This is a genomic window from Planococcus sp. NCCP-2050, from assembly GCF_023708025.1.
Taxonomy (GTDB): Bacteria; Bacillota; Bacilli; order Bacillales_A; family Planococcaceae; genus Planococcus.
The window spans coordinates 113,752-226,824 of record NZ_BRCX01000002.1 but is presented as its reverse complement, the minus strand read 5'-3'; the positions used below and the strand labels follow the sequence as shown (position 1 = coordinate 226,824).

The 113,073-nt window shown below is 44.8% G+C and carries 122 protein-coding genes and 2 pseudogenes (2 of these 124 cut by a window edge); 92 read left to right on the top strand and 32 right to left on the bottom strand.

Annotated elements, in window-relative coordinates:
* The 3 genes from NFU07_RS10455 to NFU07_RS10445 form a co-directional block, all read left to right on the top strand.
* Positions 1–684 carry the 3' portion of an SDR family oxidoreductase gene (locus tag NFU07_RS10455; RefSeq protein WP_235198000.1) on the top strand. Its footprint begins 126 nt before the window's first position, so 684 of the gene's 810 nt are visible here — the last part of the coding sequence; its start codon lies off the left edge, out of view; it ends in the stop codon at positions 682–684.
* Positions 685–830: 146 nt separating this feature from the next.
* Entirely contained in the window at positions 831–1,910 is a 1,080-nt protein-coding gene (locus NFU07_RS10450; RefSeq protein WP_251477772.1) for an MBL fold metallo-hydrolase, read from the top strand.
* A 4-nt stretch (positions 1,911–1,914) separates the two neighbouring features.
* On the top strand, positions 1,915–2,175 hold the full coding sequence (locus NFU07_RS10445; protein ID WP_251477769.1) for a DUF3006 domain-containing protein: 261 nt from the start codon (positions 1,915–1,917) through the stop codon (positions 2,173–2,175).
* 50 nt (positions 2,176–2,225) lie between these two features.
* Here the strand turns inward: NFU07_RS10445 and NFU07_RS10440 are convergent, their stop codons facing one another.
* The 4 genes from NFU07_RS10440 to NFU07_RS10425 form a co-directional block, all read right to left on the bottom strand.
* The gene (locus NFU07_RS10440) at positions 2,226–2,525 is read right to left on the bottom strand and encodes a DUF3219 family protein (protein WP_235198003.1); all 300 of its coding nucleotides are present in this window, start codon (positions 2,523–2,525) and stop codon (positions 2,226–2,228) included.
* A gap of 13 nt (positions 2,526–2,538) precedes the next feature.
* The gene (locus NFU07_RS10435; RefSeq protein WP_251477767.1) at positions 2,539–3,711 is read right to left on the bottom strand and encodes an acyl-CoA dehydrogenase family protein; all 1,173 of its coding nucleotides are present in this window, start codon (positions 3,709–3,711) and stop codon (positions 2,539–2,541) included.
* A gap of 90 nt (positions 3,712–3,801) precedes the next feature.
* Positions 3,802–4,866: a YkvI family membrane protein gene (locus tag NFU07_RS10430; protein WP_251477765.1), complete on the bottom strand. Its 1,065-nt coding sequence runs from the start codon at positions 4,864–4,866 to the stop codon at positions 3,802–3,804.
* Positions 4,867–5,140: 274 nt separating this feature from the next.
* Positions 5,141–5,467, bottom strand: coding sequence for a YflT domain-containing protein (locus NFU07_RS10425; RefSeq protein ID WP_235198006.1), 327 nt, complete (start codon positions 5,465–5,467; stop codon positions 5,141–5,143).
* Positions 5,468–5,590: 123 nt separating this feature from the next.
* On the opposite strand from NFU07_RS10425, the gene NFU07_RS10420 reads away from it, so the two are divergent.
* The 6 genes from NFU07_RS10420 to NFU07_RS10395 all read left to right on the top strand — a co-directional run bounded on the left by NFU07_RS10420 (position 5,591) and on the right by NFU07_RS10395 (position 11,051).
* Complete coding sequence (locus tag NFU07_RS10420; RefSeq protein WP_251477762.1) at positions 5,591–6,325, top strand: MBL fold metallo-hydrolase; 735 nt, start codon at positions 5,591–5,593, stop codon at positions 6,323–6,325.
* A gap of 144 nt (positions 6,326–6,469) precedes the next feature.
* Positions 6,470–7,441 (top strand): cation diffusion facilitator family transporter, encoded by a 972-nt coding sequence (locus NFU07_RS10415; RefSeq protein WP_251477758.1) that lies wholly within the window; start codon positions 6,470–6,472, stop codon positions 7,439–7,441.
* A gap of 85 nt (positions 7,442–7,526) precedes the next feature.
* Positions 7,527–8,534: an LLM class flavin-dependent oxidoreductase gene (locus tag NFU07_RS10410; RefSeq protein WP_251477756.1), complete on the top strand. Its 1,008-nt coding sequence runs from the start codon at positions 7,527–7,529 to the stop codon at positions 8,532–8,534.
* 18 nt (positions 8,535–8,552) lie between these two features.
* The gene (locus NFU07_RS10405; RefSeq protein WP_251477754.1) at positions 8,553–9,191 is read left to right on the top strand and encodes an NAD(P)-dependent oxidoreductase; all 639 of its coding nucleotides are present in this window, start codon (positions 8,553–8,555) and stop codon (positions 9,189–9,191) included.
* Between the two features lie 191 nt (positions 9,192–9,382).
* Positions 9,383–9,652 carry a hypothetical protein gene (locus NFU07_RS10400; RefSeq protein ID WP_251477752.1) on the top strand — a complete coding sequence of 90 codons (270 nt, stop codon included), beginning with the start codon at positions 9,383–9,385 and terminating at the stop codon, positions 9,650–9,652.
* A gap of 94 nt (positions 9,653–9,746) precedes the next feature.
* On the top strand, positions 9,747–11,051 hold the full coding sequence (locus NFU07_RS10395) for a purine/pyrimidine permease (protein ID WP_251477750.1): 1,305 nt from the start codon (positions 9,747–9,749) through the stop codon (positions 11,049–11,051).
* 202 nt (positions 11,052–11,253) lie between these two features.
* Here the strand turns inward: NFU07_RS10395 and pepF are convergent, their stop codons facing one another.
* Entirely contained in the window at positions 11,254–13,068 is a 1,815-nt protein-coding gene (gene pepF, locus NFU07_RS10390) for an oligoendopeptidase F (RefSeq protein WP_251477748.1), read from the bottom strand.
* A 700-nt stretch (positions 13,069–13,768) separates the two neighbouring features.
* Between pepF and NFU07_RS10385 the strand changes: the two genes are divergently transcribed.
* From NFU07_RS10385 to NFU07_RS10365, 5 genes are all read left to right on the top strand, one after another.
* A complete protein-coding gene (locus NFU07_RS10385; RefSeq protein ID WP_251477745.1) occupies positions 13,769–14,248 on the top strand; it encodes a PaaI family thioesterase in 480 nt (159 codons plus the stop codon).
* A gap of 20 nt (positions 14,249–14,268) precedes the next feature.
* Positions 14,269–14,679, top strand: a complete 411-nt coding sequence (locus NFU07_RS10380; RefSeq protein ID WP_251477742.1) for a DnaJ family domain-containing protein — start codon at positions 14,269–14,271, stop codon at positions 14,677–14,679.
* Between the two features lie 124 nt (positions 14,680–14,803).
* The gene (locus tag NFU07_RS10375) at positions 14,804–15,862 is read left to right on the top strand and encodes an LLM class flavin-dependent oxidoreductase (RefSeq protein ID WP_251477740.1); all 1,059 of its coding nucleotides are present in this window, start codon (positions 14,804–14,806) and stop codon (positions 15,860–15,862) included.
* An 11-nt stretch (positions 15,863–15,873) separates the two neighbouring features.
* On the top strand, positions 15,874–16,824 hold the full coding sequence (locus NFU07_RS10370) for an ATP-grasp domain-containing protein (RefSeq protein WP_251477737.1): 951 nt from the start codon (positions 15,874–15,876) through the stop codon (positions 16,822–16,824).
* A gap of 110 nt (positions 16,825–16,934) precedes the next feature.
* Entirely contained in the window at positions 16,935–17,117 is a 183-nt protein-coding gene (locus tag NFU07_RS10365; protein WP_251477734.1) for a hypothetical protein, read from the top strand.
* Positions 17,118–17,145: 28 nt separating this feature from the next.
* Here NFU07_RS10365 and NFU07_RS10360 read toward each other — a convergent pair whose 3' ends face one another.
* On the bottom strand, positions 17,146–17,448 hold the full coding sequence (locus NFU07_RS10360) for a hypothetical protein (RefSeq protein ID WP_251477732.1): 303 nt from the start codon (positions 17,446–17,448) through the stop codon (positions 17,146–17,148).
* 133 nt (positions 17,449–17,581) lie between these two features.
* On the opposite strand from NFU07_RS10360, the gene NFU07_RS10355 reads away from it, so the two are divergent.
* Positions 17,582–18,262 carry a hypothetical protein gene (locus NFU07_RS10355; protein ID WP_251477729.1) on the top strand — a complete coding sequence of 227 codons (681 nt, stop codon included), beginning with the start codon at positions 17,582–17,584 and terminating at the stop codon, positions 18,260–18,262.
* A gap of 73 nt (positions 18,263–18,335) precedes the next feature.
* On the opposite strand, the gene NFU07_RS10350 is transcribed toward NFU07_RS10355, so the two are convergent.
* The 4 genes and pseudogenes from NFU07_RS10350 to NFU07_RS10335 form a co-directional block, all read right to left on the bottom strand.
* The gene (locus NFU07_RS10350; protein WP_251477727.1) at positions 18,336–19,088 is read right to left on the bottom strand and encodes a hypothetical protein; all 753 of its coding nucleotides are present in this window, start codon (positions 19,086–19,088) and stop codon (positions 18,336–18,338) included.
* A complete protein-coding gene (locus tag NFU07_RS10345) occupies positions 19,072–19,602 on the bottom strand; it encodes an RNA polymerase sigma factor (protein ID WP_251477724.1) in 531 nt (176 codons plus the stop codon). The genes NFU07_RS10350 and NFU07_RS10345 overlap by 17 nt, the downstream gene beginning before the upstream one ends.
* A 124-nt stretch (positions 19,603–19,726) precedes the next feature.
* Entirely contained in the window at positions 19,727–20,992 is a 1,266-nt protein-coding gene (locus tag NFU07_RS10340; protein ID WP_251477721.1) for an erythromycin esterase family protein, read from the bottom strand.
* 89 nt (positions 20,993–21,081) lie between these two features.
* A pseudogene (locus tag NFU07_RS10335) lies at positions 21,082–21,363 on the bottom strand (GNAT family N-acetyltransferase); the annotation flags it as partial.
* An 82-nt stretch (positions 21,364–21,445) separates the two neighbouring features.
* Here NFU07_RS10335 and NFU07_RS10330 point away from each other — a divergent pair.
* Positions 21,446–22,381 carry a catalase family peroxidase gene (locus tag NFU07_RS10330; RefSeq protein WP_251477715.1) on the top strand — a complete coding sequence of 312 codons (936 nt, stop codon included), beginning with the start codon at positions 21,446–21,448 and terminating at the stop codon, positions 22,379–22,381.
* Between the two features lie 23 nt (positions 22,382–22,404).
* Here the strand turns inward: NFU07_RS10330 and NFU07_RS10325 are convergent, their stop codons facing one another.
* The 3 genes from NFU07_RS10325 to NFU07_RS10315 form a co-directional block, all read right to left on the bottom strand.
* Positions 22,405–23,784 carry a Glu/Leu/Phe/Val family dehydrogenase gene (locus NFU07_RS10325; RefSeq protein WP_251478241.1) on the bottom strand — a complete coding sequence of 460 codons (1,380 nt, stop codon included), beginning with the start codon at positions 23,782–23,784 and terminating at the stop codon, positions 22,405–22,407.
* Between the two features lie 138 nt (positions 23,785–23,922).
* Entirely contained in the window at positions 23,923–25,413 is a 1,491-nt protein-coding gene (locus NFU07_RS10320) for a glycine betaine uptake BCCT transporter (protein WP_235198024.1), read from the bottom strand.
* A gap of 96 nt (positions 25,414–25,509) precedes the next feature.
* Positions 25,510–26,067 (bottom strand): SLOG family protein, encoded by a 558-nt coding sequence (locus NFU07_RS10315; protein WP_251477714.1) that lies wholly within the window; start codon positions 26,065–26,067, stop codon positions 25,510–25,512.
* Positions 26,068–26,211: 144 nt separating this feature from the next.
* Here NFU07_RS10315 and NFU07_RS10310 point away from each other — a divergent pair, with 144 nt between their 5' ends.
* From NFU07_RS10310 to NFU07_RS10235, 16 genes are all read left to right on the top strand, one after another.
* Entirely contained in the window at positions 26,212–26,364 is a 153-nt protein-coding gene (locus NFU07_RS10310) for a YfhE family protein (RefSeq protein ID WP_251477712.1), read from the top strand.
* A gap of 158 nt (positions 26,365–26,522) precedes the next feature.
* Positions 26,523–27,296 (top strand): SDR family oxidoreductase, encoded by a 774-nt coding sequence (locus NFU07_RS10305; RefSeq protein WP_235198027.1) that lies wholly within the window; start codon positions 26,523–26,525, stop codon positions 27,294–27,296.
* A gap of 32 nt (positions 27,297–27,328) precedes the next feature.
* Complete coding sequence (locus tag NFU07_RS10300) at positions 27,329–27,889, top strand: TetR/AcrR family transcriptional regulator (protein ID WP_251477709.1); 561 nt, start codon at positions 27,329–27,331, stop codon at positions 27,887–27,889.
* 18 nt (positions 27,890–27,907) lie between these two features.
* A complete protein-coding gene (locus NFU07_RS10295; protein ID WP_251477707.1) occupies positions 27,908–28,795 on the top strand; it encodes a 3-hydroxyacyl-CoA dehydrogenase family protein in 888 nt (295 codons plus the stop codon).
* A complete protein-coding gene (locus tag NFU07_RS10290) occupies positions 28,792–29,571 on the top strand; it encodes an enoyl-CoA hydratase (protein ID WP_251477705.1) in 780 nt (259 codons plus the stop codon). Before NFU07_RS10295 ends, NFU07_RS10290 begins: the two co-directional genes overlap by 4 nt.
* 14 nt (positions 29,572–29,585) lie before the next feature.
* On the top strand, positions 29,586–29,993 hold the full coding sequence (locus tag NFU07_RS10285; RefSeq protein WP_251477702.1) for an acyl-CoA thioesterase: 408 nt from the start codon (positions 29,586–29,588) through the stop codon (positions 29,991–29,993).
* A complete protein-coding gene (locus NFU07_RS10280; protein ID WP_251477699.1) occupies positions 29,993–31,081 on the top strand; it encodes a phosphotransferase family protein in 1,089 nt (362 codons plus the stop codon). The genes NFU07_RS10285 and NFU07_RS10280 overlap by 1 nt, the downstream gene beginning before the upstream one ends.
* Positions 31,074–32,846, top strand: coding sequence for an acyl-CoA dehydrogenase family protein (locus tag NFU07_RS10275; protein WP_251477696.1), 1,773 nt, complete (start codon positions 31,074–31,076; stop codon positions 32,844–32,846). The genes NFU07_RS10280 and NFU07_RS10275 overlap by 8 nt, the downstream gene beginning before the upstream one ends.
* 12 nt (positions 32,847–32,858) lie before the next feature.
* Complete coding sequence (locus NFU07_RS10270) at positions 32,859–33,833, top strand: quinone oxidoreductase family protein (protein ID WP_251477692.1); 975 nt, start codon at positions 32,859–32,861, stop codon at positions 33,831–33,833.
* Positions 33,834–33,851: 18 nt separating this feature from the next.
* Positions 33,852–34,793: an MBL fold metallo-hydrolase gene (locus NFU07_RS10265; RefSeq protein WP_251477689.1), complete on the top strand. Its 942-nt coding sequence runs from the start codon at positions 33,852–33,854 to the stop codon at positions 34,791–34,793.
* An 18-nt stretch (positions 34,794–34,811) separates the two neighbouring features.
* Positions 34,812–35,738 (top strand): ketopantoate reductase family protein, encoded by a 927-nt coding sequence (locus tag NFU07_RS10260; RefSeq protein ID WP_251477685.1) that lies wholly within the window; start codon positions 34,812–34,814, stop codon positions 35,736–35,738.
* Positions 35,739–35,833: 95 nt separating this feature from the next.
* Positions 35,834–37,564, top strand: a complete 1,731-nt coding sequence (locus NFU07_RS10255; RefSeq protein WP_251477681.1) for a carbon starvation CstA family protein — start codon at positions 35,834–35,836, stop codon at positions 37,562–37,564.
* A gap of 52 nt (positions 37,565–37,616) precedes the next feature.
* The gene (locus NFU07_RS10250; RefSeq protein ID WP_483879664.1) at positions 37,617–37,898 is read left to right on the top strand and encodes a cory-CC-star protein; all 282 of its coding nucleotides are present in this window, start codon (positions 37,617–37,619) and stop codon (positions 37,896–37,898) included.
* A 23-nt stretch (positions 37,899–37,921) separates the two neighbouring features.
* Positions 37,922–38,854 (top strand): ArsA family ATPase, encoded by a 933-nt coding sequence (locus NFU07_RS10245; RefSeq protein WP_235198036.1) that lies wholly within the window; start codon positions 37,922–37,924, stop codon positions 38,852–38,854.
* Positions 38,855–38,859: 5 nt separating this feature from the next.
* A complete protein-coding gene (locus tag NFU07_RS10240) occupies positions 38,860–39,843 on the top strand; it encodes a zinc-binding dehydrogenase (protein ID WP_251477678.1) in 984 nt (327 codons plus the stop codon).
* Positions 39,844–39,913: 70 nt separating this feature from the next.
* On the top strand, positions 39,914–40,222 hold the full coding sequence (locus NFU07_RS10235; protein ID WP_251477676.1) for a DUF4870 domain-containing protein: 309 nt from the start codon (positions 39,914–39,916) through the stop codon (positions 40,220–40,222).
* Between the two features lie 271 nt (positions 40,223–40,493).
* Here the strand turns inward: NFU07_RS10235 and NFU07_RS10230 are convergent, their stop codons facing one another.
* Together NFU07_RS10230 and NFU07_RS10225 are read right to left on the bottom strand one after the other, a co-directional pair.
* On the bottom strand, positions 40,494–40,934 hold the full coding sequence (locus NFU07_RS10230; RefSeq protein WP_251478238.1) for a YtoQ family protein: 441 nt from the start codon (positions 40,932–40,934) through the stop codon (positions 40,494–40,496).
* Positions 40,935–40,988: 54 nt separating this feature from the next.
* Positions 40,989–41,210, bottom strand: a complete 222-nt coding sequence (locus NFU07_RS10225; protein ID WP_251477674.1) for a transcriptional regulator — start codon at positions 41,208–41,210, stop codon at positions 40,989–40,991.
* A gap of 127 nt (positions 41,211–41,337) precedes the next feature.
* On the opposite strand from NFU07_RS10225, the gene NFU07_RS10220 reads away from it, so the two are divergent.
* The 7 genes from NFU07_RS10220 to NFU07_RS10190 all read left to right on the top strand — a co-directional run bounded on the left by NFU07_RS10220 (position 41,338) and on the right by NFU07_RS10190 (position 49,673).
* A complete protein-coding gene (locus tag NFU07_RS10220; RefSeq protein ID WP_251477672.1) occupies positions 41,338–42,501 on the top strand; it encodes an exonuclease SbcCD subunit D in 1,164 nt (387 codons plus the stop codon).
* Positions 42,502–45,594, top strand: a complete 3,093-nt coding sequence (locus NFU07_RS10215; protein ID WP_251477670.1) for an SbcC/MukB-like Walker B domain-containing protein — start codon at positions 42,502–42,504, stop codon at positions 45,592–45,594.
* A 97-nt stretch (positions 45,595–45,691) separates the two neighbouring features.
* Complete coding sequence (locus NFU07_RS10210; RefSeq protein WP_251477669.1) at positions 45,692–46,345, top strand: hypothetical protein; 654 nt, start codon at positions 45,692–45,694, stop codon at positions 46,343–46,345.
* 12 nt (positions 46,346–46,357) lie between these two features.
* Complete coding sequence (locus NFU07_RS10205; RefSeq protein WP_235198043.1) at positions 46,358–46,570, top strand: hypothetical protein; 213 nt, start codon at positions 46,358–46,360, stop codon at positions 46,568–46,570.
* 99 nt (positions 46,571–46,669) lie between these two features.
* The gene (locus NFU07_RS10200) at positions 46,670–47,938 is read left to right on the top strand and encodes an acetyl-CoA hydrolase/transferase family protein (RefSeq protein WP_251477667.1); all 1,269 of its coding nucleotides are present in this window, start codon (positions 46,670–46,672) and stop codon (positions 47,936–47,938) included.
* 132 nt (positions 47,939–48,070) lie between these two features.
* Entirely contained in the window at positions 48,071–48,505 is a 435-nt protein-coding gene (locus NFU07_RS10195) for a MarR family winged helix-turn-helix transcriptional regulator (protein ID WP_251477665.1), read from the top strand.
* Positions 48,498–49,673, top strand: a complete 1,176-nt coding sequence (locus tag NFU07_RS10190) for an MFS transporter (RefSeq protein WP_251477663.1) — start codon at positions 48,498–48,500, stop codon at positions 49,671–49,673. The genes NFU07_RS10195 and NFU07_RS10190 overlap by 8 nt, the downstream gene beginning before the upstream one ends.
* Positions 49,674–49,715: 42 nt before the next feature.
* Here NFU07_RS10190 and NFU07_RS10185 read toward each other — a convergent pair whose 3' ends face one another.
* Positions 49,716–50,495, bottom strand: a complete 780-nt coding sequence (locus tag NFU07_RS10185; protein WP_251477659.1) for a 2-keto-4-pentenoate hydratase — start codon at positions 50,493–50,495, stop codon at positions 49,716–49,718.
* Between the two features lie 126 nt (positions 50,496–50,621).
* The gene (trhA, locus tag NFU07_RS10180) at positions 50,622–51,269 is read right to left on the bottom strand and encodes a PAQR family membrane homeostasis protein TrhA (RefSeq protein ID WP_235198047.1); all 648 of its coding nucleotides are present in this window, start codon (positions 51,267–51,269) and stop codon (positions 50,622–50,624) included.
* A 139-nt stretch (positions 51,270–51,408) separates the two neighbouring features.
* Here trhA and NFU07_RS10175 point away from each other — a divergent pair, with 139 nt between their 5' ends.
* Entirely contained in the window at positions 51,409–51,984 is a 576-nt protein-coding gene (locus NFU07_RS10175; RefSeq protein WP_251477656.1) for a DUF1836 domain-containing protein, read from the top strand.
* A complete protein-coding gene (locus tag NFU07_RS10170; protein ID WP_235198049.1) occupies positions 51,981–52,427 on the top strand; it encodes a YaiI/YqxD family protein in 447 nt (148 codons plus the stop codon). The genes NFU07_RS10175 and NFU07_RS10170 overlap by 4 nt, the downstream gene beginning before the upstream one ends.
* Before the next feature lie 69 nt (positions 52,428–52,496).
* On the opposite strand, the gene NFU07_RS10165 is transcribed toward NFU07_RS10170, so the two are convergent.
* Positions 52,497–53,600, bottom strand: coding sequence for an S-layer homology domain-containing protein (locus tag NFU07_RS10165; RefSeq protein WP_251477653.1), 1,104 nt, complete (start codon positions 53,598–53,600; stop codon positions 52,497–52,499).
* A 230-nt stretch (positions 53,601–53,830) separates the two neighbouring features.
* Between NFU07_RS10165 and NFU07_RS10160 the strand changes: the two genes are divergently transcribed.
* Positions 53,831–54,544, top strand: a complete 714-nt coding sequence (locus NFU07_RS10160) for a type 1 glutamine amidotransferase domain-containing protein (RefSeq protein WP_251477651.1) — start codon at positions 53,831–53,833, stop codon at positions 54,542–54,544.
* A gap of 2 nt (positions 54,545–54,546) precedes the next feature.
* On the opposite strand, the gene NFU07_RS10155 is transcribed toward NFU07_RS10160, so the two are convergent.
* Complete coding sequence (locus tag NFU07_RS10155) at positions 54,547–55,419, bottom strand: glycerophosphodiester phosphodiesterase family protein (RefSeq protein ID WP_251477649.1); 873 nt, start codon at positions 55,417–55,419, stop codon at positions 54,547–54,549.
* A 330-nt stretch (positions 55,420–55,749) separates the two neighbouring features.
* Between NFU07_RS10155 and NFU07_RS10150 the strand changes: the two are divergent.
* The 6 genes and pseudogenes from NFU07_RS10150 to NFU07_RS10125 all read left to right on the top strand — a co-directional run bounded on the left by NFU07_RS10150 (position 55,750) and on the right by NFU07_RS10125 (position 59,962).
* Positions 55,750–55,962 (top strand): annotated as a pseudogene (locus NFU07_RS10150) (isoprenylcysteine carboxylmethyltransferase family protein).
* A 98-nt stretch (positions 55,963–56,060) separates the two neighbouring features.
* A complete protein-coding gene (locus NFU07_RS10145; protein ID WP_235198053.1) occupies positions 56,061–56,339 on the top strand; it encodes a hypothetical protein in 279 nt (92 codons plus the stop codon).
* Positions 56,340–56,432: 93 nt separating this feature from the next.
* Positions 56,433–57,530, top strand: a complete 1,098-nt coding sequence (locus NFU07_RS10140; protein ID WP_251477647.1) for an AI-2E family transporter — start codon at positions 56,433–56,435, stop codon at positions 57,528–57,530.
* Between the two features lie 108 nt (positions 57,531–57,638).
* Positions 57,639–58,430: a transporter substrate-binding domain-containing protein gene (locus NFU07_RS10135; protein WP_251477645.1), complete on the top strand. Its 792-nt coding sequence runs from the start codon at positions 57,639–57,641 to the stop codon at positions 58,428–58,430.
* A 162-nt stretch (positions 58,431–58,592) separates the two neighbouring features.
* Positions 58,593–59,237: an amino acid ABC transporter permease gene (locus NFU07_RS10130; protein ID WP_251477643.1), complete on the top strand. Its 645-nt coding sequence runs from the start codon at positions 58,593–58,595 to the stop codon at positions 59,235–59,237.
* A complete protein-coding gene (locus NFU07_RS10125) occupies positions 59,234–59,962 on the top strand; it encodes an amino acid ABC transporter ATP-binding protein (RefSeq protein WP_285835954.1) in 729 nt (242 codons plus the stop codon). Before NFU07_RS10130 ends, NFU07_RS10125 begins: the two co-directional genes overlap by 4 nt.
* A gap of 172 nt (positions 59,963–60,134) precedes the next feature.
* Here the strand turns inward: NFU07_RS10125 and NFU07_RS10120 are convergent, their stop codons facing one another.
* Together NFU07_RS10120 and NFU07_RS10115 are read right to left on the bottom strand one after the other, a co-directional pair.
* A complete protein-coding gene (locus NFU07_RS10120; RefSeq protein ID WP_251477642.1) occupies positions 60,135–60,578 on the bottom strand; it encodes a peptidylprolyl isomerase in 444 nt (147 codons plus the stop codon).
* 75 nt (positions 60,579–60,653) lie between these two features.
* The gene (locus NFU07_RS10115; RefSeq protein ID WP_251477640.1) at positions 60,654–61,445 is read right to left on the bottom strand and encodes an SDR family oxidoreductase; all 792 of its coding nucleotides are present in this window, start codon (positions 61,443–61,445) and stop codon (positions 60,654–60,656) included.
* 178 nt (positions 61,446–61,623) lie between these two features.
* Here NFU07_RS10115 and NFU07_RS10110 point away from each other — a divergent pair, with 178 nt between their 5' ends.
* The 12 genes from NFU07_RS10110 (at position 61,624) to NFU07_RS10055 (ending at position 71,528) form a co-directional block, all read left to right on the top strand.
* Positions 61,624–62,610 carry an NAD(P)/FAD-dependent oxidoreductase gene (locus NFU07_RS10110; protein ID WP_251477637.1) on the top strand — a complete coding sequence of 329 codons (987 nt, stop codon included), beginning with the start codon at positions 61,624–61,626 and terminating at the stop codon, positions 62,608–62,610.
* A 244-nt stretch (positions 62,611–62,854) separates the two neighbouring features.
* Positions 62,855–63,634 carry a 3D domain-containing protein gene (locus tag NFU07_RS10105; protein WP_251477634.1) on the top strand — a complete coding sequence of 260 codons (780 nt, stop codon included), beginning with the start codon at positions 62,855–62,857 and terminating at the stop codon, positions 63,632–63,634.
* A gap of 208 nt (positions 63,635–63,842) precedes the next feature.
* Complete coding sequence (locus NFU07_RS10100; RefSeq protein WP_246809475.1) at positions 63,843–64,601, top strand: gluconate 2-dehydrogenase subunit 3 family protein; 759 nt, start codon at positions 63,843–63,845, stop codon at positions 64,599–64,601.
* An 18-nt stretch (positions 64,602–64,619) separates the two neighbouring features.
* Positions 64,620–66,332, top strand: coding sequence for a GMC family oxidoreductase (locus NFU07_RS10095; protein WP_251477632.1), 1,713 nt, complete (start codon positions 64,620–64,622; stop codon positions 66,330–66,332).
* An 89-nt stretch (positions 66,333–66,421) separates the two neighbouring features.
* Entirely contained in the window at positions 66,422–66,625 is a 204-nt protein-coding gene (gene tatA / locus NFU07_RS10090; protein ID WP_052653396.1) for a twin-arginine translocase TatA/TatE family subunit, read from the top strand.
* A 10-nt stretch (positions 66,626–66,635) separates the two neighbouring features.
* Positions 66,636–67,499: a twin-arginine translocase subunit TatC gene (tatC, locus tag NFU07_RS10085; protein WP_251477629.1), complete on the top strand. Its 864-nt coding sequence runs from the start codon at positions 66,636–66,638 to the stop codon at positions 67,497–67,499.
* A gap of 168 nt (positions 67,500–67,667) precedes the next feature.
* Positions 67,668–68,141: a GNAT family N-acetyltransferase gene (locus NFU07_RS10080; RefSeq protein ID WP_235198064.1), complete on the top strand. Its 474-nt coding sequence runs from the start codon at positions 67,668–67,670 to the stop codon at positions 68,139–68,141.
* Positions 68,142–68,205: 64 nt separating this feature from the next.
* Positions 68,206–68,712, top strand: coding sequence for a GrpB family protein (locus NFU07_RS10075; protein WP_251477626.1), 507 nt, complete (start codon positions 68,206–68,208; stop codon positions 68,710–68,712).
* A complete protein-coding gene (locus NFU07_RS10070) occupies positions 68,712–69,125 on the top strand; it encodes an NUDIX hydrolase (protein ID WP_251477623.1) in 414 nt (137 codons plus the stop codon). Before NFU07_RS10075 ends, NFU07_RS10070 begins: the two co-directional genes overlap by 1 nt.
* Positions 69,126–69,157: 32 nt before the next feature.
* Positions 69,158–70,297: a PstS family phosphate ABC transporter substrate-binding protein gene (locus tag NFU07_RS10065; RefSeq protein ID WP_251477620.1), complete on the top strand. Its 1,140-nt coding sequence runs from the start codon at positions 69,158–69,160 to the stop codon at positions 70,295–70,297.
* 50 nt (positions 70,298–70,347) lie between these two features.
* Positions 70,348–70,515: a hypothetical protein gene (locus NFU07_RS10060; protein ID WP_251477616.1), complete on the top strand. Its 168-nt coding sequence runs from the start codon at positions 70,348–70,350 to the stop codon at positions 70,513–70,515.
* Positions 70,516–70,571: 56 nt separating this feature from the next.
* A complete protein-coding gene (locus NFU07_RS10055) occupies positions 70,572–71,528 on the top strand; it encodes a magnesium transporter CorA family protein (protein WP_251477613.1) in 957 nt (318 codons plus the stop codon).
* A 36-nt stretch (positions 71,529–71,564) separates the two neighbouring features.
* On the opposite strand, the gene NFU07_RS10050 is transcribed toward NFU07_RS10055, so the two are convergent.
* Positions 71,565–71,873 carry a hypothetical protein gene (locus tag NFU07_RS10050; protein ID WP_251477611.1) on the bottom strand — a complete coding sequence of 103 codons (309 nt, stop codon included), beginning with the start codon at positions 71,871–71,873 and terminating at the stop codon, positions 71,565–71,567.
* A gap of 179 nt (positions 71,874–72,052) precedes the next feature.
* Between NFU07_RS10050 and NFU07_RS10045 the strand changes: the two genes are divergently transcribed.
* Complete coding sequence (locus tag NFU07_RS10045; RefSeq protein ID WP_251477608.1) at positions 72,053–72,190, top strand: hypothetical protein; 138 nt, start codon at positions 72,053–72,055, stop codon at positions 72,188–72,190.
* A 96-nt stretch (positions 72,191–72,286) separates the two neighbouring features.
* Entirely contained in the window at positions 72,287–73,927 is a 1,641-nt protein-coding gene (gene abc-f / locus NFU07_RS10040) for a ribosomal protection-like ABC-F family protein (RefSeq protein ID WP_251477605.1), read from the top strand.
* Positions 73,928–73,975: 48 nt separating this feature from the next.
* Here abc-f and NFU07_RS10035 read toward each other — a convergent pair whose 3' ends face one another.
* Positions 73,976–74,299: a winged helix-turn-helix transcriptional regulator gene (locus tag NFU07_RS10035; protein WP_251477602.1), complete on the bottom strand. Its 324-nt coding sequence runs from the start codon at positions 74,297–74,299 to the stop codon at positions 73,976–73,978.
* 128 nt (positions 74,300–74,427) lie between these two features.
* On the opposite strand from NFU07_RS10035, the gene NFU07_RS10030 reads away from it, so the two are divergent.
* Positions 74,428–75,279, top strand: a complete 852-nt coding sequence (locus NFU07_RS10030; protein WP_235198075.1) for a VOC family protein — start codon at positions 74,428–74,430, stop codon at positions 75,277–75,279.
* A 61-nt stretch (positions 75,280–75,340) separates the two neighbouring features.
* Here the strand turns inward: NFU07_RS10030 and NFU07_RS10025 are convergent, their stop codons facing one another.
* Positions 75,341–75,628 carry a hypothetical protein gene (locus tag NFU07_RS10025; RefSeq protein WP_251477598.1) on the bottom strand — a complete coding sequence of 96 codons (288 nt, stop codon included), beginning with the start codon at positions 75,626–75,628 and terminating at the stop codon, positions 75,341–75,343.
* Positions 75,629–75,756: 128 nt separating this feature from the next.
* Here NFU07_RS10025 and NFU07_RS10020 point away from each other — a divergent pair, with 128 nt between their 5' ends.
* The 3 genes from NFU07_RS10020 (at position 75,757) to NFU07_RS10010 (ending at position 79,862) form a co-directional block, all read left to right on the top strand.
* Entirely contained in the window at positions 75,757–76,833 is a 1,077-nt protein-coding gene (locus NFU07_RS10020) for an NAD(P)H-dependent flavin oxidoreductase (protein WP_251477595.1), read from the top strand.
* 113 nt (positions 76,834–76,946) lie between these two features.
* On the top strand, positions 76,947–78,626 hold the full coding sequence (locus NFU07_RS10015; protein WP_251477592.1) for a hypothetical protein: 1,680 nt from the start codon (positions 76,947–76,949) through the stop codon (positions 78,624–78,626).
* Positions 78,627–78,734: 108 nt separating this feature from the next.
* Positions 78,735–79,862, top strand: coding sequence for a CAP domain-containing protein (locus NFU07_RS10010; RefSeq protein WP_251477589.1), 1,128 nt, complete (start codon positions 78,735–78,737; stop codon positions 79,860–79,862).
* Positions 79,863–79,925: 63 nt separating this feature from the next.
* Here NFU07_RS10010 and NFU07_RS10005 read toward each other — a convergent pair whose 3' ends face one another.
* Positions 79,926–80,756 carry an undecaprenyl-diphosphate phosphatase gene (locus tag NFU07_RS10005; RefSeq protein WP_251477586.1) on the bottom strand — a complete coding sequence of 277 codons (831 nt, stop codon included), beginning with the start codon at positions 80,754–80,756 and terminating at the stop codon, positions 79,926–79,928.
* 140 nt (positions 80,757–80,896) lie between these two features.
* Between NFU07_RS10005 and NFU07_RS10000 the strand changes: the two genes are divergently transcribed.
* The 9 genes from NFU07_RS10000 to NFU07_RS17750 all read left to right on the top strand — a co-directional run bounded on the left by NFU07_RS10000 (position 80,897) and on the right by NFU07_RS17750 (position 91,889).
* Complete coding sequence (locus NFU07_RS10000) at positions 80,897–81,976, top strand: AI-2E family transporter (protein ID WP_251477584.1); 1,080 nt, start codon at positions 80,897–80,899, stop codon at positions 81,974–81,976.
* Between the two features lie 112 nt (positions 81,977–82,088).
* The gene (locus tag NFU07_RS09995; RefSeq protein ID WP_251477578.1) at positions 82,089–82,541 is read left to right on the top strand and encodes a MarR family winged helix-turn-helix transcriptional regulator; all 453 of its coding nucleotides are present in this window, start codon (positions 82,089–82,091) and stop codon (positions 82,539–82,541) included.
* The gene (locus NFU07_RS09990) at positions 82,542–85,169 is read left to right on the top strand and encodes an MMPL family transporter (RefSeq protein WP_251477575.1); all 2,628 of its coding nucleotides are present in this window, start codon (positions 82,542–82,544) and stop codon (positions 85,167–85,169) included.
* Positions 85,170–85,385: 216 nt separating this feature from the next.
* Complete coding sequence (locus tag NFU07_RS09985; protein ID WP_251477572.1) at positions 85,386–86,309, top strand: VanZ family protein; 924 nt, start codon at positions 85,386–85,388, stop codon at positions 86,307–86,309.
* 155 nt (positions 86,310–86,464) lie between these two features.
* A complete protein-coding gene (locus NFU07_RS09980) occupies positions 86,465–86,917 on the top strand; it encodes a hypothetical protein (protein WP_251477569.1) in 453 nt (150 codons plus the stop codon).
* Entirely contained in the window at positions 86,917–87,369 is a 453-nt protein-coding gene (locus NFU07_RS09975) for a GNAT family N-acetyltransferase (RefSeq protein ID WP_251477566.1), read from the top strand. The genes NFU07_RS09980 and NFU07_RS09975 overlap by 1 nt, the downstream gene beginning before the upstream one ends.
* Before the next feature lie 113 nt (positions 87,370–87,482).
* Positions 87,483–88,514 carry an ATP synthase beta subunit C-terminal domain-containing protein gene (locus tag NFU07_RS09970; protein WP_251477563.1) on the top strand — a complete coding sequence of 344 codons (1,032 nt, stop codon included), beginning with the start codon at positions 87,483–87,485 and terminating at the stop codon, positions 88,512–88,514.
* Positions 88,515–88,832: 318 nt separating this feature from the next.
* Positions 88,833–90,104, top strand: a complete 1,272-nt coding sequence (gene sstT / locus NFU07_RS09965) for a serine/threonine transporter SstT (protein WP_251477560.1) — start codon at positions 88,833–88,835, stop codon at positions 90,102–90,104.
* Between the two features lie 147 nt (positions 90,105–90,251).
* Complete coding sequence (locus NFU07_RS17750; protein WP_309296772.1) at positions 90,252–91,889, top strand: serine hydrolase; 1,638 nt, start codon at positions 90,252–90,254, stop codon at positions 91,887–91,889.
* A 448-nt stretch (positions 91,890–92,337) separates the two neighbouring features.
* Here NFU07_RS17750 and NFU07_RS09950 read toward each other — a convergent pair whose 3' ends face one another.
* Positions 92,338–92,538, bottom strand: a complete 201-nt coding sequence (locus NFU07_RS09950) for a cold-shock protein (RefSeq protein ID WP_006830093.1) — start codon at positions 92,536–92,538, stop codon at positions 92,338–92,340.
* Positions 92,539–92,765: 227 nt separating this feature from the next.
* On the opposite strand from NFU07_RS09950, the gene NFU07_RS09945 reads away from it, so the two are divergent.
* The 10 genes from NFU07_RS09945 (at position 92,766) to NFU07_RS09900 (ending at position 102,429) form a co-directional block, all read left to right on the top strand.
* A complete protein-coding gene (locus NFU07_RS09945; protein WP_251477557.1) occupies positions 92,766–93,287 on the top strand; it encodes a P-loop NTPase family protein in 522 nt (173 codons plus the stop codon).
* Between the two features lie 108 nt (positions 93,288–93,395).
* Entirely contained in the window at positions 93,396–94,112 is a 717-nt protein-coding gene (locus tag NFU07_RS09940) for a hypothetical protein (protein WP_251477554.1), read from the top strand.
* A 94-nt stretch (positions 94,113–94,206) separates the two neighbouring features.
* Positions 94,207–94,740, top strand: coding sequence for an NfeD family membrane protein (locus tag NFU07_RS09935; RefSeq protein WP_235198091.1), 534 nt, complete (start codon positions 94,207–94,209; stop codon positions 94,738–94,740).
* A 15-nt stretch (positions 94,741–94,755) separates the two neighbouring features.
* Complete coding sequence (locus tag NFU07_RS09930; protein WP_235198092.1) at positions 94,756–96,285, top strand: flotillin lipid rafts scaffold protein FloT; 1,530 nt, start codon at positions 94,756–94,758, stop codon at positions 96,283–96,285.
* A 235-nt stretch (positions 96,286–96,520) separates the two neighbouring features.
* Positions 96,521–98,011, top strand: coding sequence for a UDP-N-acetylmuramoyl-L-alanyl-D-glutamate--2,6-diaminopimelate ligase (locus NFU07_RS09925; RefSeq protein ID WP_251477550.1), 1,491 nt, complete (start codon positions 96,521–96,523; stop codon positions 98,009–98,011).
* 393 nt (positions 98,012–98,404) lie between these two features.
* On the top strand, positions 98,405–99,787 hold the full coding sequence (fumC, locus tag NFU07_RS09920; protein ID WP_251477547.1) for a class II fumarate hydratase: 1,383 nt from the start codon (positions 98,405–98,407) through the stop codon (positions 99,785–99,787).
* A gap of 198 nt (positions 99,788–99,985) precedes the next feature.
* On the top strand, positions 99,986–100,648 hold the full coding sequence (locus tag NFU07_RS09915) for a Dph6-related ATP pyrophosphatase (RefSeq protein WP_251477544.1): 663 nt from the start codon (positions 99,986–99,988) through the stop codon (positions 100,646–100,648).
* A gap of 5 nt (positions 100,649–100,653) precedes the next feature.
* Positions 100,654–101,652 (top strand): GNAT family N-acetyltransferase, encoded by a 999-nt coding sequence (locus tag NFU07_RS09910; protein WP_251477542.1) that lies wholly within the window; start codon positions 100,654–100,656, stop codon positions 101,650–101,652.
* An 18-nt stretch (positions 101,653–101,670) separates the two neighbouring features.
* The gene (locus NFU07_RS09905; protein WP_251477539.1) at positions 101,671–102,180 is read left to right on the top strand and encodes a glycine/sarcosine/betaine reductase selenoprotein B family protein; all 510 of its coding nucleotides are present in this window, start codon (positions 101,671–101,673) and stop codon (positions 102,178–102,180) included.
* 66 nt (positions 102,181–102,246) lie between these two features.
* Positions 102,247–102,429 carry a hypothetical protein gene (locus NFU07_RS09900; RefSeq protein ID WP_251477537.1) on the top strand — a complete coding sequence of 61 codons (183 nt, stop codon included), beginning with the start codon at positions 102,247–102,249 and terminating at the stop codon, positions 102,427–102,429.
* Between the two features lie 46 nt (positions 102,430–102,475).
* On the opposite strand, the gene NFU07_RS09895 is transcribed toward NFU07_RS09900, so the two are convergent.
* Complete coding sequence (locus NFU07_RS09895) at positions 102,476–103,522, bottom strand: bifunctional glycosyltransferase family 2/GtrA family protein (RefSeq protein ID WP_251477534.1); 1,047 nt, start codon at positions 103,520–103,522, stop codon at positions 102,476–102,478.
* A gap of 231 nt (positions 103,523–103,753) precedes the next feature.
* On the opposite strand from NFU07_RS09895, the gene NFU07_RS09890 reads away from it, so the two are divergent.
* Together NFU07_RS09890 and NFU07_RS09885 are read left to right on the top strand one after the other, a co-directional pair.
* Positions 103,754–104,452, top strand: coding sequence for an ABC transporter ATP-binding protein (locus NFU07_RS09890; protein ID WP_251477533.1), 699 nt, complete (start codon positions 103,754–103,756; stop codon positions 104,450–104,452).
* Positions 104,442–105,719 carry an ABC transporter permease gene (locus tag NFU07_RS09885; RefSeq protein WP_251477530.1) on the top strand — a complete coding sequence of 426 codons (1,278 nt, stop codon included), beginning with the start codon at positions 104,442–104,444 and terminating at the stop codon, positions 105,717–105,719. Before NFU07_RS09890 ends, NFU07_RS09885 begins: the two co-directional genes overlap by 11 nt.
* A 129-nt stretch (positions 105,720–105,848) precedes the next feature.
* Here NFU07_RS09885 and NFU07_RS09880 read toward each other — a convergent pair whose 3' ends face one another.
* Positions 105,849–106,403: a M15 family metallopeptidase gene (locus tag NFU07_RS09880; RefSeq protein ID WP_251477527.1), complete on the bottom strand. Its 555-nt coding sequence runs from the start codon at positions 106,401–106,403 to the stop codon at positions 105,849–105,851.
* Between the two features lie 102 nt (positions 106,404–106,505).
* Here NFU07_RS09880 and NFU07_RS09875 point away from each other — a divergent pair, with 102 nt between their 5' ends.
* The 3 genes from NFU07_RS09875 to NFU07_RS09865 are packed head-to-tail and all read left to right on the top strand — an operon-like array spanning position 106,506 to position 108,623.
* Entirely contained in the window at positions 106,506–107,237 is a 732-nt protein-coding gene (locus NFU07_RS09875; RefSeq protein ID WP_251477524.1) for an NADPH-dependent oxidoreductase, read from the top strand.
* A 31-nt stretch (positions 107,238–107,268) separates the two neighbouring features.
* Entirely contained in the window at positions 107,269–107,883 is a 615-nt protein-coding gene (locus NFU07_RS09870; protein ID WP_251477521.1) for an NAD(P)-dependent oxidoreductase, read from the top strand.
* A complete protein-coding gene (locus NFU07_RS09865) occupies positions 107,880–108,623 on the top strand; it encodes an alpha/beta hydrolase (protein ID WP_251477518.1) in 744 nt (247 codons plus the stop codon). The genes NFU07_RS09870 and NFU07_RS09865 overlap by 4 nt, the downstream gene beginning before the upstream one ends.
* A 686-nt stretch (positions 108,624–109,309) precedes the next feature.
* On the opposite strand, the gene NFU07_RS09860 is transcribed toward NFU07_RS09865, so the two are convergent.
* Both NFU07_RS09860 and NFU07_RS09855 read right to left on the bottom strand, forming a co-directional pair.
* Entirely contained in the window at positions 109,310–110,263 is a 954-nt protein-coding gene (locus tag NFU07_RS09860; RefSeq protein ID WP_251477515.1) for an ABC transporter permease, read from the bottom strand.
* Positions 110,232–111,155, bottom strand: coding sequence for an ABC transporter ATP-binding protein (locus tag NFU07_RS09855; protein ID WP_251477512.1), 924 nt, complete (start codon positions 111,153–111,155; stop codon positions 110,232–110,234). Before NFU07_RS09855 ends, NFU07_RS09860 begins: the two co-directional genes overlap by 32 nt.
* A 182-nt stretch (positions 111,156–111,337) precedes the next feature.
* Here NFU07_RS09855 and NFU07_RS09850 point away from each other — a divergent pair, with 182 nt between their 5' ends.
* Together NFU07_RS09850 and NFU07_RS09845 are read left to right on the top strand one after the other, a co-directional pair.
* Positions 111,338–111,736: a hypothetical protein gene (locus NFU07_RS09850; protein WP_251477509.1), complete on the top strand. Its 399-nt coding sequence runs from the start codon at positions 111,338–111,340 to the stop codon at positions 111,734–111,736.
* Between the two features lie 165 nt (positions 111,737–111,901).
* Complete coding sequence (locus NFU07_RS09845) at positions 111,902–112,144, top strand: hypothetical protein (protein ID WP_251477506.1); 243 nt, start codon at positions 111,902–111,904, stop codon at positions 112,142–112,144.
* A 54-nt stretch (positions 112,145–112,198) separates the two neighbouring features.
* Here NFU07_RS09845 and NFU07_RS09840 read toward each other — a convergent pair whose 3' ends face one another.
* Both NFU07_RS09840 and NFU07_RS09835 read right to left on the bottom strand, forming a co-directional pair.
* Positions 112,199–112,453 (bottom strand): hypothetical protein, encoded by a 255-nt coding sequence (locus NFU07_RS09840; RefSeq protein ID WP_251477503.1) that lies wholly within the window; start codon positions 112,451–112,453, stop codon positions 112,199–112,201.
* On the bottom strand, positions 112,450–113,073 hold the 3' portion of the coding sequence (locus NFU07_RS09835) for a class I SAM-dependent methyltransferase (protein ID WP_251477500.1). The gene runs 534 nt beyond the window's last position; the window shows 624 of its 1,158 coding nt (coding positions 535–1,158); its start codon lies off the right edge, out of view — the gene reads right to left on this strand; the stop codon is at positions 112,450–112,452. The genes NFU07_RS09840 and NFU07_RS09835 overlap by 4 nt, the downstream gene beginning before the upstream one ends.

Here is a 113,073-nt window from a genome sequence, read left to right as displayed (position 1 = left end):
GTTAAAGAAGGGGCTAAAGTAGTGATCGGTTATTTAGACGACGAAGATGCGACAGCTGAAACTTTGGAAGTCATCAAAAGCTACGGGGGAGAAGCGAAAGCCTTGAGCGGAGATCTGGGGAAATCGGAAAACTGCGATAAATTGGTTCAATTCGCACTCGAGTCGTTCGGCCAAATTGATATTCTGGTAAATAATGCAGGCTATCAATATCCGCAGACCTCTCCGACCGACATTACAGATGAACAGTTGCTGAAGACTTTCGAAATCAAAGCTTTTGCGATGTTCTATTTAGTCAGAGCCGCCCGTCCCCATCTAAAAGATGGGGCACGCATCATCAATACTGCCTCAATCAATGCGTACCGGGGCCACTCAGATCTCATCGACTATTCCGGAGCGAACGGTGCCATGGTTTCCATGACGCGTGCGCTTGCCCGCCGTTTCGTCCGCGAAGGAATTGCGGTAAATGGCATTGCTCCGGGGCCAGTGTGGACGCCGCTGATCACGAAGACTTTTGGTGATCTCAACCCTGACGTTGGAGAAGACTTCGGCAAGGATGTTCCAGCCGGGCGCCCGGCCCAGCCTTATGAATTGGTAAAGGCTTTCGTCTTTTTAGCAGATCCGCAAAATTCATACATGACAGGCCAATTCCTTCATATGAACGGCGGAGACTTCATGTCAACTTGATTTAAGGAAAGTTATAAAAGGCTGCAAGAGAACTTCTTTTGCGGCCTTTTGCTATGCACATATTTAGTATTCCTGCCTTTAACGCGAATAGAGAACGGCCATCAGTGGGTATGGTAAAATGCCACTATGGAAAGAGGAGAGGGATCTTGAAAAAGAACATTTCGATTTTATTAATTGCGGTTATCCTGATTGGAGTTTTAGCATATCAATTGTTTCAACAGAAGGAAGAAGGGGAGATCCGGAATTCGGCAGCTCTAGAGGATGAGCTTGCCGTACATTATATAGATGTCGGCCAAGCAGATTCCACTTTATTGGAAGTGGATGGTTATGCCATTCTGATTGATGCAGGCGATTGGAACAGCACAGCTGCGATCGATTATTTAAAAGAGTTGCAGCTGGAGAAAATCGACATTGCAATCGGTACTCATCCCGATTCGGATCACATTGGCCAGCTAGCTTCCATTGTTGAACAGTTTGATGTAGGGGAAGTGTGGATGTCAGGCAACGAAAGCACCTCCAATACATTCATCAGCACATTAGAAGCGGTTGATGAAACCGGTACGGATTATTACGAACCGCGCAGCGGAGAAGTTTTCGATGTCGGCCCGATTCAACTGGAAGTTCTTTATCCCGAAGAAATCACCGGAAAAGCCAACGAAGAATCGATTTCATTGAAAGTGACGTTTGGAGATATCCGCTTGGTCTTCACCGGTGATGCGGGTATTAAAGAAGAACAGAATATGATTGACAGCGGCGCTGATTTGGACGCAGAAATTCTTCATCTTGGCCACCATGGGTCGAATACATCGACGAGCCGCGCGTTTTTAAAAGCTGTATCTCCGGAAGTCGCCATTTACAGTGCGGGCATCGACAATTCCTATGGCCATCCGCATGCCGAAGTCATTGCCTTAGTGGAGAACGAAGGCGCTGAAGTTTACGGCACTGATGTGAACGGAACGATTGTGCTGCGGACAGACGGAAACAGCTACGAAATCGAAACAGAGAAAGAAGGAATCGCTGTTGAAGGAAAAAATCGCTGCATTGATCTGAATCGTGCTTCTTCAGCTGAACTTCAGGAAATCGAAGGCATCGGTCCGGCTTTCGCTGAAGACATCGTAAAAAGCCGTCCGTTTGTTTCGCTTGAAGAGCTTAAAGAGATCAAAGGCATTGGGCAAGGGAAGCTGGAGGATATTAAAGACCAAGGCCTCGCTTGTGTAGGGGAGTGATTGAATGAAAGGGATGCTGAACCGGATTGAAGATGGATGGGCGGTCATTCTCATAGAAGAAGAGCAAAAGGAACTCCTGCTTCCTGTCAGCCAACTGCCGGAAGGAAGCGAAGTGAATTCATGGTTTGAGATTGAGTTAGACGGAGATAAGCTTTGTTCCATTTCTTTGGACGAAGAAAGCAGAGCAGCAAAAGAAAAAGAAGCTCGGGATCTAAGAAGAAAGTTGAGAAGAAGGAGCGGCAGCAGCCGGTTCAAAAGAAGATAGGAAATCAAAAAGGAAGCCCCAGCAATATGCCGAGGCTTCCTTTTTGATTTCTATGCTTTTTCCGTCAATTCCAGGTGATAGTCAGCTACTTCGTTCGGATTGTAAAGGTTCGTAGTATCTGTTGAATAGTTCGAGATGGCAGCTTGGAAGTCCAAGTTTTTTTCTGGAACTTGAACCCGGAATTCCATGCCGTATAATAGCACAGCGATATCGTGGTAATCTTCGCTCGTCACGTTGAAATCGATGATAATCTTTTGCAAAGGCTTGCCGGAAACGTTATCAGTCACGTGTTCTTCCGTATAGTGGAAAGCTTGGATAACTGTCTCGTTAAGGTGTACTTGAGTCGTCAATTTGCTTCACTCCTTATTTATTGGCTGAATTCTCGTGTTGTTCTTTTTGGATGGACTGGATGGCTTGGCTTGCAAGTTGCGCTTTGACCATGTCCTCCATTGGCGGATTATACAGGCCTGCCCGGATATTCACATAATGGCGATGCATCGGGTTGGCCTCTGATAAGGCCCTAGAACCGACAATTTTCATCGCCTTATCGACGATGCCGATAGCTGCCTGAGTGACGGCGATTTTCGTTACATTCAATGCTTCATCCATCGCAGCTTTATCGCTTGCTTGAAGATAGCGTTCAACTGTTCCGTATAGCAAATGGCGGGCAGTTGTCAGCTCCAGCTCCATTTCGCCGATGAGGTGCCGGATATTCGGAGTTTCCGAAATCGGCTTCCCGAGAGAAGCGGGTTCGTAGGAAGAGGCGAATTCAATCGCTTGCGTCCGGGCGGCAGCAGCAATCCCGATATAACAAGCAGGAATATGGAGCAGCCAGCCTTTACCGGCAGTTCGGGCATTGCCCGGCTTTAAGATGAATGAAGAAGGAATCCTTACATCTTCCATCACTAACGTATGGCTTGCTGTTCCTCTCATGGCTAGCATATCCCAAGTTTCATCGATTGAAACCCCTTCTGCTTTGCGCGGAATGATAAAGGTTTCGACTTGTTCCTCATTCACTGTGGCGGTCACGAAGATGAAATCGAGGACAGGCGCCATAGAGGTATAGGTTTTTTCGCCGTTGAGCACCCACTCATCGCCTTCTTTTACAGCAACGGTCCGGGGAAGCGCACCGCGTGCTGGGCTTCCAGCATTATTTTCAGTGGCCGCCGTATTGATTAAGGCACCTTTTCGGATTTCTTCTGTAAGCCAGGCTGCACTCTTTTCGTGCCAATGCCGGTTTTCGGCGTATTCCAAAACGATTCCAGTATGCCAGCCGATAGAAAGGCCGGTAGCTCCGGAAGCTTGCGAAATCGCTTCTTGTGCAAGTATGTACTCATAGAGGCCGAAGCCTTGCCCGCCCATATCTTTTGGCAAAGTGAGTGTATGGTAGCCTATTTGCTTTAACTCTTTAATATTTTCATAAGGGAAAGATCCCATTGTGTCCAACTCCGGCTCGCGCTTTTGAAAAGCAGGAGTTAATGCACGAATTTGGTTAATCAATTCTCGCTGTTGGGAAGTTTTAGTAAAAGTGTCCATAAAAAAGTTCTCCTTCCGGAATGCTCTATTAAAACCATAACATGAAAAGCCGCCAAAGCAGTTAATGTATGCTTTGGCGGCTTATAGAAGTTATTTATTCATTATTGTCTGGGTGTTTGGCTTTTTAAAATCGGCATAAACCAATGCAGCTACCAGGAAGAATCCGAGATAACCGACCACGGGATAAAATTCATTGACGAGTTTTGTAAAGCCGACAAAACTTAAGGCAAAGGAAACGATGCCGACAATTACGACAAACCCTTTGAATTTAGGCGTACCGGATGAAACAAAGCGAGCTGAGAATGCATAGATCATACTGACCGCAGTATTGTAAATCATGCCAAACAAAATGATCGACATGAACACACCTAAGGTAGGAGAGATGTCATTGGCGATTTGAAGCATCGGCATTTCCGCATCGCCTACACTGTCTATTTTTGAAAAAATAGCTAGATGGCTGAGAATAATTAAAACTCCAAGGCCAAGGCCGCCGAACAATCCCCCACGAGCAGCGATTTTTTCATCTTTTTCTGTGCTTCCCATGACGATGGCCATGGAAGCCCCAACTGCAATATTAAAGGATGCATAATTTAATCCTGACAAGAACCAATTGGAAACAGCCGAAAGTTTTTCTTTCGCGATTGGATCTAATGCGGTAAAAGATGAATCGCCGGTAGCTAGACTGTAAACGGCTAAAAGGACGACCATCAAAATAAGAAAAGGCGTGATGCTGCCGATGATCGCGATGACTTTTTCTACATTGAGCATAATCGTCAAAATGACAAGCACTGTCATGAGAGTGCTTCCAAGTACTGCTGGCAAGTCGAATTGCTGCGAAAAAATAGAACCGGCTCCGGCAATCATGACTACTCCGACGCCGAATAAAGTTAAGATAATTATGTAATCAACAATTCTTCCTAAGATCTTTCCACTGATTCCGTAAATGACTTCCTTATGTGAAGGCTGCTGCATCCGGCTTCCAAGCCGTGTCAAATTCATTCCCAAATACGCAAATAGGGCTGTCGACATAAGAGCGGCAAAAATCCCCATGATTCCGAAACTCGTAAAATATTGCAGGATTTCTTGTCCAGAAGCGAATCCCGCACCGACAATGATGCCGATAAAGGCGCTCCCCATTTTCAAACTCTTGATCATAAATTTCCCCCTTGAGGCTTTTCTAACAAAAGTTTACTTTAACTATTCGTAGTTAGAAAATTAACCTTTTTCAAATATAGCAAATAGTTATAAATGACACAATGGACAAGATGATACAGAACTCCGGATATGCCTATTTTACTAACACTTCAAAGTATATTTATAAGAGAAAGAAAGAGAACTGAGAATAAAAGTTATTTCAAGATAAAAAAAGAAGGGGGCAGGCAATAAAAGACATAAAAAACCCTCTTGCCATTCAGCAAGAGGGAAGGAATTAATTGTTTTTATTCGCGATGATCACGAGTTTGCCTTTATCTAATTCTTCTTCGTAATCAGCAGCTTCTTGTTCTGTTGCTCCAGCGGCTGCCATTTTAGCGCGAAGCTCATCACCGCGTGAAACGGTCATGTTTTTCATGCTATCTAGGAATCCTTGTTCTTTCATGCCGACGCTTTCCGTATCCAATGCTTTGGAAATGTCTTTTTCGCGGTTTTTATCATGTGCGAAGATGTAAATGTCGTCGTGCGTGAATCCTTGTGTCTGTAATTTTTCGATTTCTGATTTTGCTTGCACTGCATTTTCTACTGTTAGTTTTACTGTCAAAGTAATCCCTCCAAGTTTTATCTTCTCCCTTTCTATATACCCCGAGCGAATTCCTTTAAACAAACTGTAGGTAAACGGCTGGGTTATAATAGAGAAATAAAATAAAACGAGAGGGGTACATTTATGAAAATTACAACAATTGGAATTTGGGGCGGCTATCCGAATAAAAACGAAGCGACTTCTTCCTTTCTAATAGAAGAGGAAGGATTTCGCTGCCTAGTGGATTGTGGAAGCGGTGTATTGGCCGCTGTACAAAATTATACCGAATTAAAAGATCTCGATGCAGCAATCATCAGCCATTATCATCCAGACCATATTGCCGATATCGGGGTTTTGCAGCATGCAGCGATGGTCGGCATGCAGTTAAAAGAGTGGGAAACTCCATTTCCGATTTATGCCCATAACCGCGACCAGGAAATGTTTGCGGGCCTTTCCTATAAAGGCGTGACTGAAGGAAAAATGATTGAAGCAGGCCAACCTCTTCTGCTTGGGCCGTTCGAAGTCTCTTTTTGCGAAACCATTCATCCGGTTTATTGCTTGGCAATAAAATTTACAGCAAAAGGAAAGTCAGTGGTTTTTACAGCGGATACCGAATGGAAAGATGAGCTGATCGATTTCTCGCGCCATGCAGATTTGCTTGTATGTGAATCAAATTTGTATGAAAAATATAGAGGCGTCATTAAAGGGCATTTGAGCGGGAAGCAAGCAGGTGAACTGGCTGAGCGTGCTGAGGCCAAGAAATTGAGGCTCACTCATTTGCCGCAATACGGCGAACTGGAAGAAATTCTTGAAGCTGCACGTTCCAGCTATAGCGGCAATGTAGAATTCGCAAAAATAGGGGCTGTCTACGAGATTTAAGGCAGTTTCAAAAAAAGAGGGTTCCGAAAAAATCGGTGCTCTCTTTTTCATGGGTTTCTACTGCTCCAGTGCAGGGAAATAAAATAGAAATGCTTGCTAAATTTACACACGAATAATTTGGTTGAGAAGAATGGAGGATTTCATATGAAAGAATTTTTGGGCTTACTAAAAGGGGGGAACAAGTCTGCTTTTTGGGCAGCAATTGTTAATACGGCGGTAGCTATCATTAAAACAATCGCTTACCTCATTACAGGAAATGTGGCGATGTTCGCTGAAATGATGCACAGTTTTGGAGATGCGGCCAACCAATTGTTCGTCTTTATCGGTTCGGCATTGAGCAAAAAAGCGCCAACCGAAAAATTTCCAGGCGGTTTTGGGCGCTTAGTTAACTTAGTGCTATTGGGAGCTGTGCTCATTGTCGGAGTGCTGGCCTATGAAACCATTATCGAAGGAATCCACCATATTTCGGATGCGGTCCATACAGAAGATTGGTTCTGGTTGAACGTCGGAGTGTTGGGTGCGTCTGCTCTTTTAGAAGCTTTTGTGCTCAATAAAGCTATGAAAGAAATAACGGAGCACCTTCCGAAAGAACAAACGAGCGGTTTAAAGTACATCCCGCTCAGCTATAAAAACGTAAAAGGCGCTAAGCCTGCGACCAAACTCGTTTTCCTGGAAGATAATGTAGCGGTAGGAGGAGCAGTGCTGGCCTTAGCCGCTATTGTCATATCAACATATACGTCATTCCATAGCGCGACTGGGTACGCTTCGATCATTATCGGTGTCTTGCTCATTCTTGTAGTAGGGCGGGTCTTCCTGGACAATGCGGCTGGTGCGCTTGGAGTGGCTGATGTTAAAATGCAAGCCCGAATCGGTGCAAAAGTTCTGCAGCATCCCCAAGTTGCAGATATTCAAGACCTTGATGTTATCAAAGAAGGAGACCATTTCCACGTGGAATTGAAATTGGAAGTGGACCCTGGCATGACGATTGCCGAAGCGGATGATTTACGGGATTACATTGAAAAGCGGATTATGGATGGCGTCCAAGGAGTGACGGATGTCATCATAGAATTTGATGAAGACGATCAAATTCCTACGTGGATGAATACGACTAAATGATTTGAAGCTGCAAGCAGATAGCTTGTATTCGAGATATTTTGGTTTTATGGTTAATGGACATCTTCTCTTGAAAGGAAGTCATTAAATGAATCAAAACATAAAACCGGTGCCCGTATCCGTTTTGGATTTGGTCGCTATCTCAGAAGGCCAGACAGCAAAAGATGCATTAACAGATATGGTCAGTCTGGCACAGCATGTAGAAAAATTAAATTATAAGCGGTTTTGGTTGTCTGAACATCACAACTCGCCGACTTTAGCCAGTTCCGCAACATCTATTCTGATTTCAAAGGTGCTCGATAATACGGCATCGATTGAAGTGGGATCTGGCGGTGTCATGTTGCCGAACCATACTCCGCTTGTCGTAGCAGAGCAATTTGGAACACTTGAGACGATGTATCCTGGCCGAGTGAATTTGGGGCTTGGGCGTGCACCGGGAACGGATATGCAGACAGCGCATGCACTGCGCCGAACTACGCAAGAAACGGCGTATGCTTTTCCGCAGGATGTAGTAGAACTGCAGAATTATTTAAAGCCGGTTGAACACCAAGGCATGGTGCATGCATATCCGGGTGTTGGCACCGAAGTGCCGATTTTTATCCTGGGATCGAGTACATCCAGTGCGCAGTTAGCTGCAACACTGGGCTTGCCTTATGTATTTGCTGCCCATTTTGCTCCGCAGCAATTGGAACAGGCGCTGCAGATTTATCGAACTCAGTTCCAGCCATCTGAATACCTAGCCGAACCATACGTCATGGTTTGTGTAAACGTCGTGGCTGCAGAAACGACTGAAGAAGCTCAAAAACTTTCGACTTCGAGCCAGATGTTTTACCTGAACGTAGTAAGAGGTACAAAAAATCTGCTTCAGCCACCGGTGGATTCGATGGATGGCAAATGGAGCTTGTATGAGGAAACGGTCGCTAAAAATATGTCCCGTTATACGTTCCTTGGGGACCGCGAAGCGATTACAGAGCAGTTGAAAGACTTTATGGGCGATATGCAGATTGATGAACTGATGGCTGTGTCTTATATTTATGATCAAGAAAAAAGAAAGCGTTCGTTTGAAATTCTGAAAGATGCGATGGATCAAATCTAAAAGGATGAGGTGGTTCGGGTGAAAATCGGAATTATTGGAGCAAGCGGAAAAGCGGGCAAGGTCATTATGAAAGAAGCGATTTCTAGAGGCCATGAAATCACGGCTATTGTGCGGGATGCTTCGAAAATTGAAGAGGGAAAAGTACAGATTTTGGAAAAAGATGTTTTCAGTTTAACTTCAGAAGATTTAAAGCCGTTTGATGTGGTCGTAAATGCTTTTGGAGTGCCTCCGGAAAAAGCGGAGCAGCATGTAGAAGCAGGGAGAAATCTTATCCAAGCGTTAAAAGATGCGCCGGACACGAGACTGATTGTGGTTGGAGGGGCAGGCAGCCTATTTGTCGATGAAGCACGAACCACAAGGTTGATTGAAACCCCGGAATTCCCGGATGCATTCAAAGCGATTGCGTCTAGCCAGGCACAGAACCTAGCCGACCTTGAAGCATCAGAAGGCATCGAGTGGACATTCTTAAGTCCTGCAGCTTTCTTTGATGCGGAAGGCAGACGGACCGGCAGTTACCAGATAGGCGAAGACAGCATCACGGTGAATAAGAGAGGAAAAAGCTATGTCAGCTATCCGGATTACGCCATTGCATTAGTGGATGAAATTGAAAATCCGCGCCATTTCAATAAACGGTTTACAGTGGTATCGGAGAAATAATCTTTAAATTAGGCGGTGGAAAAAGGGTTGTTTCCTGGTTCTGCCGCTGATTTTTTACATTGCACTTTGGGGTATTTGTTGCGAAGATTGTTAAGAGTTCGCCACTAAATGTTCACCTTCAGTAATTTATTGAAAAAAGCTATCCTGTATAATGAAGGGAAACTCAACTATCAAAGGCGGGAAACAAACAAATGGAATTCTTATATTTTCCTGAAGATAAATCGGAATACATTCCCGGGATTATCTCAGTTGTCGTTATTTTTATTTTATCGCTGTTGATTATGTGGCTTTTAATCCGAGCTTCTCGGAAACAAGTAAAGCAACTGCAAGATAAAGGCTATCCAGTTGTCTATAAAGGGCCATTGGATGAAGAACATCGAACAGATGAGCAACAGAAAAAGGCTGAACTGCAAAAACAAGCCGGCCTTAAAGAAAATCCTAGAAAAGACAGAGAGTCCTGAAAATTCCAGGGCTCTTTGTTTTTTCGTTGAACTTCATCAAAAGTAAAAAGGGTATACTGAAAAGATAAAAAGCAAGAAAAGACGGAGGCGGGAAATGGTGAAAACTTTGTTTGGCGGCATTCAATGGGCAGTTTTTCTATTGGCTTCTTCGATTGCTGCCCCAATTGCTATCGCCAATGTATTTGGGATGGACAACGGTGATACAGCCCTATTTGTCCAAAGGACGATCTTCGTGCTCGGCATTGCATGTTTAGTGCAAGTGCTCGTGGGGCACAGAATGCCGATTAATGAAGGGCCAGCCGGGCTCTGGTGGGGAATCTTCATCGTCTATGCGGGAATGGTCGGCGTTATGTACGCAACGATGGAAGAATCGCTGCAAGCTCTTCAAAGCGGGCTGCTCTATAGTGGGGTCTTGTTCATTGTTTTTGCTTATACCGGATTGGTAGGAAAGATGAGAAAATTATTTACACCGACCATCACTTTTATCTATCTATTATTGCTCGTCCTGCAATTGAGTGAATCGATTATCGGCGGCTTGCTGGGAATCGCCGGTGAAGGAGATGCCGTTGATCCGGTCGTCGCAATCGGCGGGGCTGCGGTGGTAATTGTGACTTTCATATTAATGGGGCACAAAACACCATGGATTAACCGCTATTCGGTATTGCTCGCCATCGCGATCGGTTGGGCGTTGTTTATATTGCTTGGCAAAGCGGATGCGATTGACAATACTTCCGGATCTTTGCTCGCATTGCCGGAACTTCTCGTATTCGGACCGCTCGTCTGGGATAGCGGCATGTTCGTTACGGCGCTGTTTTTGACTTTTCTACTAGTGGCGAACATGATGGCTTCCATGCGGGTCATGGAAGTGCTTTTAAAAAACACTTTTTCGATTGAAGCGCCGGATCGGGTAAAGCAAGCATCAGTCGCTTCCGGAATCAACCACATTTTTGCAGGGCTTTTTTCAGCCATCGGGCCAGTGCCAATTTCCGGTGCAGCCGGTTTTGTCAGTGCCACACGAAATCCTTCTTTGAAACCATTCATCATGGGTGGAATTGTTGTAGTAGCTATTAGCTTCTTTCCGAGCCTGATGGCGTTGTTAGCCGCATTGCCGGCGCCAGTCGCTTATGCGGTAATTTTCGCGATCTTCACAAAAATGGTGGAAATGGCTTTTGTAGAATTGGCTGAAGAAGCGGATCATCAGCAAGCCTATAAAGTGTCCGCTTTCGGATTGATGATCGGAGTCGGCATCATGTTTCTTCCGCCGGAGAGCATGGCCAAGCTGCCTGCGGTCATGGCGGCTACCTTTTCCAACGGACTTATTACCGGAACATTAGCAGCGATTCTGATCGAACGTTATTTCATCTGGAAAAAAGCGCGCAAAAAAAAGGAAGCAGCTTAACAGCCGCTTCCGTTTTCAATGTGCTGAAAAAATAGAAATAGAAAAAGTTTCGTTTAGAAACCCGATATTCCGCAAAACCGCTGCGCTAACTCGGACTGGGCGGAGCAATAAGACGAGTAGTTTTCTCGGCTTATTGTGGGAGCTCTGTCCAAAGCGCCGAAGTGCGTATTGTAGAAGCAGAAGCTCTCATCCAACTAGTTTTTTATTGTTTGACTTCAATTTCTTTTGTCAGTGCGACAAGTTCGTCGATCAATTCACCGATATAGGCGATGGTATTGCGCAGCGGTTCTTCCGTTGTGATGTCGACGCCAGCCATCTGAGCCAGTTCTACCGGAGTTTTCGTGCCTCCGGCTTTCAACACTTCCAGCCATTCATCGACGGCTGTTTGCCCTTCACTTAAGATCCGTTTGGACACTTGCGTAGAAATGGTCAGGCCGGCGCTATAAGTATACGGGTATAAGCCCATGTAATAATGCGGCTGGCGCATCCATGTCAGTTCAGCTCCTGGCGTGATTTCTACGGCATCTCCCCAGAACTCTTCCAGCACACCGCGCTTCAGCTCATTTAAAATCCCGGCATTGACGCTTTGTCCAGCGTCGATGCGTTCGTATACTTTGCGCTGGTATGCAGCTTCAAGCAAATGCGTGACAAAGTTATGGTAATACGTTCTCGCAACGATGGATGAAATGACCCAACGCTTGAATTTCGGATCTTCCGAGTTTTTCAAGAGATGGTTGGCTACTAGCATCTCGTTCATTGTTGAAGGTGCTTCGATAAAATAAAGGGACGGTCGGGCATTCAAGACGTTTTGTTCCCGGTTCGCATTGTAGAAATGCCCGGCATGGCCGAGTTCATGCGCCAATACGAAGACTTCGTTCATGCGGCCAGTCCAGGAAATCAAAATGTACGGGTGATTTCCGTAAGGGCTCGAACAGAAAGCTCCTGTTGACTTGCCTTTGTTCTGTGCAAAATCGATCCAGCGTTCGGAATAAGAGCGTTCCACCATATCCAAATAGTCTTCGCCCATGATGCCGAGCGCTTCGTTGATGTATTTTTTGGATTCTTCTACGGTAATTTCAGGTTCATATGTAGGATCCAAGGAAATTTTCAAATCAGCGAAAGTCATTTTATCCAAGCCATGGACTTCTTGCAGCAACTTCGCGTATTTGCGCATATGCGGCGCCAATTCTTTTGTGATTAAATCGATTTGGCGGTTATAGAGTGTACGGTCCACTTCTTGGTTGAACAATAAATAATCGAAAACGGAATCGTAGCCGCGCAAATCAGAAGTGGTTTTTTCCATTTGCAATTGCATATCGTAGGTTTTGGCTGTTGTATGCTGGTAGTCTTTCAGTTTTTTTGAAAAAGCATCAAATGCAGCACGGCGGATTTCGGCATCGGGCTCTGCTTCCCAATCTCCTTCAAATGACACATAACTTAATGGATAGCTCTGGCCATTCACTTCAAAATCTTCAAAAGATAGATCCACCATTTTGGTCGTATTGTAAAGGCCGTATGGGGCGTTGAAAGTAGCCGAATAAGCAGCCAGTGTTTTCTCGGCTTCCGGATGCAATTGGTATTCTTTTTTGCGGAGCAGCTTTTCCAAATAAACTTTAAACTCGTTGGATTCTTCCATTGCGGCTTTTAATGTTTCTTCTGGCAACGCTAACAGTTCACTGCTGACAAAGGAAAGTTTGCTTCCGATTTTTGCAGAAACAGAACCGAATTTGCTGGATAGCATTTGGGCTTCTGAATCCGTCTGATCGGTACTTAACGTAAGGCTTGCGTACGTGCTGACAGGTACCAACTTTTCAACGAGAGCCATATATGCTGTCAACGATTCAAGGACAGACGCGGAATCGCTGATTTTTCCGTGAAACTGGCTATGGAAATCGGAAGCATCTTTTTCCAATGAAACCAAGGCTTCATTAAATTCTTCATGCGAAGCAAATAAACTTTGTAAATCCCATGTTTCTTGTACGGGCACTTCTGAACGAAGCGGTAAACTCTTAACCATTTAATCTCTCCTCTTTATTACGGTTATCGAACTAAATACTAGTATAAAGGTGAGTAAACGAAATGTAAAAATAATTTATTGAATTTATTAAAATTTTCTTATAAATAGGTTTAGATAAGAGAACAGGTGGAATATAATTAGTACAAGGCGGAATAACGTAGGGAAAAGCGTATAAACGAAGTAAGTTTATGAACGCATCCAGACGATGACTTGCACAGCCTTGGCGGAAAATTTTGCAATACTGACGATAGTTACTCTTGTCAGGGACCGATAGTACAATGGTTTCTCTCCAGAAAGTAAATCAAGATCAGTAAGATGTAAGTTTTTTGTGGAAGTGCATCTAAACGTCTAACTGCAGAAACACAATTTCGCTGAGAGGTATATGCGAAGCAAAAGCCTAAATGGCAAGTGACAGTTAGCGCAACAAACTGCATTGGCGAGAGTTTTCAAATTCGTCAGAGCATCAACAAGTAGTAAAGTTGTAGAAAGAATTGAATAAAAAATTTTCCGCGTGCGAACCCTCGTTTTTTAGAGGGAAAGTAATAAGGGAAAGCATGATCTGATGAAAAGGATCATGCTTTTTCTTTTTGTTTTTATAAAAGTTCATTAAACGAACTTTAAAATGTCAGAACACTCAATTTACTTTATGTTAAGATAGTGAAAATAAACGAAATTACATATTTGGAAAAGAGGGATTGGAATGACAAAGAAGATGGAGCATGCCATTCAAGATGAATATCCAGAGGACTTCGCATGGTGCTACGGATGCGGCCGCCTAAATAAAGAAGGGCATCAATTCCGGACAGGGTGGCAAGGCGAAGAAACGGTGACGCTCTACACCCCTAAACCTGAACACACTGCGATTCCTGGATTTGTTTACGGCGGGTTGATCGCTTCACTCGTAGATTGCCATGGAACAGGATCCGCATCGCTTGCGCTGCACCGGAAAAACGGCTTTGAACCGGGAAGTGGGGAAGCGCCGCCGCGTTTTGTCACCGCTTCTTTGCATGTCGATTATAAGAAACCCACGCCGCAAGGAAAGACCTTAAAAGCGATTGGCCGCATTGAAGAAATCCATCCGAAAAAATTTAAAATCCTAGTCGAGGTATTTGCCGAAGAAGAATTAGTTGCCACCGGAGAAGTCCAAGCGGTGGTCATGCCGGCTTCCTTTGCCAAATAACGGATGAAGGGGTGTTTGTTATGCGGGATATGGAACCGCCGCGCAATGATCTGATTGGAGAAATATTAAAAGAATACGAAAAGACAGGGGGGATGGACCATCTTGAAGGAGCGGGCAAACCCTTGCCAAAAGAATATTTTTCAGGAGACGTTTTCCAAAATTTTCAGCGAGTGGCTAAAGAGCAAGGGTACAAGCCGCATTGGTTAAAACTGCAGCATGAAATCCGCGATGGCATCATTGTCGCCAGCGAAAAACTGGAAAAAGGAAAAATAGACGATGTCCGATTAAGAATTGCCCGGCTTAATGAAAAAATTTTTGAATACAATAACGCCTGTCCACCGCCTTTACAGAAAGGGTCTGTACGGATAGAAAACTTAAAAAAAAGCGAGAAATTACCGGGAATAGATTACTCTATTCCTTTATCGCTTTAGTGAGATGAAATTTATAACCTAGTATACTAGTAAGAATACGTGGTTTTGTTGTATACTAAAAGCGTTATTTGATTGTTTGAAAATTTTGCATTTGACTATAAACGTAAAGGGAAGTGAATTTGCTATGAAATATGGTTTCTGGATGCCGATATTTGGTGGTTGGCTGCGCAATGTGGAAGATGAAAACATGCCAGCGACTTTTGACTATGCGAAGCAAGTTGCTCAATCAGCAGAACAATGGGGTTACGATACAACATTGATCGCTGAGTTAAATTTAAATGATATTAAAGGGATGGAAGCCGATTCATTAGAAGCTTGGTCAACAGCAGCAGCTCTTGCGGCCGTTACGGACAAGCTGGAAATCATGACAGCAATTCGCCCTGCTTTCCATAACCCTGCTGTAACAGCGAAGATGGCGGCAAATATAGACCGGATTTCAAATGGCCGTTTTACCTTAAATGTGGTATCTGCCTGGTGGGCAGAAGAAGCACGCCAATACGGTGGAGAATTTACCGAACACGATGAGCGTTATGAACGGACAGACGAATTTTTGAAAATCGTCAAAGGCATGTGGACGGAAGATACATTCTCTTTCAAAGGGAAATATTACGATATCCAAAATGCGCATCTTGCTCCAAAACCTGTGCAGCGACCAAATCCGGTGCTATATGCAGGTGGCGAAAGCCCGCGCGGTAAACGGTCAATCGTAGAATCTTGTGATGCTTACGTTATGCACGGTGGTACAGTGGAAGAGATTGAAACAAAAATTGCGGGCATGAAAAAATTGCGGGAAGAAGCAGGCAAAGAGCCGTTGCAATCTTTCGGCATGGCTGCTTATGTGATTTGCCGCGATACGGAGGAAGAAGTAGCCGCGGAATATGCACGCATCACGGATGTAAAAGATGCAAAAGGCTACGTGGGCTACGATGATTTTGTCAGCAAATCGAAATTGGAGCAAGAAGTGAAGCTTCAGGATTATTCCGTTTCGAACCGGGGATTGCGTCCGAATTTAATCGGCACGCCTGAGCAAATTGCCGACCGCATCATTGCTTACGAACAAGTTGGTTTGGATCTATTATTGCTTCAATTCTCCCCTCAATTAGAAGAGATGGAGCGCTTCTCGAAAAAAGTGATGCCGATTGTTGAAGAAAAACGCAAGGCATTAGCAGCAACGACTTATTAGGGGGAACTTACATGACTGAAAAAATATACGTAATACACGAAAATGAAGAATGGACAACGCATTTATTCAAGCGGTTAGATGAACTGGGCCTTCCTTACGAAGATTGGTTTATCAATGAAAGCCTTGTGGACTTGAATGAGACGCCGCCTGAAGGCGTATTTTACAGCCGGATGAGTGCGTCTTCGCACACACGCGGACACCGGTTTGCGCCAGAAATGGCAGACTCCTTGCTTGTGTGGCTTGAGCATCATGGACGTAAAGTGTTTAATGGCAGCCAGGCACTAAGCCTGGAAGTCAGCAAAGTGAAACAATACATGGCGTTGAATGCATCCGGCATCCGTACGCCTAAAACCATCGCAGCTAACGGCAAAGAGCAAATTTTAGCCGCTGCAGAAAAAATGGGTGCTGCTTCTTTCATTACGAAACACAACCGTGCAGGCAAAGGCCTGGGCGTGAGATTGTTCCATTCGATGGAAGCATTGAACGAATACGTGAACGGAGCAGAGTTTGAACCGTCGATTGATGGGATTACGCTGATTCAGGAGTACATCCAAGCGCCTGAACCGTTTATCACACGCTGCGAATTTGTCGGCGGCAAATTTGTTTATGCCGTACAAGTCGATACATCAGAAGGATTTGAATTATGCCCGGCAGATGCTTGCCGAATCGATGATTTGTTCTGCCCAGTGGGAGAAGAAGTCGAAGAAAAGCCGAAATTCCAAGTGGTGGAAGGGTTTAACGATCCAATTATCGCTAAATACGAAGCTTTTCTTGCCCAGAACAACATTAACGTAGCTGGCATCGAATTTATCCGCAATGCCGAAGGCGAGATTTTCACTTATGATGTCAACACAAATACAAACTATAATTCTGATGCAGAAGCGGCTGCCGGCAAATATGGCATGCTTGAACTTGCGAAGTTTTTAGAACGTGAATTAAAAGGTGTTAAACAGACAGTTTAATAAACTGGAGAAGCGGACGTCTTTTAGATGTCCGTTTTCTTTGCGTTTAACAAGGTCTTGCTCAGGGAAAATGGATAAAGAAAGCTTAGGGGACGAAAGGAAGATAAATCATGGAAGAAAAACGTGAAGAAGAATTGTTGGCCGAAGAAGGTGCAAAGGAAGAAGTGGAAGAACCGGTCAAAGAAAAAGATTTTGACGGAATTTATAGCAATGTCGCATCAAACCGCTATGAAAACCTGCGGACCAGCCACATCGAAAACAAAGCGAAACAACTTCGGAAACAAAGAAAATAAAAGATCAAGTGCCTAAGCGCTCGATCTTTTATTTTTTGGGCATCCGTTCCATTTCTTCGACGACGACAAATGCGAGGTCGTCATTGCCGAACAGTTGCAAGACTTCCAACATCGTTTCATTGCTGATTTCAATATCGGCGGTTTCGGCATTGGCTTCTTCGACGGCTGTTAGGAGCGCAGCGTTCTTTTCTTGATAAGGATAGGCTTTTTGATAAAGGGCCATCGGGTCGAGTTGGTGGTTTGTGCACCATTGCACGAATAATTGGATCATCATATTTTCATCTTGCTGGTATTTCTTGATGATCAACTCATCACGGTTTTCATACTCCATGTGGGCACTTCCTTTTTCGCTTGTTGTTCCCGTTATACCACAGGAAGCTGGACAAATCGAGTGAATGCATAGACTTCTGCTATAGTTTCCTCTAGAATGAACCCCATAGCATGATAGTATCGGAGGGCGAAAAATGAAATTATTACAAGTACGAAAAGGGCAATTGGTTTATTACAACAACGAGCTTCACAAGGTGTATTCGGTTAAACCGCTAGCGAAAAAATCGGTGCTGATGTTCCGTCTTAAAGATATGGAACAAGTAGCATGCAAAGCCGAAGAGGCAACTTTCTACAAACCGAAACATCTGGATTCGTTCCTATTTTTAGGGACAAAGTATACACTTCGGGAAGACGTTGTTGCCGAAGAAGGCGGATATATCTTCATTGTGAAGCCGGATCCGGATTATATGGACCATTATTCGTTGAATGAATTTGAAAAAGTTGAATCTGTAGAGGGCAAGAATGTCATCACGACGCGCCAAAACACAGTGAAGGCGCGTGAATTCTTCGTCATGGTTCCGGGTGAAGAGCCGGGGAGTACAGACATTAGCTATTTCGACCAATCAAAAGTGACGCAAAGCCAGAAAGAAGAAGACGCTCAATTGGAAGAAAAATTGCGTGAACAAAACGCTATCAAACCTTCTATTGGCGATGTTTATCTGAATCTGGATAACGGTGCAATTGCGATGGTAGTGGCCATCGAACAAGAAGTGGTGACATTGGGAACAGGAGAAAAAATCACATTCCATGCGCTTTTCAAGGCGGACAACTGGAATTACCTTTACTCGCTCAATTCATCGGCAAGCGAACTGTAAAATCGATTAAAAAGGCGGCAAGGAAAAATTCCTTGCCGCCTTTTTACAATGGTTTCTAGTGGTGCATTTTTGGTTACTCTAAAATCTGGAATTCTTGGAGCATGGCGTAAAAGCGGGCGCCGTGTCCTTCAGCTGCTTCCAGGAAATAACGTTCAGTAATGACGAAACTGCCTCCTTTTCCGTTGCTGATGACATAGGCATGGACCACTTCATCGTCCCATTTCTGTCCGCCGTTTTGAATGCCGTGCAATTGGTAGCCTTCTACAGGTTCTGTCACTTGTTCGACTGGGCGAAGGTCTGGGAATTCAAGTGTTAATTCTTCTTCGTACTGGCTGACCAGTGTGTCAGGAGCAGTATCTGGAATTTGTTCGATGGTCATGGATACTTCAGGGAAGTTCTCGGGCAATTCTTCTTTCGTCGTAATCACATCGGGCCGGTCGCCTTCGCCTTTAATCATTTTATAGCGTTCTTCATCGATGTAGATGACGTATTCCGCATTTTTGCCTTCATTTAATTGGACATTGGTTTCTTCATCCATTCCTTCAATGCTTTGGACTACTTCTTTTTCGGGCACAAACATTTCCTTAATCCGGTCAATCAAAGCCATGCCTGTTTCAGTTTGAAAACTGAAAGCAATTAATATCCCGGCGGCTGCAATTATGAGTGGAAGCATTTTCTTTTTCATGCTTTTCACCTTCCTTGCGGCTGTCTGCGGTTCTGCAAACAGTTCGTCTTCTAAACGGTTCCAAATTTCCTGTTCCAGTTGACCGGCTTCAGAAGTCTTGTCCATTAATGCCTTTTTTGCTCGATCATCTATATTTTTCATCCAATTCAGCCTCCTGTTCCGCTATTTCCAGCAGTTGGCGCAAGTTCTGGCGTCCTTTGAAAAGGCGGGATTTGACGGTATTTTGATTTAGCTCCAAAATCTCCGCAATCTCTTTCTCACTGAAGCCCTTAATGTATTTCAAAATCAATGGAATGCGGTAAAGATCTTCCATACTTTGAATGGTTTCGACCAAATCTGCTGCATGGCTGCCGGAAGGTGAGGAAATCCGCTCATCATTCTCTAAATCGGGATGGTGGTAAGCAGGCATTTTCGATTCTTTCTTTAACATCCGATTGCATTCGTTTACTAATATGCGATAAAGCCAAGGTTCAAACGGCAAACTAGCATCATACGAAGAAAGATGGCGGTAAACACGTATAAAGGTTTCCTGGACGGCATCTTTCGCGATTTCCGGGTTGCGGGTAATTGCAAGGGCAGTACGGATGGCAAAATTTGCATGTTTTTGATAGAGTTCTTGGAAACTTGCTTTATCCACCGCTCCTTTGTTGTCCATCGCTTGAAATCACTCCTTTCCGTCCGTTATAAACGTTCTTATATGTATTACCTTTGAAAAGGCAGAAAAGTTTTCTGTGGATGCAAATTTCATAAAAAAAGGCAGACGCAAAGTCTGCCTTTTTCTACAGCACCGTATTTTCTACTCGGATAGGGGACAATGCTGTTGTATTTTCAATATAAATAAACGCATCATAACGTGTCGATAATTTGCTGGGGACATAATTTCCGCGTGCTTCAAATTCGGGATGGTAAACGACGCCAATCGCACGATGCCCAGCCCATTGATCAAAAGCTTTCCGATTCTGATCATTAAAAATGACGAATTGGTCGCCTGCGCCGGTACGGTGAAACAGCTCTTCCCATGAATGGATCCGGGCTGGCGGAACTTCCATGATTTGATGGGGTGCTCCCCAAGCTTCTGAGGCGATAACGCTGCCGGTATAAGTTCCAAATCCTAATGCGAAAACGTCCTCCGGGCGGTTCTGTTCACGGAGAACCTGTCCGACATTGATCATGCCGTCATTTTTCATATCCGTCGCCCGAGCGTCTCCGATATGGGTATTGTGTTCCCAAATAATGATTTTGGCATCGCGGCCGTGGTAATCACGGATTTCATTGATTGCTTCCACCATATGTTCGTCGCGGATATTCCAGGATACTTCTCCGCTTTGGACCATGGCCCGGTAATAGTCTTCTGCATTTTTTGTGACGAGCGCATTGATCTTCAAATTTAAATCATTTTCCCAATCATCTTTATAAAGCTCTTCGTTCGAGCGGATGGAGGAGAGGAGCTTGGAAACTTCCTCAACGCAGACAGTAGAAAAGCTTGCGTAGGAAATTGCATAATTTTCAGGTTCCCGGTTAAATGGCTCAAAACAGGAAAAAGCTTTTTTAGCTAATTCCAAATCACCGCCGGAAGGATTGGTATGAGTCAAATAATGGATGACTTCTTCCATCGACTCCCAAAGACTGTAGATATCGATGCCATAAAAGCCTGTTTTCTGCTCATTCCGGCTATTGTGTGCTTTCAGCCAGCCAATAAAGTCGGCCATCTCTTCATTTGCCCACATCCAAGTTGGCCAGCGGGTAAACGATTTGACAATTTCCCGTGCCTCTTTTTTCTCTTCTTTAAAGCCTTTAATATAACGGTTGACTTGTTGGGCAGATGGCCAATCACCTTCAACGGCAATTAACGTAAAGCCTTTTTCCTCGATCAGTCTTTTTGATAGTTCGGCTCGCACTTTATAGAATTCAGAAGTGCCATGGCTTGCTTCACCGAGCATCACGATTTTGGCATCGCCAATTGCTTCTAAAATTGGCGACAAGTTATCTGTGGAATCAAAAGGCTGCGCAAATTTCGCTATTGTTTCTTCAAGAGAGGTGTCCATGATGCCATCTCCTTTTTAACACTTTTCTTTTACTGTTCCCGGGTTTCTTAAGACAAAACAAAAACAACCGCTTTCACGGATGTTTCGGATTATTTTACAACAACGTCTTGGAAATCAGCTGTTTTTTCGATGACTCCTTGTGCGAATGGGCATTGAGGATCGATTTTCTTTCCTTCTTGCCGCGCATATTGGACGACTTGTTCAACAAGCTGTTTGCCGACCCCTTGGCCTTCAAGCTTTGGTGAAACTTCAGTATGGTCGACTGTGAGCACATCACCATCTGGAATATACGAAATGAATCCCAATTCTTCTGAGTCTTTCATGACCGTGAAGCGGTTATTTTCGTGTTTAAAGTCCATTAATAAATTCCTCCTTAAGTTTTTGTTCTTTTTGTATTCCCGTTATTTTTAAAACTAAGCTTATTTGGGTATATCGAATAAAAGGGGTGAGGGTATGGAAAAACCGCAATTGGCCGAAGTGGCCGTTAATCGGATTGAACGCGTATTCGGGGAACACCCGCTTTACCGCCGTGCACACGCACGCGGCGTCATTTACAAAGCAAAGTTTACAGCCAACGGAAATGCAGAAGGGTTGACCACTGCTCCGCATCTTCAAAAAGGTGAGGCAGAAGCATTTGTCCGCTTTTCCCACAGTTCACCGAATCCCGAATGGACGGATATCCTGTCGCCGGTCAAAGGGATGGCTGTCCAATTTAAATTGCCGAACGGTGAAGCGACAAATATTGTCGGCGTCAATGCACCCATATTTTTAGCACGGACTCCGTCTGTCTTCACGGAAATGCTCGGAGTGGTCAAATCATTTAAAGACGGGAAGCCCCCTTTGCGGGAATTGGCAAAACTGCTGATTAAATATCCGGAGAGCCGGGCCGCTATCAAGATTCTCAAAAAGATGCATGCACCTGTCAGCTTTGCGACCGGAATTTACTACTCCATTCACGCATTTTATTTTTTGAATCGAGAAGGCAAGCGGACACCCATCAAGTATGAATGGATACCGGATTCCGGAGTAGAAACTTTAGAAGCTAAAGATCTCGCGGAAATCCCTGCAGGTTATTATGAGCAGGAAATCGAAGCGCGCGTAAAGGCAGGGACCGCTGGTTTCCAGTTGGCTGTGGTTATTGGGGAGGCGGAAGATCCAACAGACGACCCGACAATCGAATGGCCGAAGGAGCGCCAGCGAATAATAGTGGGGCATTTAAGCATTGAAGGAATAGTGGAGCAGCTGGATGTTATGAAATTCGATCCGACCGTGATGGCTGAAGGGATTCGCTGTTCTGAAGATGCAATTTTAAACTTTCGAAAAGACGCTTATTCCATTTCCCATAACCGCCGAATCGCAGAAAAAAAGAAAACCGCTGAAGCCGATTGAAGGCTGCAGCGGTTTTATCATTTTTAGTAAAGTTTTCCTTGGCGATAAAGCACGGTTGAAAGTTTCTTTACCGAATGGATGTAGCAATTCTGCCGAAGGGGGAACGGATCGCCGAAAAATTGCGGATAAATGGCATCCATCGTTTCTTTCATCTTTTCGAGCAAGAGGCGGTAAACTTCCGCTTCTGTATAAAATTGCGTCTCCCGGCCTTGCAGCCATTCAAAGTAAGAAACAATCACACCGCCGGCATTGGCTAAAATATCCGGAATGATGATAACGCCTTGATTGCTCAAGTATTCATCCGCTTCTTGTGTGGTTGGGGCGTTCGCGCCTTCGATAATGATTTTTGCCTGGATGTCTTTCATATTCTCTTTATGGATTTGGTTTTCAAGAGCAGCAAGCAGTAAGACATCAACTGGCAAGGTAAGCAGCTCATCACGGCCTCTTATTTCTGCTTTGATAGTCGCCTGATCCAATTGTGCTGGGGTAGACGGCAAGTCTCCGCGATTACCCGCTGTAAATTCGATCAAAGCTGGAATATCCAAGCCTTCTTCGTTATAGAGTGTCACATTTCGGTCGCTTACTGCCACAATGCGGTTTTGGATTTCGGTGCTTTTGTAAGCTTCAAGCGCTGCCACGGATCCTACGTTCCCGAATCCTTGGACTGCCATTGTGAGGGGCCGGTTCGCATGCGCCAGTGCAGTCGCCGCAAACACATTATCCGAGCTAGCAAGCATTTGTTCATTGGCTTTTAAATAATCATTCATCAAATAGCGGAAAGTGAAATAGACGCCTTTCCCTGTTGCTTCTCTGCGCCCCAGCGACCCGCCGTTAGCAACACTTTTTCCTGTGAAACTGCCAAGATAGGCTTGGCCATAATGGACTTTTTTGAACTCGGCCATCATCCAGTCCATTTCGCGTTCTCCAGAACCGACATCAGGGGCTGGGATGTCTTTATCCGGTCCGATCTCATCTGAAAAATAGCGGACGTATTTCCGGCAGATCAGGTTTAATTCCTTTTCGGAATACTCGCGGGGGTTAATGACGATTCCGCCTTTGCCGCCTCCGAACGGCACATTGTGCAAGGCGTTTTTCAAAGTCATCAGAAAAGCCAAGTTGATGACTTCATCTTCATTGACGCTTTCATGAAAACGGATCCCGCCTTTATACGGTCCGAGCGCGTCGTTGTGATGGACGCGAAAAGCAGGGATTCGGACTACGCTTCCATCGTCTAATGGGATGCGCAAGAACGATTTGTGGATTTTATTCGGCGTAGAAAGGATAGCGCTCAATGAAGTGAAAGCCTGTTTCCTCATTTGTCCTTGAAGTTCGGGTAAAAATTTATCGCTTTCGAGCAATGCATTCAATGAGCCTTGGATAATCGTGCGCGTTTGTTCTTCCATGGCTGAAACACCTCCGTTAAATTGATCTTGCAATTAATGGCCATCCTAAAAGGCGATGGCGCTTCTCCATTCGTGCTATACCCGTATCCACCAACTACTATGCAAAAAACGCCTTCCTATTAAGGAAGGCGCTTCACATTATTTTTTGGGTTTAGGAAGTTTCAATTCCGCATTCAATGCCTTGAATAAGGCGATGACCATGAGAATCATGACGACAGAGAAAGGCAATGCGGCGACAATAATCGTATTTTGGACAGCTGTCAATCCGCCAACTGATAGTAGGATTGCGGCAACCAGCGATTGTGCAATGCCCCAAAGAACTTTGATCTGGTTGCTTGGAAGCAGCGAGCCGTTCGTCGATTGCATGCCGAGTACGAATGTTGCTGAGTCAGCAGAAGTGATGAAGAATGTACTGACGAGCAAAATTGCAAATAGGGACATAACAAAGCCAAGCGGCATTTCACTGAACATCGCAAATAAGGTCTGTTCCGTCGGGAAGCCGGTCAAATCAATTCCACTTTTCTGGATATCGATGGCCGTCGTACCGAATGCTGCAAACCAGAAAGAACCGAAGATGGTTGGCACTAACACCACGCCAATCAGGAACTCCCGGATAGTCCGGCCTTTTGAAACTCGGGCGATGAACATACTGACGAAAGGCGCCCAAGAAATCCACCAAGCCCAGTAGAAAATGGTCCAGTCATTTAGCCATGAGCGGTTTTCCGCATCAAGCGGTGCTGATTGGAAGCTCAAGCTGATCAAATTCTGGATGTAATGGCCGAATGTCTCGGTGAACAAATTTAAAATGAGCAAAGTCGGACCCAGCACAAGAACTAGGATTAACAGAATAACAGCCAGCACCATATTGGTATTGGACAGGTATTTAATCCCTTTATTAAGCCCGGACCAAGCCGAAATGACAAACAAAACAGTCACGACGGCGATAATCAGAAGTTGGAACCACGGTTCATCCGGCGCACCGAAAAGATAGGTCAATCCGCCGTTAATTTGAGCAGCGCCAAAGCCGAGGGAAGTCGCTACGCCGAAAACGGTAGCGAAAACAGCAAGAACGTCAACTAAGGTTCCAAGTGGACCTTCCATTTTCTTGCCGAAAATCGGCTTCAGTGTTGATGAAATTAACGCAGGTTCTCCTTTTCGGAACTGGAAAAAGGCGAGTGATAATGCAATGAGCCCGTACATCGCCCATACATGGATTCCCCAATGGTAATAAGTGCGTTCCAATCCTTCTTTAAAAGCGGCATCTGTTCCGACTTCAGCAGTTGCGGGTTGAATTGCAAAATGGCTGAGCGGTTCTGAAGCGCCGTAAAATACAAGGCCGATCCCCATTCCGGCAGAAAACAGCATGGAAATCCATGAAAGAGTAGAGAATTCGGGACGGTCGGTATCTTTCCCCAACCGTATTTTTCCGTAGGGGCTGATAACAATGACAAATACAAAGATCAGAAGCAACGCCATCAGCGTCAAATAATACCAGCCGAAATTGGTGCCGATAAATGTCCGTATGTTGCCTGTGACTTTTTCAAAAATTTCAGGTGCAAATACACCGGATAATACAGTTAAAATGACTAATGCGAATGTGATATAGAATACTCTTGAAGCTTTCTTCATAATTCCTCCTTTGATCTTTTGTATAGCATAGTTATTAAGGGTATCGAAGTTCGTCACCTTCGTCAACCTAGCGGCTGCATGTTGAAGTATTCAAACTTATTCCCATTCATTCATTTGTTCTTCTTCTGCAACAACTCTTAAGTCGTCCGCTGTAATGGTGAAAACTTGATAATCATTTTTTTCAGCATAGCTCTCGGCTTCTTTTTTAGTGAACTTCGGAGAGCCGTCCATTTCTTCGTCGTAGACAATCAGCATGCCATCCGAGTTGCGGAGGAAGAATTTATTTTTCTCAATGAATTGCCACGGCGCCTCGTAAGGGCGGTTCGTTAAACTGCGATGGAAGTCAGCCATTTCAAGAATCATCTGGTATTTCTCTTGTTTCGCTTCGTTCCATCTTTTTTCCTGATCGAGAAAAGGCGTAAGCACCGCATATTTCAAATCAGGGAATTCTTCCTTTAAGTCCAACACCACTTCGGCCGCCCAAGTCTCCACGCCAAGCTGCCCGCTGATGATGACCCATTCCAATCCTTCGTCGATAAGTACGCGCAATTGGTTTTCCAGCGCTTTTTTAATAAAACGGATTCCTGGGTTTTTGTCATCGAATATCCCGAGCTCATGCTGTTTATAGCCGGTGATGGCTAAACGTTTTAACATAGGACACCTCCTTTCTTTTTGGATTATATTCTTTCATTTTACCGTATTTGAAGTCTTGCCGGCGAGTCATATCGTTTCTGTGGTTTAGACCGAAATAGACCGGGAAAAGAAATAATAATTCACATCCAGAAAGGAGCAGTAATTATGGCAGAAGAAAAACAGCCGCATGAAAAGTTGGCGGACAAGGAACTGAACGTAAAAGCAGCTCAGGAAGTGCATTACCAAGAGGAGTTCAAGAAAGCGGACAAAGTTGCTGAAGATCAGAAGCAAGATCAAGATAAAACATCAGACAAATGAGAAGGAAGAGCCGGTAGCGAGCAGAAATCTGCATGCATCGGCTTTTCTTCTTTTAGTTAACCTTTTCTGCATCTTGCTTTATTAAAATGAAAACGTTACCATAAATTTAAGTATTCTGAACATACTAACTAGTTAGTATAAAATAAGGGGGAAATGGAATGAATGTAATGGATCTTTTTAAGCTGGATGGGAAAACGGCAATCGTAACTGGGGGAGGAAGAGGATTAGGCGCACAAATCGCCGAAGGCTTTGCGGAAGCAGGCGCCAATGTAGTGGTCTGTTCACGGAAAGTCGAAGCTTGTAAAGAAATCAGCGAAAAGTTAAAAGAAAAAGGCGTGAAATCATTGGCCTTGGCATGCGATGTGACAAATCCGGAAGATGTTAAAAATGTGGTTCAAAAAACTTTGGAAGAATTCGGCTCAATTGATATTTTAGTCAATAATTCAGGTGCTACTTGGGGAGCGCCTGTACTTGAAATGCCGCTGGATGCTTGGGAGAAAGTCATGAACGTTAACGTTACCGGAACATTTTTGATGAGCCGGGAAGTGGGCGAAACGATGATCAAACAAGGCAGCGGGAAAATCATCAACATCGCATCCGTTGCCGGGCTAGGCGGAATCGACCCGAGATTGATGGATACAATCGGCTACAACACAAGTAAAGGAGCAGTCATCACTTTTACGAAAGATTTAGCAGCGAAATGGGGCCAGTTCAATATTAACGTCAACGCATTAGCGCCAGGATTTTTCCCGACGAAAATGTCGAAGGTTTTAATTGAACAGGGAGGCGATCGTTTGCTTGATCAGACACCGCTAAACCGTTTTGGCACAGAAGAGGACTTGAAAGGCGCAGCGTTATTCTTAGCCTCTAAAGCTTCGGATTACATTACGGGCGATGTGGTTGTTGTTGATGGAGGCATGCATGTGCTGTAAGGAAAGCCGATCAGAGATTGTGAGGAAATAGCATGAAAGAAAAAATCATTGAAGAAAGCATTCTGCTATTTGAAAGGAAAGGATTCAGTGAAACCTCCATTCAAGATATTGTGGAAGCCATCGGAGTAACGAAAGGAACTTTCTACTATTATTTCTCCAGCAAAGAGCAATTGCTAATGGACATCCATTTAGGATATATCGACGATTTGCTTGAGCGCCAAGCGGCTATACATAAAACTGCTGCGAGCAATCAGCAAAAGCTCAAACAAATGGTGCAGCTCCTCATCGCCGATATTAAAGATCACGGTCCGAGCGGCAGAGTGTTTTTTAGGGAAATGCGCCATTTGGCAGAGGACAACGCAGGAGCTGTAAAAGCGAAGCGCGAAGAGTTTCGGATCAATATTGAAAACCTGCTCACCGAAGGGATTGAAGAAGGCGAATTCCGAAAGGACATAAAGCCTGATATGACGGCTTTTGCAGTGCTTGGCATTACCAATTGGAGCTATCAATGGTTCAATCCGGCTGGAGAAGTATCTGCTGAAAGCCTGGCTGAAATATACAGTGATTTAATTTTAAATGGGATTACGCACTAACCAAAAGGGGATGAGCAAGTGGAAAATCTTCATATCAATAAAATCTGCGTAGTCGGTGCTGGCCAAATGGGCCATCAAATTGCCATGTTATGCGCTTTGGGCGGATATCAAACGGCCCTTCAGGATTTGAAAGAAGAAGCGTTGGCGAAAGCGGAAAGCGGCTTGGACATGTTAATGGGGCAGTGGGTACGAAAGGGGAAAATTACTGAGCAGCAAAAAGCAGAAGCTTTTGGCAGGCTATCGATTACTACAGATTTAAAAAAAGCGGCAAGTGATGCAGATTATGTCATTGAAGCTGCCGTTGAAAAGTTGGAAGTGAAGCGCGAGATCTTCAAGCAATTAGATGAAATTGCACCGAAACACGCGATTCTTGCTTCGAATAGTTCAACAATCGTCAATTCATTAATTGCAGAAGCAACAACTCGTCCGGAAAAAGTATGCAATATGCATTTCTTTTTCCCGCCGCTTGTCATGGATTGCGTTGAAGTGGTCATGAGTGAAAAAACTTCAGAAGAAACGGCCCAAACAGCCATGGCAGTTTGTGAAAAAATTGGGCGGACGGGCGTCTTGCTGCGGAAAGAGATTTCCGGATTTGTAGCAAACCGGATTTTGGGGGCATTGCAAAAAGAAGCGATGCATTTATATGAAGAAGGCATTGCCGACTTTAAAGAAATCGATTTAGTCATCAAAAAAGCGCTGCGGCATCCAATCGGCCCATTCGAATTGATGGATTTGTCGGGGCTTGACGTTGCTTATTACGTTATGCAGCAGCAATATGCGGAAAGCGGCAATCCAGAAGATAAGCCCCCTGCGTTTATCGAAGAGAAAGTAAAGGCTGGAGAGCTCGGCAGAAAAACTGGAAAAGGATTTTACGATTATGGGGAAAAGGGAGTCGAAGCGCCATGACAGCAGTTTTACAAGTAGAGAAAACAGAGGGCTATGCCATTATCACAATTGATAATCCGCCGATGAATGTCATCAGCAACCAAGTATTTAAAGAACTTGACGAAGTATTCGCCGGACTTGGGGTGGATGAGGAGGTCAATGCAGTTATTTTAACCGGACAAGGCGAAAAGGTGTTTGCGGCCGGGGCGGATATTAAAGAGTTTCCGCTGCTGATAGGACAAACGGGCATTCAAGAGACTTTCCTGGAAACGCATGCGATTTTGCACCGGATCGACCAATTTGAAAAGCCGGTGATTGCGATGCTGAACGGGCTTACGTTAGGCGGCGGCTGTGAATTGGTGCTGTGCTGCGACATTCGGATTGCAGAAGAACATGTTCAGATCGGCTTGCCGGAAATCACACTTGGCCTTTTTCCAGGCGGCGGGGGGACCCAGCGTTTGCCGCGCTTGATTGGTGAAGCGAGAGCGAAAGAAATGATGTTCACAGGTGAGCCGGTGACAGCCGAAAAAGCTGAGAGAATCGGCTTGGTCAATCGCGTTGTTCCAAGTGGGGAAGGCATGGAGATAGCCAAAAAAATGGCGAAGCGGTTTGGCCGATCTTCTATGCCAGCTTTAACGTTCATCAAGCAAGCGGTTGATAAAGGACTGGAACTTCCACTCGAAGAAGGCACTAATCTTGAAGCGGCCTATTTTGAGAAAGTCTTCCAAACCGAAGATGCAAAAGAAGGGGTCCGGGCATTTATCGAAAAAAGAAAGCCCGCATTTCAAAACAAATAGGGAGATGGAGAACTGTGGCGCATGAATTGGCAGTGAAAGTGCGGTTTAGTGAAACAGATGCACTTGGACATATTAGCAATATCAGCTATTTTATCTATTTGGAAGAAGCCCGCATCGAGTTTTTTAAAGCGTTGGGATTTGATATGGATATCGCGAAATGGAAAGTCATTATGGCCTCAGCCAAATGCGATTTTATCAGTCAAGGCTTTTTCAATCAGCAATTGAAAGTAATTTCTGCAGTTAGTAAAATCGGCAACTCAAGTTTTTCAATCGTTCATCGGATAGAAGATGCAAATACCGGCCAATTGATCGCTAAAGGGGACGCAAGTGCTGTCCATTTCAATTTTGAAACCCAGAAAAGTGAAAGTTTGCCGGACGACATCCGCAGCCTGCTGGAGAAACATCTGGAGGAGGGAGTCTAATGGCAAAACACGAAAACGGCGTGATCCAAGTCAGGTCCGGTGAAGAGCTGGACCGTGCAAAACTCTCAGAATTTCTCCACACGCATATCGATGGGTTGCAGGAAGGCGAGTTGGAAATCCAACAATTCGGCGCTGGCCACTCCAATTTGACTTATGCACTGTCAATAGGCAATTGGGAAGCGGTGCTGCGCAGGCCGCCGCTCGGTCCCTTGGCGCCGAAAGCCCATGATATGGAACGGGAATTCCGCATTCTTTCTTCTTTGCATGAAGTATTCCCTGCAGCGCCGAAACCTTTTGTTTTTTCGGATGACGAAGCGATAGTCGGCAGCCCTTTTTTTATCATGGAGAGACGGCATGGCCAAGTGATCGATACGGAGTTTCCGGAAGGAATGGAGCCGTCGGAAGAACTGGGTAAAAAAATTTCAGAGCTGATGGTCGATATGCTCGTAGAATTGCACGCCATTGACTATACAAAAACGTCACTCGCAGAACTGGCTAAACCCGATGGCTTCATGGAACGCCAAGTATCGGGCTGGACTCAGCGTTATGAACGGTCAAAAACCGATGACATTCCGGAAGTGGAGGCATTAGCAGAGTGGATGCAGGCACATATGCCACTATCTCCTGCTCCCACCGTCATTCACTACGATTTCAAGCTCAACAATGCACTGTTTTCAGATGATTTCACAAAAATCACCGGCTTATTCGACTGGGAAATGACGACAGTTGGCGACCCGCTCGCTGATTTAGGAGCGGCGATGGGCTATTGGATTGAAAAGGATGATCCCGAACTGTTGAAAAAAGGATTTGGCAAAGCTCCAGTAACGGTGCTGCCAGGCTTTTATACACGCCAAGAATTTATCCGGCGCTATGCAGAAAAAAGCGGCCGGGATGTTTCAGCGATGCATTTCTATTTGACGTTTGCTTATTTCAAACTGGCAGTCATTTGCCAGCAGATCTATTACCGTTACCGGAACGGACAGACGAAAGATCCCCGTTTTGCCCACTTCGGAGAGTTTGTGAAGAGCCTAATGCAACATGCGATGGCCACTGCCCAAAATAATAAAAGGAGCGATTTCGATGGATAGACACACAATCACTTACCGAGGAGCAAGTTTTCTGTACCAGCCTTCCGAAGCGGAAACGGTTTTTACGCCAGAAGATTTTACAGAAGAGCATAAAATGATTGCCAAAACCGCGAAGCGTTTTCTAGAAAGCAAAGTTCGGCCAGTCAATGAAGAAATTGAAAGCCAGGATTTTGAATTGGTTCAATCGCTTCTTCGGAAGGCGGGTGAACTTGGATTGTTGGCTCACAGTATTCCTGAAAAATACGAAGGCCTCGGTTTGGATAAAATCAGCAAAGGGTTGGTCGGAGAAGTGCTCGGCCCAGCTGGAGGATACGGGGTTGCCCACTCCAACCATACTTGCATCGCAACGTTGCCGATCACTTATTTCGGCAGCGAAGAACAGAAGAGGAAGTATTTGCCGAAACTCGCTTCAGGTGAATATATCGGCGCTTACTGCCTGACAGAACCGAATGCGGGATCTGATGCTTTAGCGGCTCAGACGGTCGCTAAGTTAAATGATGCAGGCAGCCATTATCTATTGAATGGCACCAAAATGTTCATCACTAATGCGGCATTTTCCGATACTTTTATCGTTTATGCAAAAGTGGATGGCAAGCATTTCACCGCGTTTATCGTCGAAAAGGATTTTCCGGGGTTATCGCTAGGTGCAGAAGAACAGAAAATGGGCATCAAAGGATCTTCGACGCGGGCCGTGATATTCGAAGATTGCGAAGTCCCTGTCGAGAATTTATTGGGTGAGATTGGAAAAGGACATGTCATTGCATTGAATGTATTGAATCTGGGACGCTATAATTTGGGGTCTGCCACAATGGGCGCGGCAAAATATGGTTTGGAACTGGCCTTGAAATATACGAAAGAACGCCGGCAATTTGGCAAGGCGATTGCAGAATTTACAGCCACTCAAGAAAAAATTGCAGATATGGCAATCCGGATTTATGCATCTGAATCGCTGCAATACCGGACGGCTGGATATTTGGAAGAGGCATTAGGCGATTTATACGATTCACCTGATACCGCATTGACCGCGAAGCGCTTGATGGAATATGCCACTGAATGTGCAGTTTGCAAAGTCTATGGATCTGAAACGCTGGATTATGTAGCGGATGAAGCCCTCCAGCTGCACGGAGGCTATGGATTTATCAAAGAATATAAAATTGAACAGATGTACAGGGATTCCCGCATTAACCGGATATTCGAAGGGACCAATGAAGTCAACCGCCTTATGATTCCAGGGAATTTGCTAAAAGCGTATGGTAAGGGACAGGTTGATTTAGAAGAATTGATCAAACAGGCGGTAGCAGAAATTCGAGCGCCTAAAGTGGGGTCAATCGGCATTATTTCCCGGGAAATTGAAGCGGTGCATGCGATGCGGAGAGTGTTCTTGCTATGTACAGGACTCGCTTTTAAAAATTATGGTCCAAGCATGAGCGAAGAGCAGGAAGTGCTGATGAAATTGGCGGATATCGGTTTGCATTTATACGCAGCAGAATCGGCAGTTTTGCGTACAGCAAAAGCTATAGCGCGGGATGGGGAAGAAAAGCATGCTTTAAAGGTGGATTTAACAAAAGCGTTGATCGACGACTCGCTTCTTGAAGTGGAGATGGCGGCACGCAAAATGATGCAAGCGACCGTTTCCGAAAAGACGGTACATGATTATGTCTTGATGGTTACTGGGGAACTTAGCCGTTTGCAGCGCTCGTGCGGCATTCAGACGAAGCGGAGCATTGCCGGGAAGATGTTGGAAGCAGAACAGTATATCTCATAAGGGGGAAATTTTTTGAAACAGATCAAGTTTGAGCAGTACGGCGGGCCGGAAGTTCTTGAATGGGTGGAAACAGAAAAACCGGAGCCGGCAGCAAATGAAGTCTTAATAGAGGTCAAAGCCATTGGCGTCAATTATGCAGATACAGCACGTCGTGAAGGGAAATACGTTGTACCGACCAAGCTGCCTTATGTGCCCGGTTCAGAAGTGGCAGGGGTGATTGCTGCTGTTGGTGCGGAAGTCAAACATTTCAAAGAAGGAATGCGCGTCGTCGCTTTGATTGAATCGCATGGCTATTCGGAATACGTCGCTGTCGATGAACGGATTTTAACGCCTGTTCCGGACGATGTCGATTTTGAACAGGCAGTGGCATTGCCTTTGCAAGGCTTGAGCGCTTACCATGTGTTAAAAACGATGGGCCGTTTGGAAACAGGAGAAACCGTTTTGATCCATGCGGCGGCAGGGGGAGTGGGAGCGATTGCTGTCCAACTGGCTAAAATTTTCGGAGCAGGGAAAATCATTGCGACAGCCAGTACAGAGGAAAAATTGGCACATGCAGAAAAAATGGGAGCTACTGATCTGGTGAATTATTCTGAGGAAGGCTGGGTTGACAAAATCAAGGAAATTACCGGTGGAAAAGGCGTAGACGTCGCTTTGGAAATGGTCGGCGGCGAAGTGTTCAACCAAACCGTAAAATGCCTTGCACCTTTTGGGCGGCTGGTTATTTTCGGTGCGGCAAGCGGTGAACAAGCAAGTTTCCATCCGGGGCAGTTAATGAAAAGAAACCAATCTGTCATCGGCTTTTTCCTGCCGCAAATTATGCGGAAACCTGAACTTTATCAACAGAGTTTCAAGGAATTGCTGGAATACATGAAGAACGGCCAGTTGGAGCTGACAATCGGCGGAACCTATCCGTTAGAAGAAGCGGCAGAAGTGCATAAATTGCTGCAAGGAAGACAGACGATCGGCAAATTGGTATTGAAGCCTTAGCGGCAGAGGAGAGATTGGATGCTGGAGAAATTAGGGGTCGAATCCATTCGACTGGATCTTCCTTTCAGGTTGAATCATGTAAATTGTTTTATGGCAGAGTCGGAAAATGGTTGGACTATCATCGATGCCGGATTAAATAATAGCGAAACGAGAGAGTTTTGGGATGAGCAAATCGGCAATAGACGAATAGAGACCATTTTCATTACGCATTATCATCCGGACCATTTCGGCTATGCGGGCGGATTGCAGGAAAAAACCGGCGCGCAGCTGCGGATGTCGAAAATTGATGCGGAATTAGGAAGCGTTTCCTGGAAACCTGAATTTATGGAAACGATGCCGAACCAGTATAGCGCTTCTGGAGTGCCAGTGGAAATGGCGAAGAAGATGGTGCAGAATACAGTGAATTTCCAGCAGCTGGTCAATCCTTTGCCAAAAATCGATCATTATTTGGTGGAGGGGGAGCGGATTCAGATTGGAAGATACGAATACGAAGTAATCCATACACCGGGACATTCGGATGGCATGGTCTGTTTTTATAATAAAGAAAAAAATGTGTTGTTTTCTGCAGACCATATCTTGCCGAAAATCACACCGAATATCTCCTATTGGTTCCACGGCCAGGAAAATCCCTTGGCTTTGTATTTAGCGTCTTTAGAAAAAATAAAGCAATTGAATGCAGATTTTGTCATTCCTTCTCATGGAAAACCGTTTTACGGGGCAAATGAACGGATAGTAGAATTGATAAAGCATCATGAAGCACGATTGGATGAAACAAAAGAAGTGCTCGAAGCGCCTTCTACGGTCTTCCAAATATGCGAACGCCTCTTTAAACGTTCGCTGACTGTCCACGAAATGCGTTTTGCAGTAGGGGAAACGCTGGCGCATCTAGAATTTCTGCGGCATAGCGGGGAATGTGTTCGAAATCGAGATCAGAATGCTTGGATTTATGAAAGAAACTAGTAATTGAGGTGTAGTGATATGAAAATATTAGTAGTTGGAGCCGGCGCAATTGGCGGTTATTTTGGCGGCCGTTTACTTGAAAAAGGGGAAGATGTGACTTTTCTTGTCCGGGAGAGAAGAAAGCGGCAGCTTGAAGAAACCGGACTGAATATCGAGAGTATCAATGGCGATGTGCATTTGATGCCGAAATTGATCACGAAGGAAGAACATATTGAGGAGTTTGATATCGTCCTTGTTTCCACAAAATCCTATCAGCTGCAAGCGGCAATTGATGATCTCGGGCCATTTGTTAAGGAAGGTACAATGGTGCTTCCTTTACTGAACGGCATTGCCCATATTGATGCTCTTGTAGAAGCGTTTGGAGAAGAAGCCGTTCTTGGGGGACTCTGCTTTATCGAGAGTACGCTTGACGAAAAAGGCACTATCGTACAAGCAAGCTCGATGAACCAATTGGTTTACGGGGAACGGAATGGAAAAAAATCCGAACGCATCAATCGCTTGAAAGAAGTATTTGAGGGGACGAAAGCCGATTTCGTGTTAAGCTGCAATATCAATCAAGAGATGTGGCATAAATATTTCTTCATTACAGCGATGTCCGGCATCACTTCAATGATGGAGTCTCCAATTGGGCCTATCCGCGAACTGGAAACCGGGCAGCGGACCATCGCCGCATTCATGGAAGAGCTTGGTGCTATCATGAAGCGAATTGGCGCACCTATTAAAGACAATATTGTGGAAGAGCAGCTAGCAAAGTTAAATATGATGGCGTATAGCATGAAAACGTCCATGCAGCGGGATATGGAAAAGGCACAGCCGATTGAAGCGGATCATTTACAAGGCTATCTGTGGAAAAAAGGAAAAGAAGCAAAAGTGGAAACGCCGATTCTGGAAACGATTTATACAAAACTGCTCCTTTATCAAAAGAAGTTAGAAAAAATAGAATAATCTGTTTTAGTCGTTTACAACCTGATGCTACTTCTTTATGCTTGAATTACAAGAGTTTTCTTTTCTTGTAAAAAATAGAGAAGGGGTTGAAGTATTTGAATGCAATCGCACTTGCTGCCATCGGAATCTTTATTTTCATCTTAGGTTATCGCTTTTATTCAAAATTCGTAGCAGAAAAGATTTTCCGGTTGGATCCTAATTATGTAACACCCGCTCATCAGTATAATGATGGGGTAGACTTTGTTCCGACAAATAAATTTGTTTTATGGGGACACCATTTCACCTCAGTAGCCGGGGCTGCTCCTATCCTTGGGCCGGCCATCGCAGTTTATTGGGGATGGCTGCCTGCCGTTCTATGGGTCGTATTAGGAACAGTATTTGCAGCCGGCGTCCACGATTTTGGAACGCTTGTATTATCTGTAAGGAACAAAGGGCAGTCGGTCGGTACCTTAGCCCACCGCTTGATCGGACAGCGAGGAAAAGTCCTATTTCTATTCATCATTTTAATCCTCGTTCTTATGGTCAATGCGGTATTCGCCTGGGTCATCGCCAACTTGTTCATTTCTTATCCTGCAAGTGTGCTTCCAGTCTTTATCCAGATCCCACTGGCGATTTGGATTGGACACGCCGTCTATAAACGAAATAAGAAAATGCTGGTGCCATCACTGGTTGCTTTGGCTGTTATGTATATCACAGCTATCGTCGCCAGCCAAGTCAGCTTTTTGCAAATTGATTTGGTCCAATACATGGGAGGCGAAAACGGCTCAGGGCTATTCGGCCTCGGTTCCATTTCAACAGCTTTTTTTATCTGGATCATCGTTTTGATGATATACGTTTATATCGCTTCGACTTTGCCGGTATGGAAGTTGTTGCAGCCACGCGACTTTATCAACTCACACCAATTGGTAGTGGGCCTTGGCATCCTGTATTTAGGGCTGCTGTTCACTAACCCGGAAATAACAGCTCCAGCAACTAATCCGGACGCAGACATTTCCTGGTTCCCGCTGCTGTTCATTACCATCGCTTGCGGCGCCATTTCCGGTTTCCACGGACTAGTATCATCCGGGACTTCCTCCAAGCAATTGGATAAAGAAACGGATGCCCGTTTTGTCGGGTATTTAGGAGCTGTCGGAGAAGGGATTCTTGCGCTCGTATCCATTATTGCGGTCATCACTTTATTCCCGGATAGAGAATCTTTCTTTGCGACCTACAGCAGCTTTACGGCGGCGAATGGTGCAGGTTTGGGCTCGTTCATTGAAGGGGCGACGTCACTCGCACATGGATTGCTGATTCCAAATGACGTGGCTTCGACGATTGTATCGATTATCGTTGTCTCTTTTGCTGCAACGACGCTCGATACTTCCGTGCGTTTGATGCGCTACATCATCTCAGAGCTTGGCGTCGAATATAAATTGCCGGCTTTGGAGAAAAAGCATGTAGCGACGACAATCGCAGTGGTAGCCAGTGCGTCACTTGTACTTCTTCCGGAAGGGCCGAATGGTTTTGGTTCAGGAGGATACTTGCTATGGCCGTTGTTTGGTACTTCCAACCAGTTATTAGCAGGAATCAGTTTGCTTCTGATCGCAATTTGGCTGAGGAAACTCGGAAGGAATTATATTGTGGTCATCATCCCGATGATTTTCTTGATGTTCATGACGCTCTGGGCGATGTTCCAGCAGGTCTTCCTGCAATGGGCCTGGTACGCGGACCAACCGAATACGCTGCTCTTCGTGTTTGGCGCCATCATTTTCGTTTTCACAATGTGGATCATTTTGACGGCGGTCCAAGTATTAAGCAAAAAAGCAGATCCTGATTTTAAGGAATAATCGTATAGTAGCACATCCAAGGGGGCATGGGAAAATCTATGCCCCTTTATTTATACATAAAAGGAGGTGCAAAAAAATGCTTGATAAAGTGAAAAAGCTCATCGCTTTTTACGAAGAAGTATTAGAGTTGCCGCACCGTACTGAAATTGCACGCGAGTTGAGAGATGAAGATGATTTATTTCTTTTGATGCTGTATTCCGAGATGATCGGCATTCCTAATCCAGTCTATTACTATACGTTAGAGTTGTATCCGTATATGATCGAGCAATTCCATGATTGGCATCTGCGGATGGGCATGGAAAAATCGCCGCTTACAGGGATTCGCTGCTGTTAGTTTTTGAGGAAAGAGGGAAACGAATGGATGTATTGACGAAAAACATTATTTTTGTCGGCGGCAAAGGAGGCGTGGGGAAATCCACATCTGCCGCTGCCATTGCCTGGACGGCAGCTAAAAACGGCCATAAGACTTTATTGATTTCCACAGATCCTGCCCATAATGTCGGCGATATTTTTGATGAAAAAATCGGCGGCAAAACAAAAGAACTGGCGCCGAATCTATTTGCTCTTGAAATTGATCCGGAAATTGAAACGGAAAAATACATCAAGAGCGTTAAAGACAATATCAAAGGAACGGTCCATTCCAGCATGATGGAAGAAGTGCACCGGCAGCTTGATACGGCAAAAGCCTCTCCTGGAGCAGATGAAGCGGCTTTGTTTGATAAATTGATCCATATCATCTTAGAAGAACGCGAGCATTACGACAAATTGGTATTTGACACAGCCCCTACCGGCCATACGATTCGGCTGTTGACATTGCCTGAATTGATGGGAGTATGGATTGAAGGACTCCTGCAAAAGCGCCGCAAGACCAATGAGAATTACAGCCAATTATTGAATGACGGAGAGCCGCGGGAAGACCCGATTTACGATGTGCTCCGAGAACGGCAAATACGCTTCGGCAAAGCGCGGGAAATTCTTCTTGATGAAGCGGAAACCGGTTTTATTTTCGTGCTGAATCCGGAACGCCTGCCCATTCTGGAAACGCAAAAAGCCGTGGAGCTTCTGCATAAATACCATCTGCATGTCAAAACCTTGATCATCAATAAAATCTTGCCGGAAGAAGCGGATGGCGAGTTTCTCAAAGAACGCAAAAAGCACGAATCACAGTATTTGAAAATGATTGAAGAACATTTTAAGAACCAGCAGTTGATTCGCGTGCCATTGTTTTCAAAAGACATTGTCAGCAAACAACAATTGGAGATATTCAGTGGACATTTCATGAAAGGGTGAAACGAGTGAAAGCATTTGTGATTGAATCGGGAGAACTTAAGCTCAAAGAAATGGAAGAACCGAAGGCAAAAAAAGGCGAAGTGGTGGTAGCGCTTCGGGCAGCTGGCTTGAATCGGCGTGATTTAGGACTGACTAAAAGATGGGGGAATAAACCGGAAGCCTTGATTATCGGTTCAGACGGGGCGGGGGTTATTGAAGCAGTGGGGGAAGGTGTTAAAGACTTTAAAGTTGGAGATGAGGTCATCATCAACCCGGCTCTCCGATGGTACGACAATAGCGCGGCCCCACCAAAAGGCTTTGATATTCTCGGAATGCCGGACCACGGGACATTTGCCGAAAAGATCGCTTTATCGGCAGAGCAAGTCGAGAAAAAGCCTGTCCACTTGAGTTGGGAAGAAGCGGGCTCGCTGGCTTTGGCTGGACTGACAGGCTACCGTGCACTTTTTACAAAAGGCGGCATTTTGGCAGGGCAAACTTTATTCATTCCAGGGGCAGGAGGCGGAGTAGCGACGTATTTGATCCAATACGCCAATAATGTAGGCGCGCGTGTCATCGTGACTTCCCAGAGTGAAGAAAAGAGAAAGCGGGCGCTGGAACTTGGAGCAGATTTAGCGATTGATTCCAATAGCGATTGGGAAAAGGAGTTGGCAGAAGAAACGATTGATCTTGTCATTGACAGTGTGGGACGTGCAACGTTCAACCGATCACTTGACGTGCTGAAATTAGGCGGGCGCATTGTCATCTTCGGTGCGACGACAGAAGACAATGTAGATTTCAATTTGCGTAAATTTTTCTATGGCCAATATCAGTTATTCGGCTCCACCATGGGCAGCCGGGAAGAACTGCGGAACTTGCTTGTACACATGGAAAAGTTTGATATGCATCCGATTGTGGACCGGGTCTTTCAGTTGGAAGAGGCCCAGCAAGCTTTCGACTATCTCGCAGAAGGCAAACAATTCGGCAAAGTGGTCTTGAAAATAAATTCTTGATAATTTTTGAAACCATTCATCTCCTAAGCCGTATAATAAAGTAATAGAAAAAAGACTGGAGATGAAATTTATGCAAAACACAGGGATGAAAATTCTTGTTCACGCAAGCGCGTTTTTCGCACCATTCTTAGTGCCGTTTATCGTGTTCCTTGTATCAAATGATGAAGAAGTGAAAAAGCTGTCCATTCAAGCGTTGTTGTTCCAATTGGTGATGGGTGTCCTTCTATTTGTTTCAAGCTTATTGGTTATCGTCCTGATTGGTATTCCGATGCTGATTGTTCTTGGAATCGTTACATTGATCGTACCGATTTTGGGTATTATCCGTGCATTGAACAACGAAAGATTCGATTACCCGATCGTCGGCATGTGGTATCGCTAAAAAAGTCCCTTAGGGGGCTTTTTTTATTGAGCTGAAATGGGTTTTGAGGCGAGATTTTTCAGGTTGCGCGCGTTCAGAGGAAAATGTGCGCGTTCAATGAGAAATGCGCTCGCTCGTGGAGAAATGCGCGCGTTCAACGAGAAATACGCTCGCTCAGAAGAAAATGCGCGCGTTCATCAAATTTCAGCGCCGCGCCAGAACGGCAGGCCGATAAAATTAGCCAAAAACAAGAAAACCTATCCGCCAACATGCGCGGATAGGTTTTTAATAGCTATTCAAAAATATAGGATAAAGCTTTGATCGCCTGGTCGACGGTTTCAACAGTGGCATTCGCTTTTTGCGACAATTCTTTCAGCGGATGGTGAAGCTTTTCGGGGCGGATCAGAATAACGGGCTTGCCGGAAGCGATGGCAGAACTCGCATCCATCGCCGTATTCCATTGTTTGTACTGTTCGCCGAATAACGCGATGACGAGATCCGCTTTATGCATCAATATGCCAGTCCGGAGATTGTTGAAACTCGAAGCGGCTGCGTCTTTCAATACGGCATTCGGCTGTTCGCCTAAAATTTCTTCGCCGATATTGTCCGAGCGGTCGTGGTCTTCCATCGGACCGACAAAGTCGAGCGGCAAATCCAAAGCAAGGGATTTCTTTTTGATTTCTTCACGCCAAGAGCTGTGGATTTCTCCAGCAAGGTAAACGGTCAATCTCATTTTCAATTCTTCCCATAATAGACTTTTGTTCCAGTCTATCATAGTTGGAAGCCTTCAGATGATCAGGCGTTCTTTTTGTGTTACCGGTATCAATGAAAGCACATTCTCCATTTTGAACGTGCGTTTCTTGTGCCGGAGAAAGCAATAGGCTTGAAAAGTTTCACCGCTGACTTTTAAAATCTTGACGCGCCGTTTGCTGATGGTGCCATCATTTGCCATATACATCATGTCCACAAGCTGCTGATGCTTAAATGCTTTAAGTATCTGTGCTTTCATCGTTTTCACTCCCTTTATAGAACGTTTGTTCTTATTATATCTCACAAGATTAAGAGAAACAAGCAATGTGTTTTCGTGTATAATGGAACGAACATATATTCTTTTATTCGAAGGAAGGAGCTTTTTTATGAAGTTTTTCCACACTGCCGACTGGCATTTAGGAAAGCTGGTCCAAGGCGTTTATATGACCGAAGACCAACGCCACGTACTCGATCAATTTATCGGAGCCATTGAACAAGAACGGCCGGATGCTGTCATTATTGCAGGGGATTTGTATGACCGTGCCGTTCCGCCGACAGACGCCGTCAACCTTTTGGATGAAGTGCTGGCGAAAATTGTCTTGGAGCTGAAAACGCCGGTTTTTGCTGTAGCTGGAAACCACGACAGCCCGGGCCGCTTGAATTTTGGCAGCCGGTTAATGAGAAATAATGGGATTCACATTGTCGGAAAAATGAGTGCAAACTTGGAACCCGTCGTTCTGCAGGATGCGTTTGGGCCGATACATGTCCATTTGATCCCCTACGCCGATCCGTCCCAAGTCCGCTACTCTTACGATAACCCTGAAATTCGTTCGCATAATGATGCGATGAAAGCCATTACCGAAAAAATCGCCAGCACACTGGATCAGGGCGCACGCCATATAGCAGTTGGGCATGCGTTCATCACGCCGCACGGGGAACCGGAGGAGAATACGAGTGATTCAGAACGCCCTTTATCGATCGGGGGAGCTGAGCATGTTGCTGCGGAGCATTTCAATCCGTTCCATTACACAGCGCTTGGCCATTTGCACCAAGCCCATTATGTTTTGAATGAAACCGTGCGTTATGCAGGATCACCTATGAAATATTCAATTTCAGAAGAGCATCACCAAAAAGGGTTTTTGGTAGTAGAGATGGATGAAGCTGGTGCTGTTTCTGTTGAAAAGCGGTTGCTCGAACCGAAAAGAGACCTTCGGACAGTGGAAGGGTTTATGGAAGAGTTGCTCAAGCATGAAGTGAATGAGGACTACGTCTACGTGAAATTGCTCGATGAGACACCGATTTTATATCCAATGGAGAAAATCCGTTCCGTCTATCCGAATGCTATGCACGTAGAACGCAAACATTTCGGGCAAGCTTCGAAACAAAGCGATTCAGGTTCGCGCCGGGAAATGAACCCAATGGTATTATTCAACGCCTTTTATGAAGAAGTGAAGGGCGAAAGAGCTTCGGAAGAAACAGAAGCGATTTTCAAAGACGTGCTGCAGGAATTTCTGCGGGAAGAAACTGATGAGAAAGAAGGGGTAAAGTAAATGCGTCCCTTAAAATTAAAACTGACAGCCTTTGGCCCTTATAAGCACACGGAAACCATTGATTTCGCCGATTTGAAAGGCAATCAATTATTCGTCATTTCTGGAAGTACGGGATCTGGGAAGACGACCATCTTTGACGGAATTTGTTTTGCGCTCTACGGCGCTGCCAGCGGTTCTGATCGTGCCGAGACGCGGAATCTGCGAAGTGATTTTGCAGAAGACGGGACCCACACCTGCGTCGAAATGGAATTCGAGATACATAGGAAAGTCTACCGGATTCTCCGGCAGATGGGCCATGTGAAGAAAGGCAACAAAAGTGCAACAGGCGAAAAATATGAGTTTTTTGAAGTGACGGATAAAGGCGAAGTACCCTGTGTAGAGCGCCAGATTGTGTCGGAAATCAACCGCCGCGTCGAAGAGATCATCGGCTTGTCACAAAATCAATTTAGCCAAATCGTCATGCTGCCTCAAGGTGAGTTCCGGAAACTCCTAACTTCTGAAACAGACAATAAAGAAGAAATCCTCCGGAAAATATTCAAAACCGAACCGTATAAAATGATCAGCGAGCGCTTAAAGCAGCGGAAAGAGGCTGCCGCTAAAGCTTACCAATACGAAGAGCATACGCTTGCAAGCCTGATCAATGGGATTGCATCCGTCTTGCCGCAAAGGGATTCTGAACTATTCGAACTGTTAGAGCGCGAGCATTTCAACGTCAATCAAGTGCTGCATGCGCTTGGGCATGAAGCTGTCTACTACAATGAGAAAGCAGTAAAAGACGAACAAGCTTATTTGGCTGCCTACGAGCTTCATAACGGCAAATTAGAAGGCTTCCACGAAGCGAAGAAATGGAACGACCGCTTGCAGGAACTCGAAGAAAAAAATAAACGCTTAGAAGTGATGAAAGAACGTTTGCCGCAAATCACTGATCAAGAAATGCGATTGCAAAAGGCGGAGCGTGCCGGCCTGATTGAAGGGACAGAAAACCTATTCAAGGAATTGCAAGCTAACGAAATCACCAAGGAACAATCGCTTGAAAAAGCGGTTGACGATGAGTTTCGTACAAGCGAACAATTGAAAAATGCAGAACACGCTTTTTCAATCGAACAAGGCAAAGAAAGAGAACGGGAAGAGATAAGCCAGCGACTGATTCAATTGGAAAACATCCTTCCCGCAGTACGTGAAATCGACGGCAAAAAACAGGAATTAAAAGCAATGGAAGCAGCCGCTGCTGAGGCACAAAAGAATTTGTCGGAAGTGGCTGCGAAATTCCAATTGGAAAAAGAGGCACATCAACAGCTTGGCGAAACGATTTCAGCTTTGGAACAGAAACTGGAGCCTTTTGATTCAAAAAACACCGAATTGAATTCGCTGAAAGAGCGGAGCCGTATTCTACAAGAATTGCTTGCTGCAGAAACAGACTGGCAGACCCAGCAGCGGATCCAACTGTTAAAAGAACAGCGATTCAAAGAATTGGACGGCTCTTATCAAGCGTTGGAAAATAGCTGGTTAGCCAATCAAGCCCAAATTTTAGCTGCTTCTTTGCATGACGGCGAAGCGTGTCCGGTATGTGGAAGCACCGAGCATCCACAAAAATTTTCAGCATTGCATCATACAGCAGTCACAAAAGAAGAATTGGATGCGGCAAAAGCGGAATTCAGCCAAGCAGACGGAGAATACCGGAATGCAGCCGCCAAATTGAATGCCTTGGAAGAGCAATTGTTTTTGAAAAAAGAAAGAGCAGCCCAGTTTGGGGGCGTTCTGGAAGGTGCGTCTACGGCATACGAAGAAACAGAAGAGAAGAGAAAAGCGTTAGAACTTGAAGTAGCAGCCTTGTCGGCGGATAAAAAGCAGCTTCGTTCCTTGAAAGAACAACTTAATCTCCACACGGAAAAACTGGCTACTTTAGAGGCTGGCAAAACAGCGGCTGCGGAAAAAGCGCAGCAAGTAGCCGCATCTTATCAGACAGCAATTGCTGTTTTTGAACAAAGTTTAGTGGCCATTCCGGAAGAACTGCGGAATTTAAGTGTTCTAGAAAAGAAAATCCAGAACGAAAAATCCTTGAAAACCCAATTGGCAGAAGCCTGGGAAAAAGCGCAGCAGCAATTGCAAGAAACAAAAGAACGCCAGGCAGCAGCGGTGATCACCGTCAAACATACGAAAGAAGCGGCCGAAGAAATCAAATTGAAAAAAGAAAAGGCCGAACATCAATTCAAAGAAGTGCTGAAGAAGTCGGATTTTGGATCAGAGGAAGCGTATCAGCAAGCTAAATTATCCGAACAGCAGCAAGCGGCATTAAAAAATAAAATTCAGGAATTCAAACAAACCCATTACACATTGATCGAGCAAGTGAAGGAATTAGAAGAGGCACTGGCAGGTAAAACACGAGCAGATTTGCCTGGAATGGAAGCTGAACTCATGAGTTTGAAGCAAATCTATGAAGATTCCTTGGCAACGTGGAACCGGGCGAAAGAATCCCGGCTCCAGATCAGCCAGCTGTCAGCGAATATTTCTAAAGCCTATGGGCAAGCTGCTGAAATAGAAAAGCAGATGAACCGGGTCGCCGATTTATATGACATGGTCCGCGGACAGAATCAGTTGAAAATCTCGTTTGAACGCTATTTGCAGATTGAATACTTGGAGCAAATTATCCATTCGGCGAATGAGCGTTTGAAGAATCTATCCAATGGCCAGTTTTACTTGATCCGCAGTGACCGCCAGGAAGCACGAGGCAAACAAAGCGGCCTCGGGTTGGACGTTTATGACGCCTATACGGGGCAAACGCGCGATGTGAAAACTTTATCGGGCGGCGAAAAATTCAACGCTTCGCTTTGTTTGGCACTTGGCATGGCAGATGTTATCCAAAGTTTCCAAGGCAATGTAGCCATCGATACGATGTTTATCGATGAAGGCTTTGGTTCGCTTGATGACGAGTCGTTGAATAAATCAATCGACACGCTGATTGATCTCCAAAAATCCGGCCGCATGATCGGTGTTATTTCACATGTCCAGGAGTTAAAAGCGGCGATCCCTGCAATTCTGGAAGTGAAAAAGTCGAAAGAAGGATTCAGCCAAACGAAGTTCGTCTTAAAATAATTGAAATAGAGAATGGATCCTGGAGCACCGATTGTTTAAAGCCCTCCGGTTTAGTGAATGTTAAAGATAACGATCACTTTTCGGAAGGAGGGTGCATATGGATACCATTCTCTATTTTTTATTTACAGCTGCTTATATCGGACTGGTTATATGGGGGTTGAGCCGGCAGCGCTCGTGGAATTTCATGTCATTCATCTATCTCGTACTGCTTGGATTGATCTATGATAATGGCATGATTGCACTCGGAAAATTCATCGGCGAAGGTCCGCTTCTGGAAAATTTGAGCTTGCTGCGTTTTTGGAGCCATGCTTTATTGACGCCTACTTTAGTGTTGTTTTCTTATGGTGCCTTGCGGGAAGCTGGAGTAGAATGGAGCAGGAAGAGGATAATCGGTGTCGCAGCGATCCTCTATACCGTCGCTTTGATAGGGATCGAACTGCTGCTTGAAACGGTGGGCATGGAGTTGGCGCTTGAAAAAGAATACGGCGTTTTGCGATATGTGTCTGCCGATCCGGCATCCGGACCGCCTATCATGGTTTTACTTGTTTCAGTGGTGCTTATTGCAGCAGGGGCGGTTCTATGGAAAAAGCGTGGATGGAAATGGATGCTGGTGGGAGCAGTTGTTATGACAATCGGCAGCGCGGTGCCTATCCCGGTGGATAGCTCAGCAGCAACGAATGCATTTGAACTTTTCTTATTAACAACATTGGTCTGGACCAAAGTGCATTTGGAACGACGACGCCATACATGAAGGAGCATAGCTATGAAAAATTTTACGGTTAAAACACGCATTATCTATTTTGCGATCATTGCACTGGTCAGCATCGCTTTCTTTGTTCTGCAATTATATGCGAACTCAGGAGGAGACTATGGAATAGGTTCCATTGTCGTCTTGATCCTTTGGGGATTGCTTGCGGCTTTTGGAATTGCAGGGCTTATTTTCACCCTTTCAAAACGGGACCGTCATAAAAAATGACGGTCTTTTTTTGAATAGAATGGCTATTTCGCCTTTAAAGAGAACTATAGGAAATATGATAAAATTTAGATATCCAGAGAGTCGGGAGTGAACCAATAAATGACGAAAAAATTGAGTGCGCAAGAAGTGGTTGGCTTAATCGATCAAGGGGCAGATATCATCATTCCGATCGCTAACGGCGAACCGATCCATTTGCTTGATATATTAGAAGAACATGCAGACCAGCTGCAAGGAGTAAAAATCCATCAAATGCTGGCTTTGCGCAATCGCCCTTATATCGAAGGCGCATACGAAGGCCTTAAACACGTTTCTTATTTTCTAAGCGGTGCTACACGGAAAGTCTATCAACAGGCGAAGATGGAACTTGTCCCGAATAATTTCCACGAAGTTCCACGCATGCTGCAAAAAGTGACGAAGATGTCGATGATGATGACGGTCGTGTCGCCAATGGATGAGCATGGATTTTTCACTATGGGGACACAGGCTGACTACGTTTCTGAATTTGTTGGAAAAGTCCCGTTCATCGTAGAAGTGAATGACCAGATGCCGAGAACTTATGGGCGCAATCAAATCCATATCAGCCAAATTGCAGGTTATGTGGAATATAACGCGCCATTGACTGAAGAAAAAGCGTCGCCGATTGGGGATAAAGATCTTTTGATCGCTTCTTCTGTGATCGAAGACATTAAAGACGGCGACACGTTGCAGATTGGCATCGGCTCAGTCCCAAATGCCGTCATCAGTATGTTGAAAGACCACCGCCATCTGGGCATCCATACCGAAATGCTGCCAGATGGCATTGTGGATTTGGTGGAGGCGGGAGCAGTAGACGGCACACGCAAATTTACAAATCCGGGGAAAATCGTCGCGACTTTTGCATACGGTTCTAAGAAACTGTATGATTTCATCGACGACAACCCGGTTGTCGAATTCTTGCCGGTAAGCATTGTCAACGATCCACGGGAAATTGCATTGGAAAAGAACATCGTTTCCATCAACGCGACAACGGAAGTCGACTTATTCGGCCAATGCGCATCTGAAACCGTTGGAGGCAAATACTATTCTTCAAGCGGCGGCCAAATCGACTTTGCCCGCGGCGTGCGTTTTGCTGAGAACGGCAAAGGCTACATCTGCATGACGTCAACAGCGAAGAACGATGAGATTTCCCGCATTAATCTTCAATTGACGCCTGGATCGGTCGTCACTACAGGCAAAAATGATGTGGACAATATCGTGACGGAATACGGAATGGCCCGCTTGCACGGCGTATCCATTTCAGAACGGGCGAAGCGCCTCATTTCAATTGCGCATCCGAAATTCCGTGATGAATTGCTGTTTGATGCAAAAAAACAAGGAATCATCATCTAATATAAAAGCGGTCAATGAGAGCCTTTCCTTAAGAAATTAGGGAAAGGCTCTATTTTGCGATTAGATGAACTATACAAGAGAAATAAATTACTATATACTTACCTAAGTAAGTAATTGCAAGGGCGGTTGGATATGCAAAAGTTATTATTTCATGAAATTCATCAGAAGTCGCGGCTTTCTGTTAAAGAAGTAAACGAAGCACTTAAAGAATTTGATCTATACAGCACCCAATGGTCGATTCTATTTTGCATCAAACAATTTGGTTCCATGACACAAAAGGAGATTTGGCAATACTTGAATGTTGAGGCTCCGACGGTCACAAGAACAGTGGCGCGGCTTGAGGAAAGCGGCTGGGTTGAACGGAGAGAAGGGGTGGATAAACGGGAGCGCATCGTTTATCTGACCGAACGTGCGGAAGAAGCAGTGCCGCAAATTACGAAGCGCATCTTGGAAGTGGAAGAGAAGCTTGTCTCTTCACTGACCGAAAATGAGCAGGCCCAGTTAATCGGGCTGCTCAAAAAAATAGGCAACGAAGCTGGACAAGAAAAGGATGTAAGCCATGACTGAAAAAAGACCGATTTGGACAAAAAGTTTTATCAATATCGCAGTTAGTACCTTTTTTATTTTCACTGTATTTTATGCACTATTAACGTTTCTGCCGATTTATGTAATGAATGAACTGGGCGGCACAGCGGCTCAGGGCGGATTGGCTGTTTCGGTATTTTTAGTATCCGCCATCATTATGCGGTTTTTTGCCGGAATGATTTTGGAGAAGTACGGAAAAAGAAGAATTTTGATCCTCAGTGTGCTGATGTTCGCGGTCAGCACCATTTTATATGTTTTCATTAATGATTTTACCTTATTGTTATTTCTCCGGTTTTTCCACGGAATTTGGTTCAGCTTGGTGACGACAGTCGGCGGAGCAATTGCAGCAGATATCGTGCCGCCTGAACGCCGGGGAGAAGGTCTCGGATATTACGGCATTGCCATGAATATCGCAATTGTCGCTGGCCCATTCATCGCTTTGACGCTGCAGCCATTAATGGCTGCAAAAACGATTTTCATTGTTTTCAGCATGATTATGATCATCGGCTTTTTCTGTGCATTGGCGGTAAGAGTGGAAGAAGCGCCGACGTTGGTTCGGGAGAGCAAACATAAATTCACTTTGCAGGACTTTATCGAAACAAAGGCATTGCCGATAGCAAGTGTCGGATTTTTTGTTTCTTTCGTCTATGCGAGCATCGTGTCGTTTATCTCGGTTTATGCAGAATCATTAGGGTTGCTGAAAACAGCGAGCTATTTCTTCTTGGTTTACGCCATCGCCATGCTGCTCATCCGCCCATTCAGCGGCCGGATTTTCGATAAGCGAGGTCCGCATATCGTCATTATTCCTTCCTGCATCATGTTTGCCATTGGCCTGTTTTCGTTAAGCATTACGCAATCGCCATGGATGCTCCTGTTATCTGGAGCTTTAGTGGGCTTTGGGTACGGCACATTGCTGCCAAGTTTCCAAACGCTTGCCATTCAAGCCGCAGACAAACACCGGAGCGGCTATGCGACTGGTACATTTTTTGCTTTCTATGATTCAGGACTGGCAATCGGGACAGCTTCGCTCGGCATCATCGCCGTTTCGCTCGGTTATTCGAACCTGTATTTAGTGTTAGCGGCTATGGTTCTGTTGATCGCTGTTTATTATCTGTGGATTATGAAAGGCCGCATTGCTTCAGCCGAATAAATTAAAAGGCGCCCTATTAAACGGGGCGCCTTTTTTCGCGGATTAAATTACATTCAAGGAAACTTCTCCGATTCCTTCATAGCTCGCTGTGTAGACGCCTTTTTCAAGCTTTTTCGGCAGGATGAAAGTGCCCGAGGAAATCGACATGCCTTTTTCAACGGTTAATCCGTGTTTAGCCAGTTCTTCTGTCAGCCATTTGACAGCATAGACGGGATGTTCCAAAACCGCTTTTGAGGAGTCCGCAGCGATTTCCTCTCCGTTGAAAGTCAATCGGCCTTGAATATCGGCAAGGTCCTCAAAGCGGAGCCCGCTTTTTGGCTCGCCAACGACGATTTTTCCTGCTACGGCACTGTCGGCAATGACTTGGCCGAGTGAGAGCTTCGGAAACCAATCGTCAAAACGGGAATCCGGTACTTCGATTCCAGGAGCTACAAGCGTTTTTTGCAGAATCGTTTCGACATCATCTTCTGCCGACAATTCTTCTTGTACAATGAAAATCAATTCGAGTTCAATTAAAGGCGAGCACATTCCATCGAGTTCAATCGTTCCTTCTGAAAGAGCTGAAGTCGTCAAAGCTCCGTATAAAGGTGTATCGGAATGGAAAAGTTCCTGGGTTTCCTTACTCGTCAAACTGATTTTATACCCTTTTAATTCTTCATTGGCTTCAGCGGCTTTTTTGGCGGTTAACGCATGCTGGATGCCGTAAGCTTTTTCTTTTTCAAGAAAAGCGGGAATTTGGTCTTTTGAAAGCGGCTTTCTATGGATGTAGGCTTCAAATAAGGCATCAGCCAATCGCTGATCGTTCAAGTCAAATTGTTCCATTGTCTCTCTCCCTCCGGAATTATTAGAATAATCATATCATTTAATTTCGAAGAAAGCAGGGAGGATAAGAAAAGGAGTTGTCCAAAAGTAATTTGGAACAACTCCTTTTGCAGCGATAGACTTTTTTTATAGAACGTAGAAGTAAACCGAAAGGAAATGGCAAAGGCTGCCTGCCAAAATGAAGAGGTGGAAAATCTCATGGAAGCCCAAATACTTGGAAGAAAGAAAATCGGGTTTGAGCCCGTAGATGATTCCACCGACTGTGTAGAAAAGCCCTCCTGCAACGAGAAGCACGAGACCAGGGACAGACAAACTGTCTGCTAGAGGGACGACTGCAAAAATAATGATCCATCCCATGGCGATATAGATGGCAGTGGATAGCCAACGCGGAGAATGGAACCACACCATCTTAAAGAGAATCCCGCTGATTCCGAGTACTGCCACGATTGTAAAAAGAAGAGTTCCGAGCTTGCCGTTTAATGCGATCAAGCAAAAAGGAGCATATGATCCAGCGATCAAAGCGAAAATCATGGAATGGTCCAACTTCCGCAAAAACGCAATGACGGATGGCTTGGCGAGAGCGCTGTGGTAAATCGCAGAGGCCGAATAAAGGCAAATCAAGCTCACTCCGAAAATAATGACCGAACTCAAATGTGATGCCGGCGCTTGATCATAGGCAGCCTTTATCACCATAGCAAGCAAAGCTATAAAAGATAGAACGGCACCTAAAAGGTGGGATAATGCATTAAAAGGTTCGCGTATGTAAGTTTTCATTATAATATGCTCCTTGTCTTATGTAGTTATTGAAACTACTTAAGATAATACTCTTATTTAATTCGACGGTCAAGCTTGGAGGATATTGAATAATCATGTAGAATGAAAAGTAATAACTGACAGGGCGAAGGTGAAAGATGTGGCTGAAATAAAAAAGCTGGCAGAAGGTTTGGCACTTGATAAAACCATCCTTTTAGAAGATATACCCAAAATTGACTTATATATTGATCAAGTCATTCAATTGTTCGAAACGAGCTTTGCGGAAACGAAAAGAACGGGCGAAGAGAAAATCTTGACGAAGACCATGATCAATAATTACGCCAAAGGGAAATTGTTTTATCCTGTGCAAAATAAGAAGTATACACGCAATCATATTATGTTGATCCACCTGATTTACCAGATGAAAAGCGTGCTATCGATAAATGATGTAAAGCAAGTATTGGATGGTTTGAATGAACGGGCGGAAAAAGAGCAGCTGAATTTAGAGAGTTTTTATGAAAGTTATTTGCATATCCAACAAGGCGGTGTCGACTTTTTCAAAGAAGGGCTCGACCGCCAAGCAGACTTGGCAAAGAAAGAAGCGGCTGCCATGGAAAATCCGGATGAATTGGAACAGGTTTTGCTAATTGCCTCTCTTGTGCATACGAGCAATTTATACAAACGAGCAGCTGAAAAATTAGTGGATGATTTGGTGGAACGGAGGAAATTGCGATGACGAAAGTATTGATCGATGCAGACGGTTGCCCGGTTGTGGATTTGACGATCGCTTTGTCCAAGCAATTCGAGCTGCCGGTTCTGCTGATCTGCGATACTTCCCATATTATGCAGCGCGAGGGGGCGGAAACGATTACGGTATCCAAAGGTGCGGATGCAGTCGATTTTGTCTTAGTCAACCGTGTAAAAAAAGGAGATGTAGTCGTTACGCAAGATTACGGTTTAGCTGCCATGGTTCTTGCGAAAAAAGGGCATCCGATCGATCAAAATGGCCGAATCTACTCATCGGAAAATATTGATCAATTGCTTCACGGCCGCCATGTCGCTAAAAAAATTCGGCAAAGCGGCGGCCGCATGAAAGGCCCCAAAAAAAGAAAGCCGGAAGACAATGAAAAATTTCAGCAAAGTTTGGTGGAATTATTCAAAGAGATTGTTTCTGAATAACGAAATGCTCCGGGAAATTTTATCCCGGAGCATTTCGTTATGCGCTTATATAAATTTGCTTCAATCGTGTCAGATGGTCCAGCGATTATTCACAATTGCGACCAAGATCCATTTGCCTTCGCTGTTTTTCTCAAAGACCATATTCAGGTTTTGCCAGTCCATGTATTCAAATTCTACCGAACCGGCGTTATAGAATTCGACAATGGTTGCATTCGGGAAACGTTCTGTAATCTGCTCTCTTGTCATCGGCTGATCCGTCCGTCCATACCGTTCTTTTTTCTGGTAAGCAGCGTCCATCAGGTATTCATCATAATATGCTGCCGGTGTTAGCCGGATGGGGAATCCGCTGCCATCTTCAAAGCCCCATTCATATTCCTGCTGGTCTGCCATAAAAGCACTTACTTGGTTTTTGGAGAATGTGAAGCCATTGCCATTCAAACATCCGCCGCTGTAAGGGCAGAAAACAAGCCCTTTCGAAGAGCTTACATATTTGGCAACGTCGTTAAATTTTTTGCCCTGCAAAGCGCCTAAAATCTCGTTGGCAGTGGCAAGCAATTCGCGTTTGTCTTCAATGAAAGTAGGTTCAATGGCCCGTGCAAGGAAAGCAGCGAATTGAGCGCGTGTGACAGGGTTTGAAGGCCGGAACCGGTTGTCCGGGAAACCTTTCGCGACGCCTTGATGGGCAAGCCTTGCTACAGCTTCATTCGAAACGGTATTTGGTCCCATATCCAAAAATCCGGAAGGTGGAGCAGCAGGGAAATCAAAAGCCCGGTCAAGGATCATCGCAGCTTGGCCGCGGTTCAGATGGGCGTTCGGCCGGAACGTATTGTCCGGAAAGCCGAAAATGATGCCTTCTTTTACGCCAGAGTCGATATAGCCTGAAGCTGGGTGGCCGGCACCTACATCTTTAAATGGCGTTTTGCGTTTTGTGCCATCCAGTTCGAGTGCACGTCCGATCATTACAATGGCTTGGGCGCGGCTTACTGTGGCATTGGGCCGGAATGTTCCGTCATCGTAGCCGGACACAATTCCTTGTTCGTGGAGATAGATGATTTCGAAGGCGAATCCATGGGTCGCTGGGACATCATCAAAAGTTACGACAGCGGAAGCGGGAAGAGAAAACATACTGAAAGCAAGGATGATAGAGGCTGCAAACGACAAGAGCGTTTTCATCTTTAATCCCTCCCTAGTTACTGCAATTTTAACACAAATACGAGCGGAAATATATAAAAAGACTGTATTTTCTGACAATATAAGTGTTTATTTAAACCTTTTAGACAGAGGCACATCCTCTTTTTTATTTGTAATAAGGCAAAGTGGAAAATGTGCCGCTGATTCACGTTTTTCTTCATTTAGGAAAGGGAATACGAAGAAAAAGATCTGAAGCAGGAGAGGGGATTTCGATGGATAAATTACTGATTGCTGTAACCAATCATGCAGCTCTTGGAACGAAGGGGAAGAAAACTGGGTTATGGCTGAGGGAACTGACAGATTTTTACCATGAAGTGAAAAATGATTTTGAAGTGGATATCGTCAGCACCTCACACGAGCGGGTTCCGTTGGATCCAAGAAGTTTAATGGCGGTTCTGACAAATAAAAAGACACGTGCTTATTACCAAAATGATGAGCTGATGGACAAGGTGAAAAATCCGAAAGTGCCCGAAGAAGTAAATGCCGCTGACTATGCTGCTATCTATTTTGCAGGCGGACACGGAACGATGTGGGATTTCCCGGATAACACAGGCCTGCAAGATCTTACAAGAGCGATTTATGAAAACGGCGGGATCGTTTCAGCTGTTTGCCACGGACCGAGCGGACTACAGAATGTAAAGTTGTCGGATGGAAGGTATCTGTTATCTGGACACGTCGTCACTGGGTTCTCAGATCGGGAAGAAAAATTGATGGGCTTGTACAAGCACATTCCTTTTTCGCTCGAACAGGCATTAAAAGAACGCGGCACTTTATACAAACAAGCTTCTCTTCCAATGGCTGCCTGTGTGCTGCAGTCAGGCCGACTGATTACAGGGCAGAACCCGGCATCGGCACAAGGAGTTGCGCAAAAACTTGTTGAACAATGGCCGAAACTGAAGCACGAAGCTGCCGCGCACAGAGAGTAGGATTAGGCTTTGCTTTTCCATCTCTCAGCGTACTCCATAATTTCAGCAGCGTAATCTGTCTGGATGATGTTCATGTGCTGATCTAAAAACCAACCCCAGCCTTTATCTGGTTCCAATAGAGACAATGAGTCCGTATGATGGGCATTTTCTCCATTATCGAGTGCATTGACCCACACATTGCTGGCACTTCGCATTTTCGCCAGAACAGGTTTTGAAACCACTTCATCTGTTTCATACGCAAAGAGAATTTCGATTGCTAAAGGTGAAATCCGAGTTATTAATTCGTCCAATTCCTGAAGATTGCGGTCTTGTAGTTTGTGCATATAATGCAACGGCTTCGGTTTCGAATGTAAAAATGCGGCGACTTTTGCGATGGGTTCGCCGCTTTTCAATAATACATGGTCGAATGTGCCAGTTTCTTCAACCAAATCGTAAATTTCTTCGCGGTATTCCCATGCCTTATCTAGATTCAGTAAAGCTCGGCCTTTTGCCAAAAGAAGCACTTCTTTAAGCGTCGGTATTTTCTCATTGGTGAGTTTTGCGCCAATGCCTCCACTTTTTTCCTTTAAAAATAGTTTTTGAAGCTGTTCCAAAGTCAGTTCGGAAATCCTGCCTTCGCTGTTTGTCATACGATTGACTGTGATATCGTGCATAACGATTAAATGTCCATCTTTAGATCGCTGGATATCGATTTCAATGATGTAAACATTTTGCCTGAAGCATTCTTGAAAAGCCTTAATGGAATTTTCAGGAACATTTCCGCAGATTCCTCGATGCGCCGCTGCGAAGAAAGGATGGGATTTACTGGCAAGTGCACTAAAAAAATCAGTGAAATTCTTGAAGCCGGAAAGAGGCTTGTATTGTTGAATTGCCATACTGATCCCTCCTTACTTTTTTAATAGATTACTCAACTTTTCCCATAGCGAGAGGTCTTAAACGTTTATTTCGAAATGAGTCAACTAACTTAAAGATTATTGGAAATAATTTATTGAAATAACGGAAGTCGATAAAACCAAAGAAGTTATCTGCAGCCATTCAATCAAAAGGACGGTTTTAAAAACGGTAAAAGCAGGAGGGGATAGAAGTTTCTTACATGGGGGGATCTAGGGAGTGTTTGACTGCTTTTCTTGATGATTTTCATTTTCGCCCAAATTTTACGTGTGTGGGCGCTCGCTTCTTTGGGAACGTTTTAGAATACTCAAATATTGGTTCTTCCTGGCGCAGAAAAAGTAAAGAGCGGTCCTTACCGCTGGATTTCGCATCCGAATTAGGTGGTAGTAGCACTGGAAATCGCTTCGCTTCCACTCATATTCGGCGCATGGCGTACAGCTGTCCTATTCAGTATTGCTAATGCATTGCTTCTTTTGTTCGTGCGGATTCCAGCTGAAGAAAAAGCGCTGCAACAATTAAACGGCTAGCATCAGCAAAAAAATCTTTTCAATGAGTAGTTAAAAAGTAATTTTAAGGGTATACAGATTAGAAGACAGTTTATCAGTTTCTATTTGGAGGGGTATAAATGAAAAAATCAACAATGAATACAGTAATCGGCAGCGCTTTGGCAGCGGCTGCAGGAATTTTTGTTTTTAAAGCGTATCAGGAAAAAAACAGCGTAAAGGTTCAAGAAGACTCGGACATGCGCAATAGTGTAGAAGCTGACCGCCGTGAAAGTGTAGAAGCGGATCTGGACCCAGCTGAAAAAGGCTTAACACAATTGGATTCTGCTTACCGTGATGAATGGCAGGCAAACGGATTCCCACAAACTCATAGAGAAATGAAAGAACTTGAAGAAGAATAAACATTCCGGCAAAAGAGTGAAAGCGGAGGCAACTCTTGCTTTCGCTCTTTTTTGCTGGAATTTTTAAATTGAACTAAGAAAGGAGGGCTTTTCATGTGGATTAAGAAACCGTTTTTTGAGTATGCAACTGGCACTTTATTAATCGTTATTATTTTATTCTTTTTAGGAAAGATCGACTACGCTTTTTGGCCATTCAAAGTGATTATTGCGACTGTCTTTGCGCCAATCGTAATCGCTGGCCTTCTGTATTATATTCTGCGTCCATTATTGAAGCTGCTGACGCGCTACATACCGAAGCTAGCAGGAATTGCCCTTATTTTTTCCTTGATAGCGATTGTCTTGGTGTCGGTCACTTATTTCTTCGGTCCTCTATTAAAAGACCAAGTGACAAGTCTCGCAGAGCTGGCGCCGGAAACAATCGAAGAAGTGACAGCGGATTCCGATGAAGCTGTGTCTGAGTTTGAGTTTGCCGGAGTGACCGGAACGGAGTTGAAGAGCTACTTAACTTCCTATGCGGAAAATTTATCGGATGGTTTAATGGAGAACGTTATGGGGATTCTTGGCATGCTAATGAATATCGCTGTTGTCTTGATCGTTGTGCCGTTCATTCTTTTCTTCCTATTGAAGGACGATGAAAAACTGAACCCTCATTTAATGAAGTATCTTCCAGATGAACATCGGCTTGAGGGAAGGAAATTATTGCGGGATCTTGATCAGACACTCTCCGACTATATTGTCGGCCAAGCGATTGTCGCGTTTACAGTGGGCGTATTGATGTACATCGGCTATATCATTATCGGCCTGGATTACGCCTTAACACTGGCAGTCTTTGCAATGTTCTTGATTATCGTACCGTTTTTAGGGCCGTTAATCGGCATTATACCAGCCATATTTGTCGCTTTAATGAGCGGTGAGCCGCTGATGGCCGTAAAAGTTCTCATCGTGCTTTTAGTGGTTCAGCAATTAGAAGGGAATTTGGTCACGCCGAATATTATGGGAAACCGTTTGAACATCCACCCGTTGACGATTATTCTTTTGCTGTTGATTGCTGCTGCGCTTTATGGCTTTGTTGGTATTTTAATCGCTATTCCATTATATGCAGTATTAAAAACGGTAGTTCATAACCTCCGTTTATTCATCCGGTTACGAAAAAAACGTCAAATATCAAAAGAAGTAGCTGAAAAGAACTAGACAACTAAGGAATTAGTTGTCTATTTTTTATTTTGAAGGTTCTGATTTGTAGAATATTATGATATATTGTTGAAGAGATGAATTTCATCACATAAAGGGGGAAATGATTTGAAAAAGATTAGTTTATTAATGCTTCTTATGGCAGTCATGCTAGTTATTGCAGCTTGTGGATCAGATGATTCGGCTGATGATTCAAGCGGTTCGTCAGGAGATGGCGGAAGCGAAGGCACAAAGTATACAGTTGGTATCGATACTACATATCCACCATTTGAGTTTGAAGAAGACGGCGAATACACGGGGATCGACATTGATTTAATTACAGCAATTGCCGAAAACCAAGGTTTCGACATCGAATTCAGCCCAATGGATTTCAGCGGAATTATTCCAGCTTTGCAAGCAGGCCAATTGGATATTGCAATTGCTGGAATGAGTATTACAGATGAGCGTAAAAACGTAGTGGATTTCTCAGATCCTTACTTTGATGCAGGATTGACTTTAGTTGTTTCATCAGACAACACGGACATTGAAACTTTAGAAGATCTAGAAGGCAAAACAGTAGCGGTTAAAAGCGGAACAACTGGAGCGGAATTTGCAAGAGCGAACGAAGGCGAATATGGCTTCACGGTTTCTCAATTTGAAGACAGCCCGTCTATGTTCCAGGAAGTTTCAAATGGCAACGCAGATGTTTTAATTGAGGATTATCCGGTTATCGCTTATGCGATTTCTGAAAGTGGATTAGACTTGAAGACGGTTGGGGAGCGCTTAAATGGTGACCAATACGGAATCGCTGTATTGAAAGGCGAAAATGCAGATGTTTTAGAACAAATCAATACAGGTCTTCAAGAATTGCGTGACAGCGGAGAATACGATGAAATTCTTGGCAAGTACATCGCAGAATAAGAACGGGTTGCAGCGCGCATTTGTGCGCTGCATTTTTTATACAGCATAGAAATTTGATTTGCGCATTTGGTGTCTAGACTTCAGCGCCCAGCCCTCGAGGTGACCTTAACCCTATCAAGGCTAGTTGGGCGCTTGCGCTTTTCTTATAAAGGAGATATGTCGATGGATACGATTAGAAATGCCTTTCCTTATTTGATGGAAGGGTTGCAAGTCACGCTTTATATCTTTGTCATTGCCATTATTCTCGGCTTCCTGATCGGTTTGCTAGTCGCTTTGCTTAGACTTGCGCCGATTAAAATATTGAATTGGATCGCTAAAATCTTTGTGGATGCCATTCGGGGTACACCGTTTATCGTTCAATTATTCTTCATTTATTTTGGATTGAATTCCCTTGGGTTTTTCTCGCTGGACAATACGACAGCTGGAATCGTGACTGTAGCCATCAACGCAGGAGCGTATTTCTCGGAAATTATTCGGGCGGGTATCCAGTCAATTGACAAAGGGCAGACGGAAGCAGCACGTTCACTTGGGCTGAATGCTACGCAAAACATGCGTTTTATCATTTTGCCGCAAGCATTTAGAAGAATGCTGCCAACCATTACGAACCAAGCCATCATCTCTTTGAAAGATACGTCGCTCTTATCGGTAATCGGAATTGCAGATTTGACGCAAGAAGGGCGGATCCAAGCCAGTGCCACATTTGATGCTTTTAACGTGTATTTAATTGTCGGCATCATTTATTTCGTGGTCATCTATTTGCTTTCGATGCTGGCTAGTTTTGTGGAAAGGAAGTTTGTATTGCGATGACAATGATCAGAGTAGAGAACTTGAAAAAATCGTTCGGTAAGTTGGAAGTATTGAAAGACATCAGTACAGTGATTGAAGAAAAAGAAGTGGTGTGCGTCATCGGTCCATCCGGATCAGGAAAAAGTACGTTTCTCCGATGTTTGAACCGTTTAGAGGATATTACCGGGGGACATGTGTATATCGAAGGCGTCGATATCACCGAACCGAAAAATGACATCAATAAAATTCGCCAAGACGTTGGAATGGTATTTCAGCAATTTAATTTGTTCCCGCATAAAAGCGTGCTCGAAAATGTCACCTTGGCACCAATGAAATTGAAGAAGAACGATAAAAAAGCGATTACAGAAAAAGCGTATGAACTATTGGATAAAGTCGGCTTGCGTGAAAAAGCGAATGTCTACCCCGGCCAATTATCTGGTGGACAGAAGCAGCGGGTGGCGATCGCCCGTGCACTTGCAATGGATCCGAAAATCATGCTTTTCGATGAACCGACTTCTGCACTCGATCCGGAAATGGTGGGAGATGTGCTGGATGTCATGAAGCAATTGGCTTTAGAAGGAATGACGATGGTCGTTGTAACGCATGAAATGGGCTTCGCACGTGAAGTGGGCGACCGCGTCATGTTCATCGACGGAGGCTATATTGTCGAAGAGAATGTGCCGAGTGAATTGTTCGGAAATCCACAGCACGAACGGACGAAATCGTTCTTAAGCAAAGTATTATAGAAAACACGCATTGTGCGTGTTTTTTTATGGAGATTTTCGGTTAGAAGCGTATTTTATGAGCATTGGGGCGTATTCGGCTGGCTTCTGTGCGTATTTGCGGGATACCTGTGCATATCTAGAAAAAATCATAAAAAAGCCCGGCTTGATTATTCAAGCCGGGCCATTCGCTCTCTTATTCTTCGTCGAACACGTGGACTTTCGTCATTTTGTCGCCGTTTTTCATTGCACGCGCGATTTTCACGCCAGCTTCGTCAACTTTACCGAATACTGTGTGTACGCCGTCAAGATGCGGTTGTGGTTCATGGACGATAAAGAACTGGCTAGATCCAGTGTCTTTGCCGGCATGTGCCATTGAAAGGCTGCCTGCTTGGTGCTTATGCGGGTTGCCTTCAGTTTCGCATTTGATTGTTTTGCCGCTGCCGCCAGCACCAGTGCCGGTGGGGTCGCCGCCTTGGCTTACGAAGCCAGGAATTACGCGGTGGAATGTTACGTCGTTATAGAAACCTGAGTTTGCAAGTTGCTCAAAGTTCGCTACAGTGTTTGGTGCTTCATTTGGGAAAAGTTCGAAATTGATGATTTCGCCGTTTTCCATGTGGATGTGACCTTTTTTAGCCATTAAAAACATCTCCTTTTGAATTGGTTCATTTTCCAGTATATCGATTTTTCGGTTAGCTGTATAATCATTTGCCGTTTAGAGTGCTTTCAACAAGCCGCCTTCAATGACCAATGATTGACCTGTCATATACGTATTGGCGGAGGAAGCGAGGAATACCACGACTTTCGCGAATTCTTCCGGCTGCCCGTAGCGCCCGATTGGGAGTGCTGCTTGCTTCTGTTTCGTAAGTTCTTCGATTGGAATCTGCTGCTTATCGGCTTCGAGCTGATCAAGCTCGGTGATCCGGTCTGTCTGTATGCGGCCGGGGCCGACGGTGTTGACCAATATATTATCGTTTGCAACTTCGCGCGCTAGAGTTTTGGCAAAGCCGACCATTCCGGCGCGGAAAGTATTGGACAGAATCAACCCATCTATTACTTCTTTTGTGGAAGATGAAGAGATGTTAATAATCCGCCCGAATTGCTGTTCTTTCATAGAAGGAAGTACAGCGCGAGTTGTGCGGATATAAGACAATAGATTTTGTTCAAATGAAGCGTACCAGTCTTCATCTCCAACATCGTTGAATCCGCCTGCTTTCGGTCCGCCTGTATTATTGATGAGAATATCAATCTTGCCGAATTCACCAAGTATCGCTCCAAAGAAAGAGGCGATATCTTCCTCTTTCGACATATCGCAAACTTTTGAATGCACGGAAGCACCCGGAACTTGCTGTTTAATCTCCCTGCCCGTTAAATCCAGATCTTTCTGATGTCTGCTCGAAATGATGACAATCGCGCCTTCTTTCGCAAATTCCAATGCGATGGCTTTTCCCAGCCCTTTGCTGGAAGCCATAACGACAGCCACTTTGTCCGTTAAACCTAAGTCCATTTGTCTCCATCCTTTCTCCATTGCTCTCCCATTCAGTGTACGGAAAAAACATATAAAATGCAGTTAATAAACTAAATTATTCGACTTTTAAATTTTCAATTTCAATCAATAGTCTGATTGCGTGAAATGGGGGACAATATGATAGGATATAATTATTGAGTAGATTAGGAGTGTTGAAATGGAAGAGCGTGAAATTTTTGATATAACGATCATTGGCGGCGGTCCAACTGGCTTATTTGCTTCTTTTTATGGCGGCATGAGAAAAATGAAAGTAAAAATTTTAGACAGCTTGCCTCAATTAGGCGGCCAGCTGACTGAATTATATCCTGATAAATTTATTTACGATGTCGGCGGATTTACAAAAGTTCTGGCGAAGGATTTAGTAGACAATCTTGTCGTCCAAGCAAATTACGGAGATCCTTCCATTTGTTTAGAAGAAACGGTTTCCACTGTTGAACGTCAAGAGGACCATTTTGTAATCCAGACAGACAAAGGTTTGCATTACACGAAGGCTATTCTTTTAACTGCTGGAGTAGGGGCATTCCAGCCCCGCAAATTGGGCGTTGAAGGTTCTGAAGCGTTTGAAGGTACTTCTCTGCATTACGGAGTTAAAGATTTAACCATGTTCAGCGGGAAGAAAGTGGTCGTCCTTGGCGGCGGCGACTCGGCTGTTGACTGGGCTATGATGCTCGAGAACGTGGCATCCCATGTTACATTAAGCCATCGCAGAGACAAGATGACTGCACATGAGGCAAACATTGACACGTTGATGGAATCGAAAGTTGAGATTAAAAAACCTTATGGCGTCAAGGAATTGGTCGGCGAGAACGGGCAAGTCCGTGAATTGGTGCTGATTGACAAAGAAGGCAACGAAGAACGCCTCGAAGTGGATCACGTCATCGTCAACTATGGCAATATCACTTCACTTGGGCCAATCAAAGAATGGGGCCTTGAAATGGAGAAAAACTCCGTGGTCGTAAATTCAAAAATGGAAACCAGTGTTCCAGGAATCTACGCAGCAGGAGATATCGCGACGTATGAAGGAAAAGTGAAGCTGATTGCGGTGGGCTTCGGTGAAGCGCCAACAGCGATCAACAATGCAAAAGCGTATTTGGATCCAAAATCGAAGATCCAGCCGCTTCACAGTACAAGCGTATTCAAATAAGAAAAAACGGAGGCTCAGAGAAGCTTCCGTTTTTTTGTGCTGAAAATGCCGGTTTTTTCAACGAAAAACATAAAAATGTAAATAAAACCCTTATTTCGTTGGCGAAATCAGATTTATTACAGATTGTAATATAGAAGAAGATGACGTAACGTAATTGTTATTTTATATCTGTCGGTTTGTCATTGTCTTGAAATCTGTGGGTGGTATGATGACTCCTGTTAGTGAAAAGGAGGAAATTCATTTTATGAAGAAGCAAATCATTACACTAACTGCAATTGCAGCATTAAGTGTAGGAGCAGCCAGCCAAGCTAGCGCTCAATCATCTTATACAGTAGAATCCGGTGACACGCTGTGGAGTATTTCACAAGCGCAGAACGTTTCAGTAGAACAATTAAAGGGATGGAACGATTTATCATCCGACATCATTTATCCAAGCCAACAGCTTGAAGTTGCATCAGAAGAAAAGGTTGAAGTGTCACAAGAAAAGTCTACATACACTGTAGCAAGTGGCGACACCCTATTCAAAATTGCACAAGCCCATGGTATTTCACTTGATACGCTAATGAGCTGGAACGGAATTACAGGACACTGGATTTATCCTGGCGACAAATTAGTAGTCAGCGGCGGATCTCCAATTTCTGTGCCGAAAGCACCTCAAGAAGCAACCCCGGCAAAAACGGCATCTCAAGCAGCTCCTGCTAAAACAGCAGCACCTGCAGCATCAGAGCAATCTGGTAAAGAAATGACGGTTTCAGCTACAGCTTATACAGCTTATTGTGCAGGATGCTCTGGCGTAACTGCAACAGGAATCGATCTTCGTTCAAATCCGAACCAAAAAGTCATTGCCGTAGATCCAACTGTCATCCCGCTTGGTTCAAAAGTTTGGGTTGAAGGGTACGGAGAAGCAATTGCCGGCGATACTGGCGGCGCAATCAAAGGAAACAAAATCGACGTTTTCATCCCGACTCAAAGCGGAGCTTTGGACTGGGGACGCAAATCCATCAACATCAAAATCTTAAACTAATATAGTACATGCTACAAAGCCGAGGTGACCATTCCCTTGGCCTTTTTTTATGGAAAATAAAAGAGCGGAAGCCCGCAGTAGAGCCGTTTAGTCTGTTTCTTTCTAAAAAATTCAAAACTTTTTTCTCACAATGCGTGTATTTTTTTTTCAAAAGGGTATTATACGAAAATATTCATTAGTTTTAATTTATGAAAAGGGGGCAAGGAAAATGGCAAAAGAAACTAAAAATTATTCAAGGCGCGACTTTCTGAAGACTTCAGGAATTGCGACAGGAGCTCTTATCGGCGGTGGAATTATCGGCGGTCTTATTGGCGCGAATTCAAACAACAACAACGCTTCATCCAATGCACCGGCCCCAAGTGGGGAACAGCACGGGGAAGGGTCAGCCGGCGGAGTCAGAGGATTAATGTTCTTTAAAAATGATGCTGAATTCCAAATTTTAGCAAATGCCACAGAACGTATTTTTCCGGAAGACGATCTTGGACCAGGAGCCATTGGACTCGGGGTGCCTTATTTTATCGATAAGCAATTGGCAGGAGCCTACGGCGAAAATTCAAAAGAATATATGCAAGGACCGTTTGAAGAAGGCCAAACTACGCAAGGCTACCAGAGCCGCCTGAAGCGAAATGAAATGTTCCGCCAAGGGCTGCAATTAATGCAGCAGGAAGCGCAAAGCCGCTTCGAAACGGATTTCGTAGAGCTTGAAGGAGAGCAGATGGATGAAATTTTAACAGCGTTCCAGGAAGATGAAATCGAAATGAAAGGTGTTTCGGCTTTGTTTTTCTTTAAATTACTGCGCATGGCGACGCTTGAAGGAGCCTATGCAGATCCAATCTATTCAGGCAATGAAGGAATGGAAGGCTGGAAAATGAAAGGCTTCCCAGGGCATCAGGCTTCCTATATTAATCAAATTGAAAGCGAAGAATATGTAGAAATCGAACCGAAATCTCTCGGTATGCAGCATTAACAAGGAGGGGGAATCTTAATGGTCACAACTTTGGATAAAGTGGACGTCGTAACAGTCGGAGTAGGCTGGACGGGCGGCATTGTTGCTGCTGAATGTGCAAAAGAAGGACTGAAAGTCGTGGGCCTCGAACGCGGGCGGGAACGCGGAACGGAAGATTTCGCGATTGTCCATGACGAATACCGCTATGCGGTCCGTTATGAATTGATGCAGGATTTGTCGAAAGAAACGATTACGTTCCGCAACAGACGGGACCAAAAAGCCTTACCTATGCGCCAAATGGGTTCATTTTTGCTCGGAGAAGGCCTTGGAGGATCTGGTACGCACTGGAATGGCCAAAACTGGCGTTTCCTGCCTTATGATTTTCAAATCAAGACAATGACAGATGAGAAATATGGAGCCAATAAACTTCCTCCTGAATACACAATTCAAGACTGGGGCATAACTTATGATGAGTTAGAGCCTTATTTTGATCGTTTTGAAAAGACCGCAGGCATCTCCGGGGAAGACAAAAATCCATTCGCTGGCAAACGCTCAAGCGATTACCCGACTCCGCCAATGAAAAAGACGCCGATATTGAAAAAGTTTGAGTCAGCAACAACTAATCTCGGCTATTCGCCGTTTATGATGCCGTCCGCAAACTTATCTGAAGCTTATGAAAATCCGGATGGCCAGCAAATCAATGCTTGCCAATACTGCGGTTTCTGTGAACGCTTCGGCTGTGAGTACGGAGCGAAAACTTCACCGGAAATTACGGTCGTCCCAACGGCAAAAGATACAGGGAATTATGAAATTAAATTTAATTCAAATGTAGTGGAAATCATGAAAGAGGGAGACCGGGTAACAGGAGTCCGTTATTTTGACACCGTAACTTTCGAAGAATTTATCCAGCCGGCAGAAGTGGTGGTATTGACCAGTTACATGCTGAACAATGCAAAACTTCTCATGGTATCAGAAATCGGCGAAATGTACGATCCGGAAACTGGAAGAGGAACGCTGGGCAAAAACTATGGCTATCAAATCCTTCCAGGAGCATCCGGCTTCTTTGATGAGAAGATGAATGTCTTCATGGGCGCTGGCGCGTTAGGAATGACCATTGATGATTTTAATGGCGACAACTTTGACCATAGCGATTTGGACTTTATCCATGGAGCGAGCCTGTCGATTACCCAAACCGGGAACCGGCCAATTTTAACGAATCCTGTTCCGCCGGACACGCCGTCATGGGGAGCGGATTTTAAGAAAGCATCAATTGAAAACTATCCGAGATCGTTATCGATTGGTGGACAAGGAGCTTCCATGCCGCATCGTGATAATTACATGTCCTTGGATAGCACATACAAAGACATCTACGGCGTGCCGCTGCTTCAACTGACTTATAACTTTACCGATCAAGATCGTGCGCTACATGCCTATCTGTCAGAGCGAGCGGCAGAAATCATGCAGGAAATGGGAGCGAAAACGGTAGTAGGAGGGAGCCCGATTTCCGATTACGATATCGTTCCTTACCAGACTACACATAATACCGGCGGCACAATTATGGGAGCAGAGCCTGAAACTAGTGTAGTCAATAACTACCTTCAGCATTGGGATATGGAAAATCTTTTCGTAGTAGGAGCAGGAAACTTTGCACATAACGGCGGATACAATCCAACCGGAACAGTAGGCGCTCTTGCTTATCGCTGCGCAGAAGGAATCATCAATTACAGCAAAAACGGAGGATCGCTAGTTTAAAAAGAAAAGCGGAAGCTAGGCGCTGGAGTCTGGACAAAAGAATAGCGGATTGAAAGATTATTTAAGCAAGAAAAAGGAGGAGACATCTTATGGGCGGCTTAGCATCAATTGGAGTTCCAGGATTGATTATTATTTTGGTGATTGTTCTGATTTTATTTGGACCGAGAAAATTGCCTGAAATCGGTGGGGCAGTCGGCAAAACTTTATCGGAATTCAAACGTTCTGCAAAAGACATCATGGATGACGACGAAAAACCGGAAGTGAAAGAAGAAACAAAATCCGAAAAAATTTGAAGGTGGTTAAATGGATCCGTATGGCGAACGCAAATTAGTCAGCCCGCTGCATAAAAAAGCGGTACAGCCAGAAATCCCTGCGGAGAAGATTCCAGAAGCCTCTGCTGCAGAAATAGCTGCAACAGAGCCGCCGACGGAACCGTCTAAAGGGCCTTCTGAAGAACCAGTAGAAACTTTAGTGGACCATCTAGGGGAATTGCGCAAGCAATTAATCAAAAGCGCTTTTGTTTTTCTGTTCTTTCTCCTATTGGTCTTTTCAACTTTGAATTTTTGGTTTCCATATGTGGTAAGAGGGCATGATTTGGTAATTCTTGGACCGCTTGAAATTATTAAATTCTACACCTCGATTTCTGTCACTTTGGCACTCGGTTTATCATTGCCATTTTTAAGCCATTTCCTTTGGCAGTTTGTAAAGCCGGGGCTGAAAGAAGAGGAATCGAGATTTCTCGGCTTGTATTCACCCGTCATGCTTCTATTATTCATACTGGGCATAGCATTTGGCTACTTCATTTTAAACCCATTAAGCTATCAATTTCTTGTAGGTCTCGGAGCTGCAAATTTTGCAGTGATGATTTCAGCAAGTGAGTATGTCCATTTCTTGATCATGACGACGGTTCCGTTAGGGTTATTATTTGAGATGCCGATTGTAGCCTTATTCTTGTCATCTATCGGCATTTTAAGTTCCGTGTCTATGAAGAAAGTAAGGAAATGGTCTTATCTTGTACTCGCTATAGTCTCGGCATTGATTACTCCACCGGATTTTATCAGCCAATTGCTTGTGCTGATTCCAATGGCTTTGCTTTACGAAGCGAGCATTTATCTGGTGAAAAAAATGGAAGCTAAGAAAGCGAATATCGAATCTTCTGCAGTATAAATAATGAAAAAAGAAGTCTTGGAAATCCAAGGCTTCTTTTGATCTGTTCGAAAATTCGATCTTTTGTGGATTGTTTACTGCTTTTTCGATACACTAAAAGAGCAAGGTGAAAGAAATGTTGGAATCCGTAAGAAATGGCAATTCACGACCATGATGAGGAGGAGCGACATGACAATTAACTTAAAGCAAATAACAGATTTAAAATCGGTGGATGTCTCGAAATTGGTGGAAGAAAGTGAAGCCGAAGGGTATCGCTTTCTTAGAAGGTTAGTCAACCAGTACGAAGATGGCACAAATACATTTAACCAAGAAGGTGAAGTGCTCTATGGCGTATGGGACCATCACGATCATTTGGTTGCGATTGGCGGATTGAACCGAGACCCTTATTCGACAAAAGAAGGTGTCGGCAGGCTCCGGCGCTTTTATATTTCCCCTAGTGCCAGACGCCAAGGCATTGGCACCAAACTATTAAAAGAAATCATTAATTATGGGCGGGGCCATTTTAAAGAGATCGTAGTTCGTACGGACTCTTCAATGGCAGACGCGTTTTACCGGGCCAATGGATTCTCAGCAGACCTGGGTCTTCCGGAAGCGACTCATGGAATCACTTTGGATCAAGAGGTATCTAAAGCAGCTCATTAAAAAAAGAAGGAAAAGCGGCTTGCACCTGCAGGCCGTTTTTTACTGTCTGTGAAAGGAGATTCAAATGCGAAAAGTAGAAGTTTGCGACTATCAAAAAGAGTGGGAAGAGCTATTCCAAAAAGAGGCAGCAGAAATCAAGAAGATTCTTGGAGACGACTGTGTAGCAGTTCATCATATCGGGAGTACAGCCGTAAAAGGACTGGCAGCTAAACCCGTTATTGATTTAATGCCAATTGTGAAAGACATTGAAGCTATTGACCGATTCAATCAGGCATTTGAGCAGCTTGGTTATGAAGCTAAAGGAGAAAACGGATTGAAAGGCAGAAGATACTTTCAAAAAGGCGGCGATGTGCGCACGCATCATATACATATGTACGAACGCGGCAACGGTGAAATTAATCGCCATTTGGCATTTAGGGATTTTTTAAAAAAACACCCCAAAAAAGCGGAAAAATATGGTACTTTAAAAAAGGAATTAGCAATGAAATATCCGACAGATATCGAACAGTATATCCGCGGCAAAGAATCGCTTGTAAAAGAAATTGAAAAACAGGCATTGGAGGGCTTTTAATGGAAATGGCAAACTGGAGAGGCGCAGCTGGCGTCTGCGTAAATGATAAAGGAGAAGTCTTGCTGGTCCTGCAAGGGCCGCCGGATGAAGATAAAAAATGGTCAGTGCCGGCCGCAGGACTCGAAGCAGGAGAAAGTCTTCAAGAATGCTGCGAACGTGAGTTTTTCGAAGAAACTGGCCTCTCAGTTTCGGTACATGAGGAGCTGAAAATTAGAAACGGTGAGTACGAAAATTCTGCGGTATCATTCGAAGTGCATTATTTCCGAGTGGAAATCACAGGGGGCGAAATCCGAGTGGATGAAAACGACCCGTGGATTCAAGAAGTAGCTTGGAAACCGATCACTGAACTGGCGGAACTGGATATGGCTTATCCGGATGACCAGGAATTATTTGAATCATTAATGGAACAATAGCTAAAAAATAACGAATTATTTTAGGAGACTATATGAACGCATTTGTGAAATTACTTATTACTTTATTAGCAGTCGCTGCCATGTTAGCGGTCTTTGTTTTTGGCGGCATCTATGTATTAAATACAGGGGAAGAAAAGCTGCTCGTGCTTTTAGGAGCGATTATCGTTTCAATGATGATTTTGCTTATTTATATTTTAGAACGCGGCAATGGCAAGAAAACGGCGATATGGATATCGCTCTGTTTACTTGTAGGGATAGGGTTTGCAGCTCCATATTATTACAAAGAAAGTTTTGCGAAAGTCGATGATTCAGAAGTGGATCTTTTTGTTTATGAGCCTTTTAAGGAAAATGAGAAGCTGGCTAGGCTGGACAGCAAAGCTTCTTTTGCTATTGAAGGGGAGCTTCCCATTCTAGACGGTGCAACGGCGCTTTATCCGTTATTTGCAGCATTCGCTGAAGCGACTTATCCGAAAGGGGTGTATGAACCTTACAGAGGACCAGTTGCTACGACCACCACTCCTTCCGCTTATAGCCGCTTGATTAAAGGGAATGCAGACGTCATTTTTGCAGCAGAGCCTTCAAGCGGCCAGCTGCAGGAAGCAAAAGAAGCAGGTGTGGAATTGAAGTTAACGCCGATTGGGCGTGAAGCTTTCGTATTCTTTGTTAATTCCCGCAATAAGATAAGTGATTTGTCGAGTGAAGACATCCGCGGAATCTATTCCGGGGATATCGAGAATTGGAAAGAACTCGGCGGGAAGAACGATGAAATCAGGCCATTTCAGCGTCCGGAAGACAGCGGCAGCCAGACGATGTTCATCAAATTCATGGGAGATACTGAAATTGAAAAACCTGAAACAGAAGACCTCGCCGGCGGAATGGGCGGCATTATCGAAGAAGTGGCGAGCTACCGGAATTATAAAAATGCAATCGGCTATACGTTCCGGTTCTACTCCACTGAAATGGTCAAGAACGACAAAATCAAGCTGCTGTCGATTGATGGAATGGAACCAAGCATTGAAAACATCCGCTCGAGCGACTATCCGTTAGCCTCGGAATTTTATGCCATTACTGCCGGCAGTGAAAATCCGAATGTCGAGCCGTTCCTTGAATGGATTCTTTCTGACGAAGGTCAAAAGTTAGTTGAAGATACCGGGTTCGTCCCGGTTAAGTGAGGATTAAAAAATGCAGGAAAGGGTATTTAAGGGGATAGGGAGGGATGGTTATGAAAAAGGATAAGCATGGCCATGAAGGAGAAGAATTGCTTCCGGAAGTGGAACCGCGCCGTAATATGCCAGATGAAAAAACCTTAGACCCTATGCCTGACCGCGACCTGGAATACGAAGAAAACTCAAATGAAAAGTACAGAGACAATACAAGCGAACAAGATTGAACAAGCCGAACCTGGCTTGTTTTTTAGTATAGGGAAAATGCCAAGGAGGGGTTCCAATGCCTCAATATAACTTTAAACATGCTATTTGGAAAGAAGAAGCGAATATTACAGATGAAGAGTTTCAACAACATTTGCCGAAAAGCCATAAAATGCGGAGATGGATAAAGGATTCCCAAAATTTAACCGTCAATATTTTGCATATGGAAACATCGGTTCCAGGTTCCGAAGTGATCTGGGGATCGCTAATTTACCGGCAAAATGCTGAGAAAAAGCATGACATACAAGCTTTTCATTTTTTCTTGTCCACCGATTTCTTGTTGACCAGTAAATTGGACTTTGAATCGGACGAAGATTTAAAGAGAGAGCCGCTGCTTGAGCAGATGGAATCAGCATCTTCCGCTGTTGAACTGATGATGATCATTCTTGGGCATATGGTGAGCTCTATTTTACATAAGATTGATGTATTCGAAGAACAATTGCGCAACCTGTTATGGGAAATCCGGGAGAAGAACGACCGCAGCACTTTGAATAAAATTGAAACCTTAAGGCATCGTATTTTGCTGTGGAAAAATTTGGTTCTCGGTTTCAAAGAAATAAAGATGGCAATCCCTGAAACATTTGGGAAAGAAGTAGAGGATGGGATTGAATTTAGACGGACATCCATGAGGATTGACCGCTGCTGGATGCTAGTCAATTCTTACAAAGATGAGATCAACAATATGGTCGATATGGAAAATGTCGTAGCCAACTACAGAGGAAACGAAATCATGAAAACCTTAACGGTACTGACCACTTTGTTCACTCCCGTCATGGCCTTCGGCGCTTTGTGGGGGATGAACTTCGATCATATGCCTGAATTGAAGTGGACTTACAGTTATTTGGGTTCGCTTCTCTTAATCATCGGTTCAACCCTCTTCATGTACTGGTATCTGAGAAAACGCGGGTGGACGGGCGATATCCTCAAATCCCTCAGCAATAAAACGGAACGAAACAAGGAACGGACGGACCGCTAGTCAGGTCCGTCCGTTTTTTTAGGCTTTCTAAATCTCTCAATATTTCGGCTTGTCTTTTTCCAGTTCCGCCAATAATTCAGCGTAACGCTGCAAATCCTGATCTCCGTGCTTATCGATATAGGACATGATTAAGGTCTTCAATTCTTTTCGCTGGCGCTCGACCGTTACGAGCTTTTCTTTCAACGACTGCCTTCTCCACATTTCAGCGTCCTTCACATCGTCCATTTTCTCGAACATATCAATTTCAGCGAGTAAAACGAGTGCCTCGTTCTTTTTATCCTCGTACTTCTTCAATGCTTTTTCCACTTTTTTTGTGTCATTTTCAAAAGTCATCCTCGAATACATTGACAAAGTCTCCACCGCCTTCCTCTCAACTTGTTCTTAAAAATCTTTTCCCTAACTATTCCTCATTTATACCCGAAAACCCTTTTATTTTTGAATAAAGTATAAAGATTCTGACTTTTTATTGACGTATTTTTGTGTTTCCATTATGATAAAAGAAATGAACGAAGGAGGTGGGTATGATGAATCAAACTGGTAAGCGCATGACAGAATGTCAAGAATATCTTTATATTCTGCATGGCGTTACTTTCACTTCAGCAGCTGTACGGGATAAGTCTGTCTTTTTTCAGGCAACTGCATGGAATGAAATAAACCAGTGAGAGACATCTGCCTACAAACGGATTTTGTAAAAAGGCATGCGTCTTCGCATGCCTTTTTGTTTTGCGCGCGTCTCTCGGAACGAAAGGGAGAGAACAATGATTATTAGTCAATTTCAACAACTCATGTGCCATTTTGCGACTCAAAAATTATTTAACCAAATTAAAGGGGATATAGCGGAAGGCCAGCGGATCGGATTGGTCGGGCGCAACGGGGAAGGAAAGACGACCCTATTAAATATATTAGCCGGAGAGCTGCAGCCGACTGAAGGGGCTGTAACCTGGAAGAAAGGCTGCGGGATTGGGCTGTTAAAACAATCTCCGGAAGAACAAGAGGACTGGACGGTAGCGGAACTTTTGAAGACGGCTTTTTCCGGGCTTGTCCGGATTCAGGAAAAGCTGGAAGCAATGGAAACGCAGATGGCTTCCGCTGCCCCAGAAGAGATGGAGCGCTTGCTTGCCCGCTACGGCACGATGCAAGAAGATTTCATCCAACGTGGAGGATACGAAATTGAAGCACGCATCGATCAAGTCTTGAACGGCTTGAAAATCAAAGCTTTGAAGTTTGAAGAATGGGGCCATTTAAGCGGAGGCGAACGGACAAAAGTCGGCTTGGCAAAGTTATTGCTGCAAGAACCTGACCTTCTGCTCCTTGATGAACCGACGAACCATTTGGATCTCGAAGCGATTGAATGGCTCGGAGCATTTATTAGCCACTACAAAGGCACAATTGTGCTCGTATCGCATGACCGCTATTTCTTAGATGAAGCTGTCACTCATATTTGGGAACTGGACCAGGGTGACCTTATCCAGTACAAAGGAAATTATTCTGCATATGTTAAAGAGCGGGAAGCGCGCTTGCTGATTGAATTCCAGCAGTACCAAGACCAGCAGAAAAAGATCAAGAAAATGAAAGATACGGTCAAACGGCTGAAAGAATGGGCGAACCGGGCCAATCCGCCGAATGCCGGCATGCACAGACAAGCGAAAAGCATTGAAAAGGCGATTGCCCGAATCGAATTGCTTGATCGTCCTGTACTGGCTAAAAAACAGATGGCGCTCGGTTTTCAGATGGCCGAGCGGAGCGGCAAAGACGTTATTCGCGTTGAAGAGGTATGGAAAGAATTCGGCGACAGAACGCTCTTTCAAGACGTGAATATGCACATCCGTTTTGGCGAGAGAGTCGCGATTGTCGGTTCGAACGGTACGGGGAAATCTACGCTATTGAATATGATCCTGGGTCAAGGCGAACCGGATGCCGGGGAGATCAAGCTTGGCAGCGGTGTATCGATCGGCTACCTTTCCCAGCACACGCTTGAAATGGATAATAACCGGACCGTAATCGAAGAGTTTCGGGACGCCATTGCCGTTTCTGAGTATGATGCGCGTCCGATGCTGGCGAAATTTCTGTTTTTTGGAAACATGGTCTTCCAGCCGGTTCGCCAATTGAGCGGCGGAGAAAGAATGCGCCTCAGATTGGCGCAGCTGATGCATATGAACCATAATCTCTTGATTTTGGACGAACCGACCAATCATTTGGATTTGGAAGCAAAAGAAGTCATGGAAGAAGCCCTTTCAGAATTTCCGGGAACCATTATTTCGGTTTCTCACGACCGTTATTTCCTGGATAAAATTTTCCCGGTCACTTATTGGATCCGCGACAAGGCGATGGAACGATTTGACGGGAATTACTCTTTTGCCCGGGAAAAAAAGAATGCAATCAGTATGGCGACGAAGTAATAGGAGAATAAAAGTAAAACAGCTTATCCTCTGAAAGGATAAGCTGTTTTATTTGGTTTTTATGGGGTCAACCCATACTTGAGACCAGTTTTGGATTTCGTCCATGACTGGTTTTAATGAAAAGCCTTTTTCAGTTAACTCATATTCAATCCGTACTGGCGTTTCCGGATAGACAGTTCGCGTCACAATTCCTTGTGCTTCTAAATTTTTTAAGCGTTCGGATAGGAGGCGGCCGCTAATGCCGATTACATCAGTTAAATGGCTGAATCGTTGAGGCCCTGCTAAAAGTTGATAGATAATCAAGCCGGTCCAGCGTTGGCTTAAAAGAGAAATAGCACTTTCAAACCGGGGACAAATGACAGCAGTATCCATATCAATCACTCCTTTTTTATATCATAGCATAATTATGCTGTGGAGCAAAAGAATTAAGTTACTTGACATATAATAGTTCTCTTTATATAATTGGTTACATAAAGTAACTAAAGAAAGAGGGATTAGCTATGAACTTTCATCAAAAGCCTGTCACTTATGTAGGCGAAGTCGGATTAAAAGTAATGGACCTGGAAGGAATGGTCCAATTTTATACAGAAACAATCGGTTTTGAATTGCTTTCTAAAAGCGATACAACAGCTGCTTTAGGAATAGAAGGCAAAACTTTATTGAACTTGGAGACTTTTGAAGGCGTAGAACCGAAAACTGGGCGTTATGCCGGTTTGTATCATTTTGCCATTCTCTTGCCGAGCCGGAAAGAGCTGGGGAAAATTTTGGTTCATCTTCACAACAATGGGGTTCGCCTCGGTTCGTCGGATCATTTGGTAAGCGAAGCATTGTACTTATCTGATCCGGAAGGGAACGGGATTGAAATCTACCGGGACCGCGAACCTGAACAATGGGACTGGGACGGCGAAGAGGTTAAAATGGCGGTGGATCCTTTAGATGCTCAAGGTGTCGTACAAGCGGCCATCGATTCAGGAGAAGTGTGGACAGGCATGCCGGCGGATACGGTCATGGGGCATATCCATCTCCACATTTCCAATATGGCACAGACGCAGAAGTTTTATGTGGATGGACTAGGATTTGAAGTGCTCACTTCAATGGGTGCGCAAGCGATGTTCTTAGGAGACCAAAAATACCACCATCATATTGGCGTAAACGTATGGAATGGTGTCGGAATTCCCGCTCTTCCTGAAAAAACGGCAGGGCTGCATTATTACACATTGGTCATGGCAGATGAAGCCAAGCAAGCAGAAGTTGCTGCACGCCTTCAGCAATTGGGGGCAAAAGTGGAAAATCGCGGAGATTATATGGAAACCCAAGACCCAGCAGGAAATTGGATCCGTTTAGTCGTTTAATCTAAAACAAGGAGCTGTCCAATCAGTCTTATTTGACTGATTGGATAGCTCCTTTTTGTCATTATGGAGTTGCTTGGCCGCAGCTTTCTGCCAAATTCATATAGTTTGATTCATCACTGGCCACCATCGCTTTTAATGGAGCAGCTTCGGCTACAGAATTGGTTTCCAGTTCGCCTATATCTTGAATCGTATCATTTTCGGTGGAGTGGTTTTCACGCGTTTCCATATATGCGTACATTCTTTCCTGGATATTCATTTCTTCCAATGGATTGCCGTAGAAAGATAAGAGGATCAGTCCAAATGCCCCGACGATTAAAGTAATGCCTAAAAGGGAAAGAAACCCTTTCATAATAACCCCCGCTTTCTTTTGTTGCTTCTTAGTAATCTTTAACGTATTTTCTGTTTAAAAGTTCCCGATTGCGCAATAATGTAAGATAAACGATGTTTTTTAAAAGGAAACCGCAAGGAGGAGAAGGCATGCTTACATTGAAAACAGAAATTTGCAAACTGTTCAACATTCAATACCCCGTTATTCAAGCGGGTATGGCTGGCGGGCCGACGACTGTAGAATTGGTCACGGCTGTTAGTGAGGCAGGCGGACTTGGAACTTTAGGCGCCGCCTATCTCGCTCCGGAGGATTTGCGAAAAGCCATCCGGCAAATAAAAGAACGGACCAGCCAACCGTTTGCGGTGAATATTTTCTCTGAAAGCTCAGAAGATGATTATAGCCGTCTCGCTGAAGTGCAGCAAGTTTTAAATCCTTTTCGAAAAGAATTGGGGATTGAAGAAATACCGGCGGCCTACAATTCTCCGAATTGGAGCCGGCAGCAATTTGAAGTTTGCCTTGAACTGCAAGTGCCGATTATTAGTACAGCATTCGGGTGCTTGCCTACTGAACAAGCGATCATGGCAAAAGAACAGGGCATCAAGTTAATTGCAATGGCAACCACAGTACGGGAAGCAATCCAAGCAGAGAAGGCGGGAGTTGATGCCATTGTTGCGCAAGGCAGTGAAGCGGGCGGACATAGGGGCACCTTTTCGCTTGAAGAACATCCGATGGGGGCGTTGGTCGGCACCATGTCATTGGTGCCTCAGATCACAGATGCTGTGAAAGTTCCGGTGATTGCAGCAGGTGGAATTGCGGATGGCCGTGGACTTATTGCTTCGCTCGCGCTTGGAGCGAAAGGGGTCCAGATTGGAACCCGCTTTTTGCTGGCAACTGAATCCGGTGCGCATAACGCCTATAAGCAGGCTATCGCCGAGAGCACAGAAGAAAGCACAGTGATTACAAAAAGCTTTTCCGGCAGGCCGGCGAGAGGATTGCGAAACCGCTTTATCACCGAGTTTGAGAAAGTGGGCATCGCGCCACTGCCTTTTCCTTCTCAAAATACTGCCACCAAAGATATTCGTGCGGCAGCAGCGAAGCAAGGAAATAGCGAGTTTATGTCTTTATGGGCTGGACAATCAACCCGGATGCTGGAAAATGGACAAAGCGCCAAGGAAATTATCGATTCAATCATAGAAAGCGCAGAAGCGCTCTTTAAATCGGAATAAGTTTTGTTTTGGCGGCTGAGCCTATCGGCCGCTTTTTGTTTGGTTGAAACTTTTGAATGAGTGAATCGTATAAAAGGTATCAAGAAATCAGCAAGTATAGAGGAGAATTCGTTATGGGAAGTATTTTATTATTTTCAGTGATTGCTGCACTAGCAGCCGCTGTTATTATTGTTCCGTTAACCGGTGCAAAAGGGGAAGGGAAAGAGGGCAAGTCATTAGTGGTGCCGGCCCTTTTGTTTACTGCAGTGATTGGGGCAATCGTCATTGCGCTCGCTTATTATTTCCTCAACCTTGACCGGAATTTAACGTCGCTTTGGCCTGTGGCCGCGGTGGCAGCCGGCCTCGGCGCATTGTTTTCAAAAGGGTTGGAACAGAAAGCAAAAAGTGTTTTGTTCGGTGCAGCACTGCTGTTTGCAGCCTATCTATTCGCAGCGCCGCTCTTGAATGCAGATGAGAAATTTAAAATGGTGGAGATGGATGAGGAAGTGGAAATCGAAGCATTTGATGAAACACAGACTCCAGCCAGCGTGCCGCCAAAATTTGCACGGAATAAGATGAAGAAAGCATTTGGGCAAGTGCCGAATACGAGCTACTATGAATTGGGTCAGCTGCAAGTACAGAAAGTGAACGAAGAATTCGTTTATATTGCACCAGTCGAATTTTCCGGTTTCTTTAAATGGTGGAACGCAGATGTCACACCCGGTTATTTCACTATGAGTGCGACAGATGCATCAGCTAATCCGAAATTCATCCAATCTGAAATGAGCTATACTCCTTCTTCTTATTTCAATAAAAACATCGAGCGCCATATGCGTTTGGAAAATCCGGAAGCGATTTTCTACGGAGAGGTTCAATTGGAAGTGGACGACGATGGCAAGCCATACTACATCCGGTCATACGGTGATTTCGTCACTGCTAGAAACGGTTTTGATGTGAAAGGGATTGTCGCAATCGATCCATCTTCCGGAGAAAGCATTACGTATAAACTGGAAGACGTACCGGCATTTATCGATGGAGCCGTTTCGCCGGAATCGGTGAGTTTGGAGAACAGCTACTATGGGAATTACGTGCACGGTTTCTGGAACAGCAAATTCGGCAAAAAAGACGTGAAGCTTCCTTCGGATGAAGGCACAGAAGCGAATGTCAGTCCGATTTTTGACGCGGATGGCGAGATGTATTATTTCACCGATTTCACAAGCCCGAAAGAAGGCGTGGATTCAATGCTGGGCTATTCATTGACAAATGCCCGCAGCGGGGAATCGACTTATTTCACGGGAAGCCTGGAAGATTCCTATATGGACTCGCAAGGGAATTTGCAAATCATTGAAAAGCAATTTATCGAGAAGGAATGGTCTGGTGAAATGCCGGTCCTCTATAACTTCTACGGGGAAGCGAGCTGGTTGACGCCTGTTCTCGATTCGAACGGCTTCCTTCAAAACTATTTTATCGTTTCAGCAGCAAATCCGGAGATCTCCGTTTACGCAGGAACGCCAAATGAGGCATTGAAACTCTATAAGACAGCGCTGCAAAGAGGCGGCAGTACAGTAGACGGAAGTTCTGAAGCGGAAGAAGCAAAAACTTCTGGAGTAGTAGAGCGGGTATTTAAAGAACGGGTCGGGGATTTCACTTCCGTTTCGTTCTTGCTTGAAGATGGAACCAACTACATCGTCTCTTCTGAAAATGTGCCGCTAGCCATCTATTTGCAGGAAAATGACCAAGTGAATATGACTTATTTCCGGACAGGCGATATCTTCCTGCCCGTGAAGGAATTGGTGATTGAAGGGGTCAATTGATTGAACGGAAAGCCTTTTGCGAATGCAAAGAGGCTTTTCTTTTTCAAGAAATTCTTTTTGCTTTATTGAATAGGGATTTGCGATTAAACTGATGGAGAGGTGATGCGCGTGCGAAAAGTTTTTTGGTTGGTTGTCTTGCTGGTGCTTCTTTTTTTCGCACGGCCGTTGTGGGAAGAAAAAGCCAGTGAGTATGTGGATGTAAGTTTTTTAGAATCGATTGATGAAATGATTGAGCAAGTGGCCGGAAATCCTTCCATTACGAAAGCGGTCGATCAAGCAAAAGAATTCACCGCGGATATCGGCGGGCAATTGCAGACGTTTGTCGGCCAAAGTTCGGCAGAGATGCCAGAACAAGTCGACAAGCCGGAGCTTGAGGGAACCGAGTCCTTAGTTGCAATCCATAATATTACGCTTGGAATGTCTAAAGAAGAGGCCCAAGCGGTAGTTGGGTTGCCGCTTCGCTTGATGCGAAACGAGTACGGCACGGATTGGCATAGCTACCATCAAGATTATCAAAATTATATGCTGCTTTCTTATAACGATAAAGGCCAAGTAAATGGCATGTTTACCAACCAGGATCTGATTTCTTCAACAAAAGGGATCACAATGGCCTCTAACCGGGAAGCGGTCAGAGCCGCTTTTGGAAAACCGTTGAAAAGCCTTCAAAAAGGAAATGTGCAATACATTCTTGATACACGGAACGAGTACGATATGTTCAAGGTCAATAATCTCTATATTACGGTTTTTTATGATATCCATGAAGAAAATACGGTGACCGCCATACAAGTAATTGATGAGAAACTAGAGGCAAAGCGTTCCGGCATTTACGCGGAGCCTGATAAGGAATTGAAAGAAGGCTATGAGTTTTTGCTATTCGAATTGACGAACTCAGCTCGCATCCAACGGGAACTTCCTCTATTGAAATGGGATGAAACTGCACGTGGAACAGGGCGCAAACATAGTCAGGACATGGCAGACAATGATTATTTCAGCCATACCAATTTGGCTGGAGAGTCGCCGTTTGACCGGATGGGCGATGATGGCATCACGTTCTTTGTAGCAGGCGAAAATCTGGCTTATGGGCAGTATAACAGCATTTTTGCCCATGAAGGCTTAATGAATTCAGCCGGGCACCGGGAAAATATCGTGAAACGGGATTTCGGCTATTTAGGAGTAGGCGTTGCCTATAATGATGAAAACCAGCCCTATTACACAGAAAACTTTTTTAACCGGTAGCTTTTTAGAAAGTTTCTATATACAAATGAAAAACAGCATCCGCGAATGGCGGATGCTGTTTTTTTAGTTCATCAAATACCAAGCCAGTATGACAAGTGGTCCGACAATGAAGCAGTAGATAGCAAAATATTTCAGCTGTCCTTTTGCCATAATGTTCATAAACCATTTCAACGAGAAATAGGAAGCCACAAGGGAACCAAGAAAAGCCACTGTATAAGGGATGGCCATTTGAGCCAAGTTGCTGTCGTTCAAAATATCTGTAAAGCTAAGCACAGCCCCTCCCAAACTGACAGGGATAAACAAAAGGAAAGAAAAGCGCAAAGCAGTCTCCTGATTAATGCCTCTTGCCATCGCTGCCACGATCGTTGCACCGCTTCGGCTGATTCCTGGAATTAATGCTACAGCCTGGGCACAGCCGATGATGATGGCATCCTTCATCGTCATATTGCCATCCTTACGCTGTCCGCGCATGTTGCGGATTAGCCATAAGCCGACACCGGTAACGATGAGCGTGACACCGACTGTAACGATAGTGGAGAGATTTTCGTCGATTTGGTCTTGGAAAAGAACACCTACTAAGCCTGCTGGAATAGTAGCGACTACTAAATACACAACAAACATGAAGTCGCGTTTCGTTTCTTCATTTTTCACGTTGAAATAACGAAGCCCGTTAATAATCAGCCGTTTAATATCCTTACGGTAAATGATCAGGACAGCGATCAATGACGCACTGTTTACTAAAAGAGCAAATGTCGAGTTGCTGCCTTCAATTTCCACATCCAAAAAGTATTGGGCAATCAGAAGATGCCCGCTTGAAGAGATGGGAATCGGCTCGGTTAAACCTTGAAAAAGCCCGAGCAATAAAAACTTAATGGTTAGCCATAATTGTTCCATAAAATAAGTCCTCCAAAAATTTCATCATTAACCCATTATACGGGACGCATGGCAGTTCGAAAAGTTCGGCCGCACAGAAATATAAATGATATTTCATGGTAAACTGGGTATACACGATAGAAGAAAGGAAGTGAATCGCTTTGACCAATAAATTATGGTTTCAAGTAGGCATTGGAATTATATTAACTTTAGTAATCATACGATTATTCATTGAAGTCCAAGCTATATTTGATCCGTTGTTCATTATTGCACAAACCGTATTTGTACCGCTATTGCTTGGGGGAGTCCTATTCTACTTGAGCCGCCCAATTCTGCATTTTTTAGAAAAGAGAAAATTTCCTCGATGGGCCGGAGTCATTACCATTATTCTATTAATCGTTCTCGTATTTTATCTGTTTTATGCGATGATCGGTCCAATGGTGACGAAACAAGTAAATTCCTTGGTTGATAACGCACCTGCAATCATCGAAGATGTAGAAGATTACGGCATGTACCTATTCAATCAACGGGATCGATTGCCAGATTCCATTGAGGAGCAGATCAACGGACTGCAAGGACGCGTTGGAGAATTTGCCAGCAATATCGGCGGCTGGGTCATTTCGTTCTTAGCGAGTTTTGTATCCGGTGTCGTTACCCTTGTGCTCGTTCCGTTTTTCTTAATCTATCTTCTTTTAGATCATCAGAAATTCGCGCCGTTTGTAGCCGGATTCTTTAAAGGAGAGCGCAAAACCTGGATTCGAAAAACTTTGAGTGATGTGGATGAAACGCTGCAAGCCTATATTCAAGGACAGCTGTTCGTCAGTTTCCTTGTTGGGGTGATGCTGTTGATCGGCTATCTGATCATTGGCTTGGATTACGCATTATTGTTGGCATTAATTGGCATGTTCACCAATGTCATTCCGTTTTTAGGGCCATATATTGCGGTCATTCCTGCCATCATCATAGCGCTCGTGCAAGATCCGATCATGGCCGTTTACGTAGCCATTATCATGCTCATTGCCCAGCAGATTGAGAGCAACCTCATTACACCGAATGTCATGGGGAAATCGCTGGATGTCCATCCATTGACTGTCATTACCTTGATTTTAGCGGCGGGAAATATTGCCGGATTATGGGGCATCATCCTAGCTATCCCGGTATATGCAGTTATTAAGACGATCGCTAAAAACGTTTATGCGCGCAGACAGGAAATCCGTCATACCGCCACAAAAGAAGTTTAAAGAAATCCCAGTCGGCCACCCGTGCCTGCTGGGATTTTTTTGTGTAGCGTATTGCTTGACTCTGATTAGTTCACCCCCTAAACTAGTGATATTGGTTTAGGGGGTGAACTAGTTGGATGACCGAATAAAAGAGGCCGTTGATCTTTTCCAGGAAGTGATGTTTTATGGAACGGAAAAAGTCATCAAAGGCGTAGATAATCCGCTTTGGAAAGAGTATTCCCCGGAACAGATGCAGATGCTGAAGTTGATTGGCAAAGAAGGGAAGATTACTTCCAGCCGGCTTGCGGTCTTGCAGTCCGTACATAAAAGTGCGATTTCCAACAGGATCAAAAAATTGCTGCAAAAAGAAGTGATCCGGATTGTTCAGGAAGATCAGCAAGATCGAAGAGAGAAGTTTATTGAACTGACAGACAAGGGAAAAGAGATTCTTATGAAGTCGGATAAAGCAGTGACCGAGTATATTGAGAACCTTTTAGCGCGCAATATCGAAGACGAGGAAATCGAACAATTTCTGTCGTTTTTCCGGAAATTGAGCCATATTATCAAAATGGATGGAGTGGAATAAATGAAAACGGTATTGAAACTGAAATGGCCGATCACGATTGCCATGATCGTGTTGACGGTCGCTTTGTTTTTACTGGCTCCCAATTTAACGGAGCAGGCAGAAGAAGCAGGGTCTTTCCAGCTTTCTGAAGAAGCCTCTTCCCAATTGGCAGCTACGATCTTATCAGACGCTGGAGCCGCGGAACAAACGATTTCCCTAGTCATTGAACTTGAAGATGATTTAGACGAAAGCATGAAGGAATCCCTTTCTTCCCTTGCTTCAGAAGTGGAAGCTTTAGGGGATCCGATTACGAGTGTGTTAAATCCTGTTGAAAGCCCTGAACTGGAAGAGCAATTGATTTCAGAAAACGGGCAAACGGTCTTGATCCCAGTCACAGTCGATGGAACAGATGAAGAAGTGAACAAAGTAGCGGATGAAATTCGCGAATCCATCCTTCCTGACGATATGACTGCTTATATTACAGGTGAAGCGATTATCAATAACGACGTGAATATCAGCGCACAGGAAGGGTTGAAACGGACAGAAGTCATCACGGTCGTATTGATATTCGGCCTCTTGCTTGCAGTGTTCCGTTCAATCGTAACACCGTTTATACCGCTTATCGCAGTGGGTATTTCTTATCTGTTGAGCCAATCAATTGTGGCCTTTTTCATTGATTGGTTTGGCTTCCCGGTATCAAACTATACGCAGATTTTCCTTGTAGCGATTCTTTTCGGAATCGGGACGGATTACTGTATCTTGCTGCTAAGCCGCTATAAAGAAGAGCTGGCTGCTGGGCATGGGGTCGAAGAATCGATCATCAATACGTATAAGACAGCAGGAAGAACGCTGCTGATCAGCGGAATCGCCGTATTTATCGGTTTCTTCGCTATCGGATTTGCGGAATTCCCGATTTTTAAATCAGCTGTTGCAGTAGCGGTCGGTATTTTCGTTCTGCTGCTCGTATTGTTTACTGTCGTACCGTTCTTTATGTCATTACTAAAAGAGAAATTATTCTGGCCGGCGAAAAAATCGGCTGCCCATAAAGACAGCAATCTTTGGATTGCGATGAGCAAACTGTCGATCAACCGTCCGTTATTGTCGATGCTTGTCGTAGCGGTCATTACTGTTCCGCTATTGTTTACGTATAACAACTCGCTATCGTTTAATACGGTAGACGAAATCGGTTCGGAATACGAATCGGTGAAAGGGCTCCGCGCCATTGAAAAAGGCTTCGGCAAAGGAGATTCCTTGCCGGTGGAAGTTGTTGTTAAATCAGATGAATCGTTAATTAATGAAACGACTGTTCCTTATTTTGAAGCATTGAGCAGAGAAATCGAAAAAGTGGACGGCGTTGAAAACGTTCGTGCCATTACACGCCCTACAGGCGAAGTGATTAATGAATTGTATGTAGATGAACAGCTGGGCTTATTGGCTGATGGATTAACCGAAGCACGCGATGGCCTCGGGGAAGTTCAAGCCGGCCTTACAGAAATCGAAAACGGATTATCCGGCGTCAGTGGCCAAACTGGCGGAGCAGGCGGCTTAGGCGATGCTGCAGCTGGCTTAGCTCAATTGAACGGCCAACTTGGCCAAGTGACGCAAGGGTTGCAGGCAACAGGCAATATCCAGCAAACGGTTGGCGCTTTGTCGCAAATTAGCGGAGGGCTTACGCAAATCCAGCAAGGGCTGGAAGGCGCAGCTGGACAAGCGGGAGAACTCGGTGCAGGCATTTCCCAACTTTCAGAAGGCATTAGCGCTGCGAATGAAGGTTTAGGAGAGATTGAAGCCGGGTTGACAGAAGCCGTCGATATGATGCAGACGATGAGCGATAGTGAAACGGTTCGCGATACAGGCTTGTTCATTCCGGAAGGAACCCTTGAAAGTGAAGATTTTGAACAAGTGATAGACCGCTATGCATTTGCAGATGGGACAGGAGTAACAATGGAGGTCATTTTATCGGATGATCCTTATTCCCATGGAGCCATTGAAACAACGGCTAATATTAAAGACGCGGTAGAACGGAGTGCGAAAAACACGCCGCTCGAAGATACAGAAATTGCGTTTAGCGGAATTTCGAGCATCAACAGCGATCTTCAAGATGTATCTTCAAATGATTTCACCAACACAGTGACAATCATGTTAATCAGCTTGTTCGTGGTATTGGCGATCCTATTCCGTTCGTTGATCATGCCGCTGTACATGATCGGGTCGTTATTATTGACCTATTACACATCCATTTCTATTGCGGAACTGATTTTCGTCAACGGCCTTGGCTATGACGGCATCAGCTGGGCGGTTCCATTCTTCGGCTTCGTCATGCTCGTTGCCCTTGGAGTCGATTACTCGATCTTCCTATTGGACCGTTTCCGCGAAGAGTCATTCAATGGCATCAGCGTTCGCGATGCGATGAGAACTTCCATGGCGAAAATGGGTACGGTCATCATCACCGCTGCCATCATCCTGGCGGGTACATTCGGTGCAATGATGCCGTCCGGCGTCTTGAGCCTCGTGCAGATTGCAACAATCGTTATCACAGGATTGCTATTGTATGGCTTGATTGTGCTGCCACTTCTGATTCCAGCAGTTTCGGTTTCATTCGACCGTGGGGTTTGGTGGCCATTCGGTAATAAACAAAATAAACGCTAAGAGAAAAAGCTGCCTGCGGGCAGCTTTTTTGTTTTTAAATTCAATTGGCGAGATGCGGCGAAACGATAGAAACCAGACCGGTTTGCAATTTAAGAAATTCTTAAGGTTTTTCCTGCTTAATTCTTTAACATTGTCAGTTATTTTTATAGATAAAGAGAATATCAATCTAGTTCAGAGAAAATTTCGGGATGCTTGGTGCAGAAAGGCTGGAAACTTATGAGTACAAAACAACGTAAGATTATCTGGAGCATTTTGTTCATCTATTCAATCCTAATTGTCTATTTCATGTTCTTTGGCTTTGGAAGACCAACTGCAGCGGGAGGGGCTAACGAATACCAATTTAATCTCATACCCCATACACTCGCATTAAAATTTCCAAACATGTCGGATTTAAAATATTTCCACCTTTGGTTTTTTAACATAGGGAATTTGGCTGCTTTTATTCCATTTGGCATCTTGATCCCTTTGTTGCAGCGCTGGAAATTCCTTAAATTCATCTTCTTATTTTTCATTGGAATTCTTGCATTAGAGACGATACAAATGCTGACGTTTCTCGGCAGTTTTGATATAGACGATGCATTGGTGAATACCGTCGGTGCAACAATCGGTTTTTATGCGTACCGACTTGGATCTCACTATACGAATAGGGCGAAGAGAGCCAGTGTCACATGCATATCTATCATTATCTTGTCGATTGCAGTAATTGGTTTTTCAGAGTTGCTAAATAAAATGGTAACGCCAGTAGAAGGTCCAGAAATAGCTTTGAATGAGGTCGGAGAAATGCCTGGTGGACCCTATCAAAGTTTTAAGGTGGGCCCCGTAAAAGTCGAACCCACAAAAAACTTGTATAAGGGAAATGGTCAAGGTACAACAGAATTCTCCTATAAATTGGATGGAAAAGATATCGTGCTTTCTTTAAACTACGGAATCCCGGCCAATGCAAAAAGCGATAAGGGACAGATCCGCATTTCTGTTGATGGCAAAGAAGTAGATTCCTATTCCGTAGATAAAGGGATGAATTATCCGAATGCTTCTGAAACTGCCATGGAAAAAGTCAATGAACTTATTATCACGATTGAAGGCGAAGTGATGTTATGGGATGTGGCTTTTAAAGAAATAGGGTATTGGTGGAACTACTGATCGCAGTCAGCGGTCCTGCTGGAACCATTCACAGTCTACAGGAGATGAAAGTACAGTGGATTTCGGAGTTGGCGAATCGTTGAAGCAGTTGTGTCGGAATCCATTGTCCGTGTTATACTAAGGGCAGAGCGAACTTAAGAAACGGGGTAAGTCTATTGTTAACATTTGAACAGAAACTGGCGATTATTGAATCGTTCCCAGAATTGACGCGTAAAGACGTATCGATGAAGCGTGTGAATTTCCATTACGAAGAAAGCTTGTACGACAAGAAAATTGTGGTCTATCATTTGCATCCGAACGGCAACGGTTTTGTCTATGTCGGAAACTTGCCGCAGTATGAAGCGGATGATCGGGGCTTTGTTAACGTACGCGATTTCTCTGAAAAGGAACTTCGCAGCATCGTTGCAGATTCATTGGATTACTTATCCCTTGAGCCGGAACCGCCATATGATAAGACGTGGACCAACCGCGACAACGAAAAGCTGGATTTGGTTTACGAAGAGCCTTTCTGGAATATCTACACAGGCAAAAACCTGGAAGAAAGCTTCGGAACGTTTAGCGATGCCGAAGATTATTTGATCGACCAAGGTTTTAAAGAGCCGAAGTAATGGATATCCGCCTGCTTGCAAAAGGCGAAGCGCCGCCCATGGACTTGCTCCTTGAAGCCGATCCTTCAGAACTGCTAATCCGCCTTTATTTGGTTGAAGGGCATTGCTATGTGGCAGAATTGGACGGCCAAGTGGTTGGCGTCTACGTGCTTTTGCCACTGTCGGAATCAGCTGCCGAAATAAAAAATATTGCGGTGGCTGAAATGGAAAGAGGCAAAGGCTATGGCAAAAGAATGATTGAGCATGCACTGGATGAAGCCCGAAAAGCCGGGTTCCGGCATGTGGAAATCGGTACAGGAAATTCAAGTTTCGCTCAGTTAGCCTTGTATCAAAAATGCGGTTTTCGGATGAAGTCCATTGACCGAGATTTTTTCACCCGCTATTATCCAGAGCCAATTATTGAAAACGGCTTGGTGTGCCGGGACATGGTACGACTGGAATTCACCTTTTAAACCCTTCAAATCGAAGGGTTTTTCTTTTTGGCGTAAAATAAATTACGTTATAAAGAATTTTTATTGCTTTTTAACGTAATTTATTTTACGATATAAAGTAAGGAGGAGATGAAATGGAAGATATCCGATTGAATGTTCCGTTGCTTAGAAAAAGGGTGCCTAATTTAACAACTGCTGCAAAAGAAGTAGGCATTCGTCCAGCTACAGTATCGAATTTGTGTACAGGAAAAATCGATCTCGGGAAGGCGGAAGTGAAAACTTTGGTCGGCCTCGCAAAACTAGCAAATTGCACGGTAGATGAATTGATACTTCGAGGGGAGAAGATGAAGATGATTGAAACAGGAATCAAAGCTTTAGACTTTTTCGCACCCGTTGTGAAAAATGGATCGACGGGTATTATCGCACGTCCTGGAATGGGGCAATTGGTCATCGTTGCAGAACTTCTGCACCGCTATCAAGAGCAGAACCTTTCCACCGTTTTCTTAGTTCCGGCAGGATCTCCGGTAGAATTGGAAGGCATTACTGAACTGGCAAGCCATCTGACAGAAACGATCGAAGAGACAATAGCTAAGTTAAAAGAGGTCGGAAAAGAAGCGGTTCTTGTAACTGACAAAAGCCATGTGGATTCAGGCGCCCTTTTTGAAATACAGGAACAGCTGGGGCATGAATCCTTGACCACCTTGCTAGTCGATTTATCTGGTGAAGCGGTAGACGATGATTTTCCTTTTGGGCCGCTTGAGACAGTGTGGCAATTGGATGCAGATTTAGCTGCCCGCCATCAATATCCGGCATTAAGCCCGCTTCATTCCACTTCCTCTTTGCTTGAAGACGCTCAGCTGGATGAACGCCATTTCCAATTGCGCCAACGTACGCAGAAGGTGCTGCGCCGTTACCGCGAACTTCGATCGCTCGTACAAGTGCGGGGTCTCGATAAAATCAGTGAAGCAGATTTGGTGACGTATCGTAAGGGCGAGCTGCTTGAAGCATATTTCACCCAAGCCTTCTATACTGCGGAAGAATTCACCGGACAGAAAGGGCAGACGGTATCTCTTGAACAGACTTTGGCTGATGTCGAAAGCATCTTAAGCGGCCAGGCTGATCAACGGAGCATCGAAGAATTGCAATTTATCGGTTCCTTGTCTTAACGAAAAAAGAACGTCCTCGTTTGAGGGCGGTCTTTTTCTATGCAAATGATTTAGATGGAAAGGCAGGAAATCCCGAGGGCTGACATTTAGTCCCTGAATTATAGGCGGTTAAAATAACACAGCAGTCCATATGAATCAAATGAAGAAAATTAAATTTGATTTTATAAAAAATTTGTTTAATTCAGTCCTCCCTTTCTATAGAATAGGATTAGATTAACCATTTACCGATGTCCAAAGGGGATAGCTGCTGAAAGCAATGAACAGCAGGGCGCTGGATGTCGTGTAATGCTAGTTGAAAATCATCAAGGGGGAACGGGTATGAAATTATTGAAGATGTGGAATCGGATTAGTCTTGTGAAACAAATATTGATCGGTCTGGTTCTAGGGGTTTTACTTGCTGTTTTAATTCCAGAGATAGCCGAATCATTCACCATTCTCGGAACCTTATTTGTCGGCGCTTTAAAAGCAATCGCGCCGGTACTGGTACTGTTCTTGGTTATGGCATCAATTGCCCAGCATAAAAAAGGGCAGCAGACGAATATGAAAGCAATTGTTTTCCTTTATCTATTAGGTACATTTTTAGCAGGCTTAATCGCAGTTGTGGCTAGTTTTATCTTCCCGGTGAGCATTACGCTTACGCAGGGGGCAGAAGGGTTGGAACCGCCAGGCAATGCAATTGAAGTCATCAAGACTTTAGTGCTGAACGTGGTCGATAATCCCGCGAATGCCCTGATCAATGCAAATTATATCGGCATTTTGGCTTGGGCGATTGTTCTCGGATTGGCACTTCGAAATGCTGCTGATTCAACGAAAACTGCCATTACGAATTTCTCAGAGGCCATTGCGAAAATGGTCGGATGGGTTATTAAATTTGCTCCACTTGGAATCTTTGGTTTGGTAATTGAGTCGATTACAGCAAATGGGCTTTCTTCTTTATTAAGCTATGGAAAGCTATTAGCTCTATTGATCGGCTGTATGCTTGTGGTGGCGCTTGTCGTCAATCCAATCATCGTCTTCATCAATATCCGCCAAAATCCGTATCCGCTTGTATTCAAGTGTTTAAGAGAAAGCGGCATTACTGCATTCTTCACACGGAGTTCGGCAGCGAATATTCCAGTCAACATGACTTTATGCGAAAAGTTAGGTCTGGATAAAGAAACGTATTCGGTATCGATTCCGTTAGGCGCGACTGTCAATATGGCAGGTGCTGCCGTAACAATCTCAGTTTTGACGCTGGCTGCTGTAAACACGCTTGGCATTCAAGTGGATCTTCCGACAGCCGTCATCTTGAGTGTGCTGGCAGCTGTATGTGCATGCGGGGCTTCAGGCGTCGCGGGCGGTTCGCTCCTATTGATTCCATTGGCATGCAGCTTGTTCGGAGTTCCGGCTGATGTAGCGATGCAAGTAGTAGGTGTCGGCTTTATCATCGGCGTCTTGCAAGACTCATTTGAAACATCGCTTAATTCGTCGACAGATGTTCTTTTCACAGCGACTGCTGAATACAAGAAACGTTTGCAGGAAGGCGAAAAAGTGAACTTTAAAGAAGTATTTGAACTCAGCAAAGTTTCCAACGACTTAGCGAAAAACTAATCATCGAATGCGGTAGAAATTCTATCGAGTAAGGCTGTTCGTTTCCTTGTGGACTCAAGGGAAAGGAACAGCCTTTTTCGTTGTCTGATAATTTTATAGAGGAAAAAAAGGAACAAGTTCGGTATGCTTAAAGGAAGAGGTGATTTCATGTTCAAAAAAGTCGTTTTATATACAAATCGATTAGAAGAGATGAAAGGTTTCTATGAGTATCAGATGGGTTTTCGGATTGTCGAAGAAGACGCCGCAAGTTTTACTTTGTCTATTGGAGATTCCCAACTGGTCTTTGCTGAAAGTGACCGCGCAGCCAGCTACCATTTCGCATTCAATATTCCGGGCAATCAGTTTTCGCTTGCTAAAAGCTGGGCCAGTTCGCGTGTAGACTTGAACCGTCAGGAAGGCATGGACGAAATCTATTACGCGAACTTTGATGCAGATGCTTTTTATTTTCAAGATCCGGCAGGCAATGTGGTGGAATTTATCGGCCGTCGGAACGTAGACCGGATGGGGAATTTCTCTATCGACTCGCTGCTGAATATTAGCGAAGTCAGCATCACGACCCCGCACGTAAAAGAAGTGGGAGAGCAGCTGGAAAGTCTGGAAATTCCGGTCCGCGGCAATAAAGGAATTGAGCCTTCCGCTTTAAACTTCCTGGGAAGCGGCGATGCCTTTATCCTCCTTGTTGCCCCTAAGCGGGTTTGGTATTTTTCAAAACAGAAGAGCGAAGTGCATCCGTTGTCGATTGAATTGCGGGACGGCCGCCAGATTGTCATTGATGAAGAAGGAAATTACCAGCAAGCCTCAACCGATAATCCTATTTCTGACGGAATGGAAGAAATGGATTTTTCGGGAGCTGTTCTATGGAAGAAAGAAAATCCGTGGATGGCTGCAAAAGGCTTTGCAGATCGGGCCAATGAACGGCCGAACGCAATTGATACCCGTTTCGGCATCGCTTCCGGCTGTAAGATCTTTACGGCGGTGGCTATCTGTCAATTGGCCGAAGAGGGAAAGCTCACGTTTGAAGACCGGCTTTCGGCATTGCTGCCGGAAATTTTCCCGAATTTTGATGTCACCATCCATCAGTTGCTGACCCATACTTCAGGGATTCCTGATTATTTCGATGAAGAGACGATGGATGATTTCGAAGAATTATGGATTCAGCATCCGATGTATTTGATGAAAACGGGAATGGATTTCGTGCCTTTATTCAAAGACGCGCCTATGATGTTCGAACCTGGAGCAAAGTTCCATTACAACAATGCTGGCTTCATCGCACTCGGGCTTGTGGTTGAGAACATTTCGGGTAAGGCATTTACTGATTATGTAGAAGAACAAATTTTTGCACGTGCAGGAATGAGTGCATCGGGGTATTTCCGGATGGATCAGCTTCCGGCACAGACCGCTTTCGGTTATATCGAGGAAGGAAGCTCGTGGCGAACGAACCAATACGCTTTGCCTATTAAAGGCGGGGCAGATGGCGGGGCTTATGTGACTGCTGAAGATATGGCATCCTTCTGGGATCAGCTGATGGGGGCGGGTTTGTTATCGAGGGGAATGACTGAACGGATGCTGACGCCGCATGCCGGAGATGAAGACGGGGAATACGGCTATGGCGTTTGGATTGACCGGCACGACAGCGAAGTGAAGAAGTTCCATGTGATGGGCTACGACCCAGGGGTGAGTTTCCATTCGGCTTATTATCCGGAAGACGGCAGCACCTTAACCGTACTATCCAATAAGAGCACAGGCGCCTATGCTGTTGTAAAATTAATTGAAGGTGTACGATAAAGAAAATAGGATCGCTCATAAGCGATAGCGAATCATCCAAAGAATAAAGGAGTGAAGAGCATGGATGGAAAGAAATTGGCCATATATGTCATCATCGGCACCATTCTGGCATGCGCGTTGATATTCTTTGGATTCCAGTTGTACTTTAACTTGAATCCAACACAATAAAAAGAAGGCGGGAAATTTTTTCCGCCTTCTTTTCTATTTTGGATGAAAGTGGAGAGAAACGGCTGGATTTAGCTGTGTTGAGAAGAGAGGAGTTCGATGTATGGGGATAGGGTCGTTCGTGGTCGTTCGTGGTAGTTTGTGCACGTTCAGGAGAGAATATGCGCGTTCAAAACGATTTGTGCGCGTTCAAAAGAAAATGCGCGCGTTCGCCAAAGGGACAGTGCAAAATCCATAAAAAAACGGACCCTCCAAAAGGAGAGTCCGTAATAAGAGCTTAAAATTAAGCTTTTTGTACGTTAGTAGCTTGAAGACCGCGTTGGCCTTGCTCGATGTCGAAAGTAACTTCTTGACCTTCGTCTAAAGATTTGAATCCTTCGCTTTGGATAGCTGAGAAGTGTACGAATACGTCGTCTCCGCCTTCGCGCTCGATGAAGCCGAATCCTTTTTCTGAGTTAAACCATTTTACTTTACCTTGTTCCATGTGTGTTTCCTCCTCGTATGCGAATGCATACATTGTATTACTATCCTTGCTCAAATCTTGCAGATGAACATCTGACACTTTATAAAAAGTTATCCGAACAAAAATAATTCTTCCTTAGAATAACATGGGGTTACAGATATTGCAAGTACTTAGCTGAAATTAGCTCATCTATTTTTTTGAATTGATTTTCTATATACTAAAAAGACTGTGTAAAAGGGGGATGGACAATGAAGAAAATCATGGTTGTCGGAGTGTCGGCGGGAGCAGGCAAATCGACGTTTGCTGCAGAGTTAGGGGAGAAATTGGATTTGCCGGTCCATCATTTGGATTCGTATTATTGGAAAGCGGGATGGGTTGAATCCGAGTTGGCGGAATTTCGGGCAGCACAGGAAGAAATCGTCAAAGGCGATGCGTGGATCATTGAGGGAAATTACAGCAATAGTTTTGATATCCGTATAGCGAAAGCGGATACCTTCATTTATCTGGAGCTTCCGCTTTGGGTTTGCCTTTATCGGGTGTTAAAAAGATGGATGACCCATATTGGAAAGAACCGGCCAGATATGGCTGATGGCTGTACAGAAAAAATGGATTTAGCGTTTCTGAAATTTATCGTTACAACATATGCTGAGCGTAAAAACAAAATGAATAAACGGATGCAGCAATTTTCAGAAGCAGATCCTGGCAATCAATCCATTTACTTAGCGAATAAAAAACAGATTTCCGGATTCTTGAAGACCATTTATAAATAATATACTAATTTTCTGATAAAAATTAAGAGTTTCTATCAAAAGGGCAACACGGGTGACTTTGGAAATGGTATTCTAAAATTAACATATCAAGACAGTGGGGGAATGGCTATGAAATTTTTATATGAAGGCACCATCAACAATCAAGTGCTTCGTAAAAAGCAGCCTTTCTATATGAAACGATTATACTTAGAAGATTTGCCTGCCATAGAGAAAGTGCAGGAACTGGTCATCAAATCGCTTCCGGAAAAAGCTGTGCTCCAGCCATTAACGACTGAGGAATTTCTCTTCATCTTAAATGAACGCGGATTATTGATCGGTGCTTATGTAGACGATCAATTAATTGGGTTTCGGGCATTGCTGATCCCGGAAATTGATGAAGAGCATCTTGGACTGGACATTGGTTTGCCGGAAGCGGAATTGCCGCATGTCATTTATCAGGAAATATCGGCCGTTCTGCCGGAATACCGCGGCAATCGTCTGCAGCAAAAACTGGCTGAAGTCATCATGAAAGAATTGCCGAATTTAAAGGAACAGTTCCGATATGTATGCTGTACGGTAGCGCCGATGAATATTCCGAGCTTAAAAGACAAATTCACACAGGATATGCATATTGCCGCATTAAAAGAAAAATACGGAGGCATGCGCCGCTACATTTTAGTGAAAGACTTAAAAAATCCGGCTCCTCATTTTACTGGCCATACCAGTGCGAAAATTGATGACTTGCCGAAACAGCAGCAATTGCTTTCTGACGGTTATCTCGGAATTGGTTTTCGGCTCGTGAATGGCTTCCATGAAATTGAATTTGCTAAACCTGACCTTTATTAAAAGGCCGGGTTTTATTTTTTTGTTCAAGAATTCTGAAACTTTCGAAGGGCTTATCCGTAAATAGGATAGAATGTATAAGATGGGAGGTTCTGGAATGGAATTGTTTGGATTGCCGATGGAACAAGTCTATATGTATACACTTATTCTTGCCGGCGCGCTTACGGTCTTATATGTATTTTTTGGTGATATTGCAGAAGCGGGTGAAGGCATTCCGTTCTTCAATCCAGCGGTCATTCTAGCATTTTTCACCTTAGTTGCAGCAATGGGCTTTGTACTAGAAGCAACAACAGGACTCAGCAGTATGGCGGTTCTCGGCATTTCGGCATTAGGTGCAGCTGTTCTTGATCTCTTGCTTTATTTCTTTGTTCTCTTGCCGATGTCGTCGGCAGAAGCTTCTCTTGCTTATACGGAAGATGCGCTCCTCGGGCAAGTCGGGAAAGTGATCATCCCGATACCGATAGACGGCTACGGAGAAGTGGTCATTGAAACTTACAGCGGCATGATCTCTAAAAGAGCGGCTGGCTACGACAATGAAGCGATTGACCAGGAGCGGCAAGTGCTGATCATTGAAGTGCGCGATGGAACCTTGTATGTACGGGATTATGAACCCATTACATTCAACAAATAAAAAGGGGGAATTGATATGGAAATGACATGGATTGCAATTGGTACAGCGGCTTTTATTGTGCTCGCGATTGTCGGAGTTTACATCACGAAATACAAAACGGTCGGGCCGGACGAGGCGCTGATTGTCACAGGAAGTTATTTAGGGTCGAAAAATGTGCATACAGATGACTCGGGCAACCGGATCAAAATCATTCGCGGCGGCGGAACGTTCTTGCTTCCTGTATTCCAGCAGGCAGCGCCGCTAAGTCTTTTATCCAGCAAGCTTGAAGTGACCACGCCGGAAGTTTATACGGAACAAGGTGTACCGGTAATGGCAGATGGAACAGCCATCATCAAAATCGGCGGATCGATTTCAGAAATCGCGACAGCCGCTGAGCAATTTTTAGGAAAGTCAAAAGAAGACCGGGAAAATGAAGCGAAAGAAGTGCTGGAAGGCCATCTTCGTTCAATCTTAGGCTCTATGACAGTGGAAGAAATCTATAAGAACCGTGATAAGTTTTCACAGGAAGTGCAGCGTGTTGCATCTCATGATTTAGCGAAAATGGGATTGATCATCGTCTCTTTCACAATTAAAGATGTACGCGATAAAAACGGCTACCTGGATTCCTTAGGGAAAGCGAGAATCGCTCAAGTGAAACGGGATGCTGATATTGCAACGGCCGAGTCTGAAATGGAGACGCGCATTAAACGCGCCGAAGCCGGCAAAGATGCACAGCGTGCAGAAATCCAGCGCGCGACTGAAATTGCCGAAGCGGAAAAAGAGAATTTGCTGAAAGTGGCCGAGTACAAACGCGAGCAGGATAGCGCGAAAGCACGCGCCGACCAAGCATATGAACTCGAAACTGCCCGTTCAAAACAGGAAGTTGTCGAACAGGAAATGCAAATCCGCATCATCGAGCGCCAGAAGCAGATCGAACTGGAAGAAAAAGAAATCCAGCGCCGGGAGCGCCAATACGATTCAGAAGTGAAGAAAAAGGCCGATGCCGACCGCTACTCGGTTGAGCAAGCTGCCGAAGCGGAAAAGTCGAAGCAATTGGCTGATGCCGATGCCCAGAAATACCGCGTGGAAGCGATGGCGAAAGCCGACGCAGAAAAAATCCGTTTGGATGGTTTGGCGAAAGCCGACTCCCAGCGTGCACAAGGTGAATCGGAAGCCGATGTTATCCGATTGAAAGGTCTTGCAGAAGCGGAAGCCAAACGCAAAATTGCGGAAGCCTTCGAAATGTACGGCCAAGCGGCAACACTTGATATGATCGTCAACATGCTTCCTGAATACGCGAAGCAAATTGCTAGCCCGCTCAGCAATATCGATAAGATCACAGTCGTGGATACTGGCGGCGGTGAAGGCGGAGGAGCGAACAAAATCACCTCTTATGCGACGAACCTGATGTCGTCGCTGCAGGAAACCTTAAAAGAGTCATCCGGAATCGATGTGCGCGAGATGCTGGAGAATTTATCCGGTAAAAATGACTATAGCCAGACAATCGAACAATTGCGTTATGAACTGACAGAGAAAGAAAAAGAAGCGATTGAAACTGAAATTTAATCTTTTAATTCCGCCTGAAAAGCAGAAATGCGCTTCAGGCGGTTTTTTTATATTGAAATTAGGGTAATAAAAGATAGGCAGAAGGTATGAAATATTAAATTTATAGAAGACTTGATTTTGCAAGATTTTGAGTTTATAAGTAAAATATGGAGTGAATATCATAAGCCCAACGAATTATAGAATGTGCGGCGTGAAAACTGCCGACACGAAAAAATAGATGTTTAAGGGGTGTCCAATGGATATTCGATTCAATCGCATTCCGCGTCTTTCGATTACTGGCCTTTATGGACCGGAGACACAGGAAATCAATGCTCTAGCTTACAACTCGGCAGATGTAGAAAAAGGGACTGCCTTTTTTTGTATTGCCGGGGAAAATACGGACGGCCATTTATACATTCAGGAAGCTATTGACAAAGGGGCTTCTGCCATTATCGGCACAGCTGCTCAAGTTCTAAAAAGTTTTGCCGATAAACATGATGAGTTGACGTTTCTTATTGTCGAAGATTCTAAGGCGGCGCTCGCCTGGACATCTATTCATTTTTTTGGAAATGCACAAGATCGTTTAATTAAGGTTGGCGTAACGGGAACGAATGGCAAAACCACGACATCCACGTATGTCTATAACCTTTTCAACCTCCTTGGCATCCCCTCCGGCTTTTTAGGGACGACAGGCATTTGGAATTCTAAAGGGAAGATGGCGGTTAAGAAAAGCACGCCGACTACCCCGATGTCATCGGACATCCACCAAATTTTTTCACAGCTGGCTCTGCTTGGAGATCGAGCAGCTGCAATGGAAGTGTCTTCCATTGCACTTGATCAGAAAAGGGTGGAGGGCATCGTTTTTGATGTAGCAATCCATACGAATATCTCAGAAGAACATTTGGAATACCATCATACATTTGAACATTATTTAAAATCAAAACTACTATTATTTAAACAAGCTAAAGCGGCCATCATCAATATCGATGATGCAGGCATGTCTAAAGAGATTCTGGCGGCCGTCGATTATCCGGCTTTAACGTATAGCCAGCATCGCGATTCGGGAGCAGATCTCGTTTGGGACAATATTCGGGTGATGCAAAACGGCATGAATTTCGATTTGCATTATCAAGGCCAAAGTTATTTAGTGGAAGTTCCGCTGTACGGCGAATACAATGCCGGGAATTTAACAGCTGCGATCGGCGCGGCATTATTAGCGGGAGCTGATATGGAAAGAATCATTAAAGTCTTGCCGAATATGTCGCAAGTGGAAGGGCGCTTTCAAGTAATTGAAGGCCCCGAATCCCGGAAAATCATTTTGGACTATGCGCATACACCGGTAGCGCTGGATTTTGTGCTTCGTGAAGTGAACAAGCTTCAGCATAACCGATTGATCGCTTTAATAGCGGGCATTGGCATCCGCGATTTTGCCAAGATGCCAAAGATGGCGAAAGCGGCTGAAGGAAAAGCCGATGTCCTCGTAGTTACTGTCGACCATCCGGGCTTCAATGATCCAACCGATGTGATCAATGAAGTATTAAAAGGCTTTACGGTTCCTTATCAGCAAGAAGTGGTCACGGCCACTTCCAGGCATGATGCTGTGATTGCCGCGCTGAAAGAAAGCGGACCGAACGATATCGTCCTCTTATCGAGCGGCTGCATCAACGGGGCGCAAATCGTTAAAGGTGAGCACATTCCCCATTCAGATGAAGAAATCATTGAAGGGTTTTTTCTAAAGCAAAGCTAAAGGGGACTTTAGTAAATATAAGTATTTATTGCGTGGAGTGTCTATGGCTAATCGAAGCTATAAGGTGCTCGCGCTTTTCTTATGATCTGATCTTGGGCGCTTCCGCTTTTCTTATTGTCCAGACGCCAGCGCCCAGTCTCTCGGGGTCTTAAGTCAGCCCACTACGGAAATCGGGGAAGGGCAAAGATGTGCTCCTGTATCACTTCGCTAGCTTCGTCGCAAAGACTTGGCCTCACTGCCGTCGGCCAATGTCTTTCCTGCGTGTTCTGTCTTAAGCCTGTCGAGACTACACGGGCGCTTGCGCTTTTCTTGCATAAAAGGTCGCTTTTTTTGATTGGTTTGTGTTTAATAGAAGAGAAGGTAACATATAGAAAATGAATTGGAGTGAATGGAATGCAATATCGTACAGAGAAAGACACGATTGGTGAAATTCAGGTAGAAGCTGACAAAATGTGGGGAGCTCAAACTCAACGCAGCGTGCAGAACTTTGCAATCGGCACTGAGCGTATGCCGCATGAAGTTGTTATGGCATTTGCTCAATTGAAAAAAGCGACAGCGAAAGCGAACCATAAACTCGGAAAATTATCCGAAGCAAAAATGAAAGCGATTGTAGCAGCTGCTGATGAAGTGATCGCAGGCAAATGGAATGACCATTTCCCATTGGTCGTTTGGCAAACAGGAAGCGGTACACAATCCAATATGAACATGAACGAAGTATTGGCCCGCCGCGGCAATGAAATCTTGGCTGAGCAATCTTCGGAAGAGAAATTGCATCCGAACGACGATGTTAACATGTCCCAAAGTTCAAACGATACCTACCCGACAGCGATGCACGTTGCAGGCGTTATGGCGGTTACTGAAAAATTGCTGCCAGCAATCCAGCAATTGAAAGCGACATTGGACGAGAAATCGAAAAAATTCGATGACATCATCAAAATTGGACGTACGCATTTGCAAGACGCGACGCCTCTTACACTTGGCCAGGAAATCAGCGGCTGGAAGCATATGCTTGAGAAAAGTGAGCGCATGATCCGTGCAAGCGTTGAAGAAATGCGCGAACTTGCGATTGGCGGAACAGCTGTCGGAACAGGTATCAATGCTGACGCGACATTCGGTCCATCGGTTGCAGAATTTATTACGGAAGCGGTAGGCACTGCCTTCACTTCAGCTGAAAACAAATTCCATGCACTGACAAGCCACGACGAAATGGTTTATACGCACGGCGCGATTAAAGCGTTGGCAGCGGATGCAATGAAAATTGCTAACGATGTCCGTTGGTTGGCAAGCGGTCCACGCAGCGGCATCGGAGAAATCACGATTCCTGCAAACGAGCCGGGCAGTTCGATCATGCCAGGCAAGGTCAACCCGACGCAAAGCGAAGCGTTGACAATGGTTGCGGTTCAAGTCATGGGGAACGATGCAGCGATCGGATTTGCAGCGAGCCAAGGGAATTTTGAATTGAACGTCTTCAAACCGGTTATCGCTTACAACTTCCTGCAATCTGTGCGCTTATTGACAGATAGCTTGATCAGTTTCGACGAACACTGTGCAGTGGGCATCGAAGCGAACTTGGATGTCATCGGCAACCACGTGAAAAACTCATTGATGCTTGTTACCGCATTGAACCCGCATATCGGCTACGAAAAAGCGGCAGCTATTGCAAAACAAGCACACGCTGACGGTTCAACATTGAAAGAGTCTGCTGTGAAGAGCGGCCATTTAACGGCTGACCAGTTTGACGAATGGGTTAAACCAGAAAACATGGTAGGAAAATAAAATCATTGGCGGCCAGGAAATTTCTGGCCGCCTTTTTATTGCAAATGTGTGGATGAAAACTTATACGAGCGACTATGCAACGGATTTGAGCGACTTCCAAAGAAATACGAGCAAGTCGCCAAAAGCGTAGAGTTCCAAAAGGATTTAATCCCACGATGTCGAAATTACTACAATAGAAAACAGATAAAGAGGTGCAGCATGCAGAAGACGTTTGTCATGTCATGGAGCGGCGGGAAAGATTCGGCGCTTGCGTATTACCGGGCCGTTATGGAGGGGCATGTGCCCATCGCATTATTCACGATGTTCGAAGAAGACGGAACGAAATCGCGTTCGCATGGATTGCCGCTCGAGGTAATGGAAGCGCAGGCGGAGCGGATGGGATTGCCGCTCGTCATCGGAAAGGCAGATTGGTCCGGCTACGAACAAGAGTTTATCGCACATTTAAAGACGTTCAACGAGCAAGGAATCCAGATGGGGGTCTATGGGGACATCGATTTGGAGGACCACCGCGCTTGGGTCCAGAAAGTCAGCACGAAGGCAACGATGGAAGTGCATCACCCGCTATGGCAGGAAGCACGGAAGGAATTGCTTAAAGAATTAATAGAAGAGGGCTTTAAAGCCGTCATCACGGTAGTGGATACGACACGGTTAGATCCGAAGTTTTTAGGGCGGGAGTTTACACTTGATTTAATCGAAGAACTGGAGGCAGCCGGAGTGGATGCTTGCGGGGAAGAAGGCGAGTTTCATACAGTGATTGCTGACGGCCCGATTTTTGTCGAGCCGGTGCCGCTTATTTTCGGAGATTCATTTGAAGCAGGGAATTATCGTATGCTGGAGGTCAAACTTCAATCCGGGGAGTGATTTCATTGATTCAGTTTATGGGTATCGAAGATCGCCATATTCGCCAGATGGCTGTGCTTTTGGCAAAGCGCCAGGAACGCGAACGAAAGCGGTTTTCTTTTTTAAAAGCCATATTTGAAGAGATTGACGAAACGGAAGTCATATTGCGCAAGCTATTGGACCGCCCTTACATCAGCGGAATCGTCGCAGTGAGGGGAATTGATGTAATCGGCTACCTTCTCTATGAATTCAAGGAAAGTGCCGAACGCGGGAGGCATGTGTTCATCGATTATGCTTCTCTGGCTATCAGCGAAAATGAACATCCTCGGCTTTTGCGGCTATTGTATGCAGATGCTGGAGCGGAATGGGTCAAACATGGCTATTTTCATCATGTCCTAATGGCGCCGCTTGGACACCCCCTTCTTATTGAAGAAATGCTGGATCAGTCTTTCCGCTATGAACAAAAATATGCGGTGCTGCCGCTAAAGGATTTCACGCCATCAGAAAATGAATCGGAGCCCGGGTTGGAGTTTCGAAAAGGCACACCGGCTGATGGCCCGCTTCTCAGGAAAATGGCTGCTTGGAACAGCATCCATCAGGCAGCGGCCCCTTCCTGGAATCCGATAACAAAAGAACTTCTGGATGAGATTAAGCAAAGTTACAGCGAGGTCGCGAACGATGAAGAGGCGCTGTTTTGGCTAGCTGAACAAAGCGGACGTATTGCAGGCTTCCATATTTATTACCGAAAAGAAGATCCGCAGAATTTAGCCGTTCCATCCAATTGCGCGGAACTTCCAGCAGCCTCAACGAATCCGGAGATGCGCGGGAAAGGGTTTGGCCGAGCGCTTGCCAACCATTGTTTCATGGAAATAAAAAAGATGGGCTTTGATTACATTTACACGGATTGGCATACGCCCAATCATCTCTCGTCCTATTTTTGGCCGCGTATGGGCTTTGAACCGGTAATGGTGCGTATGTCACGGCAAATTGATCCGCGCATTGCCTGGGCGCATGGCCAAGAATAAAAAGTGGAGGCAGAAGATATGAAACGGAAAACAAAGGTCAAATCGAAACTTTCTGTCGCTTTTTCAACGAATTTTCCTAAAGCGTATAAAAAATTCACGCTTAAGCATGTCAATGAACGTCAAGGGATTCCGGAAACTGTGCTGGCTAAGCCTTTAAGAGAATGCAAGGTAGCATTAATCACAACCGCTGGCGTCCATTTGAAATCAGATCGCCCATTCGATGTTGACAATCCTGCCGGTGACCCCACATATCGCCTTATCCCGGCCGCAGCGCAAGAAGAGGAATTGACGGTCACGCATATTTACTATAATACGAAATTTGCTAAAACCGATCCGACGATTGTCTTTCCTTTGCCGCAGCTAAGAGCGCTTAAAGACAACGGCGACATCCGCTCTGTAGCGGACGTGAATGTCGGATTGAACGGCGGCATTCTTGAAACGAGCGCAGTGGAACAAGAAGCGATTCCAAAAGTCATGGCACTTTTCGAAAATGAACAAGTGGATATCGCTTTACTGGTTCCGGGCTGAGGTTCTTGCCATAACGTGCTTGGGCTGTATGCCCGGGCTTTAGAAGAAAGAGGAACCGCGACTGCCATGATTACGATTTTGCCCGAAGTAACCGATGCAGTCGGTGTTCCGAGAACAATGCATGTGCCCTTCAAATTAGGGCGGCCATGCGGAGAACCATTTGATTTTGAAACCCGGAAGAAAGTGGTCGATCAGCTTCTCGCATTAGCATTAAAACCAAGCGGCACTCGAATTGAATACCAGGAATAAAATCAATAAAAACTCCGTTTTCCCCAAAAAGGAAAACGGAGTTTTTTTACTCTTTCTTGAAAACCCAGGCACGCTGAACGACGAATCCGAAAATGAACAGCAGCGTGTCGACAAGCACTTTGAGGATGACTTCTCCTCGTCCAAGCCATTCGGCATATAGGAAATGGACGGATCCAGCAGAAACCAGCATGATAAACGCGGCCAGCAAGTAGTAGCGAATTAAGGACTTCCGAGAACCTTGGCCGAATACTTTGTGGCGGTTGACATAGTAATTGAAGAGGGATGATAAGACCCGTGCGGCAACCGTTGCAAAAATAATGAATAATTGCGGTGCTTCCGGCCGGAACAATTGGAGGAAAATCCAATACAATCCGATGTCGAGGCCGAATGACGCGGCACCCGAAAGGCCGTAAAACAGGAAAATCTTATAGATGTGAAAAGAATCGCGCAAAGGATGGAAATGCGAGGATTTATTCTCATCGATATAAACGGTTTCAATCGGCACTTCAGCTATTTGAATTCCCTTTGGCTTTAAAGCTGCGAGCATATTCATTTCGTACTCAAACCGTTCCCCGAGAACTGTCAGCAGCAGGCGCAGCTGGCTCACTGGAATTCCGCGAAGCCCCGTCTGGGTATCGGTGAGCGAAGTGCCCGTTGATAAACGGAACAGCAGCCGAGTGAAACGATTGCCGAAACGGCTCCGGAAAGGCACATCTTTGTGGGTGAAATCTCGAACACCCATTACGAAATGGTTTGGAGTGCTCGATAATTGCTCGGCAATTTTCAGCATGTCGGTCACCAAATGCTGGCCATCGGCATCGGCCGTAATCACCGCTTCATATGGAAGGTTTTGATTGAGTATGTAATGGAAGGCAGTCTTTAGTGCACGCCCTTTTCCTTGGTTCGCTGCATGCCGCAGCACAGTTACTTCCGGCAATGGCACCAAGGATTCAAAAAAAGTTGCGTACTCGGTACCGCTGCCATCATCGACTACAATAATCCGTTGAAATCCGGCTGCCAAGATTTCGTTTATCAGTTTTTCGCATTTATGATCCGGTTTATAAGCCGGAATAATGATAGCGAATTGTTTCACGAAATCCCTTCTTTCTTCTCTTTTGGAGCAAGAGTTATTTTATGTATTATCTTTCAGGTCTTCTTAAAGAATTGCATATCCTCACGGGCAAGTCAAAAACCTTATTAGCAAAATACCCTCCTTCTTTCCTATTTATCCCTCTTCTTAAGAAATTCTTCATAAAACTCCTTGGAAATCGTTAAGATTTGGTCTCTATACTTGAACTATCCAGTAAGAGAGGGGCATTAAGCCATGATTGAAATCCAAGACCTGCGCCATACGTTTGCGATTGGCAAAAAAGAACACGAACGGAAAGTTCCTGTATTAAAAGGCGTAACTTTAGACGTGCAAAAAGGGGAAATTGTTGCCATCCTCGGAAAGAGCGGTTCTGGGAAATCGACTTTATTGCATATTTTAGCCGGTTTTATGGCACCGGAATCAGGCTCGGTTTTAGTGAATAAAAAAGAGACTGCCAAGATGAAAGAAGAGGAGAAAGCGGATTTCCGTTTAGCCAATTTCGGGTTCATCTTTCAGAACTTCCAATTGATGCCGGGCCTCACCGCTTTCGAAAACGTGGAACTGCCTTTGAAGATCAAAGGAGAGACGGTGAAAAAGCGCCAGGCGAAAGTTCGCGCGTTGCTTGAAAAAGTAGGATTGCAGGAGGTAGCTGACCATTATCCGAATGAACTGTCAGGCGGCCAGCAGCAGCGCGTCAGCATCGCAAGAGCTCTCGTCACCGACCCGCCGATTCTGCTGGCAGATGAGCCGACCGGAAGTTTGGATTCGGAGACCGAACAGGATATTTTGATGTTGATTCAATCGCTGAACCAGTCGCTCGGGCTGACGTTTGTCATCATCACCCATGACGATGAAGTCGCAAATGTTGCGCATCGGCAATACCGTCTGCACGACGGGGAATTAGTGAAAGGAGAAAAGCGCCATGCAATTTAAAGATCAACTGGATTTTATTAAACAACATATGAAGCGCAATAAGCTCCGGGTAGCGACAACTATTTTGGCGGCGATGATGGGTTGTGCCTTCTTGATTATCCTCGCATCTGTCGGGTTCGGCATGCAGAAAACCGTGACGGATCAGGTGCTCGACAATCAGATTGTAACGGAAATCGAAGTAGCTGGAAGAGAAGATGGCGAGTCGATTACCGATAAAGAAGTGGAAGCGATGAACCAGCTTGCGCATGTAAAAGCAGTGACGGACCGGACTTCGCCAGTTGCTGAAACTGTCGCTCGATTAGGTGACCGAAGCGGGTTTGCAGCCACTTCTACCGTTAATATGGAGCAAGAACAAAAAGCGGGTTTGAAACTGGTGGAAGGCAAAATGCCTGCATCAGCTGACGAAGTGATTGTCGGCTATCATTTTGCGCAAAATTTGTTGACTGAAGAAGAGCAGAAAAAAATGGATGAAGGCGAGGAAGTCTCGGGCGGATTTGCCGGAAGCCTGATCGGACAGACGATCAAGTTGGAGATAACCCCTTATGAAGGAGAAAAAGAATCCGCTACGTGGGAATTTACGGTTTCAGGAATCAAGGAAGAACCGGGCAAGGATTGGATAACCGACAATACGCTGTTGATAGATGATTCGTGGGCTCCTGTGTTCCAGGAAGAGTTGGCGCTTGAAGAAGGGGGACGGCAAGTTCTTGTCTATGCAGACGACCTGCAAAACGTCTCTGATATTACGCAGGTTTTAAAAGACGGCGGCTACTATGTTTACTCGGTTACAGAAGAATTGGGTTCAATGAATATGTTCTTTACCGCTTTGAAAGCGGGATTGATTGTCGTTGGGACGGTTGCAGTCCTCATCGCTTCCATCGGTATTTTCAACACAATGACCATGGCAGTGACAGAACGGACCCGTGAAATCGGCGTCATGAAAGCGATCGGCGCCAAGCCGAAACTGATTCAGAAATTATTCCTGATGGAAAGTGCAGCGATCGGCATTATCGGAACAGTGCTCGCCATCTTGGTTTCTTACGGCGTCAGCATGCTCGCCAACTGGATTGTACCGAAAATCATCATGAGTTCTTTAGGAGAAGATGGGGAGGGAATGGGAGATGCCAGTATCCTGATTTCAGTTATCCCTTGGCAATTGGTTCTGATTTCTGCCGTCATCAGCATCGGTGTCGCCATGGTATCAGGATGGCGCCCGGCGCGCAAAGCCACTCAAATTGATGTCATTCAAGCGTTGCGCCAGGAATTGTAAGAAAAAGCGGATTGCGCAAATAAAGGCAGATATTCCGCAAACAACCACCGGGATTCCGCAAATAAAACAAGCGATTCCGCAAACAAACTCAGAAAAACAGCGTGGTTCCAAGTGAACCACGCTGTTTTTCTATTCCAGGACATCTTCCGGACGATAGCCTTGCTGCAACTCTTCGATCGACAAGCCGAATGTCATCTCCAAATGCGGATAATCCTTAAAACGCTGCCAGTCGCCGCCCCAAGCAAACCCTAACTCTTTGCCGATGGCTGCGACTTCGTACCAATCGCGTTCTCCGTTGCCGTTGTCATCTCGCTGAATATCCCAAACCACGTCGCCGTTTTCGAGACGCAGTGCAAAATCGATTGCAAGTCCATAATTATGGTAAGATTCGCCGCCGCGCGCATACGTGACGACATTGCCGGGAGCGCTGCGGCCTTGATTGTGTAAATTATTCTGTTCTTCAGCCGACCGGAATCCGTCTGTGATCAAGATTTCAATGCCGATGCTTTCGGCTTGCTGAATCAATTGCTCACTTTTTTCAGCTACAATCGGATGCAGTCCGGAAGGTGCCGGCCGCTTTGCCAATTCTTCCCGGAATGCCCATTCGTTCTGTAGCCAAACAAACAAAAAACCGCCGAGCACCAATAAAAAAAGAATCGAAACAATGGCTTTCGCTCGCTTCAAACTGCTCACCTCATCTTCTTTTATTGTAGCAAAAATCGTTGAAAGAGTATCATCTCAGATTATTTGATAGGATAAGAGAATAGAGTCAAAGGAGGAAGAAGAATGGTTATTGAATTGATGAAATCCCACGCTTCGGTGCGTGATTATAAAGAAAAGCAGCTGACAAGAGAAGAAGTCAGCGAGTTGATCCAGGCAGCACAGCATGCGGCCACTTCCCATTTTGTCCAAGCGTATTCTGTCGTCTGGGTGACGGATCCGGAAAAACGCAAGAAATTGGGTGAGCTCTCCCGCAATTCGAAACAGATGGAAGGCGCAGGCGCGGTTTTCCTCATGTGCGCAGATTACAATCGTTTGAAGCATGCGGGAGAAATCCAAGGCGAGAAGATCATTTTTGATCAAGCAGAAAATCTGTTGGTCGCTGTTACAGATGTGGGTTTGCTTGCCCAGAATTTAGCTTTGGCTGCTGAATCAAAAGGCTACGGCATCTGCTATATCGGAGGAGTCCGCAACAATATGGAAGCGATCAGCGAACTGGTCGGCTTGCCGGAAGGCGTGTTCCCGGTTTACGGGCTGACTGTAGGTGTGCCGAATGAAGGCAATGAAGTGAAACCAAGGTTGCCGGTCGAAGCCATTCTTCATGAGAACGAATATGACGAAGCGAAATATGAAACCTTGCTTCCTGAATATGATGCGACGATTCAGGAATATTATGAGCGCCGCAGCACTAATCAGAAGTCAGAGACGTGGACGCAGCAAATGGCGAATTTCCTGAAGCGCCCGCATCGCCAAGATTTGAAAGACATATTGGCTAAAAAAGGTTACTTATTCAAATAAATCATGAACAGCTCTTTAGAGGAGGATGGATATGAACATCACCATTTTTGGTGCAACTGGCCGTGTTGGCCAAGAAATTTTAAAGCAGGCGTTAGCGGAGGGGCATCACGTAAAAGCCTTAGTGCGTTCGCTCAAACTGGAAGATCATGAAAATTTGGAAACACTGGCAGGCGATGTACGCAGTCAAGAAGATATCGAACGGGCTATAGAAGGCGCCGACTTGGTTTTTAGTGCACTGGGAACGGACCGTACGACTACTTTATCAGAAGCCATTCCATTCATTAAAAAGGCGATGGAAAAAGAGGGCATCAAACGTTTGATTACGATTGGAACGGCAGGGATCTTGAATAGCCGGCTGACGCCTGGCGTATTGCGCTACCAAGGCGGCGATTCCAACCGCAAATTGACGTTTGCTGCAGAAGAACATGAGAAGGTTTTCCGTTTGCTCGAAGCGTCTGAATTGGACTGGACGATTGTCTGCCCGACGTATTTGCCGGACGGAGAAGCACGCGGCAATTACCGGACAGAAAAAGATTTTCTCCCGGAAGAAGGCAGAGAAATCACAGTCGGCGACACAGCTGATTTTGCGTATAAGCAAATAGAAAGCGCGGAGTTCTTCAAAACCCGTGTCGGAATTTCCTATTGAGTGCGGGAAAAAGCGGGGCGAAAAAATGGACCATTCGGATTTTGCTTGGTTTTATTGCGCTGATTGCTTTGATCGTTATCGGCTTCATCGTCTATAGTCAATTCGATTACGGGCCAAGTGAAGTTCTGGAAGAACAAGTCGATCTCGAAGCGGTTGAACGGGATGACCAAGGACTCATCTTCATGCCGGAAGATTCGAATGGCCAAGGCCTTATCCTTTATCAAGGGGCAAAAGTGGACGCGGAAGCTTATGCGTATCTTGGCAAGAAACTGAGCGAGCAAGGCTACACGGTGTCGATTCCAGATCTGCCGCTGAAATTCGGGATTTTTGGAGTGGATAAAGCAGAAGCGGTAATCGCGGATTATCCGGAAATCGATTCTTGGTTTATCGGCGGCCATTCACTTGGCGGAGTTGCGGCTGCGATGTATGCCGATGAGCATCAAAATGAATTGGCGGGCTTATTTTTCCTAGGTTCTTATCCTTCAGGTGACTTTGCGTTAAGCGATTTGCCGATGCTGTCCGTTTATGGTAAAAAAGATGGCTTGACGCTTCTGGATGATATTCAGGACAATCGCATCCGGTTTTCTGCCAATAGTGAATTTGTCGAGATTCCTGGAGGCAACCATGCCCAGTTCGGGCTCTATGGTGAACAAAAAGGCGATAATCCGGCAGATATCCAGCCGCTTGAACAGCAGGACCTGGTTGTCGAGGCATTGCTGAACTGGATGGAAGACAAATAAAAAAAGGATCTGGAAGTCAGTAAACTGACGGCCAGATCCTTTTTTAGTTTTAGAGAGCAGCCTTCGCTTTTCGTTGTCCAGACTTCGGCTGCCAGATTCTCGGGTCATAAGCCAATCTGGCTGTGCGGTTGAGGACATACCGCTTCGCCAGCTCATCTTATGCCCGTCAAATCTACACGGCAGCCTTCGCTTTTCTTTGTCCAGACTCCGGCAGCTAGCCCCTCGAGGTCGCTTCAGTCTTATCAGCAATGGCAAAACCGCCATTACCGCTAAGACCTCCAGCGCTTGTCGGGGCTAACGAGCTGCCTTCGCTTTTCTAGTGTCCAGACTCCAGCGGCCAAGTTCTCGGGTCATAAGTCGTCTCGCCTGTGCGGCACAAAACGCCGCTTCGGCAATTCGCCTTATGCCCGTCGAACTTAAATGGCCGCGTCCGCTTTTCGTTGTCCAGACTCCGGCAGCTAGCCCCTCGAGGTCGCTTCAGTCTTATCAGCAATGGCAAAACCGCCATTACCGCTAAGACCTCCAGCGCTTGTCGGGGCTAACGAGCTGCCTTCGCTTTTCTAGTGTCCAGACTCCAGCGGCCAAGTTCTCGGGTCATAAGTCGTCTCGCCTGTGCGGCACAAAATGCCGCTTCGGCAATTCGCCTTATGCCCGTCGAACTTAAATGGCCGCTTCCGCTTTTCTATTTAAGCAGTAACGTCTCTTCTTGAAAATGTCCAATAGCTGATGGCCATGAAAATGAGGAAGTAAACGGCCAGGACAATAAGCGACATGGTCATGGTGATATCCGGTACGGGCATAAACCCGGTGTAGAATTGGGTTAAATCCGTATGGGTGAACAAATAGTATTTGACGATTTCGTAATTAGCGAGTAAATAGACGGCTTGGATTCCGGTGAACATCAGGAAAATCGATAAGCCGATTGCAAGGGAACTGGAACGGAAAACGGTGCCGAGCATAAAGGCGAAAGTTCCGATGATCCAGACGCTTGCGAAACTTAAAGCGGCCATTTTCAACGCTTCGATCCAGTAAGATCCTTCAACGACTTCTGAGCCGTTCCAGACAAGGAAAGTCCCGTCGCCGATGCCAAAGAAAATCAATCCGGCCAGTGCGCTGACAGCGATGGTTAAAATAGAGAGTAGAATCGCATAGATCATAGTAGTGATGTATTTAGATGTTAATATTTTCCACCTCTTAACAGGGCGAGTCAATAGCATTTTAATCGTGCCTTGGGAAAATTCCGAAGCAACTATCCCGGCAGCCACAATTACGGTAAACAGCGTGACGAGCGACAGCATCATATGAGAGTCGATTACTTGCTGCTGCATGCTTGTATATTCAAAGGCAGGGACTTCATTCGCAAGGCGATATTCCGCAATTGCTGCTTGGCCTTCGTAATAGTCTTTTTGCTGGTCGCTAAGGTTCGGGTCCATCAACATCGCTTCTGCATTTGCCTGTTGATTGGCAGCCACTTCTTGCCACGTTTCTTCTTCATTGACCATCATGCTGGAATTGACCCATTTGGTAATGCCCATCGATGCGAACAAAATGACAACCAGCAAAGCGGCCATGATCCAGCTTGTTTTCTTGCTCCATAATTTCATCCATTCATTTTGAATGAGTTTCAGCAATTTGGCCACCTCCGGTCATTTCAAGGAATTGATCTTCAAGCGTTGCGCGATGCGGTTGAACAGCATAGATTTTCGCACCGGCAGATACGAGCATATTAACGGCTCCAGGAATGTGCTGCGATTCGGTATCGATCAAATAGCCTTTGTCATGCGCAGTAACCGGGAAGCCGGCGCCGCTCAAAACTTCGAGTGCCAGCTCATTTGGTTCCGCATGAATATAATAGCGGGAAATATTGAGTTCTTTGACGTTCTTAATATCAATCAGTTCGCCATTTTGAATCACGGCAATCCGGTCGCATAATAATTCGATTTCTGATAAAAGATGGCTGGAGACAAAAACAGCGACGCCATTTTCGCTTGCGACTTTTTGCAGGTACATCCGGAATTCCCGGATGCCTGCAGGGTCCAGGCCATTTGTCGGCTCATCCAGGATCAAAAATTTCGGGTCATGCAAAAGTGCCTGTGCGAGGCCGAGCCGCTGCCGCATCCCGAGAGAATAGGAGCCGACTTTTTCGTTGATGCGATTCTGCATGCCGACTTGCTGGACGACTTCATCAATGCGTTTTTTGGAAATCTCTTTGTGCATTCGGGAAAAATGCAAAAGATTTTTGTAGCCGGTCATGTACTTATACATTTCCGGATTTTCAACAATTACCCCGACTTTCTGAATGCTCTCTTCAAAGTTGGATTGGATCGATTGTCCATCAATCAAAACTTCGCCTTCCGTCGGGCGCATCAATCCGACCATCATGCGAATGGTCGTCGTTTTACCGGCGCCATTTGGTCCGAGAAAACCAGTGATTTGGCCTTTATATAAGTCGAGGCTCAAATTTTTAATGATATTCTTCTTTCCAATTGTCTTCGAAAGATTCTTGATCTGCACAATCGGTTTTTCTGTCATCTTCTTCCACCCGCTTTCCGCAGCTTGATTCCGCTGCGTATGTCATTATGTATTAACGATTGAAGAGGCTTGAAGTTTCAAAAATCCCTTTCTTATTCAAAAGATGGAATGAAAATAAAAGCATAAACAAATTGAAAAGGGGAATAAATAGACTAGAAACCAGAAAATCGGAGGGATTGATCATGAAGGAACTTCAAGACAAAGAGCAGATTTTAATGGCCTATTACACGCAATACTATACAGCTGCCACGACCGAAGATGTAGCAGCGCTCGATGAACGGTTATCTCAAGGGATTGGCAAAGAACGGTATGAAGAAGCAATGAATGAATTGAAAGAAGAAGGGCTTATTAACGGGCTGGATCTAGTAAAAGAAGAAGAGGGCGAGGGTCCGCCTCTTCCAATGGCAACCAACGAAGGAATGCTTTACATCAATAACACGCTTAATCTTCAATCCGATGCAGTAGAGGATCATCAATTGGATTACCTGGACAATAATCTAAAAACAAGCGGGTTGGAATTGACCTTGGAGCCCGTCAAAACCTATATAGAAGAAGCGATTCACCAACAAAAGGAAATGTGAGATTGAAAAAAAGAAACCGCGGCTTTGCTTGGTTAGAGCGATGCCGCGGTTTCTTTTACTTTTATCTTCACTACGTTTCAATTGTTAAGAAACTGTGAAAAAAATAATTTCCTCTTTTTTTCTGAAGAATTATGTTTATAATGCTTATATTGGGGGTATGAGCATATGAATCGTTTTTCGATAACAGAAATTAAAGAACGCAACAGTAAATCAGCTCAAGCAATCGGCTTCTTGATCGCCGGAATTCTCGCCGCGCTCGTCTATGGAATTATCCAACTGTCATTGCCGGCCTTTTTGTTGGCTTTTGTTTTCGCTGTCAATCTTTTCTTGGAAACCCGTGAATACAAAAAGAGCTACAAGATTGAATTGGAAGCTGCAAAATATAATGAAGACAACCTGAATTCTTAACTGCGCATAAAAGAAAAGCCGCCTGTCCCAAATGGACAGGCGGCTTTTCCCGCTTTAAAGTTCAAAAATGAAAAATGCCAGGAAAATCGTGATGACGACGATGAAATTGGTAGCCATAGCCCCTTTTTTGCCGACCGGCTTTTCGAGGGAAGGGAAACGGTCGAGAAGTTTCATCAGTCCAGCAATCAAGCCGACGATCAGCAGCAAATTTACGATTAAATGCATATCGTAGATTTTTACATCTATAAAGCGGACGAGGATTACGGTAAAAGCGAGAACGATGCCATTGGCGAGATTTTTCCGTGTCATAGGAGCTCCTTTAATTCGTTTTCAAGAAAAGGTTTGGCTGATAAGAGCTGCGTGAATTGCTGATAGCGTTCAAATTGTCCGGGCAGCGGTTTTTTTCCTGTTTTATAAGCCCGGATCAAAATATTTTTGGGCGTATGTTCAATGTCGATAAACTCCATTAATTGCGTTTCATAGCCGACAAGCGATAATAATTCTGCACGGATGGAATCGGTTGCGAGTGCGCTGAAGCGCTCTTTGATCAAACCATGCTGAAGCATAATGCCAAGTTCCGGCGCTTCGATTTGGCTATTGAGTTCATGCTGGCAACAAGGAACGCTTAAAATGACTTTCGCATTCCATTTTACAGCACGAGATAAAGCCATGTCCGTAGCGACGTCACAGGCATGAAGGGTGACAACCATATCGACTGCGGATTCTTCGTTGTAATCATTGATGTCGCCGACCAAAAACTCCAGCTGACTGTAATTTAAATCTTCAGCGATGCGCTGGCATTCTTCAATGACTTCTTTTTTTAGATCGAGTCCTGTGACCCGCAAATCAAGCCCTTTTTCAATCCGCAAATAATGATAGAGAGCGAAAGTCAGATAAGATTTGCCTGAACCGAAATCGAGTATGCGAAC

Bases quoted from the DNA above. Each gene is read 5' to 3' on its own strand.
- NFU07_RS10385 (WP_251477745.1), top strand. From the start codon at position 13,769: ATGACAAAGAAGATGGAGCATGCCATTCAAGATGAATATCCAGAGGAC.
- NFU07_RS10360 (WP_251477732.1), bottom strand. From the start codon at position 17,448: ATGGAGTATGAAAACCGTGATGAGTTGATCATCAAGAAATACCAGCAA.
- NFU07_RS09885 (WP_251477530.1), top strand. From the start codon at position 104,442: ATGCAATTTAAAGATCAACTGGATTTTATTAAACAACATATGAAGCGC.
- NFU07_RS10070 (WP_251477623.1), top strand. From the start codon at position 68,712: ATGGAAATGGCAAACTGGAGAGGCGCAGCTGGCGTCTGCGTAAATGAT.
- sstT (WP_251477560.1), top strand. From the start codon at position 88,833: ATGAAATTATTGAAGATGTGGAATCGGATTAGTCTTGTGAAACAAATA.
- NFU07_RS09925 (WP_251477550.1), top strand. From the start codon at position 96,521: ATGGATATTCGATTCAATCGCATTCCGCGTCTTTCGATTACTGGCCTT.
- NFU07_RS10025 (WP_251477598.1), bottom strand. From the start codon at position 75,628: ATGAAAGGGTTTCTTTCCCTTTTAGGCATTACTTTAATCGTCGGGGCA.
- NFU07_RS10015 (WP_251477592.1), top strand. From the start codon at position 76,947: ATGGGAAGTATTTTATTATTTTCAGTGATTGCTGCACTAGCAGCCGCT.
- NFU07_RS09900 (WP_251477537.1), top strand. From the start codon at position 102,247: ATGATTACGATTTTGCCCGAAGTAACCGATGCAGTCGGTGTTCCGAGA.
- tatA (WP_052653396.1), top strand. From the start codon at position 66,422: ATGGGCGGCTTAGCATCAATTGGAGTTCCAGGATTGATTATTATTTTG.
- NFU07_RS10355 (WP_251477729.1), top strand. From the start codon at position 17,582: ATGAAATTATTACAAGTACGAAAAGGGCAATTGGTTTATTACAACAAC.
- NFU07_RS09970 (WP_251477563.1), top strand. From the start codon at position 87,483: ATGGAAGATATCCGATTGAATGTTCCGTTGCTTAGAAAAAGGGTGCCT.
- NFU07_RS09975 (WP_251477566.1), top strand. From the start codon at position 86,917: ATGGATATCCGCCTGCTTGCAAAAGGCGAAGCGCCGCCCATGGACTTG.
- NFU07_RS10310 (WP_251477712.1), top strand. From the start codon at position 26,212: ATGGCAGAAGAAAAACAGCCGCATGAAAAGTTGGCGGACAAGGAACTG.
- NFU07_RS10415 (WP_251477758.1), top strand. From the start codon at position 6,470: ATGAAAGAATTTTTGGGCTTACTAAAAGGGGGGAACAAGTCTGCTTTT.
- NFU07_RS10245 (WP_235198036.1), top strand. From the start codon at position 37,922: ATGGATGTATTGACGAAAAACATTATTTTTGTCGGCGGCAAAGGAGGC.
- NFU07_RS09935 (WP_235198091.1), top strand. From the start codon at position 94,207: ATGGAATTGTTTGGATTGCCGATGGAACAAGTCTATATGTATACACTT.
- NFU07_RS10395 (WP_251477750.1), top strand. From the start codon at position 9,747: ATGGTGAAAACTTTGTTTGGCGGCATTCAATGGGCAGTTTTTCTATTG.
- NFU07_RS10125 (WP_285835954.1), top strand. From the start codon at position 59,234: ATGACAATGATCAGAGTAGAGAACTTGAAAAAATCGTTCGGTAAGTTG.
- NFU07_RS10185 (WP_251477659.1), bottom strand. From the start codon at position 50,495: ATGGAACAATTTGACTTGAACGATCAGCGATTGGCTGATGCCTTATTT.
- NFU07_RS10420 (WP_251477762.1), top strand. From the start codon at position 5,591: ATGAAAATTACAACAATTGGAATTTGGGGCGGCTATCCGAATAAAAAC.
- NFU07_RS09915 (WP_251477544.1), top strand. From the start codon at position 99,986: ATGCAGAAGACGTTTGTCATGTCATGGAGCGGCGGGAAAGATTCGGCG.
- NFU07_RS10060 (WP_251477616.1), top strand. From the start codon at position 70,348: ATGAAAAAGGATAAGCATGGCCATGAAGGAGAAGAATTGCTTCCGGAA.
- NFU07_RS09840 (WP_251477503.1), bottom strand. From the start codon at position 112,453: ATGACACGGAAAAATCTCGCCAATGGCATCGTTCTCGCTTTTACCGTA.
- NFU07_RS10225 (WP_251477674.1), bottom strand. From the start codon at position 41,210: ATGAAAGCACAGATACTTAAAGCATTTAAGCATCAGCAGCTTGTGGAC.
- NFU07_RS10435 (WP_251477767.1), bottom strand. From the start codon at position 3,711: ATGGACACTTTTACTAAAACTTCCCAACAGCGAGAATTGATTAACCAA.
- NFU07_RS10260 (WP_251477685.1), top strand. From the start codon at position 34,812: ATGAAAATATTAGTAGTTGGAGCCGGCGCAATTGGCGGTTATTTTGGC.
- NFU07_RS10340 (WP_251477721.1), bottom strand. From the start codon at position 20,992: ATGGACACCTCTCTTGAAGAAACAATAGCGAAATTTGCGCAGCCTTTT.
- NFU07_RS09930 (WP_235198092.1), top strand. From the start codon at position 94,756: ATGGAAATGACATGGATTGCAATTGGTACAGCGGCTTTTATTGTGCTC.
- NFU07_RS10095 (WP_251477632.1), top strand. From the start codon at position 64,620: ATGGTCACAACTTTGGATAAAGTGGACGTCGTAACAGTCGGAGTAGGC.
- NFU07_RS10430 (WP_251477765.1), bottom strand. From the start codon at position 4,866: ATGATCAAGAGTTTGAAAATGGGGAGCGCCTTTATCGGCATCATTGTC.
- NFU07_RS09855 (WP_251477512.1), bottom strand. From the start codon at position 111,155: ATGACAGAAAAACCGATTGTGCAGATCAAGAATCTTTCGAAGACAATT.
- NFU07_RS10445 (WP_251477769.1), top strand. From the start codon at position 1,915: ATGAAAGGGATGCTGAACCGGATTGAAGATGGATGGGCGGTCATTCTC.
- NFU07_RS17750 (WP_309296772.1), top strand. From the start codon at position 90,252: ATGTTCAAAAAAGTCGTTTTATATACAAATCGATTAGAAGAGATGAAA.
- NFU07_RS10100 (WP_246809475.1), top strand. From the start codon at position 63,843: ATGGCAAAAGAAACTAAAAATTATTCAAGGCGCGACTTTCTGAAGACT.
- NFU07_RS10220 (WP_251477672.1), top strand. From the start codon at position 41,338: ATGAAGTTTTTCCACACTGCCGACTGGCATTTAGGAAAGCTGGTCCAA.
- NFU07_RS10145 (WP_235198053.1), top strand. From the start codon at position 56,061: ATGAAAAAATCAACAATGAATACAGTAATCGGCAGCGCTTTGGCAGCG.
- NFU07_RS09875 (WP_251477524.1), top strand. From the start codon at position 106,506: ATGGTTATTGAATTGATGAAATCCCACGCTTCGGTGCGTGATTATAAA.
- NFU07_RS10330 (WP_251477715.1), top strand. From the start codon at position 21,446: ATGGAAAAACCGCAATTGGCCGAAGTGGCCGTTAATCGGATTGAACGC.
- NFU07_RS10035 (WP_251477602.1), bottom strand. From the start codon at position 74,299: ATGGATACTGCTGTCATTTGTCCCCGGTTTGAAAGTGCTATTTCTCTT.
- NFU07_RS10045 (WP_251477608.1), top strand. From the start codon at position 72,053: ATGAATCAAACTGGTAAGCGCATGACAGAATGTCAAGAATATCTTTAT.
- NFU07_RS10005 (WP_251477586.1), bottom strand. From the start codon at position 80,756: ATGGAACAATTATGGCTAACCATTAAGTTTTTATTGCTCGGGCTTTTT.
- NFU07_RS10410 (WP_251477756.1), top strand. From the start codon at position 7,527: ATGAATCAAAACATAAAACCGGTGCCCGTATCCGTTTTGGATTTGGTC.
- NFU07_RS10400 (WP_251477752.1), top strand. From the start codon at position 9,383: ATGGAATTCTTATATTTTCCTGAAGATAAATCGGAATACATTCCCGGG.
- NFU07_RS09990 (WP_251477575.1), top strand. From the start codon at position 82,542: ATGAAAACGGTATTGAAACTGAAATGGCCGATCACGATTGCCATGATC.
- NFU07_RS10305 (WP_235198027.1), top strand. From the start codon at position 26,523: ATGAATGTAATGGATCTTTTTAAGCTGGATGGGAAAACGGCAATCGTA.
- NFU07_RS10020 (WP_251477595.1), top strand. From the start codon at position 75,757: ATGCTTACATTGAAAACAGAAATTTGCAAACTGTTCAACATTCAATAC.
- NFU07_RS10370 (WP_251477737.1), top strand. From the start codon at position 15,874: ATGACTGAAAAAATATACGTAATACACGAAAATGAAGAATGGACAACG.
- NFU07_RS10055 (WP_251477613.1), top strand. From the start codon at position 70,572: ATGCCTCAATATAACTTTAAACATGCTATTTGGAAAGAAGAAGCGAAT.
- NFU07_RS10280 (WP_251477699.1), top strand. From the start codon at position 29,993: ATGGCAAAACACGAAAACGGCGTGATCCAAGTCAGGTCCGGTGAAGAG.
- NFU07_RS09845 (WP_251477506.1), top strand. From the start codon at position 111,902: ATGAATCGTTTTTCGATAACAGAAATTAAAGAACGCAACAGTAAATCA.
- NFU07_RS09890 (WP_251477533.1), top strand. From the start codon at position 103,754: ATGATTGAAATCCAAGACCTGCGCCATACGTTTGCGATTGGCAAAAAA.
- NFU07_RS10290 (WP_251477705.1), top strand. From the start codon at position 28,792: ATGACAGCAGTTTTACAAGTAGAGAAAACAGAGGGCTATGCCATTATC.
- NFU07_RS10350 (WP_251477727.1), bottom strand. From the start codon at position 19,088: ATGAAAAATATAGATGATCGAGCAAAAAAGGCATTAATGGACAAGACT.
- NFU07_RS10190 (WP_251477663.1), top strand. From the start codon at position 48,498: ATGACTGAAAAAAGACCGATTTGGACAAAAAGTTTTATCAATATCGCA.
- NFU07_RS10195 (WP_251477665.1), top strand. From the start codon at position 48,071: ATGCAAAAGTTATTATTTCATGAAATTCATCAGAAGTCGCGGCTTTCT.
- NFU07_RS10160 (WP_251477651.1), top strand. From the start codon at position 53,831: ATGGATAAATTACTGATTGCTGTAACCAATCATGCAGCTCTTGGAACG.
- NFU07_RS10200 (WP_251477667.1), top strand. From the start codon at position 46,670: ATGACGAAAAAATTGAGTGCGCAAGAAGTGGTTGGCTTAATCGATCAA.
- NFU07_RS09940 (WP_251477554.1), top strand. From the start codon at position 93,396: ATGAAATTTTTATATGAAGGCACCATCAACAATCAAGTGCTTCGTAAA.
- NFU07_RS10320 (WP_235198024.1), bottom strand. From the start codon at position 25,413: ATGAAGAAAGCTTCAAGAGTATTCTATATCACATTCGCATTAGTCATT.
- NFU07_RS10080 (WP_235198064.1), top strand. From the start codon at position 67,668: ATGACAATTAACTTAAAGCAAATAACAGATTTAAAATCGGTGGATGTC.
- NFU07_RS10275 (WP_251477696.1), top strand. From the start codon at position 31,074: ATGGATAGACACACAATCACTTACCGAGGAGCAAGTTTTCTGTACCAG.
- pepF (WP_251477748.1), bottom strand. From the start codon at position 13,068: ATGGTTAAGAGTTTACCGCTTCGTTCAGAAGTGCCCGTACAAGAAACA.
- NFU07_RS10110 (WP_251477637.1), top strand. From the start codon at position 61,624: ATGGAAGAGCGTGAAATTTTTGATATAACGATCATTGGCGGCGGTCCA.
- NFU07_RS10120 (WP_251477642.1), bottom strand. From the start codon at position 60,578: ATGGCTAAAAAAGGTCACATCCACATGGAAAACGGCGAAATCATCAAT.
- NFU07_RS09870 (WP_251477521.1), top strand. From the start codon at position 107,269: ATGAACATCACCATTTTTGGTGCAACTGGCCGTGTTGGCCAAGAAATT.
- NFU07_RS10165 (WP_251477653.1), bottom strand. From the start codon at position 53,600: ATGAAAACGCTCTTGTCGTTTGCAGCCTCTATCATCCTTGCTTTCAGT.
- NFU07_RS10325 (WP_251478241.1), bottom strand. From the start codon at position 23,784: ATGGAAGAACAAACGCGCACGATTATCCAAGGCTCATTGAATGCATTG.
- NFU07_RS10050 (WP_251477611.1), bottom strand. From the start codon at position 71,873: ATGTATTCGAGGATGACTTTTGAAAATGACACAAAAAAAGTGGAAAAA.
- NFU07_RS10030 (WP_235198075.1), top strand. From the start codon at position 74,428: ATGAACTTTCATCAAAAGCCTGTCACTTATGTAGGCGAAGTCGGATTA.
- NFU07_RS10365 (WP_251477734.1), top strand. From the start codon at position 16,935: ATGGAAGAAAAACGTGAAGAAGAATTGTTGGCCGAAGAAGGTGCAAAG.
- NFU07_RS10170 (WP_235198049.1), top strand. From the start codon at position 51,981: ATGACGAAAGTATTGATCGATGCAGACGGTTGCCCGGTTGTGGATTTG.
- NFU07_RS09850 (WP_251477509.1), top strand. From the start codon at position 111,338: ATGAAGGAACTTCAAGACAAAGAGCAGATTTTAATGGCCTATTACACG.
- NFU07_RS10210 (WP_251477669.1), top strand. From the start codon at position 45,692: ATGGATACCATTCTCTATTTTTTATTTACAGCTGCTTATATCGGACTG.
- NFU07_RS09950 (WP_006830093.1), bottom strand. From the start codon at position 92,538: ATGGAACAAGGTAAAGTAAAATGGTTTAACTCAGAAAAAGGATTCGGC.
- NFU07_RS10075 (WP_251477626.1), top strand. From the start codon at position 68,206: ATGCGAAAAGTAGAAGTTTGCGACTATCAAAAAGAGTGGGAAGAGCTA.
- NFU07_RS10345 (WP_251477724.1), bottom strand. From the start codon at position 19,602: ATGGACAACAAAGGAGCGGTGGATAAAGCAAGTTTCCAAGAACTCTAT.
- NFU07_RS10375 (WP_251477740.1), top strand. From the start codon at position 14,804: ATGAAATATGGTTTCTGGATGCCGATATTTGGTGGTTGGCTGCGCAAT.
- NFU07_RS09985 (WP_251477572.1), top strand. From the start codon at position 85,386: ATGAGTACAAAACAACGTAAGATTATCTGGAGCATTTTGTTCATCTAT.
- NFU07_RS10315 (WP_251477714.1), bottom strand. From the start codon at position 26,067: ATGTTAAAACGTTTAGCCATCACCGGCTATAAACAGCATGAGCTCGGG.
- NFU07_RS10115 (WP_251477640.1), bottom strand. From the start codon at position 61,445: ATGGACTTAGGTTTAACGGACAAAGTGGCTGTCGTTATGGCTTCCAGC.
- abc-f (WP_251477605.1), top strand. From the start codon at position 72,287: ATGATTATTAGTCAATTTCAACAACTCATGTGCCATTTTGCGACTCAA.
- NFU07_RS10230 (WP_251478238.1), bottom strand. From the start codon at position 40,934: ATGAGATTGACCGTTTACCTTGCTGGAGAAATCCACAGCTCTTGGCGT.
- fumC (WP_251477547.1), top strand. From the start codon at position 98,405: ATGCAATATCGTACAGAGAAAGACACGATTGGTGAAATTCAGGTAGAA.
- NFU07_RS10130 (WP_251477643.1), top strand. From the start codon at position 58,593: ATGGATACGATTAGAAATGCCTTTCCTTATTTGATGGAAGGGTTGCAA.
- NFU07_RS10235 (WP_251477676.1), top strand. From the start codon at position 39,914: ATGCAAAACACAGGGATGAAAATTCTTGTTCACGCAAGCGCGTTTTTC.
- NFU07_RS10205 (WP_235198043.1), top strand. From the start codon at position 46,358: ATGAAAAATTTTACGGTTAAAACACGCATTATCTATTTTGCGATCATT.
- NFU07_RS10300 (WP_251477709.1), top strand. From the start codon at position 27,329: ATGAAAGAAAAAATCATTGAAGAAAGCATTCTGCTATTTGAAAGGAAA.
- NFU07_RS09945 (WP_251477557.1), top strand. From the start codon at position 92,766: ATGAAGAAAATCATGGTTGTCGGAGTGTCGGCGGGAGCAGGCAAATCG.
- NFU07_RS10140 (WP_251477647.1), top strand. From the start codon at position 56,433: ATGTGGATTAAGAAACCGTTTTTTGAGTATGCAACTGGCACTTTATTA.
- NFU07_RS10155 (WP_251477649.1), bottom strand. From the start codon at position 55,419: ATGGCAATTCAACAATACAAGCCTCTTTCCGGCTTCAAGAATTTCACT.
- NFU07_RS10215 (WP_251477670.1), top strand. From the start codon at position 42,502: ATGCGTCCCTTAAAATTAAAACTGACAGCCTTTGGCCCTTATAAGCAC.
- tatC (WP_251477629.1), top strand. From the start codon at position 66,636: ATGGATCCGTATGGCGAACGCAAATTAGTCAGCCCGCTGCATAAAAAA.
- NFU07_RS09905 (WP_251477539.1), top strand. From the start codon at position 101,671: ATGAAACGGAAAACAAAGGTCAAATCGAAACTTTCTGTCGCTTTTTCA.
- NFU07_RS10105 (WP_251477634.1), top strand. From the start codon at position 62,855: ATGAAGAAGCAAATCATTACACTAACTGCAATTGCAGCATTAAGTGTA.
- NFU07_RS10265 (WP_251477689.1), top strand. From the start codon at position 33,852: ATGCTGGAGAAATTAGGGGTCGAATCCATTCGACTGGATCTTCCTTTC.
- trhA (WP_235198047.1), bottom strand. From the start codon at position 51,269: ATGAAAACTTACATACGCGAACCTTTTAATGCATTATCCCACCTTTTA.
- NFU07_RS10380 (WP_251477742.1), top strand. From the start codon at position 14,269: ATGCGGGATATGGAACCGCCGCGCAATGATCTGATTGGAGAAATATTA.
- NFU07_RS10065 (WP_251477620.1), top strand. From the start codon at position 69,158: ATGAACGCATTTGTGAAATTACTTATTACTTTATTAGCAGTCGCTGCC.